The 114,828-nt window shown below is 64.4% G+C and carries 113 protein-coding genes (2 of these 113 running past the window's edge); 34 read left to right on the forward strand and 79 right to left on the reverse strand.

Annotated features, from left to right (window positions below; translation table 11 throughout):
- The 5 genes from CIK75_RS04670 to CIK75_RS04690 all read right to left on the reverse strand — a co-directional run.
- Positions 1-1,382 carry the 5' portion of an ABC-F family ATP-binding cassette domain-containing protein gene (locus CIK75_RS04670; protein ID WP_096223304.1) on the reverse strand. It extends 433 nt beyond the left edge of the window, so 1,382 of the gene's 1,815 nt are visible here — the first part of the coding sequence; the start codon lies at positions 1,380-1,382; its stop codon lies off the left edge, out of view.
- Positions 1,383-1,454: 72 nt separating this feature from the next.
- A complete protein-coding gene (locus CIK75_RS04675) occupies positions 1,455-2,375 on the reverse strand; it encodes a 4-(cytidine 5'-diphospho)-2-C-methyl-D-erythritol kinase (protein ID WP_096223305.1) in 921 nt (306 codons plus the stop codon).
- Positions 2,372-3,214: a 16S rRNA (adenine(1518)-N(6)/adenine(1519)-N(6))-dimethyltransferase RsmA gene (gene rsmA / locus CIK75_RS04680; protein WP_241895336.1), complete on the reverse strand. Its 843-nt coding sequence runs from the start codon at positions 3,212-3,214 to the stop codon at positions 2,372-2,374. Before rsmA ends, CIK75_RS04675 begins: the two co-directional genes overlap by 4 nt.
- Positions 3,215-3,444: 230 nt before the next feature.
- Entirely contained in the window at positions 3,445-4,644 is a 1,200-nt protein-coding gene (locus tag CIK75_RS16625) for a resuscitation-promoting factor (protein WP_096223307.1), read from the reverse strand.
- Between the two features lie 363 nt (positions 4,645-5,007).
- Positions 5,008-6,009 (reverse strand): TatD family hydrolase, encoded by a 1,002-nt coding sequence (locus CIK75_RS04690; protein ID WP_096223308.1) that lies wholly within the window; start codon positions 6,007-6,009, stop codon positions 5,008-5,010.
- A 191-nt stretch (positions 6,010-6,200) separates the two neighbouring features.
- Between CIK75_RS04690 and CIK75_RS04695 the strand changes: the two genes are divergently transcribed.
- The 3 genes from CIK75_RS04695 to CIK75_RS04705 are packed head-to-tail and all read left to right on the forward strand — an operon-like array spanning position 6,201 to position 10,996.
- A complete protein-coding gene (locus CIK75_RS04695) occupies positions 6,201-7,181 on the forward strand; it encodes a MoxR family ATPase (protein ID WP_096223309.1) in 981 nt (326 codons plus the stop codon).
- A 15-nt stretch (positions 7,182-7,196) separates the two neighbouring features.
- Positions 7,197-8,591, forward strand: coding sequence for a DUF58 domain-containing protein (locus tag CIK75_RS04700; protein ID WP_096223310.1), 1,395 nt, complete (start codon positions 7,197-7,199; stop codon positions 8,589-8,591).
- Entirely contained in the window at positions 8,588-10,996 is a 2,409-nt protein-coding gene (locus CIK75_RS04705; protein ID WP_096223311.1) for a DUF3488 and transglutaminase-like domain-containing protein, read from the forward strand. Before CIK75_RS04700 ends, CIK75_RS04705 begins: the two co-directional genes overlap by 4 nt.
- On the opposite strand, the gene CIK75_RS04710 is transcribed toward CIK75_RS04705, so the two are convergent.
- Together CIK75_RS04710 and rsmI are read right to left on the reverse strand one after the other, a co-directional pair.
- Positions 10,993-12,474, reverse strand: a complete 1,482-nt coding sequence (locus tag CIK75_RS04710; RefSeq protein WP_096223312.1) for an NAD-dependent succinate-semialdehyde dehydrogenase — start codon at positions 12,472-12,474, stop codon at positions 10,993-10,995. The genes CIK75_RS04705 and CIK75_RS04710 overlap by 4 nt on opposite strands.
- A gap of 126 nt (positions 12,475-12,600) precedes the next feature.
- Complete coding sequence (gene rsmI / locus CIK75_RS04715) at positions 12,601-13,485, reverse strand: 16S rRNA (cytidine(1402)-2'-O)-methyltransferase (protein WP_241895337.1); 885 nt, start codon at positions 13,483-13,485, stop codon at positions 12,601-12,603.
- Positions 13,486-13,549: 64 nt separating this feature from the next.
- Between rsmI and CIK75_RS04720 the strand changes: the two genes are divergently transcribed.
- On the forward strand, positions 13,550-15,163 hold the full coding sequence (locus CIK75_RS04720) for a phospholipid carrier-dependent glycosyltransferase (protein ID WP_241895297.1): 1,614 nt from the start codon (positions 13,550-13,552) through the stop codon (positions 15,161-15,163).
- 90 nt (positions 15,164-15,253) lie between these two features.
- Here the strand turns inward: CIK75_RS04720 and CIK75_RS04725 are convergent, their stop codons facing one another.
- Both CIK75_RS04725 and CIK75_RS04730 read right to left on the reverse strand, forming a co-directional pair.
- Positions 15,254-16,576: a TIGR01906 family membrane protein gene (locus CIK75_RS04725; protein WP_158225896.1), complete on the reverse strand. Its 1,323-nt coding sequence runs from the start codon at positions 16,574-16,576 to the stop codon at positions 15,254-15,256.
- Positions 16,577-16,609: 33 nt separating this feature from the next.
- The gene (locus CIK75_RS04730) at positions 16,610-17,602 is read right to left on the reverse strand and encodes a stage II sporulation protein M (protein WP_096223314.1); all 993 of its coding nucleotides are present in this window, start codon (positions 17,600-17,602) and stop codon (positions 16,610-16,612) included.
- Positions 17,603-17,715: 113 nt separating this feature from the next.
- Here CIK75_RS04730 and CIK75_RS04735 point away from each other — a divergent pair, with 113 nt between their 5' ends.
- Positions 17,716-18,516 (forward strand): RDD family protein, encoded by an 801-nt coding sequence (locus tag CIK75_RS04735; RefSeq protein WP_096223315.1) that lies wholly within the window; start codon positions 17,716-17,718, stop codon positions 18,514-18,516.
- 19 nt (positions 18,517-18,535) lie between these two features.
- On the opposite strand, the gene ahcY is transcribed toward CIK75_RS04735, so the two are convergent.
- The 3 genes from ahcY to CIK75_RS04750 are packed head-to-tail and all read right to left on the reverse strand — an operon-like array spanning position 18,536 to position 20,660.
- Positions 18,536-20,020 carry an adenosylhomocysteinase gene (gene ahcY, locus CIK75_RS04740; protein WP_096223316.1) on the reverse strand — a complete coding sequence of 495 codons (1,485 nt, stop codon included), beginning with the start codon at positions 20,018-20,020 and terminating at the stop codon, positions 18,536-18,538.
- Positions 20,021-20,022: 2 nt separating this feature from the next.
- Complete coding sequence (locus tag CIK75_RS04745) at positions 20,023-20,226, reverse strand: hypothetical protein (RefSeq protein WP_096223317.1); 204 nt, start codon at positions 20,224-20,226, stop codon at positions 20,023-20,025.
- Positions 20,227-20,243: 17 nt separating this feature from the next.
- The gene (locus CIK75_RS04750) at positions 20,244-20,660 is read right to left on the reverse strand and encodes a DUF3499 domain-containing protein (RefSeq protein WP_087000491.1); all 417 of its coding nucleotides are present in this window, start codon (positions 20,658-20,660) and stop codon (positions 20,244-20,246) included.
- A 106-nt stretch (positions 20,661-20,766) separates the two neighbouring features.
- Between CIK75_RS04750 and CIK75_RS04755 the strand changes: the two genes are divergently transcribed.
- The gene (locus tag CIK75_RS04755) at positions 20,767-21,291 is read left to right on the forward strand and encodes a metallopeptidase family protein (protein ID WP_087000489.1); all 525 of its coding nucleotides are present in this window, start codon (positions 20,767-20,769) and stop codon (positions 21,289-21,291) included.
- A gap of 19 nt (positions 21,292-21,310) precedes the next feature.
- On the opposite strand, the gene CIK75_RS04760 is transcribed toward CIK75_RS04755, so the two are convergent.
- The 3 genes from CIK75_RS04760 to CIK75_RS16480 are packed head-to-tail and all read right to left on the reverse strand — an operon-like array spanning position 21,311 to position 26,933.
- A complete protein-coding gene (locus CIK75_RS04760; protein WP_096223318.1) occupies positions 21,311-22,912 on the reverse strand; it encodes a DUF5719 family protein in 1,602 nt (533 codons plus the stop codon).
- Complete coding sequence (locus CIK75_RS04765; RefSeq protein WP_158225897.1) at positions 22,909-26,358, reverse strand: glycosyltransferase family 2 protein; 3,450 nt, start codon at positions 26,356-26,358, stop codon at positions 22,909-22,911. Before CIK75_RS04765 ends, CIK75_RS04760 begins: the two co-directional genes overlap by 4 nt.
- 26 nt (positions 26,359-26,384) lie before the next feature.
- A complete protein-coding gene (locus tag CIK75_RS16480) occupies positions 26,385-26,933 on the reverse strand; it encodes a WhiB family transcriptional regulator (protein ID WP_096223320.1) in 549 nt (182 codons plus the stop codon).
- A gap of 308 nt (positions 26,934-27,241) precedes the next feature.
- Between CIK75_RS16480 and CIK75_RS04775 the strand changes: the two genes are divergently transcribed.
- Positions 27,242-28,003: a TIGR03089 family protein gene (locus CIK75_RS04775; protein ID WP_096223321.1), complete on the forward strand. Its 762-nt coding sequence runs from the start codon at positions 27,242-27,244 to the stop codon at positions 28,001-28,003.
- Between the two features lie 57 nt (positions 28,004-28,060).
- Here the strand turns inward: CIK75_RS04775 and CIK75_RS04780 are convergent, their stop codons facing one another.
- Positions 28,061-28,624: a GtrA family protein gene (locus CIK75_RS04780; RefSeq protein ID WP_096223322.1), complete on the reverse strand. Its 564-nt coding sequence runs from the start codon at positions 28,622-28,624 to the stop codon at positions 28,061-28,063.
- 191 nt (positions 28,625-28,815) lie between these two features.
- On the opposite strand from CIK75_RS04780, the gene CIK75_RS04785 reads away from it, so the two are divergent.
- The 4 genes from CIK75_RS04785 to manA all read left to right on the forward strand — a co-directional run bounded on the left by CIK75_RS04785 (position 28,816) and on the right by manA (position 33,568).
- Positions 28,816-30,006: a 5-(carboxyamino)imidazole ribonucleotide synthase gene (locus CIK75_RS04785; protein WP_096223323.1), complete on the forward strand. Its 1,191-nt coding sequence runs from the start codon at positions 28,816-28,818 to the stop codon at positions 30,004-30,006.
- On the forward strand, positions 30,003-30,539 hold the full coding sequence (gene purE, locus CIK75_RS04790; protein ID WP_096223324.1) for a 5-(carboxyamino)imidazole ribonucleotide mutase: 537 nt from the start codon (positions 30,003-30,005) through the stop codon (positions 30,537-30,539). Before CIK75_RS04785 ends, purE begins: the two co-directional genes overlap by 4 nt.
- A gap of 3 nt (positions 30,540-30,542) precedes the next feature.
- Entirely contained in the window at positions 30,543-32,210 is a 1,668-nt protein-coding gene (locus CIK75_RS04795; RefSeq protein ID WP_198962392.1) for an LCP family protein, read from the forward strand.
- A 98-nt stretch (positions 32,211-32,308) separates the two neighbouring features.
- Entirely contained in the window at positions 32,309-33,568 is a 1,260-nt protein-coding gene (gene manA, locus CIK75_RS04800) for a mannose-6-phosphate isomerase, class I (protein WP_096223325.1), read from the forward strand.
- A gap of 49 nt (positions 33,569-33,617) precedes the next feature.
- Here the strand turns inward: manA and glpX are convergent, their stop codons facing one another.
- On the reverse strand, positions 33,618-34,694 hold the full coding sequence (glpX, locus tag CIK75_RS04805; RefSeq protein WP_087000471.1) for a class II fructose-bisphosphatase: 1,077 nt from the start codon (positions 34,692-34,694) through the stop codon (positions 33,618-33,620).
- A 79-nt stretch (positions 34,695-34,773) separates the two neighbouring features.
- On the opposite strand from glpX, the gene CIK75_RS04810 reads away from it, so the two are divergent.
- The 5 genes from CIK75_RS04810 (at position 34,774) to CIK75_RS04830 (ending at position 40,210) form a co-directional block, all read left to right on the forward strand.
- A complete protein-coding gene (locus CIK75_RS04810; RefSeq protein ID WP_158225898.1) occupies positions 34,774-35,379 on the forward strand; it encodes a DUF4245 domain-containing protein in 606 nt (201 codons plus the stop codon).
- Between the two features lie 34 nt (positions 35,380-35,413).
- The gene (locus tag CIK75_RS04815; protein ID WP_087000467.1) at positions 35,414-36,052 is read left to right on the forward strand and encodes a carbonic anhydrase; all 639 of its coding nucleotides are present in this window, start codon (positions 35,414-35,416) and stop codon (positions 36,050-36,052) included.
- A gap of 69 nt (positions 36,053-36,121) precedes the next feature.
- Positions 36,122-37,540, forward strand: coding sequence for a class II fumarate hydratase (locus CIK75_RS04820; RefSeq protein WP_096223327.1), 1,419 nt, complete (start codon positions 36,122-36,124; stop codon positions 37,538-37,540).
- Between the two features lie 165 nt (positions 37,541-37,705).
- Entirely contained in the window at positions 37,706-38,428 is a 723-nt protein-coding gene (locus tag CIK75_RS04825; protein WP_143413269.1) for a TetR/AcrR family transcriptional regulator, read from the forward strand.
- 114 nt (positions 38,429-38,542) lie between these two features.
- A complete protein-coding gene (locus CIK75_RS04830) occupies positions 38,543-40,210 on the forward strand; it encodes an MDR family MFS transporter (protein ID WP_096223329.1) in 1,668 nt (555 codons plus the stop codon).
- Here the strand turns inward: CIK75_RS04830 and CIK75_RS04835 are convergent.
- Genes CIK75_RS04835 through CIK75_RS04845 form a run of 3 tightly spaced genes read right to left on the reverse strand, consistent with a single transcriptional unit; the run spans position 40,207 to position 42,161 of the window.
- Positions 40,207-41,043 (reverse strand): family 1 encapsulin nanocompartment shell protein, encoded by an 837-nt coding sequence (locus tag CIK75_RS04835; protein ID WP_087000459.1) that lies wholly within the window; start codon positions 41,041-41,043, stop codon positions 40,207-40,209. The genes CIK75_RS04830 and CIK75_RS04835 overlap by 4 nt on opposite strands.
- Positions 41,040-41,450, reverse strand: coding sequence for a hypothetical protein (locus CIK75_RS04840; protein WP_096223330.1), 411 nt, complete (start codon positions 41,448-41,450; stop codon positions 41,040-41,042). The genes CIK75_RS04835 and CIK75_RS04840 overlap by 4 nt, the downstream gene beginning before the upstream one ends.
- A 51-nt stretch (positions 41,451-41,501) precedes the next feature.
- A complete protein-coding gene (locus CIK75_RS04845) occupies positions 41,502-42,161 on the reverse strand; it encodes a TetR/AcrR family transcriptional regulator (RefSeq protein WP_158225899.1) in 660 nt (219 codons plus the stop codon).
- A 125-nt stretch (positions 42,162-42,286) separates the two neighbouring features.
- Between CIK75_RS04845 and CIK75_RS04850 the strand changes: the two genes are divergently transcribed.
- Positions 42,287-43,693, forward strand: coding sequence for an NAD(P)-binding domain-containing protein (locus tag CIK75_RS04850; RefSeq protein WP_096223332.1), 1,407 nt, complete (start codon positions 42,287-42,289; stop codon positions 43,691-43,693).
- On the forward strand, positions 43,690-44,577 hold the full coding sequence (locus tag CIK75_RS04855) for an SDR family oxidoreductase (RefSeq protein WP_096223333.1): 888 nt from the start codon (positions 43,690-43,692) through the stop codon (positions 44,575-44,577). The genes CIK75_RS04850 and CIK75_RS04855 overlap by 4 nt, the downstream gene beginning before the upstream one ends.
- A gap of 36 nt (positions 44,578-44,613) precedes the next feature.
- On the opposite strand, the gene CIK75_RS04860 is transcribed toward CIK75_RS04855, so the two are convergent.
- Positions 44,614-45,084, reverse strand: coding sequence for an NUDIX domain-containing protein (locus CIK75_RS04860; protein ID WP_096223334.1), 471 nt, complete (start codon positions 45,082-45,084; stop codon positions 44,614-44,616).
- 4 nt (positions 45,085-45,088) lie between these two features.
- Entirely contained in the window at positions 45,089-45,595 is a 507-nt protein-coding gene (locus CIK75_RS04865) for an A24 family peptidase (protein ID WP_096223335.1), read from the reverse strand.
- 59 nt (positions 45,596-45,654) lie between these two features.
- Between CIK75_RS04865 and CIK75_RS04870 the strand changes: the two genes are divergently transcribed.
- Positions 45,655-46,563 carry a hypothetical protein gene (locus CIK75_RS04870; RefSeq protein ID WP_096223336.1) on the forward strand — a complete coding sequence of 303 codons (909 nt, stop codon included), beginning with the start codon at positions 45,655-45,657 and terminating at the stop codon, positions 46,561-46,563.
- Here CIK75_RS04870 and CIK75_RS04875 read toward each other — a convergent pair.
- The 3 genes from CIK75_RS04875 to CIK75_RS04885 all read right to left on the reverse strand — a co-directional run bounded on the left by CIK75_RS04875 (position 46,486) and on the right by CIK75_RS04885 (position 49,949).
- The gene (locus tag CIK75_RS04875) at positions 46,486-47,172 is read right to left on the reverse strand and encodes a CPBP family intramembrane glutamic endopeptidase (protein WP_096223337.1); all 687 of its coding nucleotides are present in this window, start codon (positions 47,170-47,172) and stop codon (positions 46,486-46,488) included. The genes CIK75_RS04870 and CIK75_RS04875 overlap by 78 nt on opposite strands.
- A gap of 359 nt (positions 47,173-47,531) precedes the next feature.
- Complete coding sequence (locus tag CIK75_RS04880) at positions 47,532-48,845, reverse strand: PhoH family protein (protein ID WP_241895339.1); 1,314 nt, start codon at positions 48,843-48,845, stop codon at positions 47,532-47,534.
- Positions 48,846-49,187: 342 nt separating this feature from the next.
- Positions 49,188-49,949, reverse strand: coding sequence for an isoprenyl transferase (locus CIK75_RS04885; RefSeq protein ID WP_087000645.1), 762 nt, complete (start codon positions 49,947-49,949; stop codon positions 49,188-49,190).
- 155 nt (positions 49,950-50,104) lie between these two features.
- Between CIK75_RS04885 and CIK75_RS04890 the strand changes: the two genes are divergently transcribed.
- Positions 50,105-50,773, forward strand: coding sequence for a hemolysin III family protein (locus CIK75_RS04890; protein ID WP_241895299.1), 669 nt, complete (start codon positions 50,105-50,107; stop codon positions 50,771-50,773).
- Positions 50,774-50,798: 25 nt separating this feature from the next.
- On the opposite strand, the gene CIK75_RS04895 is transcribed toward CIK75_RS04890, so the two are convergent.
- Positions 50,799-51,257, reverse strand: coding sequence for a MarR family winged helix-turn-helix transcriptional regulator (locus CIK75_RS04895; protein WP_096223338.1), 459 nt, complete (start codon positions 51,255-51,257; stop codon positions 50,799-50,801).
- A 138-nt stretch (positions 51,258-51,395) separates the two neighbouring features.
- Here CIK75_RS04895 and CIK75_RS04900 point away from each other — a divergent pair, with 138 nt between their 5' ends.
- Complete coding sequence (locus CIK75_RS04900) at positions 51,396-52,847, forward strand: MFS transporter (protein ID WP_096223339.1); 1,452 nt, start codon at positions 51,396-51,398, stop codon at positions 52,845-52,847.
- Between the two features lie 35 nt (positions 52,848-52,882).
- On the opposite strand, the gene CIK75_RS04905 is transcribed toward CIK75_RS04900, so the two are convergent.
- The 3 genes from CIK75_RS04905 to CIK75_RS04915 are packed head-to-tail and all read right to left on the reverse strand — an operon-like array spanning position 52,883 to position 57,488.
- Positions 52,883-55,606: a multicopper oxidase domain-containing protein gene (locus CIK75_RS04905; RefSeq protein WP_096223340.1), complete on the reverse strand. Its 2,724-nt coding sequence runs from the start codon at positions 55,604-55,606 to the stop codon at positions 52,883-52,885.
- A complete protein-coding gene (locus tag CIK75_RS04910; protein WP_096223341.1) occupies positions 55,603-56,766 on the reverse strand; it encodes a hypothetical protein in 1,164 nt (387 codons plus the stop codon). The genes CIK75_RS04905 and CIK75_RS04910 overlap by 4 nt, the downstream gene beginning before the upstream one ends.
- Positions 56,763-57,488 carry a helix-turn-helix domain-containing protein gene (locus tag CIK75_RS04915; protein WP_198962393.1) on the reverse strand — a complete coding sequence of 242 codons (726 nt, stop codon included), beginning with the start codon at positions 57,486-57,488 and terminating at the stop codon, positions 56,763-56,765. The genes CIK75_RS04910 and CIK75_RS04915 overlap by 4 nt, the downstream gene beginning before the upstream one ends.
- Positions 57,489-57,553: 65 nt before the next feature.
- Between CIK75_RS04915 and CIK75_RS16635 the strand changes: the two genes are divergently transcribed.
- On the forward strand, positions 57,554-58,291 hold the full coding sequence (locus tag CIK75_RS16635; RefSeq protein ID WP_343251890.1) for a DUF2249 domain-containing protein: 738 nt from the start codon (positions 57,554-57,556) through the stop codon (positions 58,289-58,291).
- A 130-nt stretch (positions 58,292-58,421) separates the two neighbouring features.
- Here the strand turns inward: CIK75_RS16635 and CIK75_RS04925 are convergent, their stop codons facing one another.
- From CIK75_RS04925 to mca, 3 genes are all read right to left on the reverse strand, one after another.
- Positions 58,422-59,702: a dicarboxylate/amino acid:cation symporter gene (locus tag CIK75_RS04925; protein WP_096223404.1), complete on the reverse strand. Its 1,281-nt coding sequence runs from the start codon at positions 59,700-59,702 to the stop codon at positions 58,422-58,424.
- 180 nt (positions 59,703-59,882) lie between these two features.
- Positions 59,883-60,206, reverse strand: a complete 324-nt coding sequence (locus tag CIK75_RS04930) for a hypothetical protein (protein WP_241895341.1) — start codon at positions 60,204-60,206, stop codon at positions 59,883-59,885.
- Between the two features lie 91 nt (positions 60,207-60,297).
- Entirely contained in the window at positions 60,298-61,215 is a 918-nt protein-coding gene (gene mca, locus CIK75_RS04935) for a mycothiol conjugate amidase Mca (RefSeq protein WP_096223405.1), read from the reverse strand.
- Between the two features lie 70 nt (positions 61,216-61,285).
- Between mca and CIK75_RS04940 the strand changes: the two genes are divergently transcribed.
- Together CIK75_RS04940 and greA are read left to right on the forward strand one after the other, a co-directional pair.
- Complete coding sequence (locus CIK75_RS04940; protein ID WP_087000426.1) at positions 61,286-61,729, forward strand: DUF4307 domain-containing protein; 444 nt, start codon at positions 61,286-61,288, stop codon at positions 61,727-61,729.
- A 215-nt stretch (positions 61,730-61,944) separates the two neighbouring features.
- On the forward strand, positions 61,945-62,436 hold the full coding sequence (gene greA / locus CIK75_RS04945) for a transcription elongation factor GreA (protein WP_087000423.1): 492 nt from the start codon (positions 61,945-61,947) through the stop codon (positions 62,434-62,436).
- Positions 62,437-62,507: 71 nt separating this feature from the next.
- On the opposite strand, the gene ilvA is transcribed toward greA, so the two are convergent.
- From ilvA to CIK75_RS05015, 14 genes are all read right to left on the reverse strand, one after another.
- Positions 62,508-63,779, reverse strand: a complete 1,272-nt coding sequence (ilvA, locus tag CIK75_RS04950) for a threonine ammonia-lyase (RefSeq protein WP_096223406.1) — start codon at positions 63,777-63,779, stop codon at positions 62,508-62,510.
- Positions 63,780-63,805: 26 nt separating this feature from the next.
- Positions 63,806-65,017 (reverse strand): AI-2E family transporter, encoded by a 1,212-nt coding sequence (locus CIK75_RS04955; RefSeq protein WP_096223343.1) that lies wholly within the window; start codon positions 65,015-65,017, stop codon positions 63,806-63,808.
- Positions 65,008-65,925, reverse strand: a complete 918-nt coding sequence (locus CIK75_RS04960) for an aldose 1-epimerase family protein (RefSeq protein ID WP_096223344.1) — start codon at positions 65,923-65,925, stop codon at positions 65,008-65,010. The genes CIK75_RS04955 and CIK75_RS04960 overlap by 10 nt, the downstream gene beginning before the upstream one ends.
- 119 nt (positions 65,926-66,044) lie before the next feature.
- The gene (locus tag CIK75_RS04965) at positions 66,045-66,854 is read right to left on the reverse strand and encodes a Bax inhibitor-1/YccA family protein (protein ID WP_096223345.1); all 810 of its coding nucleotides are present in this window, start codon (positions 66,852-66,854) and stop codon (positions 66,045-66,047) included.
- Positions 66,855-66,986: 132 nt separating this feature from the next.
- Positions 66,987-68,270 carry a BtrH N-terminal domain-containing protein gene (locus tag CIK75_RS04970; RefSeq protein WP_096223346.1) on the reverse strand — a complete coding sequence of 428 codons (1,284 nt, stop codon included), beginning with the start codon at positions 68,268-68,270 and terminating at the stop codon, positions 66,987-66,989.
- Between the two features lie 4 nt (positions 68,271-68,274).
- Complete coding sequence (gene guaB, locus CIK75_RS04975; protein ID WP_096223347.1) at positions 68,275-69,780, reverse strand: IMP dehydrogenase; 1,506 nt, start codon at positions 69,778-69,780, stop codon at positions 68,275-68,277.
- A gap of 113 nt (positions 69,781-69,893) precedes the next feature.
- Positions 69,894-71,996 (reverse strand): acyltransferase family protein, encoded by a 2,103-nt coding sequence (locus CIK75_RS04980; RefSeq protein WP_096223348.1) that lies wholly within the window; start codon positions 71,994-71,996, stop codon positions 69,894-69,896.
- Positions 71,997-72,215: 219 nt separating this feature from the next.
- On the reverse strand, positions 72,216-73,823 hold the full coding sequence (gene groL / locus CIK75_RS04985) for a chaperonin GroEL (protein ID WP_087000409.1): 1,608 nt from the start codon (positions 73,821-73,823) through the stop codon (positions 72,216-72,218).
- A gap of 64 nt (positions 73,824-73,887) precedes the next feature.
- On the reverse strand, positions 73,888-74,184 hold the full coding sequence (gene groES, locus CIK75_RS04990; RefSeq protein ID WP_087000407.1) for a co-chaperone GroES: 297 nt from the start codon (positions 74,182-74,184) through the stop codon (positions 73,888-73,890).
- A 168-nt stretch (positions 74,185-74,352) separates the two neighbouring features.
- On the reverse strand, positions 74,353-74,808 hold the full coding sequence (locus CIK75_RS04995; RefSeq protein ID WP_096223349.1) for a hypothetical protein: 456 nt from the start codon (positions 74,806-74,808) through the stop codon (positions 74,353-74,355).
- 124 nt (positions 74,809-74,932) lie between these two features.
- Positions 74,933-75,907: a hypothetical protein gene (locus CIK75_RS05000; RefSeq protein WP_206745473.1), complete on the reverse strand. Its 975-nt coding sequence runs from the start codon at positions 75,905-75,907 to the stop codon at positions 74,933-74,935.
- A gap of 322 nt (positions 75,908-76,229) precedes the next feature.
- Positions 76,230-76,706 (reverse strand): hypothetical protein, encoded by a 477-nt coding sequence (locus CIK75_RS05005; protein ID WP_096223351.1) that lies wholly within the window; start codon positions 76,704-76,706, stop codon positions 76,230-76,232.
- A 93-nt stretch (positions 76,707-76,799) separates the two neighbouring features.
- Complete coding sequence (locus CIK75_RS05010; protein WP_096223352.1) at positions 76,800-77,720, reverse strand: hypothetical protein; 921 nt, start codon at positions 77,718-77,720, stop codon at positions 76,800-76,802.
- A 36-nt stretch (positions 77,721-77,756) separates the two neighbouring features.
- Positions 77,757-78,128: a hypothetical protein gene (locus CIK75_RS05015; protein WP_096223353.1), complete on the reverse strand. Its 372-nt coding sequence runs from the start codon at positions 78,126-78,128 to the stop codon at positions 77,757-77,759.
- Positions 78,129-78,614: 486 nt separating this feature from the next.
- On the opposite strand from CIK75_RS05015, the gene CIK75_RS05020 reads away from it, so the two are divergent.
- Together CIK75_RS05020 and CIK75_RS05025 are read left to right on the forward strand one after the other, a co-directional pair.
- A complete protein-coding gene (locus CIK75_RS05020) occupies positions 78,615-79,859 on the forward strand; it encodes a class I SAM-dependent methyltransferase (RefSeq protein ID WP_096223354.1) in 1,245 nt (414 codons plus the stop codon).
- A 76-nt stretch (positions 79,860-79,935) separates the two neighbouring features.
- A complete protein-coding gene (locus tag CIK75_RS05025) occupies positions 79,936-81,078 on the forward strand; it encodes a glutamate--cysteine ligase (protein ID WP_096223355.1) in 1,143 nt (380 codons plus the stop codon).
- Between the two features lie 8 nt (positions 81,079-81,086).
- On the opposite strand, the gene tsaD is transcribed toward CIK75_RS05025, so the two are convergent.
- Positions 81,087-82,154: a tRNA (adenosine(37)-N6)-threonylcarbamoyltransferase complex transferase subunit TsaD gene (tsaD, locus tag CIK75_RS05030; protein ID WP_087000392.1), complete on the reverse strand. Its 1,068-nt coding sequence runs from the start codon at positions 82,152-82,154 to the stop codon at positions 81,087-81,089.
- Positions 82,155-82,182: 28 nt separating this feature from the next.
- Positions 82,183-83,010, reverse strand: coding sequence for a response regulator transcription factor (locus tag CIK75_RS05035; RefSeq protein WP_198962394.1), 828 nt, complete (start codon positions 83,008-83,010; stop codon positions 82,183-82,185).
- A 102-nt stretch (positions 83,011-83,112) separates the two neighbouring features.
- Between CIK75_RS05035 and CIK75_RS05040 the strand changes: the two genes are divergently transcribed.
- The gene (locus tag CIK75_RS05040) at positions 83,113-84,807 is read left to right on the forward strand and encodes an ATP-binding protein (RefSeq protein ID WP_143413273.1); all 1,695 of its coding nucleotides are present in this window, start codon (positions 83,113-83,115) and stop codon (positions 84,805-84,807) included.
- A 28-nt stretch (positions 84,808-84,835) separates the two neighbouring features.
- Here CIK75_RS05040 and CIK75_RS05045 read toward each other — a convergent pair whose 3' ends face one another.
- The 4 genes from CIK75_RS05045 to CIK75_RS05060 all read right to left on the reverse strand — a co-directional run bounded on the left by CIK75_RS05045 (position 84,836) and on the right by CIK75_RS05060 (position 87,307).
- Positions 84,836-85,354: a hypothetical protein gene (locus CIK75_RS05045; protein WP_096223357.1), complete on the reverse strand. Its 519-nt coding sequence runs from the start codon at positions 85,352-85,354 to the stop codon at positions 84,836-84,838.
- Positions 85,351-86,115 (reverse strand): signal peptidase I, encoded by a 765-nt coding sequence (locus CIK75_RS05050; protein ID WP_096223358.1) that lies wholly within the window; start codon positions 86,113-86,115, stop codon positions 85,351-85,353. Before CIK75_RS05050 ends, CIK75_RS05045 begins: the two co-directional genes overlap by 4 nt.
- A gap of 45 nt (positions 86,116-86,160) precedes the next feature.
- The gene (locus CIK75_RS05055) at positions 86,161-86,703 is read right to left on the reverse strand and encodes a hypothetical protein (RefSeq protein ID WP_096223359.1); all 543 of its coding nucleotides are present in this window, start codon (positions 86,701-86,703) and stop codon (positions 86,161-86,163) included.
- 61 nt (positions 86,704-86,764) lie between these two features.
- The gene (locus CIK75_RS05060) at positions 86,765-87,307 is read right to left on the reverse strand and encodes an alternate-type signal peptide domain-containing protein (protein WP_096223360.1); all 543 of its coding nucleotides are present in this window, start codon (positions 87,305-87,307) and stop codon (positions 86,765-86,767) included.
- 197 nt (positions 87,308-87,504) lie between these two features.
- Between CIK75_RS05060 and CIK75_RS05065 the strand changes: the two genes are divergently transcribed.
- On the forward strand, positions 87,505-87,924 hold the full coding sequence (locus CIK75_RS05065; RefSeq protein ID WP_096223361.1) for an Hpt domain-containing protein: 420 nt from the start codon (positions 87,505-87,507) through the stop codon (positions 87,922-87,924).
- 17 nt (positions 87,925-87,941) lie between these two features.
- Here the strand turns inward: CIK75_RS05065 and rimI are convergent, their stop codons facing one another.
- From rimI to rfbA, 6 genes are all read right to left on the reverse strand, one after another.
- Positions 87,942-88,385, reverse strand: a complete 444-nt coding sequence (gene rimI, locus CIK75_RS05070) for a ribosomal protein S18-alanine N-acetyltransferase (RefSeq protein WP_096223362.1) — start codon at positions 88,383-88,385, stop codon at positions 87,942-87,944.
- Entirely contained in the window at positions 88,382-89,092 is a 711-nt protein-coding gene (gene tsaB / locus CIK75_RS05075) for a tRNA (adenosine(37)-N6)-threonylcarbamoyltransferase complex dimerization subunit type 1 TsaB (RefSeq protein ID WP_096223408.1), read from the reverse strand. The genes rimI and tsaB overlap by 4 nt, the downstream gene beginning before the upstream one ends.
- A 44-nt stretch (positions 89,093-89,136) precedes the next feature.
- Positions 89,137-89,634 (reverse strand): hypothetical protein, encoded by a 498-nt coding sequence (locus CIK75_RS05080; RefSeq protein ID WP_096223363.1) that lies wholly within the window; start codon positions 89,632-89,634, stop codon positions 89,137-89,139.
- 79 nt (positions 89,635-89,713) lie between these two features.
- Complete coding sequence (tsaE, locus tag CIK75_RS05085) at positions 89,714-90,262, reverse strand: tRNA (adenosine(37)-N6)-threonylcarbamoyltransferase complex ATPase subunit type 1 TsaE (protein ID WP_096223364.1); 549 nt, start codon at positions 90,260-90,262, stop codon at positions 89,714-89,716.
- A complete protein-coding gene (gene alr, locus CIK75_RS05090) occupies positions 90,255-91,373 on the reverse strand; it encodes an alanine racemase (RefSeq protein ID WP_241895342.1) in 1,119 nt (372 codons plus the stop codon). Before alr ends, tsaE begins: the two co-directional genes overlap by 8 nt.
- Positions 91,374-91,505: 132 nt before the next feature.
- On the reverse strand, positions 91,506-92,366 hold the full coding sequence (gene rfbA, locus CIK75_RS05095; RefSeq protein WP_087000372.1) for a glucose-1-phosphate thymidylyltransferase RfbA: 861 nt from the start codon (positions 92,364-92,366) through the stop codon (positions 91,506-91,508).
- Positions 92,367-92,440: 74 nt separating this feature from the next.
- Between rfbA and rfbB the strand changes: the two genes are divergently transcribed.
- The 3 genes from rfbB to CIK75_RS05110 all read left to right on the forward strand — a co-directional run bounded on the left by rfbB (position 92,441) and on the right by CIK75_RS05110 (position 96,358).
- Positions 92,441-93,439, forward strand: a complete 999-nt coding sequence (rfbB, locus tag CIK75_RS05100; protein WP_096223366.1) for a dTDP-glucose 4,6-dehydratase — start codon at positions 92,441-92,443, stop codon at positions 93,437-93,439.
- 1 nt (position 93,440) lies between these two features.
- The gene (locus tag CIK75_RS05105; protein WP_096223367.1) at positions 93,441-94,877 is read left to right on the forward strand and encodes a bifunctional dTDP-4-dehydrorhamnose 3,5-epimerase family protein/NAD(P)-dependent oxidoreductase; all 1,437 of its coding nucleotides are present in this window, start codon (positions 93,441-93,443) and stop codon (positions 94,875-94,877) included.
- Positions 94,878-95,014: 137 nt separating this feature from the next.
- Positions 95,015-96,358, forward strand: a complete 1,344-nt coding sequence (locus CIK75_RS05110; RefSeq protein WP_096223368.1) for a UDP-glucose/GDP-mannose dehydrogenase family protein — start codon at positions 95,015-95,017, stop codon at positions 96,356-96,358.
- Here CIK75_RS05110 and CIK75_RS05115 read toward each other — a convergent pair.
- Positions 96,355-97,836: an NAD(P)H-hydrate dehydratase gene (locus CIK75_RS05115; protein WP_096223369.1), complete on the reverse strand. Its 1,482-nt coding sequence runs from the start codon at positions 97,834-97,836 to the stop codon at positions 96,355-96,357. The genes CIK75_RS05110 and CIK75_RS05115 overlap by 4 nt on opposite strands.
- Before the next feature lie 3 nt (positions 97,837-97,839).
- Positions 97,840-98,190, reverse strand: a complete 351-nt coding sequence (locus CIK75_RS05120) for a holo-ACP synthase (protein ID WP_087000362.1) — start codon at positions 98,188-98,190, stop codon at positions 97,840-97,842.
- A gap of 147 nt (positions 98,191-98,337) precedes the next feature.
- Here CIK75_RS05120 and CIK75_RS05125 point away from each other — a divergent pair, with 147 nt between their 5' ends.
- Positions 98,338-98,913, forward strand: coding sequence for a DinB family protein (locus tag CIK75_RS05125; protein WP_096223370.1), 576 nt, complete (start codon positions 98,338-98,340; stop codon positions 98,911-98,913).
- A 62-nt stretch (positions 98,914-98,975) separates the two neighbouring features.
- Here the strand turns inward: CIK75_RS05125 and glmS are convergent, their stop codons facing one another.
- Positions 98,976-100,850, reverse strand: a complete 1,875-nt coding sequence (glmS, locus tag CIK75_RS05130) for a glutamine--fructose-6-phosphate transaminase (isomerizing) (protein ID WP_096223371.1) — start codon at positions 100,848-100,850, stop codon at positions 98,976-98,978.
- A 126-nt stretch (positions 100,851-100,976) separates the two neighbouring features.
- Between glmS and coaA the strand changes: the two genes are divergently transcribed.
- Positions 100,977-101,936: a type I pantothenate kinase gene (gene coaA / locus CIK75_RS05135; RefSeq protein ID WP_087000633.1), complete on the forward strand. Its 960-nt coding sequence runs from the start codon at positions 100,977-100,979 to the stop codon at positions 101,934-101,936.
- 72 nt (positions 101,937-102,008) lie between these two features.
- Positions 102,009-102,398: a large conductance mechanosensitive channel protein MscL gene (gene mscL, locus CIK75_RS05140; protein WP_087000355.1), complete on the forward strand. Its 390-nt coding sequence runs from the start codon at positions 102,009-102,011 to the stop codon at positions 102,396-102,398.
- A 117-nt stretch (positions 102,399-102,515) separates the two neighbouring features.
- Here mscL and glmM read toward each other — a convergent pair whose 3' ends face one another.
- The 18 genes from glmM to rplF form a co-directional block, all read right to left on the reverse strand.
- On the reverse strand, positions 102,516-103,862 hold the full coding sequence (glmM, locus tag CIK75_RS05145; RefSeq protein WP_087000353.1) for a phosphoglucosamine mutase: 1,347 nt from the start codon (positions 103,860-103,862) through the stop codon (positions 102,516-102,518).
- Positions 103,863-104,018: 156 nt separating this feature from the next.
- Entirely contained in the window at positions 104,019-104,522 is a 504-nt protein-coding gene (gene rpsI, locus CIK75_RS05150; RefSeq protein ID WP_087000351.1) for a 30S ribosomal protein S9, read from the reverse strand.
- A gap of 41 nt (positions 104,523-104,563) precedes the next feature.
- Positions 104,564-105,007, reverse strand: a complete 444-nt coding sequence (rplM, locus tag CIK75_RS05155; RefSeq protein ID WP_087000349.1) for a 50S ribosomal protein L13 — start codon at positions 105,005-105,007, stop codon at positions 104,564-104,566.
- A 317-nt stretch (positions 105,008-105,324) separates the two neighbouring features.
- On the reverse strand, positions 105,325-106,263 hold the full coding sequence (locus CIK75_RS05160) for a tRNA pseudouridine synthase A (protein ID WP_096223372.1): 939 nt from the start codon (positions 106,261-106,263) through the stop codon (positions 105,325-105,327).
- Positions 106,264-106,396: 133 nt separating this feature from the next.
- Positions 106,397-106,897, reverse strand: coding sequence for a 50S ribosomal protein L17 (gene rplQ, locus CIK75_RS05165; RefSeq protein WP_087000345.1), 501 nt, complete (start codon positions 106,895-106,897; stop codon positions 106,397-106,399).
- Between the two features lie 81 nt (positions 106,898-106,978).
- Positions 106,979-107,989, reverse strand: coding sequence for a DNA-directed RNA polymerase subunit alpha (locus tag CIK75_RS05170; RefSeq protein WP_087000343.1), 1,011 nt, complete (start codon positions 107,987-107,989; stop codon positions 106,979-106,981).
- A 171-nt stretch (positions 107,990-108,160) separates the two neighbouring features.
- Positions 108,161-108,562 carry a 30S ribosomal protein S11 gene (rpsK, locus tag CIK75_RS05175; RefSeq protein WP_087000341.1) on the reverse strand — a complete coding sequence of 134 codons (402 nt, stop codon included), beginning with the start codon at positions 108,560-108,562 and terminating at the stop codon, positions 108,161-108,163.
- A gap of 37 nt (positions 108,563-108,599) precedes the next feature.
- Positions 108,600-108,974 (reverse strand): 30S ribosomal protein S13, encoded by a 375-nt coding sequence (gene rpsM / locus CIK75_RS05180; RefSeq protein ID WP_087000339.1) that lies wholly within the window; start codon positions 108,972-108,974, stop codon positions 108,600-108,602.
- A 157-nt stretch (positions 108,975-109,131) separates the two neighbouring features.
- Positions 109,132-109,245, reverse strand: a complete 114-nt coding sequence (gene rpmJ / locus CIK75_RS05185) for a 50S ribosomal protein L36 (RefSeq protein ID WP_087000337.1) — start codon at positions 109,243-109,245, stop codon at positions 109,132-109,134.
- A 79-nt stretch (positions 109,246-109,324) separates the two neighbouring features.
- Positions 109,325-109,546, reverse strand: coding sequence for a translation initiation factor IF-1 (gene infA, locus CIK75_RS05190; RefSeq protein WP_007271050.1), 222 nt, complete (start codon positions 109,544-109,546; stop codon positions 109,325-109,327).
- Positions 109,547-109,785: 239 nt separating this feature from the next.
- Positions 109,786-110,616, reverse strand: coding sequence for a type I methionyl aminopeptidase (gene map / locus CIK75_RS05195; RefSeq protein ID WP_087000335.1), 831 nt, complete (start codon positions 110,614-110,616; stop codon positions 109,786-109,788).
- A 125-nt stretch (positions 110,617-110,741) separates the two neighbouring features.
- Positions 110,742-111,317: an adenylate kinase gene (locus tag CIK75_RS05200; RefSeq protein WP_096223373.1), complete on the reverse strand. Its 576-nt coding sequence runs from the start codon at positions 111,315-111,317 to the stop codon at positions 110,742-110,744.
- Positions 111,314-112,618 (reverse strand): preprotein translocase subunit SecY, encoded by a 1,305-nt coding sequence (gene secY, locus CIK75_RS05205; RefSeq protein WP_096223374.1) that lies wholly within the window; start codon positions 112,616-112,618, stop codon positions 111,314-111,316. The genes CIK75_RS05200 and secY overlap by 4 nt, the downstream gene beginning before the upstream one ends.
- Before the next feature lie 247 nt (positions 112,619-112,865).
- On the reverse strand, positions 112,866-113,321 hold the full coding sequence (gene rplO / locus CIK75_RS05210) for a 50S ribosomal protein L15 (RefSeq protein WP_087000330.1): 456 nt from the start codon (positions 113,319-113,321) through the stop codon (positions 112,866-112,868).
- 2 nt (positions 113,322-113,323) lie between these two features.
- Entirely contained in the window at positions 113,324-113,530 is a 207-nt protein-coding gene (rpmD, locus tag CIK75_RS05215) for a 50S ribosomal protein L30 (RefSeq protein ID WP_096223375.1), read from the reverse strand.
- 3 nt (positions 113,531-113,533) lie between these two features.
- Positions 113,534-114,244: a 30S ribosomal protein S5 gene (gene rpsE / locus CIK75_RS05220; protein ID WP_087000326.1), complete on the reverse strand. Its 711-nt coding sequence runs from the start codon at positions 114,242-114,244 to the stop codon at positions 113,534-113,536.
- Positions 114,241-114,612 (reverse strand): 50S ribosomal protein L18, encoded by a 372-nt coding sequence (gene rplR, locus CIK75_RS05225; protein ID WP_087000324.1) that lies wholly within the window; start codon positions 114,610-114,612, stop codon positions 114,241-114,243. The genes rpsE and rplR overlap by 4 nt, the downstream gene beginning before the upstream one ends.
- Before the next feature lie 2 nt (positions 114,613-114,614).
- A protein-coding gene (gene rplF / locus CIK75_RS05230) for a 50S ribosomal protein L6 (RefSeq protein WP_087000322.1) crosses the window boundary here: on the reverse strand, positions 114,615-114,828 show its 3' portion. Its footprint extends 323 nt past the window's final position; the window shows 214 of its 537 coding nt (coding positions 324-537); its start codon lies off the right edge, out of view; it ends in the stop codon at positions 114,615-114,617.

The following is a 114,828-nucleotide window of genomic DNA, read 5'->3' on the forward strand; positions in this document are numbered from 1 at the left end:
ACGAGGGTTCCCGGCCAGGAGTCCAAGAGGTCCTCGACGGCGGCCAGCGTATCGGTGTCCAGATCGTTGGTCGGTTCGTCAAGCATCAACACATTGGGTTCGCCCACCAAGAGTCTGAGCAGTTGCAACCGTCGTCGTTCACCACCTGAGAGGTCACGGACCGGGGTCCACTGCTTTTCCTGGGTGAAACCGAGCTGCTCGATCAGCTGCCCTGCGGAGACCTCCCGGCCTCCGATGCTGAAGACGTTCTTCTCATCCTGAATCACTTCGATGACGCGCCGGTTGGAGAGTTCATCGAGTTCGGTGACTTCCTGGGTCAGCACGGCCGTCTGAACGGTCTTGCCGCGTTTGATGCGGCCTTCGGTGGGTTCGACCTCGCCGTTGAGCAGACGCAGCAGCGTCGACTTGCCTGCCCCATTGACCCCCACGATGCCCAACCGCTCCCCGGGAGCCAGCCGCAGGGTGACATTTTTGAACAGTGGAGCACCGCCGTCGTATGTCAGCGAGACATGTTCCAGGTCCAGGACGTCCTTGCCCAGACGGGCCGTCGCCATTTTGGACAGGGCGACGGTGTCGCGCGGTTGCGGGACATCGGCGATGATCGCGTTGGCCGCATCGATCCTGAACTTCGGTTTCGCCGTGCGCGCCGGAGCGCCGCGACGCAACCAGGCCAATTCCTTCTTGACCAGTTGCTGGCGCTTGCCTTCGGTCACGGCTGCGGACCTGTCGCGTTCGGCGCGGGCGAGGACGTAGGCGGCGTATCCGCCGTCGAAGGCCTCCACGATCCCGTCGTGCACTTCCCACGTACGGGTACTGATCTCGTCGAGGAACCAGCGGTCGTGGGTGATGACCAGCAGGGCCCCTTGGTTCGCGCGCCAGCGACGTTTGAGGTGATCGGCCAGCCAGGCGACCCCTTCGACGTCGAGGTGGTTGGTCGGTTCGTCGAGCATGATGACGTCATCGTCGCCGATCAGCAGTTTCGCCAGGGCCACACGGCGGCGCTGCCCGCCGGAGAGATCAGAGACCCGGGCATTCCAGTCGACTTCCCCGACCAAACCCCCCATGATCTCGCGGATCTTCGGGTTCGAAGCCCATTCGTGGGCGGCGGCGTCGCCGACGATCGCCTGACCGACTTCGAGGTCGCCGTCCAAGACATCCTGCTGGTCGAGGTACCCGACCTGGGCGTCGCTGCGCTGGGTCACCCGTCCGGAGTCCGGGTCCTGGCGTCGGGCCAGTAGACGCATGAGCGTTGATTTGCCGTCACCGTTGCGCCCGACCATGCCGATGCGGTCGCCTTGTTCCAGGCCGAGGGTGACCCCGTCCAAGATGGTGCGGGTGGCGAAGGCGACGGAGACGTTCTCCGCGCCGAGCAGATGTGCCAAGGTAATATGTTCCTTCGTCGGTGGGGTTTGAGGGTTGCCGGTGGGCCCGGTGGAGGGCCCGCTGCGTCGGCGTCAGATGATCTGGGCTCCGTGGACCGGGCCGTGCACGGTCTGCGTGTCGATGCCTGCTTCGTCGATCAGCACGGTCGCTAGTTCGTCAGCATGTGCCTGGTCCTGCGCCAGCAAGGCGATCGTGGGTCCGGATCCGGAGACGAGGGCCGTCAGGGCCCCGGCCTGGCGGCCCATGTCCATGACCGCCGTCAGCTCGGGTGCCAGGTGGACCGCGGCACTGGTGAGGTCGTTGTCCAAGAGGCCGGGCAATAACACCAGATCGTGGGCGACGAGTGCCTGGACCACCTGTGGGTCCACGGCCCGGGGCTCCTCGATGGCTTCTTCGCCGCGCAGGATATCCAGTTGTTGGTACACCGCGGGGGTCGACAAACCGTAGCTGGCCAGGGCCAGGACCCAGTCGGTGCGGCTGCGCAATAGCAGGGGTGAAAGTTCGTCGCCGACGCCCAGTCCGACGGCGGCACCTCCCGAGAGGGCGAAGGGCACGTCGGCACCGAGCCGCGCCCCGAGCCGTCCGAGTTCCTCACGGTTCAGTCCGGTTCCCCACAGGCCGTTGCAGGCCACCAGGGCCGCCGCGGCATCCGCCGATCCCCCGCCCATGCCACCGGCGATCGGCACCCGCTTGGTGATCTCCAGGTGGACCCCTGCCTCGGAGCCGGTGTGTTCGGCCAGCAGGCGCGCGGCACGGATGACGAGATTGTCCTCCCCCAGCGGGAAGGACTCCGGGTCCTCCACAGCGGTGGAGTCCTCACTCAGTCCGACGGTGATGAGTCCGTCATCGCGAGCCGTGGCGGCCACATCCTCGAAGAGCGAGACCGCCAGATACAGGCTGGCCACCGGGTGGTACCCGTCCTCCCGGGGGGCCCCGACCCGGAAGTAGATGTTGATCTTCCCGGGGGCGCGGGCCACGACGGTCTGGCTCATGCCCCGACCCCATGATCGTGCCCGGCCAGGTTCCGTGCCTCGGCGATACGGGCGAAATCTTCGATGACGAGCCGTTCCCCGCGGGCTTGCGGGTCCACCCCTGCGCCACGGAGCGCCCGTTCGGCGGCGTCCGCTCCCCCGGCCCAACCAGCCAGTGCGGCCCGCAAGGTCTTACGGCGTTGGGCGAAGGCCGCGTCGATGGCGGAAAAGACCTCTGAGCGGCTGGCCGTGGTCTGCGGTGGTTCATGGCGTTCGAAGGAGACCAGGCCCGAGGAGATTTTCGGCGCCGGCCAGAACACGTTCATCCCGATGACCCCCGCCTTGCGCATCGTGCCGTACCAGGCGGCCTTGAGGCTGGGGATGCCGTACGTCTTGTTTCCGGGCCCCGCGCAGAGCCTGTCGGCCACTTCGTCCTGGACCATGACCAGTCCGTGCCGCAGGCTGGGAAAGTGTTCGAGCAGGTGCAGGACCACGGGAACGGCCACGTTATAGGGCAGGTTGGCGACCAGCGAGGTGGGCTCGTGCGGCAGCTCGGTGACCCGCATCGCATCCCCCAGAACGACGTCAAGGTTGGAAGACAGGGCCGGACGGAATTCGTTGATGGTTCGGGGCAGGCGTTCGGCCAGTTTGGGGTCGATTTCCACGGCAACAACCCGTTGGGCGGCGTCGAGCAGCCCCAGGGTCAGGGAACCCAGTCCGGGGCCGACTTCCAAGACGGTTTCCTCCGGGTCGATCCGCGCCGCGGACACGATCCGTCGGATGGTATTGCCGTCGATGACGAAGTTCTGGCCCAGCGTCTTGGTCGGCCGGACGTCCAGCTCCGCGGCAAGTCGGCGAATATCGGTGGCGCCGAGTAGTCGCGGTGTCTCCGGATTCCCCCGGGGGGTCTGCTCGGGGTCCTGCCCGGAGGCGGTGTGGGGGTTCTGGGAGTCGTCAGTCACGAGTTCAATCCTAGTTGAGGTCGCAGGCTCTGCGTTCTGTCTCCACATCCGCGCTGCGAAACACTGAAGGGCCCCGCAGTGCGGGGCCCTTCAGTCACGTGGGATCCGTGGTGGATCGGCTCGTCGATCTAGCGCAGGCCGAGCTTGGAGGAGCAGGCCGGCCAGTGGCCCCAGCCACCGTTGGCGCGCAGCTTCTCAGCCACGGCAACCTGCTGGGCCGGGGTGGCCTGATGCGGCAGGGCAGCGTATTTTCCGCCGCCGGCACCGATCCAGCTGCTCTGGTTGAACTGCAGGCCACCGTAGTAGCCGTTGCCGGTGTTGATCGACCAGTTGCCACCTGACTCGCATTTGGCCAATGCCTTCCAGTTGGCGGAAACTCCTCCGGCCGAGGCCGTGGTTCCAGCGGTGGAAGCCTTCTCGTCCTTCTTCTCCGGTTCGGCCTTCTTCTTTTCCGCTTCCTTCTTCTGGGGCGTTTCCTTCTTCTCGGGCTTTTTGGTGCCCAGAGCGACTTCCGCGTCCACCGGCTTGGTGGTGACCTTATTGCTGGTCAGCTTGCGGGAGTCTTCCTTGCCGTCGCGGGTGGTGACGGCATAGGTCAGCGTCCGCTCGCCATCCTTGCCGGGAGTGACGGTTTTGGTCTTGCCCAGAGCCACGTCGGCATCCTTGGTCTTCTCCACGCCGTGGGCCACGGTCTTGGTCTCGGTGGTGGTCGAGGTCTTCACCCTCACGAGCTTCACCTTCAGGCCGTCCGTGAGTTCGGTGGCTGCGGCGACGGAGAGTTCGTCGGCGCTCCCGATCTTCACGCCCTCGCTCTTCAGGGCCTCCCCGACCGTCCCCTCGGTAGTCTTGATGCTCCGCGTTGTGCCGTCGGCCTTCAGCTTCAGGGTCTTCACCGTGCTGATCTGCAGCGGGGTACTCAGCGAAGCAAGCTCGAGCTGAGGTCCGTTGGAGACATCGGCGGCGTCGCCGACCTTCAGCTGGGCGAGCACATCGGCGACGGTCAGGCCGGTGGTATGCACCACGCGGTCCACCCCATCGATGGACACATCCACCGTCTTATTGCGTTTCACCGTGATGGCGTCGCCATCGGCCACTGCGGCGTCGACCCCGGGAGAGACCACGTCTGCGGAGTCGACCGTGATGTCGGCGGAGGCCAGCATCTCCCCCACCGTGCCACCGTAGGCTTGGACGCTCTGGGTTTCGCCGTCGACGGTCACGGCAACCGTCTTATTGGCTCCGACGAAGGAGACGAGGCCGAGGATCAACGCGGTCAAGGCAACCGCCTGGGCGCCGGTCTTGACCCAGCGGTTCTTGAAGGCTTTCTGCACGGATTTCCAGTCTTTGTCTTCTTCCGGGCACGGGGAGAGCGCCGGGACGGGAGGCCCTTGGAAGTGATCCAAGGGTCCGGCCCCAGGCTGTCTTGCAGCGGTTCACACACCGGCAGGAGCCGTTTGGGCGTACGAACGGAACGTCCAAACGTTGGTCTGTGCTGGTGCTTGAGCCCCGAAGACCTTCCCCGATCCCGGCTACTCTGTTGAATACCGTAACCGGTTCGTTATCTTGTGACAAGCTCGACACCGTTGAACGGCTAGATTCTGCGGTTTTCCGCGGTTTTTTCCGCTCCCACTTCGTGATCATCGCCTTCCGACGGTGACCGGCTCGTGACTTATGCCGGCGTCGTCGGGGAACGACTACCAGTTGCCGTAGGCCGCCGTCGTGTTCTGCGCGATCCGCTCGCTGAGCCCATCAACGTCGGCCTGCAGGGCATCGGCCATGGAACGCACGGTATAGGGGATCAGGTAGCTGGCATTGGGGCGACCACGGTAGGGGTGCGGAGTCAAGAACGGGGCGTCGGTTTCCACCAGAACCAGCGAGGGGTCGGCGATGGCCAGCGCCTCGCGCAGGTCACCGGAGTTCTTGAACGTCACGGTTCCGGAGAAGGACATGTACCAGCCGTGGGCGTTGCAGATCCTCGCCAGTTCGGCATCACCGGAGAAACAGTGGAAGACGACGGTATCGGGGGTCGGGACCTGCCCCAGGATCCGGACGATATCCGCATGCGCCTCACGGTCATGGATCTGTACTGCCTGGCCGTGACGGACGGCCATCTCCAGGTGGGCCCTGAAGGACTCCTGCTGGGCCGGCCGACCCTCATCCCCGGTCCGGAAATAATCCAACCCGGTCTCCCCCACGGCGCGCACCCGCGGGTCACCGGCCAGCCGGTCAATCTCGGCGAGCGCGCTCTCCAGTTCCCCCCGCTCGGCCAGCCGGGAGGCATCATTGGGGTGGATGGCCACGGCGGCCAGCACGCGGGGGTCTGCATGGGCTGCTTGGACAGCGAAACGGGAGGACTCGACATCGCAACCGACCTGGATGATCCCCGAGACCCCGGCCGCGTTGGCGGTATCGAGCGCCTGCGCCACCGTGACCGTCACCCCGCCGTCACCGAAATCCAGGTGCGTGTGGTTATCCATCACGGGAACGGCCAACGGTTCGGGAGCCGGCGGGTAGGAGGTATCGCGCTTGCTGCCATTGGCAGCCTTCGCATCACGGCGGGGGCCGCCTGCCGATCCGGCGCCAGCCGCCGGGTCCTCGCCGGTGGCCCGGTAGGCCAGCGGAGTGTCTCCGGGCTGGGCGAGAGGCGCAGCTGTCTCGAGGCGGGAAGAGGCATCCGGTCGGGGGGAAGGGCACATGCAGGGACTCCTGGAACGGGGACGGAAAATTCCGGCGGGTGGACCGCATATCTAGGCTACCGCCGCAGTGGATCGCCCAGTACGGCCGGCGGAACCCGATTCCACCGCCCGTGACCCACATCACCCCGTGGGTGGGTAGGCTGAAGGGGCACGGACCTCATCACCACCCAAAACACCAGGGAGTAGACGCAGTGTCGACAACCACGGAACTCCCGTTGCCCTCCGCTGAAGAGTTCGGCGTCGTCACGACCCGGATTCTGGAGGCCATCGGTACGGTGATCGACGGGAAACCGGAGGTAGCCCGCACGGCGTTGCGGGTCCTGCTGGCCCAAGGGCATCTGCTGCTCGAGGATGTTCCCGGTGTGGGCAAGACCCTGCTCGCCAAAACCCTGGCCCGCTCCGTGGCCGCCAGTGTGAACCGCATCCAATTCACCCCCGATCTGCTCCCTTCGGACGTCACCGGTGTCTCCATCTACAACCAGGACTCCCACGGCTTCGAATTCCGCAGGGGTCCGGTCTTCGCGAACCTGGTCATCGGGGACGAAATCAACAGGGCATCGGCGAAAACACAGTCCGCGCTGCTGGAGTGCATGGAGGAGCACCAGGTCACCGTCGATGGGTCGACCTATCAGCTGAGCGCCCCCTTCATGGTCGTCGCGACGCAGAACCCGATCGAGCTCGAAGGCACCTTCCCGCTCCCCGAGGCCCAACGCGACCGGTTCATGGCCCGGGTGTCCATGGGGTACCCGGATACGGAGGCCGAACTGTCCATGTTGCGCAACCACCAGTCCGATTCGCCCCTGCTACGGGTCAGCCCCGTCGTGGACCAGGCCACCTTGCTCTCGCTGATCGACATCGTCAAAGCCGTCCATGTGGCGGATGCCGTGCAGGAATATATTGTGGCCTTGGGCCAGGCAACCCGCGCCCACCCGGAGATCCGTCTCGGGGCCAGCCCGCGGGCCTTGCTCCAGCTGCTGCGTGCTTCCAAGGCGGAGGCGGCCCTGAACGGTCGAGATTTCGTGCTGCCCGACGACGTGATCGCCAATTGCCCCTCGGTGCTCGGTCACCGGCTCGTGCTCCATCGCAAGGCGGAGATCGCCGGGACCACCGTGCAGGACCTCGTTGAATCGCTGCTGGCCCAGGTCCCGGTCCGGACCTCGGCGCGTAGCTGACCTGGACGGCAGAGGGTGGACAGCGCAATCGGGCCCGGACGCACCGGCCGTGAACCACTGCGGGTCCGCCTGCGGCTGTGGTTCCTGACGCCCCGCGGTGGGGCCCTCGTCGTCGCTGGAGCCGTCGTCCTGCTTCTGGCCTGGTTTCTCGGCCGGCGCGAGCTGGTCAATATCTCGATCTTCCTGTTGGCCGCCCCCCTCCTCTCGGCAGCTGCCCTCGCCTGGGGGAAAACGCGGGTGAAGGTCCGCCGCAGCTTTGGCCCCGACCCGGTCACCACCGGCGGTTCCACCACGGTGACGTTATCGCTGGGCCATGCCTCCCCTTTGCCTGCGGGGACGGTCCTGAACGATGAACTCCCGAAGGACTTCGGCAAAACGCCGTCGTTCTCCTCCGATGACCCCGGTCCGGGCGATGCCACGGCAGGGAAGAGGACCGCGTACCGATATCGGCTGCGGCCCACCCATCGTGGTGTCTACGCGATCGGCCCGCTCCGGGTGCAGCTTTCGGACCCCTTCGGGCTGGCCATGCGTCCCATCGCCGTGGACCGCCCGACACCGCTGACCGTGGTGCCTGCGGTCCTCCCCCTGCCCATCACCGGAGTCGTGGGCAGCACCGGCACCCGCGGAACGGCCACCTCACACCATCAGGCCACCCCCGAGAACGACGACGTGATGACCCGCGAATACCGGGAGGGGGATTCGTTGCGGCGGGTGCATTGGCCGGCGACGGCCCGGCACAACACGTTGATGGTCCGGCAAGAACAGTTCCAACGCACCCCCCGAGCCACGCTCGTGGTGGACGCGCGACCACAGCCCTATCAGGGCAGTTATGTCGGTTCCGATGCCCCGACCCCGATCCCGAACTTCCTCCAGGCCCCCGGAACCACCACCCCGTGCTTCGACTGGAACATCCAGGCGGTGATTTCCGTGGGAGCCCACCTGGCTGAACAGGGCTACGACCTGGAGATCCTGGACGAGACCGGCAGCCCATTGACCGGCGCTGCACCGGGGTCTTCAGGTCCCGGCCCCGGACTGTTCAGCGGCCCGCACGCTGCCGAGGATCTTCAACTGTCCTTGGCCTCGGTGGGTTTGAAGCCGGCACCCCGCCGCCAGGAATCAGCCGCCGATCCCCTGGGCTTCTTCCCCCGCGGTGGGCAGGGTCCCCTCCTGCTGTTCACCGGTGCCCCCACCGGGGACCAGGCACAGTCCTGGGTAGACCGCATGGGAACCCACCGGAAGGTCATGGTGTTCCTGGTGGCCAGTCGCCCCACCGCCACGGCGGCCGGCACACGGGTCTTCCGTGCCGCTGGCTGGACGGCAGTACCCGTGGATGCGAAGACCGAGTTGGCGCAGGCCTGGCTGGAACTGTCTGCCCAGGAGCGGCGCACCGGCGCCCGGGGGCAGGCATGAGCGCCCCGGCCGTTACCCGCCGGACACCGGCCGGACGGAAACCAGCGCGGCGGAACCGCGGAACCCAGTGGCTGCTCTTCACCGCGCTGCTGGTGGCCGTCGTGGCCCCGGTCAGTGGACTCTGGGGGGTCATCGACGGCCGGCTGTGGTTCGATCAGGCCACCGTCACCGTCGCCGGAACCCTCGCCGCGGGAACCCTGGTGCGGATTCGGGGTCTTTCTGCCGGGCTGAGCTTCACCGCCTCGGTGGCCGGGCTGATCGTCATGCTCACCCTGCAGTTCTTCCCCTCCACTGCTGTGCTCGGGGTGATCCCCACCGCCGAAAGCGTGCGCCGGGCCCTGGACTTCTACCCGCAGGCCAGGGATGCCGTCCTCGTCCAGGCCCAGCCCGTGTTGTCCGAGGACCCCATCATCTTTTTCATCTGCCTGGCCGCCGGGCTGACGGCCCTGATGGTGTACCTGCTGGTCGTCGGCCTGCGGGTCCCGGCACTGAGCGCGCTGCCGCTCTCGGTTTTCCTCGTCATCTCCTCCCTCGTCAAAACCGATGGGGCCGGCCTGCTGCATGTGGGGGTGACAGCCATCGGCTACCTGGTGGTGCTCGCCGGAGCCCGGCTGGAGCGTCGTGCCACGTCCCCCGGGGCTGCGCTGCGCACCGGTGTGCTGCGTCAGGGCGTTCTCATCGCCGCGGCTGCGCTCACCCTGATGCTCGTGGTGCCCCTCGCCCTGCCCGGTTTCTCCCAGGGACTCATGCCGCAGGGCCAGCGGCTCTACCTGTTCGGTAAACCCAGTGGGGTGAACCCGGTGTTGAATCTGGGTGTGAATCTGCGTGACCGCCTGGGCGTGACCACATTGACCTATTACACGGACTCCTCCGAACCGCTCTACCTGCGCACCGCGGTCATCTCCGATCTGGGGGCCAAACGGTGGGAGCCTTCGGATCTTGAGGTCGGGCGGGACCATAGCGCCGAAAACCTGGCCCCCTCGCCCGACGGCTTCCCGGCGCAGAGCGCGCCGCGCACCCGGACCGTCCATACCCGGGTGGTGACGGGGAACTACCAGAGCCCGTGGCTGCCGATGCCCCGCGAGGCGGCCTCGGTGACGGGGCTGGCCCAGGAATGGGGGTATAACGGTGGGACCGACACCATGTTCTCCCAGGCCGAGGCCAGCAGCAGGAAGCTGGACTACACGGTCACCTCGCAGGTACCGGTGATCGATGCCGCCGCCTTGGAGGCCAGCTCCGCCCGCCTGGCCCGGGACCCGGGGTCTGCTACCGACCGGCTGCCCAAAACCTCTACGGATCTTCCCCGGAATCTGCCGAAGATCATTCCTGATACGGCCCGCCAGATCACCCGGAAGGCCCACGCCACCACCGCCTACGAGGAGGCCGTCGCGCTGCAGGAAGAGCTGCGCAGCGTCGACTACACCTATTCGGAACAGACACCGCTGGAACAGGGGTACGACGGCAACGGGGTCGGCGTGGTGGCGGCGTTCCTGGAGCAGAAGAGCGGCTACTGCACCCACTATTCCGCGGCCATGGCCCTGATGGCCCGCACCTTGGGCGTTCCCAGCCGGATTGTTGTGGGCTACGCGCCGGGCCGGAGCAATGGGGCGCAGGCGCTGGGCTCGGACGGAAAACAGTGGTCCGGCTACGATTTGAGCCCCAGCAGCGCCCATGCCTGGCCCGAACTCTTCTTCCCCGACCTCGGGTGGGTCCCCTTCGAGCCCACCCCCGGCCGCGGGACCACCCCGTCCTATGCCAGCGATAGCCCGGCCGGCGGGCCCGCCCCCTCACAGGCACCGGATACCGATCCGACCCGCGCCAGAACCATCCCCGACGCGAATCCAAGCGCCGAACCGTCCAGCCCGCCCGCTGCAGGAGCCCAGGGCTCCGGGAACGACGACGGGATCTCGGCGGTGATGCCGGCCCTGCTGGCGCTGGTGGTGTTGCTGGGGCTCTTCGGCCCGTTGGGGATCCGGCGGTGGCAACGCTCCCTCCGGATCCGCAGCATCCACCGGGCCACCGATTGGCGCGATGCCGTGGCCAGCGCGTGGGAAGAACTCCTGGCCTTGGGGCGGGACTATGGGCTGGCCCAAGACCCCCAGGAGACCGACGCCGCCTACGCGAGCCGGCTGCAGGATCATCTGCCCGATGCCGCACCCGAGGTGCAACGGCTTCGGGAAGCCTTCGAGCGGGCGAGTTTTTCCCTCGATGCACAACCGCGCCGCCAGTTGGTCCCGCGCGGCCCGGCCAGCGGCATCCACCGTCCCCGGGCCAGCCGGGAGCTGGCCCTGGACGAGGCGTTGGATGCAGCCCTGATCGATATCGAGCAAGGCTTCTCCGACGCGGCCAGCCCCGGACGTCAATTCCTGGCCCGGGCCTGGCCCGCCTCGTTGCTCAGACGTTAGACGGCGTACGGGTCGGCGATGCCGATGTACTGGGCGCTCGTGTACTCGTTGAGACCTTCGGAGCCACCTTCACGGCCCATGCCCGACTGCTTGACCCCGCCGAAGGGGGCCGCGGCGTTGGAGATCACGCCGGCGTTGAAGCCCACCAGTCCGAACTCGATCTGCTCGGAGACACGAAACATGCGATTGACGTCTTGGGAGTAGACGTAGGAGGCCAACCCGTATTCGGTGGAGTTGGCCAGCTTGATGGCTTCCTCTTCGGTTTCGAAGGTGGTCACCGGGGCCACGGGGCCGAAGATCTCGCTGCCCAGGATCGCCGCATCGTGGGGAACGTTGGCCAGCACGGTCGGCTCGTAGAAGTAGCCGGCACCCTCGCGGGCTCGTCCACCGGTCAGCGCCTCGGCGCCGGCGTCGAGCGCTGCGGTGACCAGCGAATGCACATCGTCACGGGCGCCACCGTCGATCAGTGGGCCAACCTTCGTGGAGTCCTCGGTGCCTCGTCCCAGGGTGAGCGCCCCCATGGCATCGGCGAATTTGCGGGTGAACTCTTCGGCCACCGGCACCTGGACCAAGAAACGGTTGGCAGCGGTGCAGGCCTCACCCATATTGCGCATCTTCGCGGCCATGGCCCCTTCGACGGCACGGTCCAGGTCGGCGTCGGCGAACACGATGAACGGGGCGTTGCCACCCAGTTCCATGGAGGTGCGCAGCACGTTGTCGGCGGCGTCCTTGAGCAACTGCTTGCCCACCGGCGTCGAACCGGTGAAGGAGACCTTGCGCAGCCGCGGGTCCTGCATGAGAGGTCCGGAGATGCCCGACGCCGATTTCGAGCTGGTCACGTTCAACACTCCTGCCGGCAGCCCGGCCTCCAGCATCGTGGCGGCGAAAAGCTGGCTGGTCAGCGGTGTGAGTTTCGCGGGCTTGAGCACCATCGTGCATCCGGCGGCGACCGCCGGGCCAACTTTGCGGGTGGCCATCGCCAGCGGGAAGTTCCAGGGGGTGATCAGCAGGCAGGGGCCCACCGGTTTGCGCTGCACGAGGATCTTGTTCTTGCCCTCGGGGGTCGTCACATAGCGGCCGTAGTCGCGCACTGCTTCCTCGGAGAACCAGCGCAGGAACTCGGAACCGTAGGTGACCTCGCCCCGGGATTCAGCCAGCGGCTTGCCCATTTCCAGGGTCATCAACAGGGCGAAATCCTCGGCACGTTCCTGCACCAGATCGAAGGCCCGACGCAGGATTTCGGCGCGGTCGCGGGCCGGTGTGCGGGCCCAGGAGTCCTGCGCCGCGTCGGCGGCGTCGAGCGCTGCCATGGCATCCTCGCTGGTCGCCGAAGCCAGGGTGGCCAGGACCTTTCCGGTGGCCGGGTCCTGGACGTCGAAGGTTCCACCGTCGGAGGCATCGCGCCATTCCCCATTGATCAGCAGGCCGGTGGGAACGGAGGCGAGCAGTTCGGCTTCGCGCTCGGGGGTGATGGTCATCGGTGGTCTCTCCCGCTGTCAGGGTGGATGGGGTTCTATCAGGCCTCACGTTAGCCAGAGGTCCTCCCGGCTGTAAATGCAGGGATGCATCATCACCACCCCATGTGGTTGTGCATCCGCCCGGGGCTAGCGGCGGGCTTCAAGGACCGCCGCGTAGAGTTCGCGTTTGGAGATCCGCTCCCGCTCGGCAATGGCGGCGACCGCGTCCTTGAGCCGCAGCCCACCCCGTTCGAGCTCCTGCACGGAGGAAACATGGTCCACGGCACGGGAGGGCGCGTCTTCGGCCGCCCCGGAAACGACGACGGCGATTTCCCCCCGCACCTGTCCTTCGGCCCATTCGAGAAGTTCCAGCAGGGAACCGCGTTTCACCTCCTCATACATTTTGGTCAGTTCCCGGGCAACCGCTGCCCGCCGGTCCTGACCGAAGGCGTCGGCCAGGGCCCGCAGCATGGGGGCCAGCCGGTGGGGGGCTTCGAAGAAGACCATCGTGCGGCGTTCCTTCTGAAGTTCGGCCAGCCGTCCAGCCCGTTCCCCCGGCTTACGGGGAAGGAAGCCTTCGAAGGTGAAGCGATCGGTCGGCAGCCCGGAGAGGGCCAACGCGGTCAACACGGCGGAGGGTCCCGGCACTGCGGTCACCAGCAGGCCCTCGGCGCCGGCCGCCTCGACCAGCCGGAACCCGGGATCGGAGACGGCAGGCATACCGGCGTCGGAGACCATCAACACGGTCAGCCCCTGGCGGGCCAGGTCCAGCAATTCTGCGGTCTTCACGCCTTCGTTATGCTCGTGGTAGCTGATCACCCGGCCGGGGATCCGCAGTCCCAGGGCCTGGGCCAGATGGTGGAACCTCCGGGTGTCCTCCGCGGCAATGACATCGGCGCCGGTCATCAACTCGATCAACCGCGGAGAGGCATCCCCCAGGTTCCCGATCGGGGTGGCAGCCAGCACGATCTGCCCGTTCGCCCCCTCTACCCGGGGCTGGGCTGAGGGCGCGGGTTCCGGGGTGTCGGACACGGGGTCTGCAGGATCATTATTCACCCCGCCAGCCTACCGTCGGCAGCGCCGGTAGAGTTGTCCCGTGAGCGCCCTGAAATCGTCCCGCCCCGTCTGGGTCCAGACCCCGCGGTCGGCGTTCACCTACCGGGCCCTGACGGAGAGATTGCAGGGCGTCGTCGCCCCGGTGACCCGGCTGAGCTGGATGGTCCCGCTGGTCATCACCCTCATTGCTGCTCTCATGCGTTTGGTGAACCTGGATCAGCCCCACGCCCTGACTTTCGACGAGACGTATTACGTCAAGGACGCCTTCACGCTGCTCTCCCACGGGCATGAGATGGAGTGGCCGGACGACCCCAATCCCGCGTTCCTCGACGGCACACCTGCCCCCTTGGACAGCCCCGAATACGTGGTCCATCCGCCCTTGGGCAAATGGATGATTGCCGTGGGGATGCTCCTGTTCGGTACCGACAGCGGGATGGGATGGCGTTTCTCCGCGGCCATCGTGGGAACGCTGGCCGTCCTGTTGGTCACTCTCATCGCCCAGCGTTTATTCAACTCGATCACCCTCGGTGCAGTGGCCGGCGGCCTGAGTGCCGTCGACGGCCACCAGTTGGTCCTGTCACGGACCTCCTTATTGGACATTTTTCAAATGTTCTTCATCGTCGCCGCCTTCTACGCCCTTCTGGTGGACCGCTCCCACGGACGCAGGATCCTCGCCAGAAAAGTCTCAGCAGCGGTAGACCCGCAAACCGGTGTTCCCCCACGATCCTTCCTGGAGTTCGGCCCGTGGATGGCCTGGCGGCCGTGGCGGTTGGTTTTCGCCCTGATGCTCGGCGGCGGCCTGGGCGTGAAATGGTCGATGCTCTCCTTCGTGGCGGTCTTCTGCCTGCTAACGGTGCTCTGGGATATGCAGGCACGACGGACGGTGGGAATCCGCCGCTGGTTGACGGCAGGGATCATCCGCGACGGCATCCCCGCGTTCTTCCTCATCATCCCGTTGACCGTTGCCACGTATATCTCGACCTGGGCCGGCTGGTTTCTCACGGCGGGCGGCTACGACCGCACCTGGGCTGCGGATCATCCCGGTGAAGGGGTGGGATGGCTGCCTGCCCCGCTTCGCTCACTGTGGGAGTACCACCGCAGCGCCTACGAGTTCCACCAGGGGCTCAGTTCCCCCCATGCCTGGGAGTCAGGCCCGTGGACCTGGCTGTTCGCCGGCCGGCCCGTCCTGTTTTATTACCACGGATCGGAGGCCGGGGATCCGGGTTGTCCGGTGGGTTCCTGCGCCTCGGTGGTCACCGATCTTCCCAATCCGGTGCTCTGGTGGGCCGCGACCCTCTCCCTCCTGGTCGTGCTGTTGTTTTGGGCGGGACGCCGCGATTGGCGGACGGGGGCCATTTTGGCGGGCATACTCGCCGGATTCGGCCCGTGGTTCCTCTATTCGCAACGCACCATGTTCTTCTTCTACACGATCACTTTCGAACCATTCATGATCCTGTCGCTCACCTTCGTGCTCGCCCTGGCCCTGGGTGGGGTGGGTGCTTCCGTGGCCCGACGTCGGACCGGGCTCATCGGTGTGACTGCTTTCTTGGCTTTGGTGGTGCTGGTTTCGGCGTTCTTCTGGCCGGTCTGGACCGGACAGACGATTCCCTATGAGGCCTGGCGACTGCGTTTGTGGATGCCCAGCTGGGGCTGATGTTCCGCGATACCCAGCTCAAACACTGCGGGCCGCTGCCTCGGGGATCATCCCCGAGGCAGCGGCCCGTTTCCGTGCGTGGAACCTGGTTTAGAGCAGGCCCATCTCCCGGTCCACCTGGCGTTGCCGCGCCCGGTCACGGCGCTTGCGTGAGGGCCAGTTGGTGATCAGGAACACCAGGGAGGTGATGAGCACCAGCCCGGCGATCACGATTCCCGCATCCATCCAGAACTGTTCCGGGTAGAGGCGGATCAAGGTGTCGTTGGCGTGGAACGTCCAGTTGCCTTGGGCGAAGAACAGCTCGTGGAAGTCCGTGAAGAACGTCCCGAAGTTCAGCACAGCCAGTACCGTCAGCGCGATCATCACGACCAGGGTGATGACCGAACCGGCGAAGAACGCCCGGCGGATGCCTCCCGCGTAGCGGCGCCATAGGTACAGGCAGATCAGGATGGCCAGCAGGGTCAGGATGATCCCTGCGGCATACGTGATCCCGATGATGGATTTCACGTCGGCCATATGGGACACCTCGTTGGCCAGGAACAGCGGGTCCCCGTTGGTGTCCACCAGGTTACCCAGATAGGCGGAGGGAGCCGAGTTGTTGATGTAGTCCACCCCGTAGTTCCCATAGGTCAGCCGGTCGGCTTGGCTGAAACCATAGCCGTCCGCGGGGAACCCTGGACGGTGATAGTCCAACCAGAGGAACCAGGAACTGGCTACCGCACGAATGGACCCGATGACCACGATGAAGGGGAAGGCAATCGCCAGGAAGGTCTGCACGATCCGCGCGAACACCGGTTTGGCCGTCAGCGCGGCGTCACGGGCGTGCTGACGGCGCCGGGCTTCCCGGTCCGTTTCGGCGGCAGGTCCTGCGGGGATCGGTTCCTGACGTTTGGCTGCGGCCACCGAATCGGCGCGTACCGTTTCCCCGTCGGTATCCGGATCCTGACCGGCCAACGGTTCCGCGGCGACAGCCGCTCCCGTTGCGGCGTCCTGCTCCGAACGGGGCATCGCCTGGGTCTGGGAGGAAGGCTCCTGCTGCCATGCCGGCAAGGCCTGGGTGCGGGAGTCGTCGGTTGCTCTCGGCTCGTCGGTGGCAGAGGCCGCCGCGTTTTCAGCGCCCGTGGCTGCGGCGAATTCGGAGTCCCAGGCCTCGGGCCCCATCCCGTTCTCCTGCCCGGCAGGATCCTGCGCCTCGGGGGTTTCCGCTACCGCGGGTGAACCGGTATCGGCACCTTCGCTTCTGATGGCAGCTGTTTCCGGGGTGGCGTTTTGTGGGGTGTCGACCATGGGCTCCTCCGGATCCGGCCCCTTCAGGAACTCAGGAACTTCCGGGTCGTCCGCGGTGGGCGCCGGCCGGTCGCTGTCCAGGTCCCCGGGTTCGGGTCCTTCTGGCACGGCGTTCTTATTCTCCATCGATGTGTCCTTCCCTGTTGGCATGCAAAGTCGTTAGGCGACGGCCGCGGTGGCGCCGGCGTCGTAGGTTCCTAGATCCCCGGTGAATCCTGCGTTGACGGCCCGCCGACCCAAGACCAGCGTGTAGGTCCAGTAGCCGGCCAGGACCATCAGGCCGATGCCCAGGCGGACCCCATGCGGCAACCCGCTGGGGGTGACGAATCCTTCGACCAGCCCGGAAATAAAGAGCACCACGACGAGCCCCAGGGCCACCGTCATCAACGATCTGCCTTCCACGGCGAGGGAACCAATCCTGGTTCTGGCCCCGGGAGCCACCCACGCCCAGAAGATGCGCAGGCCAGCAGCGCCGGCGATGAAAATCGCCGTCAGCTCCATGAACCCGTGCGGCAGGATGTAGAGGAAGAAGGTGTCAAGCTCACCCAGCGAGGACATCAGCCCCCCGGCCATCCCCACCGATACGGCGTTCTGGTAGAGCACGAAGGGCACATACAGCCCCGAGATTCCGAAGGCCACACACATTCCGGCGATGAGGGCGTTATTCGTCCAGACCGCCCCGGCAAAGGAGGCGGCGGGGTTCTCCGAGTAGTAGTCAACAAAATCATGGTGCACGTATTGCTGCAGATCGGCATCGGAGCCCATCGCCTTGAGCACGCTGGGGGTGTGGGCAGCCCAGAGTCCGGCGGCAAAGGCGATGGCGATGAACACCAACCCCAGCACGATGGTGAGCACCCGGATCCTGTAGAAGGCCGCCGGCAGCGTGTAGACGAAGAACGTGGCGATCTCTTCCAGCACAGGGGTCCTGGCCCCCGTGAAACGGGTACGTGCCCGCGAGATCCTGGCGGAGAGGTCGGCAGAGACGACGGCATCGGGTTCGATCGATCCGACCATCGACAAATGGGTCGACACGCGTTCGTAGAGCCCCAGGAATTCGTCGGATTCGGCACCGGTCAGTCGACGCCTGGAGGACAGGACGTCAAGGCGGTCCCACTCCTGCCGATGAACGGCGACAAAGGCATCAAGATCCACGATCCCAGCCTAACGTGGGGGTGTCGGCTAGATTGGGATGACGGCCGCGTTGCGCCGGGTCAACCCCGGCACCGGTCGGGCGTCCGATCACCCAGCCTCGACGGAGGGATACCGTGAGCACGATCATCACCGGCGAGGCAGTCGTCCTGCAGTTGCGTCCCGCCAGTTTCGTACTGCGCGCCGTGGGATGCTTCATTGACTATCTGGTTTATCTGATCGGTCTGGTCGCTTCGCTGGTCCTGCTCGAGAAACTCGCTTCCGGTTTTGACAGTGCGGCCATCCGCGCGGTGGTCATCATCGTCGTCGTGCTGTGGATGGTGGCTGTTCCGGTGCTGGTGGAAACCCTGAGCCGCGGGAAGTCCTTGGGCCGGCTGATCATGGGGTTGCGCATCGTGCGCGATGACGGCGGTTCCATCCGTTTCCGCCACGCCTTCATCCGGGCGATGCTCGCCCTGCTGGAGGTCCTGGCACTTTTCGGTTCGCTGGCCTTGCTGGTCTCTTTCGCCAACGAACGCGGTAAACGTCTGGGAGACATGCTCGCCGGCACCTACTCGATGCGCGAACGCCGCGAACGTGTGGCCCCGTTGGTGCTTCCCGTGCCCCAGCAGCTGCGTCCCTGGGCCGAGCTGGCCGATGTGGGGCGGATCCCCGATCCCCTGGCGGCACGTATCGCCCGCTTCATCCGTCAGGGCCCTTCCATGGCTGCGGCCTCCCGGGAGCAGGTCGCCGCCACACTGGCCTCGGACCTTCAGCCGTATGTTTCCCCCGCGCCACCGTTTGGCTGCCCACCGGAACAGTTCCTGGCGGCCGTGGTCGCCGAACGGAGGGAACGCGACTACCGGCGTCTGAGCGCCGTGGCAGAACGCCAACGCACGGTCCGCGAGCGTATCCACCGGCTGCCTTTCGGCAACTGACCGGCGATCTGCCGGTTCCCTAGTATCGGTAGTGCTCGGGTTTATAGGGCCCTGCGGGATCCAACCCCAAATATTCGGCTTGTTCCGTCCTCAACTCGGTCAATTCAATGCCGAGGGCGTCGAGGTGGAGGCGGGCGACCTTCTCGTCAAGAATTTTTGGCAGCACATAGACCTGTCGTTCGTAGGCTGGATCTGCGCCTTCATCGGTGCCCCGCTGCCGACCGAAGAGTTCGATCTGTCCGATCGTCTGGTTGGCGAAGGAATTGGACATGACGAAGCTGGGGTGGCCGGTGGCGTTGCCCAAGTTCAGCAGGCGTCCCTCGGACAGCACGATGATCGAGCGTGCGGTATCGGTTCCGCCGTCAAAGACCCATTCATGGACCTGCGGTTTGATCTCGACCTTGGTGATGCCCGGCACCGCGGCGAGCCCTGCCATATCGATTTCATCGTCAAAGTGTCCGACGTTGCCCACGATGGCTTTGTCCTTCATGGCAGCCATGTCTTCGGCCCGGATAATCCCCGTCCCACCGGTGGTGGTGATGAAGATATCGCCTTGGCCGATGACCGACTCCAGCCGGGCGACCTGGTAGCCATCCATGGCGGCCTGCAGCGCGCAGATCGGGTCGATCTCGGTGACCATCACGCGTGCGCCTTGGCCCCGTAGCGCCTCCGCCGCCCCCTTGCCCACGTCGCCGTACCCGCAAACCACTGCCACTTTGCCGCCGATGAGCACGTCGGTTGCCCGGTTGATGCCGTCGGGCAACGAGTGGCGGATGCCGTATTTATTGTCGAATTTGGATTTGGTGACCGAGTCGTTGACGTTGATGGCGGGGAACAGCAGTTCCCCGGTTTCGGCGAGTTGATAGAGCCGGTGGACCCCCGTGGTGGTCTCCTCGGTGACTCCCAGGATTCCTGCGGCGAGGCGGGTGAACTTGCCGGGGTCTTGCGCCAATGAACGGCGCAGCACGTCCAAGACGATCGTGTATTCCGCGCTATCGGCTCCAGTTGCTGCCGGAACAGATCCTGCGGCCTCGAAGCCGACCCCCTGATGGACGAGCATGGTGGCATCTCCACCGTCGTCCAGAATCAGGTTCGGGCCCCGAGCGGGGTCGGTATCTGCTCCCGGCCACGAAAGGATCTGCTCGGCGGTCCACCAATACTCCTCCAGGGATTCGTTTTTCCAGGCAAAAACCGGCACCCCCTGGGGGTGTGCGGCACTCCCGGACCCCACGACGACGGCTGCTGCTGCCTCGTCCTGGGTGGAGAAGATGTTGCATGAGGCCCAACGGACCTGGGCGCCCAAGGCGGTGAGCGTCTCGATCAGCACTGCCGTCTGGACGGTCATGTGCAGTGACCCGGAAATCCGTGCCCCGGCCAGGGGTTGGGCGCTGGCATATTCGGCCCGCAGGGACATCAGGCCAGGCATCTCGTGTTCGGCGAGCCGAATCTGGTGGCGGCCGGCCTCGTGCAAGGAAATATCGGCGATCCGGTAGTCAAAGCCCACGGCTAGTTCACCTCCGGGGTCCGGCTGATGCCTTCGGCCGGGGAGGGGCCCAGCATGACAGGGATTCCTTCGTGCACGGCGTACCGCGGGGTGCTGCCGTGCTCGTCGAGGGCGGTGGCGACCAACGCGTCGCCGTCCTGGGTGAGCGTCGAGCCGGTGACCGGGCAACGCAGGATCTCAAGGAGCTGGGGTGTGATGTGGGCCATGGGCCCAGTTTATGGCTTTAGCGTGGTTCACGCAGAATACGTAGAGGCCCTCGTCCGTTGTCCGTGTCCTCCGGCGGGTCCAGGGGTGTTGGTGCGGTGCGAGCCGAGATGGAATTCGTCGGACCGCTTTCGGGTTCGACGAGGGTCTCCCGGCGATCCGTCGCCGGTGGGCGGGGTTCGGACACCGCGTCGGCCAAGGCGGAGAGTTCATCGGAAGCCACACGGGGTGCTTCGGGAAGTTCCAGGCGCAGGACCTGCCAGCCACGCGGCACGGTCAGTCGGTGGGCGTGCTCGCTACATAAGTCGTAACAGTGCGGTTCGGGGTAGGTGGCCAGTGGCCCGAGAACGGCGGTGGAATCGGCGTACACAAACGTCAGGGTCGCGATGGCCGAGCGGCCACAGGCGGAGCGTGAACAAAGTCGAAGGGATCCCACGAGAAAACAGCTTACCTGCCGTGCCCTCGGCTACGCCCCAAGCAGCCGGGCATGGCGGGAAACGGTTCCCCCGCCCACGTCGAAGATCTTCGGTAGGCTCGGTGTCATGGCAGAAGGTTTCACGGTGCGGTTTGAAGATCCCGGGACGGCGAGCCGCCCCGCTGCGCGGGCAGACACCGAGACGAATTCCGGAGCGTTCCTCCGCCGTCGACGCAACCGGCATGGACGCGGTCTGCGCGGAAACCTCATGCACCCCGGGCTGCCCGGCTCACGGACCCGCGCCGAACGCTTCGAGGATCTCATCGCCGAATCCGCCGAACGTCTCGAATTGTTGTGGGGCCAGCCCATCGCCTCGATGGAATTCACGACAGAGCTCATGCCGCGCAGCACCTCGTTGGACTATTCCGAGGCCTCGGGACGTCCGGTTCCCCTGGGCAGGTCATGGGGGGCCACCCCGCGCCGCCTCGCCCGGGTGACCATCTACCGGCGCCCCGTGGAGGAACTGGCTGGTTCACCCATGGTGCTCCCCGAAGTCGTCCATCTGGCCGTCGTCGAACAGGTGGCCGAGCTTTTGCTGCGTGAACCCGAGGAAATTGATCCCGATTACCACCCGTGGGAGGGCGGCTTCTAGCGCCTCGCCCTGCCGAGGCTCAGTAGCGCAGGTCCACGCTGATATCCGTGGCACCTCGGGTGGCCGGCGGAAGCGGAAGAACCGAGACATCAGTTTTCCCGTGGGTGGCCAGCAGGCTGCCGTAAACGGGATCCCCACTGGCGCTGAGGGTCACGGCGACCACGTCCTGTCCCAAGGAATCGATGCTGCGTTCCACGCTGTGGCCCTGATCCACCTCCACGGTGACCGCCTTGCCGACCTTGCCGTCGGAAGTGACCGGACGCAGGTCGATGCTCCCGGCCCCGTCCCGGGCCAGGAAGAGGAAACGAGATTCGGCCCCCTCGGGGACGACGACGAGATGTTCGCCACCCAGCCGGTGTGCCGCACCAGCCCAGGCAGCATCGGTCCGTTTTTTGGCCTTGGTTCCCCGGGTCATGCGCACGGAAGCAGCCACCGGCTCCTCCGAGTCCACGATGGCCGTGTAGTTCCCTGCCTTGACTCCGGTGAGATGCACGCTGGTGGTGGCACCGGCTGGGGCCGTGTATTGGCCGTCGCGGGGCAGGTCCACCGGACCGTCCTTGCCCACCAGTCGGACCTTGACGTTTTGATCGCTGGCCCCGGGAACGGTCAGATCCAAGGTCGGGGCGGCGTCCTCGTACCCCTTCTGCGAGATGATGTCCTTCTGGGTCTTAGCGTCCTGGATGAGGATCCCGGGGACGACCTGGTGTTCATCGGGGGTAGCCGCCGGCTCGATGAAGTCCACGCCTCCCGGCGTCAGACCACGCAGCGTGCTTTGTTGGATGATGGCGCTGACCGGTGCACCGGTGGACGTGGCCTTGACGGAGAGTGATTTCTCCCCCGACGCCATGCCGCCCAAGACGATCGACGTCGACTCCCCCGGGGCGATGATGATGCCGCGGGCGTTGCCCGCCTCGATAGGGCCCTTGGAACCGTAGAGTTCCAGATCGACGGTGGACGGGGAGGCCGACGGGTTGGCCAGGGTCAGCAACGCCGTGCTGCCGACCGTGGTCGAGGCACCCGTGAGCCACTGTTCGTTCGCCGGGACCTGACAGTTCGCCGCCGCCAGCCCGGCCAAATCGCCGTCACCGGCAACGTAGCTGCGCACTGCCCCGGCAGTGGACTGCCGGCCGCCCAGCGGTTGGACGCGCAGGTTCGCTGCCGACGGCTCGCTCACACCGGAGGCTGTCTTGGCTTTCCGGCCGGTGAACCCGTCTTCACCGGTGGATTGATCTTCGCTGGCCTTCTCGTCCGAGAGTCGCTTGGACAAGGTGCGCACCGTCGTCCCGTCGAGTTTCTCCACCGCGGCACCGGGGAGGCGCTCGGCGGCATCGGAGAGCACCGTTGAACGGATCATCGTCTTTTCAGAGTCCGAGGCGGCAGCGAAAGCCGGGTCGGTGCCTTCTCCTGCAGCACCATCGACCAACCGAGCCGTCGCCGCGCACTGGCCCACATAGTCCCCCGCGGGTACCGAGACACGCGGAACGGCCCCAACCTCGGGTGCCGAGAGGGGGCCGTTGAGCGAACCCACGGCAATGCCGCCGCCGGTGGCCACCAGCAAAACAGCCCCCAGTGAGGCCGCTGCGGCGCGTCCGCGGCGCGGTAAGCGGTTCTTCCGGGTCATGACTTGTGCTCCTCAGCTACTGACGTGCCCTCCAACGGGGCATCGCCGTCGTCCTCGTCCTGCAGGTGTTCGCCGTCGGCATCATCAATATCCCACACGGATTCGGCGCTACCCGTCGTCCTGAATTCCTCCACCCGGCGGGCAGCGAACCGGCGGGAGGCAGGGATCGGGATGACCAGCAGCAGGGTCCCTGCGAAGACCAGGACCATCAGAATTCCTAGGGGCAGGGACCAGGGCGCCGAATAGCCGATCGATAGTTCTCCGGCTCCGCTGGGCAGTTTGAACGCCTGGGCCCACCCGTTGGTGGTGGACTCGAGAGCCTTGCCGTCGTAGGTGGCTTCCCAACCGGGGTCGGCCCGTTCTGCCAACACGACGGTGCGCCCCTTCGGGCCGTTGGGTAGCGCGTGGGCCTGCACGCGGGCCGCATGGGATCCGATGAGTGAGGTGGTCTCGCCCTCGGCATCAAGCAACCTCACACGGGCGGTGAATTCGTTGGGGGTTTCGGCGTCCTTGATTTCGGTGTCGGGGGTCACCCGCCACAGCCACCCTGCCTCGGTGTAGCCAACGGGGGCCAGTCCCGGAACACCGTCAAGACGGCCAGCCAACGTGGAAACACCTTCGGGGACCTGCAGCACCACGAAACTGACTCCGAAACGGGCCAGTTCCGGCCGCGGGTCGATGGCTTGGCCCGAGGCCAGTCCGGCCACTGTGCTGCGGAGGTCTTTTGCTGAATCGTCGTCCGGTGCCGCCTGCGGATCGGTGAGTGTTCCCGTCAGCCGCGAGCTGGCGGAGACTGCTGAGAGTTGGTCCAGACTCATCCCCGAACCGCTCATCAACGTGGCGCTCATGGCCCCGTCGTTGCCCTCGGGAGCCAAAACGAGGGTGCGTTCCTGCAAGGGCGAGTTCCCTCGGTCTGCTGCCGTCGCGGGAAGCGTGCGCGCCGCAACGGGGAGTACGGCTTGCCCCAAGCCCAGATCCGACGTGGCGCCGGATTCGCCCGCCGCCGCATCCGCGGTTCCGACCGTACGGGGGGCCAGCCACAACGTGGTGGCCACCGTGGCCGAGGCCAGGACCAACACCACGGCTGCCGCCATGGCGGGGCCGGCGATCACCCGCAGCCTCGAGGTCTTGTGGATCCTGACGCTACGCATCCAGTCCAGGCCACCTGCGGCTGAGAGGAGGACGCCGAGCATGAAGACCGAAACGAACGGACCGGTGAAGGGAGTGACCTCACGGCCGGCGGTGACACCAAAGGGAAGTGCCTGCACGGCGTATCCGGTGGCCAGGGTCAGAACACCGGCCACCCAGGCGGTGCGGATGATCGCGCCGCGCCGGCCACGGCGTAGCAAACCGACGATGGCCAGCAGGAGCAGTGGAACACCCACGATGAGGGCGGCGATGAACGCCCACGGGCCAGGGAGCAGGTTCGCTGCCCATCCGAACCCATTGGCTCCCGCCATCGGGTCGAATGCCACGGGGAAGCCCAATGCCTGTTGCCACAGGTCCGCCGCCTGGAACGGCTGGACGACCCCTGGATCTGCCAGCAGGACCCGCGGGTTGTTCAGGGCAGCCGGAACACTTCCCAGTGCGAGGACCAGCGACGGCACCGGAACCCACCACAGGGTCCGGGCCCGGCGGCCCAAAGGAATCGCGAGCACCACCACCAGCACGACAGCCAGCGGCAGCAAACTCGGGGAGGCGGCAGTGACTGCCGCCAGGGCCAAGGCTGCCCCGGCAGCAGCGGTCCACGAGGGGACTCCATGCAAACCCGCCTTCGACGGCGGATCCGCTGGGGACGGGACGGCGTGCTGTTCGGTGCGCGGTCGGCCGGCGCCGACGGCACGGATCACTCCGAGGCCGACCAGCGGGACGAGGACGTGCACGGCGATGGCACCTGCCCGCCCCGAGCCCAGGGCAACTTGCAGTGCCGGGGCTAGCGCCCAGACGAGGGCGCCGAGTAGCCGGGCGGCCCGGCTCGCCGTCACCGATCCGAGGGCCAGCCAGGCGAAGAGTGCCGCCAGCGGCATGGCCGCCAGATACAACACCACGATGGCGGTGTTGGGGGTACCGAACCCGAGCAGCGAGAGCAGCCAGAGCACCAGGTCGAAGGGATCACCATGCCCCGGCATCCCGGTTCCCAGGTCCTGCCACCAGCCGGTGGCGTGGGCCCAGATCCCTGAGAGTCGATCGCTCACCGGAAGCATCGATCCGCCGGCCAGTGCCCCGGAACCGAAGACGCTCCGTAGCCCCAGGAGGGCGACGACGGCCGTGGCCAGAACCGCAATCACGGCGCTGACCGAAGAGCTGGTGCGGTTCGGGGCAGCCAATTCCGCGAAGTCGTCGGAACTGTCGCCGGAGGGATTGGACGCCTCGGCCGTGACCCCTGAACCGTCGCCGAGGACCGTTGAGGTGCCTGCGGCCTGGAGGAGGTTGCGTCGGTGGGCCCACACTTCCCGACGTGGGACCATCAGCGGGCGGACCAGCGAACGGGAGACCTTCCGGGTCCGGCGGGCCCCGCGACGCGAACCGCGGAGGGCTACCGGGGAGAACACTGCGGTCAGGGTGCTGCTCAGTTGCCCGAAGCCGAAGGCCGGGTCCTTCGCCACCAGTGAGATGAGTAGCCGGAAGAGGGAACCAAGGATCGCGCCGAGGGCGACGAAGGGGACCTTCCAGGCGGCGGCGTGCTTGAGCCGCAAATAGACCTCGGCCCGGCGGCCGGCCAACGGGCCAGCGATGGAGCGGACCTTATCGGGAGCGTGGAGCATCTTGGCCGTCGGGACGACAACGACACGGTTGCCGGCCAGCCGGTTACGCCAGCATAAGTCCAAGTCGTCGCCGAGTCCGGGCAGGGCTGGGTCGAAGCCGCCTAGATCCTCCCAGACGTCCCGGCGGACCAGTAGGCCTGCGGAATTCACTGCGAAGCGGTCGGAGCGGGAGTCGTATTGCCCCTGGTCGAGTTCGTCCACATCGATCATGGTCAGGCGTTCGCCCCAGCGGCTGATGCCCAACCCGACGTCCAGCAGGCGGCGCGGTTGATCGCGGTCCAGTTGCTTGCAGCCGGCAATGGTCACCGCTGGGGAGGTCTCCACGACCTCGAGGAGCGCCTCCAGGGCACCGCTGTCGGGGGCCGAGTCGTCATGGATCAGCCAGATCCAGTCCTGGATCTCGGGGTCCACGGTCGGAAGGTTTCCCGACGTCGTCGGGTCGCCCGCGCGGCGAGGGAGCGCATCCTCGCCGGTCACGCCCGCGCGCACCGAGGCGCCGAATCCTCTCGCCCGTGCCTTGACCAGCGGGCTGCCGGCCGGCAGCGAGTCGGTCAGGATGCGGGCAGAGTTGTCCTGGGAACCTGCGTCGACGCCGATGAAGTGATCGACCGGCCGGGTTTGGGTTGTCAGCGCTTCGAGGGTTGCCGGAAGGAAGCTCTCCCCGTCGTGCGCAACGACCACGGCCGTGACGCGTACTTGCGAATGAATCAGACCGCTCGCTTCCTCAGCCGACGGCGCTCACGCTCGGAGAGGCCGCCCCAGATACCGAAGCGTTCGTCATTGGACAGCGCATACTCCAAGCATTCGGAACGAACGTTGCAGGCACCGCAGACCTTTTTTGCGTCACGCGTCGAGCCTCCCTTTTCGGGGAAGAAGGCTTCGGGATCGGTCTGGGCGCATAATGCTTCGGTCTGCCAGCCGAGTTCTCCCTCGTCATCTGCGCCGGGGTAGCCCGGCATGCCGAGCCACAACTGCTGCTGCGGGTCCACTTCGGCGGGAGCCGTCTGGGCGGGGCGCTCCACGGGCAGGTCACGCACCGGAGCCAGGAGGGCCTCTGGAGTCTCAACATCGGACTCGTGGGCGGCCAAGAATGCCGTGGCCTGGTCATCGAGGTCCAGTCCGGCGGCCCGGTAGTTCTCTGCCGCCGCATCGTCTGCGGGATCGAGGAACCAGTCTGCGGGGACTCCACGAGAGCCGTACCTCTTTGACGCCTGTTCGGCTTGGCTGGGATCGTAAATGCGCTCTGCGTTCCCCATGGTGTGCGCCCTTCCGCTGGTTGGCTGTCTCTCTTACACCGGCCACCTACCCGACCTGTCGAACGGTAACCGTCCGTCCTACGTCTGGTCGCGTGAGCGGCCACGGCTTAGTCCGTGGTCTGGAAAAAGCTGCTTCTCCTACTAATTACAATGGTGTAACTCACCGACGTCAAGTGGAGGCGGTGATTCTATAGATGGAAGCCTTCCGATCCATGTCGCAACACGCCCGATATATGAGTGTACCGATGGGCGTGTCCGACAGTTCCCCGGATTATCAGGGTTTTCACAGGTTTGAGAGGATTGAGTCCATGACCACCGATACCGATTCGTTAGATTTTACAAACCGATTGCTCTCCAGACACCGGGACTCCGCCTCCCCGCTGCTGACCTGGTACGGCGATCCCGGTGAACGCGTGGAACTGAGCGGCCATGTTTTCGACAACTGGGTCGCGAAATCGGCGAACCTCCTCGTCGAGGAATTCGACGCCGGTCCCGGGACCAGGATCTTGCTCGATCTGCCGGCTCACTGGAAATCTTTGGCGATCGCGTTCGCCATCTGGTCTACCGGCGCCGAACTCATCCTTCCGGTATCCGGCACCGAGAGCCCGCTCCACGAGTGGGCCAGCCACCACCACGGCACGACGGGTTCCCCCGATGTGGTGCTCACCGGCAACCCCAGCACGGCCACCGAGGTCTTCCCCGCCGCTGAGGTCGTGGCCGTTGGGCTGGAGTCCCTGGCCTTGTCCTTCCCCGGGGAAGTTCCTTCGGGGTGCCTGGATTACGTGGCCGAGGTTCGCGGTTTCGGAGACTACTACTTGGCTGATCCGGTACCGGCTGCCGCCCCGGCGTTGACCGCCGATGACGGTACCGGGGACTTGGACTATGCACAGCTCTTTTCCCTGCCCGCAGCCCACGGCACGGCCCTGCTGGGCCCCGTCACCGACCTCGGCACGACGTTGCGGGCTGCCGTGGCCCAATGGCGGGGGGATTCACCGCTGGTGCTCCTCGGCCCCGGGGCCTCCCCCACACAGCGGATGCTCGACGATGAACGCGTGGAACGACACCTTTAAAGACAACCGCCCCGCCCCGACGATGTCATCGCGGGGCGGGCCTGACAGCTTCGGAACCTAGTGCGCTGTGGGGTTGGGGTCGCCGCCTTCGCGCGGCATCCCGTCTTCCTGAGCCATGCTGGCGGTTTCGGGGTGACCGATCAGGTCATGGTCTTGGTTGAAGCCCGGCTCGTTGTCTAGCTCTTCGGTGAAGACCCAGAAGCGGTATGCGAAAAAGCGGAAGATCGTGCCCAACACCAGGCCGACGACCGACCCGGCGATGAACAGGCTGGTCGAATCGGTCAGACCGATCCAGTATTTGGTGACCCAGACGCAGGCCGCGGCAATGAACAAGCCGATGCCGTTCATGATGATGAACAACACCAGTTCGCGCACCACTGAAGCCCGGCGGCGATGCCTAAAGGTCCAGTAACGGTTGGCGACCCAAGAGAACATGGTGGCGACGATCCCGGCGACGATCTTGGCCTTGACCTCGGAACCGTGCATCGGCCCGTTCATCATCCACAGGAAGATCGACGTATCAATGATGAACGCCACACCGCCGACGACGCCGAATTTCATGACCTCTCGCCACAGCATGGTGAAAAGGCCTTGGCATTTTTTCGCCAACTCGTTGAGCATGTTCCTCCACAGACGGTGTTCAGTGCGGGTAAAAACCCCGAGATTCGGGGCTCCAGCAGGAGCCGGTCCACTGCGTCCGTGACGCGGCCAGCTCCCCATTCTATCGGCTGCAACTCAAAGTTTCCTCATAATCCCCCGTTCAGGGCCCCGTCACGGCCGATGGACTGGTCTCGGTTCGGTACCCTGAAGAGGTGAATTTTCCTGTGATTGGCGTGGTCGGTGGTGGCCAACTTGCCCGAATGATGGCCCCTGAAGCAACGAACCTCGGTTTTGACCTGAGGGTTTTGGCCGAGGGGCCAGAGGTCTCGGCAGTCGCTGCCGTCGCCCAGGCCCCGGTCGGCGACTACCGGGATCTGGAAACCCTGCGGGAGTTCGCCGCCGGCGTCGACGTGATCACCTTCGATCACGAGCATGTCCCCAACGAACACCTCAGGGCCCTGATCGACGAGGGGATTAATGTCCAGCCCCGTCCCGAAGCCCTGATCCATGCCCAGGACAAGCTGGTCATGCGGGCTGCCATCGACCAGCTCGGACTACCGAACCCGGTGTGGGCCCGGGTCGCTTCGATCGAGGAGCTCATTACTTTTGGTGATTCCACCGGATGGCCCGTGGTGCTCAAGACCCCACGCGGCGGATACGACGGCAAGGGGGTGCGGATGCTCGACGATGCGGCCGCAGCATCCGAATGCGCCGACTGGTTCGCCGCCGGAACCGACTTGCTGGCCGAGGAGAAGGTTGATTTCAGCCGGGAGCTCTCGGCTCTCGTGGCTCGCACCACCTCGGGTGAAGCCCGTGGCTGGCCTGTAGTGCACACCATCCAGGTTGACGGGGTCTGCGACGAAGTCATCGCCCCGGCCCCCGGACTGGACCCGGCCACTGCTGAGGCGGCCCGTGAAGCGGCACTGAGCATCGCGGAGGCTTTCGGCGTCACCGGCGTCATGGCTGCCGAACTCTTCGAAACCCCCGGCCGCGGCCCGGGATTCGTCATCAACGAACTGGCCATGCGCCCCCACAACACCGGCCACTGGACGATGAACGGTTCGGTGACCAGCCAATTCGAACAGCACCTGCGCGCCGTGCTGGACCTCCCGTTGGGCGACACCAGTGCATTGGGCGAGGTGACCGTCATGAAGAATTTCCTCGGCGGGGCGAACCCCGAGCTCTATTCAGCTTTCCCTGCCGCTTTGGCCGCGCAACCCCGCGTCAAGATCCACGTCTACGGCAAGTCCGTACGGCCCGGCCGTAAGATCGGTCACGTCAACCTCGTCGGCGCCGCCGGCCAGACCGTCGACGATGTCCGCCGCACCGCCACGCAGGTGGCAGACATCATCCGCGACGGGGCCCCGGGGCCGGCCTCAACCGAAGGAGCCCGAACCGCATGAACACCGCGAAGCCCCTCGTCGGTGTCGTCATGGGTTCCGACTCCGACTGGCCCGTCATGCGCCTGGCAGCCGAAGCCCTCACGGAATTCGGCATCCCCTTCGAAGCCGATGTCGTCTCGGCCCACCGCATGCCCGACGAGATGATCGACTATGGCAAAACGGCTCACGAACGCGGTCTGCGGGTCATCATTGCCGGTGCCGGCGGCGCCGCCCACCTGCCGGGGATGCTCGCCTCCGTCACTCCCCTTCCGGTGATCGGCGTGCCGGTCCCGCTGAAGACCCTCGATGGCATGGATTCGCTGCTGTCCATCGTGCAGATGCCCGCAGGGGTACCGGTGGCCACCGTCTCCATCGGTGGTGCCCGCAATGCCGGGTTATTGGCCGTCCGCACCTTGGCCAGTGGTACCGATGAGCTGGCCACCAGCTTGCGTTCTCGTCTGGTCGACTTTGCGGACGAACTCCGTCAGCAGGCCTCCGCCAAGGGAGACCGCCTCCGCCAGCGTCTCACCGAGGAGATGGGGCTCGGTTCCTGACCCATGAGCAAACAGACGCCGCGTTTCTCCCCCGCACAGAATCCAGTGCGGGATCCCGAACACGCCTCCGCACCGATCCGGACCAAACGGGCTTTCTTCCTACTGGCCCTGACCGTTTTCATTCCGGGTGGGGCGCAGGTAGTGGCCGGCAACCGGACTCTGGGGCGCCGGGTCCTGACGGTTACCCTCACCTGTTGGGCGCTGATCATCATCGGCCTCGTGGTCGCCCTCATCAACCGTGGAACCGTTATCGAGGTTCTGGCCAAGCCGGTCATCCAACTGATCCTCGTCATCGTCCTGCTGCTGTTGGCCGCCGGATGGATGCTGATGTTCATCAATACGTTGTTGATCATCCGGCCGCGTTTATTGACTCCGGCCATGCGCGGCGTTGTCGCGGCGTCAACGGTCGTCCTGATGGTTCTCACCGGAGGCGTTCTGGGCTACGGTGCGTTCATACTCAACACTGGCCGGGACACCATCCAGAATGTCTTTGCCTCGGGTCCTTCCATGGACCCCGTCGATGGGCGCTACAACATCCTGTTGATGGGTGGCGACGCAGGGGCCGGAAGGACGGGGCTGCGGCCCGATTCGATGGCCGTGGTGAGCATCGACGCGAAATCGGGGCGAACCGCGATGATCTCCATTCCTCGTAACCTGCAAAATGCTCCGTTCCCGAAGGACTCTCCGCTCCACGACGTCTACCCCCGCGGTTTCGACTGCGGCGATGAGTGCATCATCAACGCCCTCTACCCCACGGTTGAGGCCGATCATGCCGATCTGTATCCGGGCAAGGCCAACCCGGGCGCCGAGGCGATGATGGATGCCGCCACCGGCATCACGGGCATCGATGTCCAGGCGTACGTGGTGATCGATATGGACGGGTTCTCCACCTTCATCGACGCCATGGGCGGGGTCACCGTTGAGTCCGGAGGCTGGGTCCCCTATAACGCCAAGAAATGGCCTGGGACGCTCGTGAACACCCATTGGTTCTCCCCCGGAACGAAGAAATTCACCGGCAAGCAGGCACTCTGGTTCGCCCGCTCACGTGATTTCACCACCGACTACCACCGCATCCGCCGCCAACAGTGCTTGCAGCAGGCGATGATCAACCAGTTCAAGCCCTCCACGGTGTTGACCCGGTTCTCCGACATCATGTCCGCAGGTGAGGATCTACTCGAAACTGACATCCCACAGTCCCAACTCGGCAGTTTCCTCAACCTCGCCAATAAGGCCGGCAAGAACCCCTTTAAGCGCCTCACCCTCGGCGCCCCGGACTTCGGCACCACTTCCGACCGGTTCTCCACCTTCCCCGACTACAGCCAGATCCATACCCGTGTCGACGGGCTGCTGGAGGAGGCCACCGATGCTGGCGCCCGGGCGGCTGCTGACAAGAAATCAGCTGCCGCCGCAAAGAAGAAGTCAGCGTCGGCCGATAAATCCGCCTCCGGGGAGACGAAGTCAGCGTCGGCGGCGCCCACCAAGCCTGCCACCGACGCCAAGTCGGCGGTTCCGGAAGCCATCGAGGGCAACACCGATCCCACGGCGGTTCCTTCCACGCAGCCGGATGGCTCCCCCATCACCGAGAAGTATCTGGTCCAGCTCGAAATCAACGGACAACGCACACTCATCTCGGAGATCGCAGCCAATAACAACGAGTGCAGCGCACCATGACCCGCATCGCCGTCCGACGACGGAGGTACCGGGGACCTAGCGCACTGGCCTAGATTGGGTGGTAGCGCCCCGTATCGACCCAGCTGCCAAGGAGCCGAATGTACCGCCTGAGCAATACCGTCAGGGACTATCCGTGGGGATCGTCCACGGCCATCGCCGAACTCATCGGAGCCGAGGCAACGGGGGGCCCCGAAGCAGAAATGTGGATCGGGGCACATCCCGACTCCCCCTCGAAGGCCAGCCACCCGGACGTCGACGGCACGACTCCGCTCAATGAGCTGATCGCCACCGACCCCACCCTCTTTCTCGGTGAGGAGACGTCCACCCGCTTTGGGCGGCTTCCGTTCTTGGCGAAGATCCTCGCCGCGGAAAAACCGCTCTCCTTGCAGGTCCACCCCACTCTGGAGCAGGCCCGTGCCGGTTTTGCCGCGGAGGAGGAAGCCGGCGTCGACCGTTCGGCACCGCACCGCAACTACAAGGACGACAACCACAAGCCCGAGCTCCTGTTCGCGCTCACCGGGTTCTCGGCCCTCTGCGGGTTCCGGGCCGCGCACGAGTCGGCGGCCCTCTTCACCTGGTTGGCCGAAACAATCGAGGCGGACCCCGAGCTCACCGACGAGAACGGCAGTGCCGTCCTCGCGGCCCGACATACGGCCACCACCCTGAGCCAAGGCGATCTGCGGGGGGCATTCACCGACTTGCTCTCCGGAGGCCAAGACGTTGTCCGTCTCGTCGGGCTCGCCAGCGCGGCCGTTGCTTCAGGCCGCCAGACGGTTCCTGATACCGGTCTGGCGGAGCTGGAATCGCTGAACGGTTTCTACCCCGGCGATCCTGGGGTCCTCGTCTCGTTGATGCTCAACCACATCACCTTGGAACCCGGGCAGGCCATCTACCTTCCTGCGGGAAATATCCACGCCTACCTGCGGGGACTGGGGGTGGAAGTCATGGCTAGTTCAGATAACGTCTTGCGCGGCGGGCTGACCGGCAAACATATCGATCTACCTGAACTGATGGACACGGTTGACTTCCAAAGTCTGGGCGTCCCGTATCTGGAAGCCGCGAAGAACATGCTCGGCCAGGAGATCTACCGGCCGCCCTTCGACGAATTCCAGCTCCAACGCATCGCGTTGCCCGGTGATGCCCTGCTGGCCGGAGAGGACGTTGCCGTCGCCCAGAACGGCCCGGTGACACTGATCTGTGTGTCCGGTGACCTGCTGCTGGATTCGCCTCGTGGTGATCTGCAACTGACTCGCGGGGAATCGGCGTTCATTCCCGCTCACGAAGCTCCGGTGGTGGCCAAACGTCTCGGCGAGGGACCGGCCGTGGCGTTCGCCGTGACCACCGCCGAAACGAACTAACCCGCAAGGCTCGTGGCCTCACGGGTTAGCTTTTCTCGGGCTCAATCGCCTATCGGGTGTAAGGCTCCCACTTGCGTGACTGGTGCTCGCCCTCGACGGTCCGGATCGTCCCGGATTTCGAACGCATGACGATCGAGTGCGTGAAGATCTTGTCGTTCTTGTAGCGCACTCCGGTCAGTAGATCGCCGTCGGTGATGGCGGTCATCGCGAAATAGCAGTTGTCACTGGTCACCAGATCGTTGGTGGACAGCACGCGATCCAGATCGTGCCCGGCATCGATGGCCTTTTGCTTCTCCTCGTCATCGGTGGGCCAGAGACGGCCCTGGATGACGCCGCCCAGCGAGCGGATGGCACAGGCAGTCACGATGCCCTCGGGGGTTCCCCCGATGCCCATCAACGCGTCGACACCCGAGCCCTCACGGGTGGCCGAGATGGCGCCGGCGACATCGCCGTCCATGATGAACTTCGTGCGGGCCCCGGCATCGCGGATCTCCCGCACGAGCTTGGTATGACGTTCACGGTCCAGCACACAGACGGTGATCTGGTTGATCGGCTTGTTCTTGGCCTTGGCGATCAGGTAAAGGTTCTGCTTCACCGGCAGGCGCAGGTCCACCAATTCGGCGGCCTCCGGGCCGGTGACCAACTTCTCCATGTAGAACACGGCCGACGGGTCAAACATGGAACCGCGTTCGGCCATGGCCAGGACAGCTACCGAGTTGTTGATGCCCAGTGCCGTCAGGCGGGTCCCATCGATGGGATCAACGGCGACATCGACCTCGGGCCCGGTACCGTCCCCGACGACTTCGCCGTTGAAGAGCATCGGGGCTTCATCCTTTTCGCCTTCTCCGATCACGACGGTCCCGGTGACAGACACGGTGGAGAGCAGCGAACGCATGGCGTCGACGGCCGCACCGTCTGCCGAGTTCTTGTCCCCGAAGCCGACCCAGGGGCTGGCGGCTATCGCGGCAGCCTCCGTGACACGTACCAGCTCCAAGGCCAGGTTGCGGTCCGGTTCGGCATCGCCGACGGACAGTCGGGGGGACAGGTGGGCAAAATTTGTGGCTTCTGTCACGGTGTTCCTCGTCGTCGAGTGGGTGTGGGTGCCATGGGCAACGCCTTCGAGCATATCCGCTGAAACGACGGATGGGGTGGTGATGACCGACACCGCGTCATCCACGGTCCCGAAAATCGGGGACAATGGAGGCGTGAGTGATGCACCCCAGACGCCCCCAGATGCCGAAGAACCGCAGGTAACACCTGTCTTGACGCCCTCCCAGTCCAAACGGGCCAACCAATCGCTGAAGGGCATGATCATCTCCGTGCTGCTGACGGTTGCCGTTGCGGTACCGGTCATCGCCCTGAATCCGCCGAGCAACGACGATAAGTTCACACCTGACGTGAACGTCTCCGCGGTGGCTTCCCAGGCCGGCCAGGCAGCCGATTTCACACCGGTAGCCCCCGCAGTGCCCGCGGACTGGTACCCGAACTTCGCGCGCTGGAATTCCGGAAGCGCCGACAAGATCGACTACTGGGAAGTCGGTTATGTGACGGGCGACGAGGGCTTTGTCTGGATTCGTCAGACCGCCGATGCCACACCGGGCTGGATCGCCAAGATGAGCGAGGACGCTACCGAGTCCGGCACCGTAAAGGTCGACGGGACCACGTGGGAGTCCTACACCCGAGAGGCAAACGTCAGTTGGGTTCGCAAGACCAAGGAATCGACGCTCATGCTCAGCTCCGATTCCGGCGATGAAGTGCTCCAAAAGGCCGCCCGGTCCGTCATGAAGGACCAATCCAACTCAACGCAGTAGCGGATCTGCGCCGTGCCGGATGTACTCTTTTTTCATGTCTGCTGAATCTCTTGAGTCCGAATCCGCACCTCTCACCCCGGCCCAGGCCTGGACCAAACTGCGTGAGGGCAACGCCCGCTTCGTTGCCGGATCCACCAACCACCCGAACCAGGATTCTGCCCGTCGTTCGGCCCTGGTGAATACCCAGCATCCCTTCGCCGTCATCTTCGGTTGCTCGGATTCACGACTGGCCGCCGAGATCATCTTCGATGTCGGCCTCGGTGATGTGTTCGTTGTCCGGACCGCCGGGCACGTTCCCGACGATGCCGTGCTCGGTTCGCTCGAATACAGTGTTGCCCTGTTGGATGTCCCCCTCATCGTGGTCCTGGGCCACGACAGCTGCGGCGCCGTGACAGCGACGATGGACGCCTTCGAGACCGGGCAGATGCCCCCCGGGTTCATCCGGGATCTCGTCGAGCGCATCACCCCCTCGGTCATCACCGCCCAACGGGCAGGGGTCACCGATGTGAATACGACGGTCGAGGAGCACGTCAGGCAGTCCACTCACCGGTTGGTTGAATCCTCCAAGCTCATCTCGGACGCCGTCGACGCCGGTGAGACGGCCGTCATTGGCGTGACCTACCGCCTCGAAGAAGGCAAGGCAGAAATAGTGACGGGATTCGGCGCACTCTAGGTCATGGTGTGTCCCAGATGACGCCGCCCGGGATCGGGTTCGGGCCCCCGGGCGGCGTATGGTGATGTCATGGCTAGCAAGGATGAATTCCGTATTGAACATGACACCATGGGCGAAGTCCGCGTACCGGTCGACGCCCTTTATAGCGCACAAACGCAGCGCGCCGTAGAGAATTTCCCCATCTCCGGCAAGCGGCTCGAACGTCGCCATATCCAGGCGTTGGCCCGGGTGAAGCGTGCGGCAGCCCTGGCGAACGCGGAGCTAGGCGTCCTCGACGAGGAGATCGCCCGCGCCATCGTTGCTGCGGCCGAGCACGTGGCTTCCGGCGACTATGATGCGCACTTCCCCATCGACGTCTTCCAGACCGGTTCAGGGACGTCGTCGAATATGAATACCAATGAGGTTCTGGCAGCTCTGGCCAACCAGGGATTGGAAGCCGCCGGCAGTCAGGCCCGCGTTCACCCGAACGACCACGTCAACGCCTCGCAGTCCTCCAACGATGTCTTCCCGACGTCGGTCCACGTCGCCGTCACGGATGCGCTGCTCAACGATTTGGTTCCGGCGCTGAACCATCTCGCCGAAAGCCTGGGACGCAAGTCCGACGAGTTTGCCGACGTCGTGAAATCCGGTCGGACCCACCTCATGGATGCCACACCAGTGACCTTGGGGCAAGAATTCGGCGGCTACGCCGCCCAGATGCGCTACGGCGTCGAGCGGATCGAGGCCAGCCTCCCCCGAGTGGCAGAGGTCCCCTTGGGCGGAACGGCAGTCGGCACAGGCATCAACACGCCGGCAGGCTTCCCCCAGCGGGTCATTGCCCTGCTGGCCGAGGACACCGGTCTGCCCCTGACAGAGGCACGTAACCATTTCGAAGCCCAGGCAAACCGCGATGGGCTTGTCGAAGCCTCGGGTCAGCTGCGCAACATTGCCTATTCGATCATGAAGATCAACAACGATCTCCGGTGGATGGGGTCGGGCCCCAATACCGGTTTAGGTGAGATCGCCATCCCCGATCTGCAGCCGGGTTCCTCGATCATGCCCGGCAAGGTCAATCCGGTCATCAGTGAAGCCGCGATTCAGGTCGCCGCCCAGGTGATCGGCAACGACACCACGGTCTCCTTGTCCTCCACCAACGGTGCTTTCGAGCTCAACGTCGGGATTCCGGTGATGGCGGCGAACCTGCTCGAATCGATTCGCCTGTTGACCAATACCTCCCAGGTCATGGCGGACAAAATGGTCGATGGCATCACGGCCAACGTGGACCGGGCCCGTTTCCTGGCCGAAGCCTCCCCGTCGATCGTCACCCCGTTGAATAAGTTCATCGGCTACGAGAACGGCTCGAAGATCGCCAAGAAGGCCATCGCCGAAGGACTCACCGTGCGTGAGGCCACGATCGCGTTGGGATTCCTTGAGAGCGGCGAACTCACCGAAGAGCAGCTCGATACAGCTCTGGATGTCACCACGATGACCTCGCCTTCGGGCAAATAGGGCACAGCCCCCTCCTTCGGCGGCCCATTCCGGCAACGGGGTGGGCCGCCGTCATGCCCGGGGCCCTTCCGCCCGGCCAGACAGGTTCACGCTTCCGCGGCAGTGTGCGCAATTACACCACCTCCCGATTTGCACCCATGACCCAATAGTGCAAAACTGCACTATGTGAAGAAAAGTGCAACGGAGGCTCCGGGGGCCAGGGAACGTCGACGCATGGAAACCTATGCCGCGCTGACCAACCACGCCCGCACGCTGACCGCCGAACGTGAATTGAACGGATTCACGATCGAGGAACTCTGCGAGGCTGCCGGAGTCTCCCGCCGCACCTTCTTCAACTACTTCGCCACCAAGGAGGACGCCGTCCTGGGGGTGAAGTCCGCCGACCCGTTCAAGCCGTTCGCCCAGGATTTCCTGGACTCCGCTCGAACGTCCATGGCGAGCTCCTCCGGATCCACCACCGCACTTCCGTTGGATCAGGCCCTTCTGGAGTTGTTCATCAAGGCATATGCCACCATGGACGTCCCACCGACGGATATGGGTTCCTTCATGCAGATCATGCATTCGGAACCGGCGCTGATGAAACGGATGATTCATTCGGCAATGCAGCGTCAGCGAGCGCTGGCGGAACTGATCGCGCAACGTCAGGCTCTGGAACCGGAGGACCCATTTGCGAATCTGGCTTCAACATTGTTTTCGCAGTTGGCCATGACGAGCTTCCAGGAATTCATCGGACACTCCAGCTCCTGCTCGACAGAGGGCATTACCTGCAATTCCACTGCTTCAGGAGCCCCTGCTGCTGCGGAAGAGACAGCCCCGGACGCGCTGGACAGATTCACCCGGATCCTGACCGAGAACTTCTCCCACGCCCGGCGTCTGTTCGGCACCTAGTACGCTGCCGGCCCCGGATCATTCCGGCTCCTGTCCGCGCACTTCGCATCACCCCTTTTCCTCATTTTCGGCTCCGCGGACACTCCCTCGAGCCCTGACCTTCTAGGAACCACCATGAGCACTACCGCGCCGCCGCAGTCCCCCGGCCTGATCGCGCTGACCCAACGCCGCATCTGGATCATCTTCTCGGCGCTCATCGCCGGCATGCTGCTCTCCAGCCTCGACCAGACGATCGTCTCCACCGCGATGCCCACGATCGTCGGCGAGCTCGGAGGAGTCGAGCATCAGGCCTGGATCACCACCGCCTATCTGCTGGCCACCACGATCGTCATGCCCATCTACGGCAAGTTCGGCGACGTGCTCGGCCGCCGCAATCTCTTTTTGATCGCGATTGCGCTGTTCACGCTGGCCTCAGTGGGTGCCGCCTTTGCGGGAACCTTCTGGATCTTCGTCTTCTTCCGCGCCCTCCAAGGGCTCGGCGGCGGTGGCCTGATGATCCTTTCCCAGGCCATCATCGCCGACATCATCCCGGCCTCGGAGCGCGGGAAGTACATGGGCCCTTTGGGCGGGATCTTCGGCCTCTCGGCAGTCGCGGGGCCTTTGCTGGGCGGCTTCTTCGTCGACCACCTGACCTGGCAGTGGGCCTTCTACATCAACATCCCGATCGGCATCGCCGCCTTCGCAGTCGCCTGGTTCGCGCTGACCCTGCCCAATAAGAAGGCAACAAAAGCCATCGACATCGCCGGCGTCGTCTTCCTGTCCATCGCCACGACCTGCCTGATCTTCTTCACCGACTTCGGCGGCAGTGCCGACCACGGCTGGTCCGCAGTGTCCACGTGGATGTGGGGAACTGGGTTGCTGGTGGCAGCGGCGGCCTTCGTCTTCGCCGAGCTGCGGGCCACTGATCCGATCATCCCCCTCGCACTGTTCCGCAACCGGGTGTTCGTCACGGCCACGGCCATCGGCTTCACTTTGGGCCTGGGCATGTTCGCTGCCATCGCTTTCGTCCCCACGTTCTTGCAGATGTCCTCCGGAACCTCTGCGGCAGTATCCGGCCTGCTGATGCTTCCGATGATGGTCGGCCTGATGGGCACCTCCATCTGGTCCGGCATCGCAATTTCCAGGTCCGGCAAATACAGGGCCTACCCCATCGCAGGTACGCTCACCACAGCTGCCGCCATGCTCGCCATGACGACGCTCTCCGCCGATACCCCGCTGTGGTTGATCTGCGTATTCCTGCTGGTTTTCGGGGCCGGCCTGGGCCTGATCATGCAGGTGGTCGTCCTCGTGGTGCAGAACGCCGTTCCCGCGGAGATGGTCGGCACCGCCACCAGTACCAACAACTATTTCCGTGAGGTCGGCGCCGCCTTGGGTGTGGCGATCTTCGGAGCGATCTTCACCAACAACCTCACGGAGAAGCTCACCGCGGTCTTCACCGGGGCGGGAGCTTCGGCCTCCGACGCCGGGCAGGCCACTGCCACGCTGGACCCCTCGGTCTTGGACAAGCTCCCGCAGGCATTGCAGGACGGCATCGTGACGGCCTATGCCGATTCGCTGGCACCGGTCTTCTGGTACCTGATCCCCTTCATCCTCATTGCCTTTGTCCTGGCACTCCTCCTGAAGCAGGTCCCGCTGTCCCACACGTCGGGAATGGTGGCCCGGGGCGAAGCGGTCTCAGGTGAGGAGGCGCTGGAGTTGGAAGCCCAGTTGCGCGCGGCGAAGAAGCCAGCCGGCACCTCAGCCCCTGCAGTTCCCGACGCCGGGTCGGAGAACTCGAACTAGCGACTGCGCTGGGAGGGCTCGCTACTGGACGTCAGGTGCACTGCCGCTTCCGGGGTCGCCACCCGGAAACTAAAGCTCTGCTCGAGATAGAGATGGACGTCATGGGCATCGTGGTGGCTGTAGCCGATGGATAGATCCTGCCCGGATTCGAAGAGGAAATCTCCACCGCGCAGGCTCATGACCACGGCGCCCTTGACGCCCGGGGCCCAGACGATCGGTCCATCGAGGATCTTTCGCAGATGTTCGGAGAGCAGGTAACCACCCCGTTCGGTGGACTGCACGACCGCCGTATAGTGCCCGGGGCCCAAGGCGAGCCCGAAGGGTCCCGAGATGCCCTCTTCCAATAATTGGTCAACCGCCTGAGCCACCCGCTTGGGGTAGTCAGAGAAGTGCTCCACCCGCGGGACGGTCGGCAGCGATGTGGCCTGGGTGATCCCGGTGATCTGTGCCTGCCGCCACCCATGGAATACCGCCTGGTTTTCGGCACTGGCCATCTGCAGCGCAGCCATGTCGAGGTTGGACAGGTCCACGTCGGCTGCCCCGCGCTCTCCATCCAATAGTTCGTCGCGGGAAACCGAAAAGGGTACTTGCATCTCGGCCAACGGCAAGACCCGGCGGCGCCTCGAAATAATCGGATCGTCATCGGAACCGGCCAGGCGTTCGGTGCGCCCCAAGTTCGTTGCAGAATAATCCCAACCGAAGGGGCCCGAGAAGTCGATGAGTTTGCGGGCGCCCAGTGTCGTGGTCAGACGATCCCGTGCTTCCTCGTCGAGGAGTTTCCAGCCGGTGGCGGTGATGGGTGCCAGCTCGCGGAGCAAGTGATTGGTGGTCATGATGCGGTTCCTTTCAACGAGCCGATCCCCAGGGAACCATCGGATGACCCCAGAGGTGTTGTCTGCCCAGATTCGGCGGTTCCAGTGGGATCTGAGTCGGCGGCTTCCTCGGCCGCTTCCCCGTTGTCGACGATGTCCCCCTCCTGGAAGAGGATTCCCCGGGCGATCTGCCCCCATTTCGGAGTTGCCCTGAAGAGGTATTCCAGCTCCATGCAGAAGTGCTTGAACTCCTCGCCTAGGGAGTTCTCCATGATGGCCCTGGCTGCCGGATCAGGTTCGAGGGATATCCGCTGCTCGTACCACCCGATGGCTTCGGCTTCCTCGGTGAGGTTCGTGCACATTCGGGCAAAGGTCCGCGTTTCGGCCGATAACTCGGCTGGCGGTTCGTGGTATTGCTCGGTTCCCATGCGTATCCCCTTCGCTCCGGGCCACCGACCTCGATGGCGGCTTCCCTAACGTCAGCCTAGTGGCGGAGCAGAGGCAACACCATGGGCGGGCCATCCACCGGCCATCCGGGTGATCACGCGCGCCAGCTCGTCCACGAACGCAGACGTCGACAGGCGCTGGGCGGCCGGGGTGTTCAAATGAGCCACGAGAGCCTCGGTCATGCCGCCGACAGCCATCAATCCAATCAGCCCCGTCGGGGACTCGGGGATCAGCCCGCGGCGAATCAATTCAAGCATCATGGCATCCATGGCCCGGGCAATCCCGGCAATCATCTGCCGCCGCCAAGACTCCAATTCCGGCGAAACACCCACGGCTTCGATCTCGAGCACCAGACCAAGGCGTTCGTCATCGAGCATGGGACCAACCCCAGCTTGGACTCCGCGGCGGATCATTCCATACGCCGTGTCATTTGCTTCGATCTGCAGGGTCATCACTCGTTGTTCGATCGCCTGGGTCGCTTCACGATAAATAGTTTCGAGGACTTCCTCGCGCCCTGAAAAGTATTCATAGAACGAACGGGACGAGACCCCCGCTTCGCGACATAAGCCCTGGACCGTGGTCGCGGCGTACCCCTGGGTTCCGAAGAGCTGCACGCCGGCTTCCAGAAGCTTCTGTCGGCGTACGGCGTCCCGCTGTGGGCGGGATACCCCTCGCCACCTCCGCTCGCTCACGGGCACAGCGTTTTGCTCCACCGCAGTTTCTCCAGTCTTCACGGAATCCACTCTGCCACAGGCATTGAGCTTCACTTCGGTTCCAATTTATTGAAAATCTTTCTTTCCAATGTAAGGATCGTCACATGTCTTATTTCGTCAAGGAACGCGATCGAGCCCCCGCCGTCACCACGCCGATTCCCACGGACGTCTCCCTGCCGCGCACCTGCGTTATTGGGGCCGGGGCTTCGGGCTTGGCTGCCGTGAAGGCGCTGCACCAGGCCGCTGTGCCCGTCGATTGCTTCGAACAGGGCAGTATCGTCGGCGGAAATTGGGTCTTCGCGAACCCCAACGGCCAGTCCGCCTGCTACGAAACACTGGAAATCAACACATCGTGCCCGCGCATGGCCTTTTCTGATTTCCCGATGCCATCCGACTACCCCGCTTATGCCCGGCACGACCAGGTGGCCGACTATTTCGAGGCCTACGTGGACCACTTCGGTTTTCGTGAAAGGATCCGCTTCAACACCCGCGTGGACGAGGTCATCCCTGAAAATGGCGGCTGGAAGGTCGCCATCACCGGCCCCGACGGGACGGAGGAACACAACTATGATGCTGTCCTCGTCGCCAACGGGCACCACTGGGACGCCCGCTGGCCCGAGCCCGCCTATCCCGGGAATTTTGCCGGCGAACAATTACACGCCCACGACTACCGCTCGGCAGAACAGCTCAAGGAGAGGAATGTCGTGGTCGTTGGCGCTGGGAACTCGGCCTTGGATATCGCTTCCGAGGCCGGCAGGGTCGCCCACAGCGCCGTCCTGTCCCAACGCCGCGGCCAGTGGGTGCTGCGCAAGTACTTCCTCGGCTGGGCTTCGGACCAATTGGTTTTGCCTAAATGGCTGCCCTGGTGGGCCACCCGGGCCAGGCTGCGACTGGCATCGATTCTCTCCGGCAGCACCACGCGACTCGGATTGCCCCACCCCACACATGCTCCGGGCCAATCACATCCCGTCCAATCGGAACAAATTCGTCGGATGCTGAAGGTGGGGGCCGTGACACCGAAGCCAGGCATTGAACGACTCCACGGCGACCAGGTGGTGTTCACCGACGGGTCCGCGACAGCTGCGGATCTGATCATCTGGGCGACCGGCTACCGGGTCCGGTTCCCCTTCTTATCGGAGGACCTGGTCAACCCGGCGGGCAACGAGTTGCCGTTGTGGAAGCGCACCGTGCACCCTGATCATCCAGGGCTGTTCTTCATCGGCCTACTCCAGCCCATCGGCGCAGTGATGCCCTTGGCCGAGGCGCAGTCGCTCTGGGTGACGGAAATGCTGACCGGAAGCTACCTGGCACCGCCCGAGGCCACTATCCGTACACAGATGGAACGCGATCAGCAGCGCAATGCCCGTCGTTTCTACGCCTCGGCCCGGCACACGATGGAAGTCGATTTCGACAGCTACCTCTGGGACCTCGAACGAGAACGACGTCGTGGCTCGGCCCGTGCCAGTCAATCCGCAGCACGATCGCGCATTCATCAGGGGGTGACCGCATGACACCTCAGAAAGCACACCGGCGGCCTTCAGGCAACAGTCCAACCGACCGCGGTGGAGCGGTCATTACCGGTGCCGGTGGGGGCCTGGGACGGCAGCTCGCGTTGCGGTTGGCCCGGGCAGGATTCACCCTCCAGGTCACCGACGTCGATCTCCAGCAGGCCGAAGCCGTGGCGGCGAATATCAATGCGGAATTAGCGTTGCCCGCCGAACGGCAGGCCTTAGCCTCCGCCCTGGATGTCCGTGACGCTGCCGCTTGCTCAGCGGCCGCCGAGGCCGCCCGGTCTCGAGCAGGTTCCTTATCTCTCTGGGTCAATAATGCCGGGGCCCTCTTTACCGGTCCCGTCTGGGACCAGGACGAACGGCAGCGGCGTCTGGTTTTGGAAGTCAACGCCGCCGGGACCATCAACGGCACCCTGGCAGCACTGGAGTTGATGCGTGCGGCCAATGCCGGCCTGATCGTCAACGTCGCATCCTTGGCCGGCCTGGTCGGGGTCCCCGGGGAAGGGATCTACGCGGCTTCGAAGCACGCGGTCCTGGGCTTCAGCGTTTCGGCGCTGGCCGATTTGCGGGCTGCGGGGGTCAAGGGCGTCGATATTAGTTGCGTCTGTCCCGATGGGATGTGGACTCCGATGCTCCATGACAAACTCGATGATCCCGGTGCAGCCCTTTCCTTTACCGGCAAGCTCCTCCAACCGGGCGAGGTCGCGGATGTGGTCCTACGCGTCGTGGATAAACCGCGGCCCGTTACCGCGTGGCCACGCTGGCGCGGAGGCCAGGTGAGGCTCTTTGATATGTTCCCCCGGTTCGCCGTGGGACTGGCACCGCTGATGGTCGCCTACGGCCGCAAGCGGCAGGCGGCGTTCGCCCGGAAGCTGCGGTCCTGAGCGGCCCGGCCCGTTCCGGCCAGGTAACTCCGGGGTTCAGCTGAGGAAGCGTGCGGACGGGTCCGGGTCCCGCGCCCAGTCCACGGCCCGCTGGTGTTTGGGCGGCAAAGGTGGACGCTCTGCGTCGGAAAACCAGGCGACCTCGGTGTTCTCATCGTCGTTTACTCGGGCTTCTCCTGAGAGATAACGACAGGAGAACACGACGTCGAGGTACTGTGCGCGGTCGCCGTTGGGGTAGGTCACCGGGTCGGTGGTCCCGATTCCGGCCAGCCGTTCGACGGCGACCACGACGCCTGTTTCTTCCAGGACCTCCCTGACGGCAGTGGCCGCTGGTTCCTCACCGGGCTCCATGATTCCTGCGGGAAGGGTCCACCTGCCGTTATCGGCACGCTTGACCAACAGGAGGGCACCATCTTGGCGATGCACCACGGCCTTGACCCCCGATAGCCAGAGGGCATCATGACCAATTTTCTCGCGCAGGGACAGAATGAATTCCGGGGTTGGCATGTCCCTAGCCTGCCACGAAGAGGGCCGCCAACGTACCGATGACCAGGTAGGGGCCGAAAGCCAGCGATGTTTTCAGACCCGCACGGCGCAAAATAATGAACACCAAGGAGGCCAATCCGCCGAGCAGGAAAGTCGCCACGGTGCCCCACAGCAAATGGGACCAGCTCAAATACCCCAAATACAGTCCCATGATGCCGGCAAGTTTCACGTCTCCTAGTCCCATGCCTCGCGGCTGGACCATGTGCAGGAGGAGATAGAAGCTGAAGAGGATGGCGCCGCCCAGAAAGGTCCGCAACAGCCCCGCCCCATCCCCGGCCAGCAGCAGCGCCGCCCCGAGCAGAACGAGAGCGAACACGTACCACGGCAGAATGATCCGGTTGGGCAACAGATGCGTTCGGGCGTCGATCCACGTCAACCGTGCCCCGTTGATCACGAACAGCAGCAACGCCAGGACCAGCGGGACGAAGGCCACCGGCGCGTTCTCACGCAGTTCCTGAATCGCAGCGATCATGGCTCAACGCTAGCGCAGCCCACGACAGGGTGAGGCCACGGCTGTTTAGACTGTGGAGTATGACTATTCCTCCGACCACCCCGCCGCCATCTGGCCCCTCGGCGGTCTCCCGAGAGGATGCCGCAGCTTTCCGCCGACTCTGTAGGTCTTCGCCCTGGCGGTGGAGGACCCTGCGATTCGACGTGGAATGGTTCACCGCCAGCCCCACGGCGGGCCCGACCGCACCGGTCAAATTGCAGGAGGACCACACTCCCCTGGACGCCCTTTCCGCGCCGGCCGATATTGAGCGTGAAGAGGAGGTCATCCCCGAAGCCATCCCGCGGATCCGTGCCTGGTTGCGCCGTCCGGACGCCCTACGGGTCGAAGATGAGTCCTCCGAACTGCTGTTCAGCACCACATCGATCCACGCGTCCCGCGATGCCTTCTACATCACGGGCAACCGCAGCTCCTGGCTGCTGCCACCACGACTGGTGACACCTGTCTACGACGACGACGGGCTGATTGCCCGCCGCCCGGAAGCAGATTATGGTGACCCGGTCTTCGGGGATGCCCGCTGGTCCGCCATGCTCGATCCCGTGGAATTGGCCGGCAGTGCCCCGGTTCCACTGGAGTTCCCGTTGTCCAACGTCGTGGAAATCCATGAATTGAACGAAACCCGCCATGCGGGGCGAGCAGCGCTGGAAGCCGTGGTCTCACCCAATGTCACCTACACCCCGGAAACGGACGGGTTCCCGCTGTTGGAGGCCGGAAGGACCCGGCTGCGTATCGACCTCCAAACGGCAGTTTGTGTGTATACGGAGGCCTTGGACGGACCGGTTCAGGGCAACGGACACGACATCCACATCCACGCCGTCAACGAGTACATGCTCGATGACCTGTTCGTGGAGCATTCAATGAACCTGACCGATGTCCGGGACCATATCCCCTGGATCATCCGTGGACCGCAGGCCAGCCGAGGCGGCGAGTAGCTCACCGGCCACGCCTCCAGCCCGGGGGGCCGCCACTCCCCCGCGGCGTCGGAGCATGAGGGCGAGGACGACGGTCGATGTCAGCAGCAGGATAACCGTCACGACACTGGCCTCGAGCCCGAAGGAACCTCCGGTCAACCACTCGGGGCCCGTGAGGCCCGTATGCCATATCGAGGACGCCTTTCCGGTGCCCGAGATCGGAACACCCCATACGGGGCCCTGCACGATGTTCCACAGCATGTGGTAGCCGATCACCACCCACAGGGAACGCGTCAAGGCGTATGATACCCCCTCAAGCAGGCCCGCCTCGATGGCTGTAGCGATTCCCGCCCAGAGCGTCGCATCGGGGTTCGTTAGGTGGAACATTCCGAACACCCGCCCGGACACCACGACCGCCGTCCACGTGCCGGCGAATTCTTCCAGCAGGCGAAGGCCCATCTCCCGGAACGCCAGCTCCTCGGTCACCGCAGCTCCCAGCCCGGCGACCAGCATGAGTTCCAAGATCCCCGGGACATCCACCCCGGCAGGGGTCAGGAGCCGATAACCGCCCAGGACCATGATGAGACCGTAGACGGCCAGCAGCCCGGCAGCCCCCCAGAGGGCCCCCACGGCCAGTCCGGACCAACGCCGGGGGCGATTTCATCAGGCACGAAGCGCCGTTCCAACCCGAGAACGACCACCCCATGGGCGCAGCTCACCGCCATCATCATGACGATGGAAGGGCCCACGCCGTCGGGTCTGCTGAATGAGTCGACGCCGCCAAGGAGGACCGCCAACAGGGTGAACAGGACCAGGAAGATGAGTGCTGCCCCCCCAAAAAAAGGCAACGAACCGCACGGCGGCATTCAGACGGATCCGGGAACCGGGGCCGACCGGCACGACATCCTTTCGCGGTGCGTCGGGACCCGGCCCGTCGGGGCCCAGAATCGTGGGTGGTGTCATCCTTGATCTCTATCAGAGGCGAAGAGCTATGCCCCCGATTCCTCGAGCATGTCGGTGACCAGCGCCGCGATGGCTGAACGTTCGGACCGGGTCAGGGTGATATGCCCGAATAAGGGATGCCCCTTGAGCGTTTCGACCACGGCAGCAACGCCGTCGTGCCGGCCCACCCTCAGGTTGTCGCGTTGAGCCACATCGTGGGTCAGTACGATCTTGGAGTTTTGTCCGATCCGACTCATCACGGTCAGCAGCACGTTCTTCTCCAAGGACTGCGCCTCATCGACGATGACGAACGAATCGTGCAGGGACCTGCCGCGGATATGGGTCAGCGGCAGGACCTCGAGTAGTCCGCGGTCGACGACCTCGTCCATGACATTCTTGGAGACGAGCGCGCCCAGGGTGTCGAAGACCGCCTGTCCCCACGGGTTCATCTTGTCGTCTTCGGAGCCGGGCAGGTAGCCGAGCTCCTGGCCGCCGACGGCATACAGGGGCCGGAAGACCACCACTTTCTTATGCTCGCCTCGTTCCATCACGGCTTCGAGTCCCGCGCAGAGGGCGAGGGCTGATTTCCCGGTTCCGGCCCGGCCGCCCAGGGAGACGATCCCGACCTCCCGATCCATCAGCAGGTCGATCGCCAGCCGTTGCTCAGCTGACCGGCCATGCAGGCCAAAGACGTCGCGATCGCCCTTCACCAGGCGGACCAGCCCGTCCTCTCCGACCCGGCCAAGGGCCGAGCCGCGGTTGGAGAGCAGGATCAAGCCGGTGTTGACCGGCATCTCGGCCGCCTCGGCGACCAAGACCGGCTCGTGGTTATACAACTCCTCCACATCGGTATCGGCCACATCTAGTTCGGCGGTTCCGGTCCACCCCGAATCAAGCACCAACCCGTTCCGGTACTCATCGGCCCGCAGGCCCATTGCCGAGGCTTTCACCCGCATGGGAAGGTCCTTCGACACCACCGTGACATCGCGGCCCTCATCGAAGAAGTTCTTGGCCACCGCCAGAATGCGTGAGTCGTTGTCACCGGCCCGGAACCCCACCGGAAGCACCTCGGTGGACACGTGGTTCAGCTCAATCCGCAAGGAGCCCCCGTCATTCCCGATCGGCAGCGGGCGGTTCAGGCCTCCACGTTCGACGCGGAGCTCATCGAGGAGACGCAAGGCTTTGCGGGCGAAGAAGCCGACGTCGGGATCATGGCGTTTCTTTTCCAGTTCGCTGATCACCACGATGGGAACGATGACCTCATGTTCGGCGAATCGCAGGACGGCCCGTGGGTCGGCGATCAGGACCGAGGTGTCCAGAACGTAGGATTTCTCTCCGACACTTTGCCGGGCACTCGTCACCGGGGTCGCTGCGGGGGTGGCGTGGGCCAAGCCGGCGGCGGGAGTCGGGCCCGTCCTGCCGATCTCGTCCGCCACGACGTTGCTGGACTGGATTTCGACTGCCACGATGACTCCCAACAGGGGCGTTGCGCCCCTAGGTAACCGTTCTGCGGGTGGTCCGGTCCAGCCTTGAGGCCGAATCCGGCCTCCCGTCGTTGACCGTGTGTCTCAACGCTCGGTGGCCTTTCCGTCTCGGCCGGCGGTAGTGCCTGCCGATGTCTTCAAGCTAGCCCGCAGACATGTCTTGTGGCCCAAGACACGCCGCCCGGTGAGCGAATGCCCGATGGCCCGGAGGTGAACGCCTCAGCTCCCGAAGCGGCGTTGGCGGTCCGTGAAATCACGGAGGGCGCGCAGGAAGTCGACTTTCCGGAAATCGGGCCACAGGGCTTCGCAGAAATAGAACTCGCTATAGGCGCTCTGCCACGTCAGGAAACCCGAGAGTCGTTGTTCTCCCGAGGTGCGGATCACCAGATCGGGGTCGGGCTGGCCACGGGTGTAGAGGTAGCGGGAGATGTCTTCGACTTCCAGCCCGCGGGCCACCTCGGCCAGGGAGGTTCCTGCAGCATCGGCATCGGATAACAGCTCCTTGACGGCGTCCACGATTTCGGCACGACCTCCGTAGCCGATGGCGATGTTCACATGCAGTCCCGAAGCGTTTTGCGAGGATTCGGCGAGGGCGTGGAGTTTATTCGAGAGATAGTCGGGTAGTTCGTCATAGGCACCCATGGGCTGAACACACAGGTCGTGTTGCTCGGCGAGCCGGTCCAGCATATTGGCGATGATGCCCATCAGGTCGTCCAGCTCATCGTTTGACCGGCTCATGTTGTCGGTGGAGAGCATGTAGAGAGTGACGGTGGGGATCTTCAGTTCACGGCACCACCCCAGGAACTCAACGATGTTATCGGCACCTGCCTGGTGACCGTGCACTGTCGGTGCTCCGGCGAGCTTGGCCCACCGCCGGTTCCCATCCACGACCATCCCGATATGCCCGGGTAGCTTCTCTGTAGGGATATCCTTCTTGAGCACTTTGCCGTAAAGACGGTAAAGGACTTCGGGCAACCGCACGTCGTCCCCTTCCAGTCGCTGGGCCAGCACGGATCAACGCTGCTTGGTTGCCGCGACTCTAGGCTACCGGTTGGGCCGCCACGGTGTTGAGCGGCACGCCTGAAGAAGCCGGCTTCCCCGCCACGCACTTTATTACTCTCCGGTAGTATCGGACCATGTCGCAGTCATCCCCCAGCATGGCCCCGTTGGATGAGATCAAACCGCATTTACGCGGCTGGATCCACGCGGGCACCGCTCCCTTGGCACTGGCAGCAGGCATCGTCCTCGTGGTATTGGCCCCCGGGACCGGGGGTAAAGTTTCTGCGGCGGTATATGCCGCAACGGGACTGCTTCTGTTCACCATTTCTGCCGTGTACCATCGCGGAAATTGGTCCCCGAAGGTCAAACGGGTTCTCAAGCGGCTGGACCACACCAACATCATGCTGGTCATTGCCGGCTCTTATACGCCCCTGGCCTGGGCGCTGCTTCCGGAGGCGAAAGCCACCTTCTTGCTGTGGCTGGTCTGGATCGGAGCGATCCTCGGTGTCGCCTTCCGCTTATTCTGGACCGACGCACCCCGCTGGTTATACACCCCGGTCTACATCGCCTTGGGACTGGCCTGCCTGATCTACATCGGCGACTTCTTTGCCGCCAGCATCCCGGCAGCAGTCCTGCTCTGCGCCGGTGGCGCACTCTATATCGCAGGCGCCGTGTTCTACGCCCTCAAGCGTCCGAACATCCACCTCGAATGGTTCGGCTTCCACGAGCTCTTCCACGCCTTCACGGTCGGCGGATTCGCTTGTCACTACATCGCCATCATGATGGCCATGTTGGCGGTCCGCTAGCCGAGGCGGCCGGCGCCCCGGCACCTCATCGCCCCCGCGGCCAAGGGGCCTCTTCGATGCGCTCGACGTTTTCGTTGAAGTCGCGCAGCAAACCCGAAAAAGCGCGCTGCTTCTCCTGCGGCCAGTCGGCCACGACATCACGCAATCCCTGCTCGTACGACCGGCGCGTTTCCAGTAGCGCCTCGATCCCCGCCTCGGTCGGGGCGATACGGCGGGCCACCTCACCCGCGACACCGGGCACGTAGGCCACATGCTCGTGACGTATCAGTGCACCGACCTGGCGGTGGATCGTCGAGGCATCAAGCCGCAGGGCCTGGGAGAGCTCCTTAAGCGTCATCGGCTCGGAGCGCTCAAGCCGGTTGAGCAACACATAAGCGGAACGCTCAAGGGTCGGACTGCTCTTATGGTGCGGACGCAACTGATACCGGAAAAACAGCATGAGTTCGTACTGCATCTCCTGCAGAGCATCAGTGTCTTCCGTCATTCTTCTCCCTCTGATTGTCTTTCCGCAGGAATCCACTATACAACGATATGCATTATGCAAAAGATGTGTGCTCTACACTTCTCATGTATGGTGCACAAGCATAGTTCGGCGTATCACCCCATCCAGTTAGCGAGCCCCATGACTTCCACTCCCGCTCTATCCACGCACCGGCCACCCTCCCCGCGGGTCGCGGTCACTATCCTGGCCTTCGTGGGCATCGTGGTCTCCTTAATGCAGACCCTCGTGGTCCCGCTGATTCCACAATTGCCCACAATGTTGGACACCTCGGCCTCCGACGCGGCCTGGATCATCACCGCCACCCTGCTCGCCGGCGCCGTAGTCACTCCCATCGCCGGACGGTTGGGCGATATGTTCGGCAAACGCCGCATGCTCATCATTTCGCTGGCCCTCATGGTTGCCGGCTCGGTGCTCTGCGCCTTGACCAGCACGCTGGAAGTGATGCTCGCGGGTCGGGTTCTGCAGGGGCTGGCCATGGGGGCCATCCCCTTGGGTATCAGCATCCTGCGCGATGAATTGCCTCCGGCGAGGATCGGGGCAGCCATTGCTACGATGAGCGCCACGATGGGCGTCGGCGGCGCCATCGGCCTGCCCTTCTCGGCCTTCATTGCCCAGGTCGCCGATTGGCACGCCTTATTCTGGTCCGCTGCCGGCCTCGGCGCCCTGTGCTTGACCCTGGTAGCCACGCTCCTGCCCGAATCCGCGGTACGGACCCCCGCCCGCTTTGATGCCGTAGGAGCCGCTGGATTGGCCGCCGGCCTGGTCTCGCTGCTGTTGCCCATCACCAAGGGCAGCGACTGGGGCTGGACCAGCCCACTGACGCTGGGGTTCTTTGCTGCTGCGGCGATCATCCTGGTCCTCTGGGGCGTCTACCAGCTTCGGGTCAAGGCACCGTTGGTCGATCTTCGCGTCTCGGCCCGTCCACAGGTCCTGTTCACGAACCTCGCCTCGATGACCGTCGGGTTTGCCATGTACGCCATGAGCCTGACCTTCACGCAGTTGCTGATGGCTCCGGCAGGGACCGGTTATGGTTTGGGTCACTCCATGGTCATGGCGGGGCTGGTGCTAACGCCCGGTGGGTTCGTCATGATGCTCCTCTCCCCGGTCTCGGCCCGCCTTTCGGCACGCTACGGGCCCAAGGCCACGCTGATCCTCGGGTCGTTGGTCATCGCTTTGGGGTATGTGATGGCGTTCTTCCTGATCTCCGAAACCTGGCAGATCCTCGTGGCCTCCATCATCGTCGGCGGCGGCATCGGACTGGCCTACGCTGCCATGCCTGCCCTGATCATGGGCGCCGTCCCGCTGACCGATACCGGGGCAGCCAATGGCTTGAACGCCCTGATGCGTTCTGTGGGTTCCTCGGCAGCGGCAGCGGTCATGGGCGTGGTTCTGGCCAGTATGACCATGTCACTGGGTGCGGCACAGGTCCCCACGCTGGAAGGCTTCCGCGTCACCTTCGCCTTCTCAATCGGTGCTGCCTTATTGGCTGCACTCTTTGCCGCACTCATCCCGCGAAAGACGCGCGAGACCCCTGCAGCTGTGGGCGCGGAACGCGAAAGCATCAAGGCCTAACCGCGGATCTGCGAGTTCTACCAGCAGAGCACCGGCTAGCGGGTCACCTTGATGATGCCCCGGGCGCCGCGTTCGGCGTCGACCATGGAGTGGGAAACAAACGGATAGTTCCCCGCCTCGGTGAATTCGAGTTCCGCGAAGCCGCCCTGCGCCACCCCGATGTCCAGGGTCTGGGATCCGGCATGGGGGTCCGAACCATCCAGGAGGTAACGCCCCTCCCGATAGGTGGTGTCGAATTGGCCGCCGATCACATGGAATGCCGAGCCCCGGTTCGGTCCGGCCGCCACAATCCAGAATCGCGCCCGCTCGCCCACTTTCACGTGGAGGGGATCAAAGGCGTACTGGGACGCGTACCCGTTGAAGACCACCGCGTCGGGGGTTTCGGCATCGATTTTTGTCTGGTCAGCCGTCCCGCCCGGTTTCCCGAGGTACAACTCGTTCTGGACCATGATGAATTCATGGTCCACGGGGGCCAGATCGGGCGGGTCGATGATCACCGCACCGAACATGCCGTTGGCGATGTGCACGGACATGGGCATCGTGGAGCAGTGGTAGAGCCAGGCGCCAGCACGGGTGGCGGTGAACGTGTAGGTCAGCTCCTCTCCCGGCTCGATGGTCCGCATGGGCCGGTCCGGTGCCAGTGCTCCGGCGTGAAAGTCGATGGAGTGCCCGGTGGTCCCCTCGTTGCGCAACGTGATGCGGAATTTGTCCCCCACTGTGCCCCGGAGCGTCGGCCCCGGGGCCGTGCCGTTATAGGTCCAGAGCGTTTGCGCATAGTCGGCGCCGACATCACGTTCGGTGTCCTGGGCGGTCAGGGTGTAGTGATGCGTGGGGGCCTGCGAGGCTGCCGGCAACCGGGCATCGCGGGCAACGAACCCCTGGCCGGGGGCGCGCATCGGGTCGAACCCTGCTGCCGGGTTCCCGGCGGTGCCCGATGCGTCCTCAGCTGAGCCTCCGTGGCCGCCATGGTCCTTCGAGTCCATCCCCTTCAGGGGCTCCGAGTCCGCCGCGGCAGAGTCCTGCGCACCATCGGCAATGATGGTGAACACCATGCCCATCTGCCGATGTCCGGCCAGCGAACACCAGCCTTCGGTATCGGCGGTGATCACCCCGGCGTCGACCTTTCGATGGGCTCCGGGAGCCACCCTGCCCGAGGCGGCACCGTTGGCCGTCAGCAGGTCGTGGACCCTATCGTCCTGATTCACCACGTCAATGACCAGCCGGTCCCCTACGGGAACATGAACAGTGTCGGGGGTGAAGCGCATATCCTTCATCGACATCTGCACGTGGGTGGTGTCCCCCGTGGCCACAGGCCCCTGCTGGGCCGACCCGGCACCTGACTCCCCCTCGGTGGTGGCACTGGCCCCTACTCCTGCAGCTGCCGGGTCGGCGACGATCCCGAGGGCAACAGCCAGGACGACGCCGGTCAGCCCGGCCACCGCGCTCATCATCAGCCGTTTCCCGGGCTGCTCACTGCCAGCTACTTCTTGCGGGGCGACCGTGGAGGCCTTTCCTGCGCGGAGGCCCTTGAGCACCAGGATCAAGAACCACACCAGGACCACGAGCACCAGGGTGGCTGTGGTGACCTTGACCCAGCTCGGCACGGGCAGCAGCGCCACTCCCAGACCGAGATTCAACAAGACCAGTCGGGCCCCGGCTGCTGAGTTGAACACAGCTGCGCGGACCTTGAACACCGCGGGTCCCCCACCGAGGACCACCGGCAGCAAATAGCTCAGCGCCCCGAGGAGTACCTGGGACGCAAAACCTGCAGCGAGCGCCGGGACCACCGACTGGACCTGCTCGTACAGCGTCTCCCACGAGGGCCCCCTCCCGGCCATCACGGCCAGGACCGCCACCGAACCGGTCAGCCACAGCAGGGAGGCGCCCGCGGAGAGTGGAGCAAAGTCCGTCGGTGGTTTGCCCAGGATCGCCCGGATCACCGGAAGCGCCGAATGGATGATCCCCCCGACGTAGATCACCAAGCCGGCGGCAACCAACCACATCCACCCCAGGCCCGACCCTGCCCCTGCCACGGCGACGCCGCCCAGCAGCGGGAGCCAACCGTGGCGCACCGCCGATTCCGCCCCCTCGGCCACCCGGGTCCGCAGCATGGTCGGTAACAGGGTCGCCAAGGTGCCCAAAACGGTTAGCCCCACGAACCCCAGGACGTTGATCACCGCATGGGCGACCAGGAGCCGCTGACGGATCTCGCCGCCGTACCCGGCGGCCAGCAGGGCACCGAGCGCCGCACCAACGGGCAATAACCAGCTGGCGGCGATGTAGTAATTCACCGTGGCGCCGAAACGCGAGGGCAAGGCCTTGCTGGCCCGCACGGCGAAGGAGATCCCGTGCAGGGCGAAGGCGGCGCCGACCAGGATGCTCCCGCTCAGTACCAGCACCCAGAGGTTGGCGACCATGCCGACGACGGTGGCGATCACCCCGGCATTCAGCCCGACCAGCCTCCAGGCCAGATGGACGCGACCATGATCCGGGCCCCGGAGCAGTGCCTGGGCAAAATGCGAACTCCAGACCATGATGGCGTTGCCGATCGCGCCCAGCAGGAGCAGGTGCACCATCAACCAGGTCGCCACCGGAAGGAACCGGTGGGCCGCGACGACGACCGCTAGGGCGATCAGCCAGAACAGCATCGGGGCATTGGCCCGCAGATGCCACTGCGCACGGGAGAACCGCGCCGGATCCGGCCCGGGGGTCGGCCGGGATCCAGGGGAGGATGCCCCGGGGACTGTGGGGATCTTCATGCGGTGCCGGAACCCTTTCGTCGAGCTGGTGTCCGTGATGCGCTCCGGCTGCCGGAGATCACCAGGCCCGCCGCCAGGCCGGCGAAGAGCATGACGGCGATGATGTTCAGCACGCCGGCGAATTGTCGCGTCGCCCCGTCATCCAGGACGTCGGCGACGAAGACCCGCAGCGCGAGAGAGACATGCAGCAGGACCGCCGGCAGGATCAGGACCGGGCGGTAGGGCAGGGGCCGGCGCAGCACGGCGGGCAAGATCACGGGGGCGTGGGCCATGATCATGGACAAGGTGAAGCCCAGGAACACCGCATGGGTCGCCGCGTCATAGCCGGCCCCGCCCGGGGGTCCCCCGCGAAGTCCGGCCACCAAGAAGATGGCGGCGGCCACCGCCAACCAGCCATAGCCAACCAGCAGGCACCAGGCGATGTAGCGTGGCAGGCCGATGGCGCGGATCGTCTGTCGGGCGACGTCATAAACCGTCAGCCACACCACCAGAGCCCCCAAGGCGAGACCGAACAGCACCGTTCCGGCTCGGGGCCACAGGACGGCGCCCATACCGGCTGCCAACAGCAGGGTCGACAGCCCGACCAGAAGGGGTTCCGCTGCAGAGGATCCAATGTGGATGCGTGCTAGTTCAAGCCGTTCCCCACCAATGGTCAGGACCACAAAGACGACGAGCAGTGGGAGTAGCGGTGCCGTATCGGCAATACGCAGCCACAGGGCCGTGGCCGCGATGGCGGAAGCCGCCCCGAGAATCTGGATGAGCACCGCTGCTTCACGTTGTCGCCGCCAGAGCGGGATGTAGACCCACAAGAGTCCAAGGCTTCCCAACAACAGCAGCGTCTTGCCGACCTCCAGTGGCAGGGGCGACACCAGGGCCAGGCCTCCGAGCCCTAGCAGCGTCGGTGCCAGGTATCCCGGGGCCCTTCCCCACGCGACGGCTCGTTCCGGGGCGATGACGGTACCGATGAATCCGAAGACCAGGAGCATGCCGTGGCTGGCAGCCAGGTGCTGGCCGAACGGCAGATGTGGCAGTCCCAGCAGGAACAGCGCGGCGTTCAGCCCCAGCAGCATTGCCGCCCCTCCGGGTGCGAGGAACAGCAGCCGGACGCCTGGACGGCGGAACAGTCGGCCCCGCACCGGGACGGCGGTGGTACGGCTCATGAGGCACTCGGGGGGTCCAGCCGCAGCAGGCACGCGTCGCTGGCGGCGAAAGGCAGCAGTTGCGCCCGTGTTCCGGAGGCACCTGCGTCATCCAGGAGCCCCTGCACCAATCCGAGGTGGACGGAGCAGACGACGTCGGGGTGTTCCCGCGCCGCATCCAGCAACGGGCAGCGGGTCAAGCGCAGCACCGTGGCGTCCTCGGCGGACTGTTCGGCGGCGAACCCGGTTTCGGTCAGTGCGCCGGCGATGTTTTCGCTGACCTCCTGGACACTCGGGCGGTGATTCGGGATCGCTTCCGGTGGCCCGGTGCGCAGTGTTGCGGCCCAGGCACGGCCTGCGGCGATGCCTTCCGCTGGGGCATCGGGGCGTGCCGCCAGTTGTGCGGCGAGCACCGAGGCCAGGGTGGCGGCGGCCGCCGGTGCCGTGGCCTGCTCAGCGACCTGGTAGAGCCGGGCCGGGCGACCTCGACCAGCCGGTTGCGGCGCCGGGGCGCGCTGTACGTGACCGGATTCGACGAGTGCTTCCAGATGCTCGCGAACGGTGTTGGGATGTTGTCCGCAGGAACGTGCGAGCTGATCAACGGGGCACGCCCCGCCGTATTCACCCAACCGGGTGAGCAGGTCTCGCCGGGCCCGAGACATGGCTTGTGGTTCCTCCACGGCAGCCGGGCGGGGGCCCATCCCTGACCGGGCGACGAGGTTATTCGGATTATTATTTACCACGGAATATATTGTAGTAAAGTTCGTCTCAGGGCACCATTCGCCTCCCGTCAACCCAGGAGAACACCGTGGAGAACCTCACTTTGGCCTCATCGCAGACCTCGGCCACCGCGCTCGAATCGATCCGTCAACTACTGGCCGAGTGGTCTTCAAAGGTGGCCTCCCAGTCAGGGGATCCCGCCGCTTTGCAGCGGACACTCACCTCCGATATTGATCCCGGACTGGGCGCCCTGACCCGCAGCTTGGCCGCCGCAGGCAACAAAACCGATACCGCCTTGGTCGCCCGGTTGCTGGACCACGCCACCACGGCGGCCGCAACGGCTTCCACCCGGCTCACCGAACAGCCCTCCGAAGGCCGGGCAGGTGCTGCGGCGCAGGCTGCGGTCACGGCATTGGAGATGGCTTCCACGGAGGCTCTTCCGGTCTTGGCCGCCTCCCCGGAGGTAGACCTCAACCGCGTACTGGCCGATCTTTCCGCCCCCTCAAAGGACTCCGCAACCCAGGAGGAGTCCGACGGCGGTGTCGCAGCTGTTTCGGCGCCCGCCGGCGGGGGTTGTGCCTGCGGTGGACACGACGAGGAAGGTCTGGCGGAGCTGGACACCCGGGTCATCCCGCATGCCATCCGCCATGCGACGATCTTTGGTGCGTTGGAGGGCTTGGCCCCGGGCCGGGGCATCTTGCTGATCGCCAACCACAACCCGTTGCCGCTCTTGGCCCAACTGGAGCAGCGTGCCGCCGGTCAGTTTGCCGTGGAGTATGTCGAGGAGGGGCCGGAGACCTACCGGTTGTCGATGATCCGCCGCTAGCCCCCCACCGTCGCTCCCGCGGGAACGCCAGCAACCAAAGAATTCCGGGCACTACTGATCTTGATCAGTAGTGCCCGGAATGGTTTTAGCAGCCTTCCGGATGCCGCTTCCCGACCGCAGGAAGGGGTTGCTACCCCAGGGTGTGGGCCGTCGCCCCCGGGGCTTCTCCCGCTGCGACGTCCTCGTCGGCCGGATCTTGTGCCTGCGCGCCAAGGTTGCCGCTGGTGAGCTTATTCATGATCATCGCGATGGCGCCATCGCCGGTCACATTCGTGGCCGTGCCGAAGCTGTCCAGAGCAATATAGGCGGCGAACATGAGCCCCACCTCTGCCTCGCCGAACCCGAGCATCTGCGTGAGCAGCCCGGCAGCCGCGGCGATCGCCCCGCCGGGCACGCCCGGAGCGGCAATCATCATGACACCCAGCATCAGGATGAACGGCAGGTAGGAGCCGAAGCTGGTTTCCCCGCCCGTGAGTAGCAGGACGGCGAACGAGAAGCAGGTGATCTTCACCATCGACCCGGAGAGGTGGATGGTGGCACACAGCGGAACCACGAAGCCCGCAATGGAGTCGGAGACGTTATTCTTTTTCGTCGAGGCCAGGGTCACCGGAATCGTCGCCGCCGACGAGGAGGTACCCAGCGCGGTGAAGTACGCGTCACGCATATTCCATAGGGCCTTCAACGGGTTCACCCCGGCCATTCCGCCGGCCACCGAGTACTGCGCCAGCAGCACGACGAAGGTCAAGGCAAAGGAGACCACTGCCACGAGCAGGAACTTCGTGAGGACCGTGACCGCGGAGCCGCTGGCGGAAAGATCCATGAAGATCCCGAAGATGAACAGGGGCAGGGCCGGCACAATGATGCGCCGAATCACGATCTCGATGATGGTGCGGAACTCGACGGCTCCCCGGAACAGCACCTTGCTGCGGAATGCCGTCAGGCCGATGCCGATGATAAAAGCCAGGACCAGCGCGCTCATGACACCGATGACCGGTTCTAGAACGATTTCCGTGGCAGAATCTCCTGCGCTGGCCACCACCGTGAGGTAGGGGCTGAAACCGGATCCGGAATCTTCGCCGATGGTATCCAGGCCCCCGCCCGCCAGCGACGAGGTGAACAGCCAACGACTCACGAAGTAGGCCAGCAGTCCAGCCAACACCGTGGAGCCATACGCGATCAACGCCGTCACCCCCAGCCATTTGCCGGCGCCCTTACCGAGTTCGGCGATCGCGGGCATGACGAGCCCGAGGATAATCAGCGGCACGATGAAGCCCAGGAAGCCAGAGAAGATCGAGTTGTAGGTCATGAAAACCCCGCCGAGCCAGGCAGGCATCACGGGGCCGGTCAGGACTCCCAAGACGATGGCGATGATGACCCAACCGAGCAGCGGGAATGATTTGAGCAACTTGATGACGGTCCTCCGGTCAACTGAATTACAGCGCGCCGGAATGCACGACGCGATTGTGGCGCAGACCACGCCTCGGCAATATTAGACGGAGCGTGGCAAAACACACAATCCAGCACAGGGCCCTGCTGGCGGCGGCTGGTTCCCCCCGGGCCGGAACTGCGAGGGAACGCCAGATCCCACGGATCAGCGGGCCGGGCCCTGGCCGTCGTCGTCGTTCTCGGTCCCGTCGCCGAAATGAATACTGCCATCGGGGCCCGGGTTGCTGCGTGGCGGGAACTCGTCGCTGGCCGCCTGGCGTTCGCGCCCGCGTTCCACCAATTCGTTTTGGCGTTCCTCAGCGGTTCCGGCATAACGGACCCGCCGGATGCGCCGTGTCATGTCCCTGATCAGGAAGATCACCACGATCACCATCGCCGCGGTGGCAACGAAACCCGCGAAGCCCGGGCCGATCTCACGGGCGGCATCTCCGGTGGGGACAGCCGGAGCGGAGCTGGCGGCGACCAGCACTGAAGACAACAGGTTCACTTTTGCTCTTTCTTGGTGGGTACCGGCCCTGGCCGGCCCGCCTAGTCTACCCGTGAGGCGGACAACGGCAGACTTAGCGTAGACCCGCGAAAAGATCTGTTTCGGGTGTCGGGGCTTCGACACGGGAGGTGACCAACGTGTAGTCCTCCCAGGGCCAATACTTTTCGTAGACCCACGTGGGAACGGCAAAGAAGAAGCCCGCCGGGTCGATCTGCGTCCGGTGTGCCACCAAGGCGCGGTCACGGGCTTCAAAGAAGTCGGAGCAGGCGATCTGCGTCGTGGTCTCGTGCGGGCTGACCCAGCGGAACATCTCTTCGTCGGGGTGCGCTTCAAAGGCCTTGACCCGCTCTTCGTAGGGGGAATCAATGCCGTTCTCCACCATGGCGTAGTGCAAGGTGCGAATACGGTCCGGGCTGAAGGCGCGGTCGTAGTAGAGCTTGGAGACCTCCCACGGCTCACCCAGTTCGGGGTAGCGGGCGGGATCGGCAGCTGCTTCGAAAGCCTCGACGGATACCCGGTGGGTCATGATGTGGTCCGGATGCGGGTATCCCCCATTTTCGTCGTAGGTGGTCATCACCTGGGGACGGAACTCACGAATCAATTTCACCAACGGGGCGGCAGCCCGCTCGAGGCTCTGGGTGGCGAAGGACCCGAAAGGCAGCGGTGGCAGCGGGTCCCCCTGCGGAAGGCCCGAGTCCACGAAACCGATCCACCGGTGCTCGATGCCCAACGCGGCGGCGGCTTCGGCCATTTCCTTGCGACGCAGGCCCGCCAGATCCCGGTGGGCGTGGGCCAGTTCGCCTGCGGACGCGTTGAGAATGTCTCCGCGTTCCCCACCGGTGCAGGAGGCCACCATGACACGCGCCCCGGCCTGGGCGTAGGCGGCCATCATGGCCGCACCCTTACTGGACTCGTCATCCGGGTGGGCATGGACAGCCAGAAGTCGGAAACCCTCTGACGGCGGGACGGGAACGACCCGGGATTCTTCCACGATGAGCTGCTCCTCAATGCCATCAGGACGGCCGGTTTGCCGTCCTGCGAAAAGACCTAGACTGGTGGGGATGAACACCCAGCAGCCGGCGCCCCCTCCTTCAACGGACGACGCGCCACCGTCCAGCGTAGCCAATCGTTATGGCGCACCCAAGCGCGGCCTGACCCGGCGGCGCAAAATCGTCATGATCTCCGTGGCCCTCGTCCTGGCGATCATCGCCGCAGGCGTGGTCGCCTGGTGGAACGTCAAGCCCTATTCGAGCAAAGATGTTGCGTTCGACATCACCTCAAACACGAGCGCCAACGTCACCATCCAGCTGGAAAAGAAGCCCCGGGACACCGTTTCATGCAATGTGCGGGTGATGAATGAGTCCTACGCCGTCGTCGGTTGGAAGACCGTCACGTTCGGGGCCACCGAAGGCACCGGACGCGAAACGATCATCAAGGACTTTGACCTGCGCACCGAATCGCTCGGAGTCACCGGTGGAGTGACCACCTGTTGGGTCGCCGGCTAGGCCAAGTATGACCACCGTGGGGTAGGCCACTTGGGGTTTCGCCGGATAATGGCTAAAATCGTTCACATACGATCCACCCCGCCTTGAACTGGTGACGGACCGCGGTTCTTCACCACGTATGGCGGGGTCTTTGCTTGCATCGCCTCGGGCGGGGCAAACACTGCAGTTCAGTGGCCGGTCATCCGACCGGCCCATTTACTACAAGGAGAAGTACGTTGACCACCAACCATGAACCGGCTCTCTGGCTCACCCAGGAGGCATACGACCGCTTGTCCGCTGAACTTGAGCACCTGCAGGGTCCCGGCCGCGCTGAGATCGTCGACAAGATCGAGCAGGCCCGTTCCGAGGGCGACCTGAAAGAAAATGGTGGCTACCATGCCGCCAAGGAGGAACAGGGCAAAGCCGAAGCCCGGATCCAGTACCTCTCGGACTTCCTGCAGAAAGCCGAAGTCGGCGACGCCCCGGCCGATGATGGCGTGGTGGAGCCCGGCATGCTCGTCGAGGCGAATATCGCCGGCGACAAAACCACCTTCCTCTTCGGCAGCCGCGAAGTCGCCGGCGACTCGGGTCTCGAGGTCTACAGCGAAAAGTCACCCATCGGCGCTGCCGTCCATGGCAAGAAGGTCGGCGATAAGCTCAGCTACACCGCGCCGAACGGTAAGTCGATCGACGTGGAGATCATTTCCGCGACGCCTTACGTCGGCTAAGTACCTGCCGCTGCGGCCTGCATCTCCCCCCGGGGAGATGCAGGCCGCAGGTTTTTAACCAGAAAACCTGCTCAGGTGGTGATGATGAGCGGCTGGAAGCCTTCCGCGCGCAAGTTGTCCAGCACCTGTTCGGAATGCAGGTGGCCCTTGGTCTCCATATCAATGGTGATGGCCACATCCCCCATCGACAGCGAACCACCGATCCTGGTGTGGTCCACTCCGGTGACGTTGGCATCGGATTCGGCGATCACCCGGGAAATCGTGGCCAGCTCTCCGGCCCGGTCATCGAGCATCATCCGCACCGTCAGGTAGCGTCCAGCGACCGCGAGGCCACGCTGGATCACCTTCAGCAGCAGCAACGGGTCGATATTGCCTCCCGAGAGGACGACGGCGGTGCGCTGAGAATCGATGCCCAGTTCGGCCAGTTTGCCCTCCAACAGGGCCGCGACCCCGACGGCGCCCGCCGGTTCCACCACGAGTTTGGAGCGCTCCAGCAAGAACACCAGGGCCCGGGCCAGCGCATCTTCGCTGACCGTCACGACGTCGTCCACCAGCTCACGGATGATCGTGAACGGCAGTTGGCCCGGACGGCCCACGGCGATGCCGTCGGCGATCGTGGAAACCTTCTCCAAGGGCACGAGCGCGTCGGCGGCCAGCGAGGGCGGATAGGAGGCAGCATTCTCGGCTTGGACGCCGATGACCCGGATCTCCCGGCCCTGTTCGCGGGCCTTGGCTTTCACCGCCGTCGCCACGCCGGCCAGCAGGCCTCCCCCACCGACTCCCATGAGCACGGTGTCGACGTCGGGCAGTTGTTCCAGCAGCTCCAACCCGATGGTTCCCTGACCGGCAATGATGTCGGCGTTGTCGAAGGGGTGCACAAACACCGCTCCGGTGGCGTCGGCATAGCGTTGGGCCTCCGCAAGCGCCTCATCGACGTTATGCCCGTGCAGGATCACTTCGGCACCGTGATCCTTGGTCGCGGTGAGTTTGGGCAGGGCCACACCCAACGGCATATAGATCCTGGCGGTGATACCCAGTCGTGCGGCGGCCACGGCGACACCCTGGGCGTGGTTGCCGGCCGAAGCGGCGACGACACCGCGGGCCTTCTCTTCCTCGCTCAGCCGGGCCATGCGCACATAGGCGCCACGGACCTTGAAGGAACCAGCACGCTGGAGGTTCTCGCATTTGAGGTAGACATCGCTGCCGGTCAAGGTTCCCAAGGCACGGGAGTGTTCCACCGGGGTGTGCGCGATGACGCCCTCCAGGAGCTCGGCGGCTGCTTCGATATCGGCCAGGGAGACGGGCAGGGTCTGGTGGGTGGTGGTATCGGGTGGCTGCTGCATGGGGACGCTTTCATCAAGGGAGTCGGTCACCGGGGGGGTTCTCCGGTGCGGGGGCCGGGCGACGGGACGGCATCGGTTTCGCCGTCGAGGTCTGCCGGCGCAGTGAATGGCGCGCTGGGACCCGGGGGCGGATCGCCATCCACGGCCCACGCCCCGGGGGTTTCCCAGCCGCGCGCCGAAATATAGCGGATCATGGTGTTCAGCACGGCCATCACCGGCACGGCGAACAGGGCGCCGGTGATACCGGCAATGAGCGTGCCGCCGGTCACGGCCAAGACGACGGCCAAGGGGTGGAGGCTCACCGCCCTGCCCATGACCAGCGGCTGCAAGATATGAGATTCTGCCTGCTGGACCAGCAGGACGACGGCGAGCATGACGAGCGCGTTGATCCAGCCGTTGGCCACCAGGGCCAAGAGGACGGCCAGGGCGCCGGTGGCCAGCGCACCGATGATGGGGATGAACGAGCCCAGGAAGACCAGTCCACCCAACGGAAAGGCCAGCGGTACCCCGAGGATGGCGGCACCAACACCGATACCGACGGCGTCGATGAAGGCGACAAAGAGCTGCACCCTGGTGTAGTTGACCAGGCTGATCCAGCCCCGGCGTCCGGCGCCATCGGTCGCGGCGCGGGCCCGACGGGGCATCAGCCCCACCACGAACGTCCAGATGCGTTCGCCTTCGAGGAGGAAGAAGACCAACGAGAAGAGGGCCAGCAGCAGGCCGGCGGCACCGTGCCCGAGCGCACTGCCCCAGGACACGGCACCGCTGAGGATCGTGTCACTATTGGATTGCAGCTGGCTCAGGGCCCCGTCGAGGTAGCGATCCAGGTCTTGGTTGCTCAGCTGGAGTGGCCCGTCCGATAGCCAGTGCTGGACCTGGGAAACGCCGGCCAGTGCCTGCTGCCATAGGCTCATCATGCCCCGGGCCATGGTCCGCCCCACCAGCGAGAGCAAAATGGTGATGACGGCCAAAAACAGCAACATGGTGACCCCGGTGGCCAACCCGTTGGGGAGCTTCCACCGCCGCAGCAACCGCACCACCGGCATCAGCAACCCGGCCAGAAGTGCAGCGATCATCAGGGGGATGACCAGCAGGGAAACGTGGCTGAGGAGCCAGAGCATCAGGCCCGTCGTGGCCACGATGATGGCTACTCGCCAGCTCCAGGCTGCGGCCATTCGCACACCATACGGAAGATCCCCGGTGACGTTGCGGTGTCCCGGCTCGGGGGTTAGAGCCATGATTCGATGCCCCAACGCCCGATCAGGTGCTCATGTGGGGCCAACCAGGTCAGTCCGTCACCTGAATTGAAGGCATTCGCCGGCGCCGTCATCGGCTCGATGGCCACCGCCAACGGCTGGCCGGCGTACCCCTCGGTGACGAAGACTTGGGCGTACCCGAAGCCGGCATCGGCCCACAGCCCGACGGCCCGCCCGTCGGGCGCGGTGAGACGGTGGTGGTGTACCCCGTCGTCGTGCAGGGTCAGTCCGGTCAAGCCGATATCGATGCGCAGGTCTCCCACGCGGCGTCCGGCGCGCAGATCAGTATCCCCGTCCACGGGCGAGGTCCCGGTGGGGATGAGTCGTTCGTCGGTTTCCAGGACGGTGTCGGCCTGCACGGTCACCAGCAGTTCTTCGGTGGGCACCTCCCCCAACCGTAGATAGGGGTGGGCCCCGAGTGCTGCGGGGGCCTTGCGTTCACTGTGGTTCAGCAAATCCTGGGTGACCGAGAGCCCGCCTTCTGCGTCGAGGGCGTAGGTCACGGTATGGGTCATCCGGAAGGGGAAACCGTGCTGCGGGAAGATCTCGGCCGAGAGGCAGATCAACGATTCGCTGGAGGCCTCGAGGCGGTATCCGGTATTGCGCAGCAGGCCGTGGATGGCGTTGCCGTTGGCCACCTCGGTCAGGTCCAGTTGCTGGGTCTGCCTGTCCAGTTCCCACCGCCCGTCACGGATCCGGTTCCCCCAGGGGGCCAGCAGGATTCCCGAGCCGGAGGGCGGCAATTCGTGTTCACCGAAGGGCTGGGCCAGGTCGATGCCGTTCCGGCGGTAGATGCGCAGGGCCGCAGCCAATTCGGTGACGACGGCTTCGGCTCCGCCGCCGCGGATCGTGAACTGCCGACCCGTGGGCGCGGCCGTGGTTCCACTCATCGCTGTTCCCTTCCTGGCTGGATGTTCTCCTACGATATCGCCGCGGGGAACCGGGTGCCGCATACATGACGACGGCGGCACCCTGAGGGGCACCGCCGTCGTCCGTGATGGATTCGTGCCTAGAGTTCTCGCATGATGGCGATGATGCGCAGAATCTCCACGTACAGCCACACCATGGTCACGGTCAGGCCGAAGGCTGCGGTCCAGGCGAACTTCGCCGGGGCGCCCTGTTCGACGCCGCGCTGGATCTGGGTGAAGTCCAGCACCAGCGAGTAGGTGGCCAGCAGGACGGCCAGCGCACCGATCGCGAGGCCCATCCATCCCGAACGGAGTCCGAACATGGAATCGGTGACGCCGAACAGCATCAGGCCCAGGTTCACCAGGCTGAACAGCAGGTAGGCGCCCATGGCGATGGTGAACATCTTGGTCATCTTCGGGGTCGCCCGGTATTTGCCGGAGCGGTAAAGCAGCAGGGTCACGGCGAAGACGGAGAAGGTGGCCAGTACCGCCTGGACGGCAATGCCCTCATACATGCCGTTCAACACCGCCGAGATGGCACCGAGGAACACGCCTTCGGCCGCGGCATAGAGCATGATCAACACCGGGGAGGGCTCGCGCTTGAAGATGTTGACCAGCGCCAGCACGAAGCCGACGAGCATCCCTGGAAGCATCAGCGCCGGGACCTGCCAGCCGATCACTGCCGTGATGACCAGGAGGCCCCACATCAGCACGGTCTTGGAGACGACGTCGTTATAGGTCAGCCGTCCGGTCTGGGCCGGTGAGGCTGACGGTGAGTTGTAGAGATCCTGCAGGGACTGCGAGCTCATCGGCTCGGCCGTGCGCTGGTCACTGGTGGTCGTGTTCCCCTCGGGCCGCATTTGCTCGCGGAACGCCTTGGACTGGAACATCGGGTTGCCCCCACGGGCCATGGTGTTCTCCTCAATAAGTTCGTTTCACTGATCCTACCGGGTACAACGCATGGGCCGACAAAAATGATCCCCGAAGTGACAACGGTTTTTCCGGCGCTCTTCCCGCCGTCGCCGCTCCGCCACGGACGCCGCCTACTCGCTGATCGTGGCGAGCACCTCGACGAGTCGGGTTGCCGCGTTTTCCTCGGCCACGGCCAACGGCTCCACCCGGTCGGCGATGGCTGCGAAATGCCCGCTTCGTTCATCCGGGTCGATATCGGGATCAATCATGTCGGTCAGCTCATCCCACTGTCCGGCCACAGCCCGGTAGTCGGGGCTGCACTCGGCCAGCCGTTCAAGGCCCGGCAGCTCCGAGGCCTCGTCGAGGAAGTCTGCGTAGAGTCCCCGCAGTCCTCCCGGGCCTCCGTAGCGTCCATCGGTGAGGAACTCGACGACCGTGTCCAAGGCGTGGGCCAGCCGGCCCGGTTCGGAGAGGAGCCCGGTCCACCCCTGAGCCGAAGTGGTGTCACGCAGTTGCCCGGCCCAAGTGCGCAGGCCGGTAATCCCCACCTGTGGGGCGAAGTGTGCCGGCAGGTCGTTCAGATCGCTGGTCCCCAGCAGACGCCCGGTGGTCTCTTCGATGGCTTGAAGGATGTTTCTTTTCAGCGTTTCAACATCGGGCCCACCGGAAGAAGGCACCCATGCCTGCCAGTTCTTCAGGGCCTTGAGTCGACTGCGGGCAGCGGCCAAGGTTTCGGGGGCAATCAGCTGCAGTTCCCCGGAGCCGTCATCGATGATCAGCTCCTCCTCGTCATGTTCGCCGAGTACCGCCACATCCACTGGTTCGTCCTCATCGGCGATGCCGATCTCCATCCACGGCAGGGAAGCCCTGCTGATCCGGACGACGACGGCACGGCCGGCGTCCAGTCCGGCGTCCAAGTATTGGGCAGCCAGCCGGGCGCTGCCGGTCTTCTGCTCGCGAACCTTTGCCCCGCTGCGGGTTAACAGATTCGCCGTATAGGGCTCGGGGTGGGCCCGGGTGACCACCGTGGCGGTCGTGGTCGATGCATCGTCGAAGACGAACACCATGAAACCGATGCCCCCGGCCAGGCCGGCCAGCAGTGCCTCGCTGAGCGGCTGGCCGGTCAGCGGGTGGGCCACCCCGGCCTGGGTGAGCACCCGGTGCCAGAGACCTGCGTCGTACTGGGTCACCCCAGCCGGTGCCGGGTACTCCGGTAGCTCATGAGGATCCGCCGCCGGTTGACCCGACCGGGCAGCCGGATCGCCCGCGCGTATCGGGGTACCCGCTGGAGCGGGGCGCGCCGAGGGACGTTCGGGACGGCCGTCGAGGAGGGCCTTGCGTGCTGTGGTGTAGGACTCCCCCGTACGCTCCATGCGTTCACGGGTGAGCTTCTTGAGCTGCTTCGGCTGGGCCACGTGGTTAGCGCGTTCGGTAGTTCGGGGCTTCGACGGTCATCGTGATGTCGTGGGGGTGGGATTCCTTCAGCCCCGCAGCGGTGATGCGCACGAATTTCCCACGCTCCTTCAACGCCGGAATCGTGCGTCCGCCGACGTAGAACATGGTCTGGTGAAGCCCGCCGACCAACTGGTGTGCGACGGCTGCGACCGGGCCGCGATAGGGAACCTGGCCTTCGATGCCTTCGGGGATCAGCTTCTCGTCCGAGGGGACGTCGGCCTGGAAGTAGCGGTCCTTCGAGAAGGACGTGTTCTTCCCCCGGGTTTGCATGGCGCCCAAGGAGCCCATGCCGCGGTAGGCCTTGAACTGTTTGCCATTCATGAAGACCAGTTCACCCGGGGATTCGGCCGTGCCGGCCAACAGGGAGCCGAGCATCACCGAATCGGCGCCGGCGACCAGGGCCTTGCCGATATCGCCCGAATGCTGCAGACCGCCATCGGCGATCAGTGGCACGCCTGCGGGGATGGCCGCCTTGGCGGATTCGTAGATGGCGGTGATCTGCGGGACACCCACGCCGGCGACAATACGCGTGGTGCAGATCGAGCCCGGACCGACCCCGACCTTGATCGCGTCCGCGCCGGCATCGATGATCGCCTGGGCCCCCTCACGGGTGGCCGCCTGACCGCCGATGACATCCACATGGGCTGCCGCCGGGTCCTTCTTCAGCCGGGCGATCATATCCAGCACACCCTGGCTGTGGCCGTTGGCCGTATCCACGACCAGGACGTCAACCCCTGCCTCGACCAGGGTCATGGCGCGGTCGTAACCTTCACCGAAGAAGCCGACGGCTGCACCAACGCGCAGACGCCCCTCCTCGTCCTTGGTGGCCAGCGGGTACTGCTCGGCCTTATCGAAGTCCTTGACGGTGATCAGGCCCTGCAGGACGCCGGCGTCGTCGACCAGCGGGAGCTTCTCGATGCGGTGCTTGCTCAACAGTGCGATGACTTCATCGCGGGGAACACCGACCCTCGCGGTGATCAGCGGCATCGCGGTCATCGCCTCGTAGACCTTGGTGGTCAGGAACTGTTCGAGGGGGATGAAGCGGGTGTCCCGGTTGGTGATGATGCCCAGCAGCTTCTTTTCCGCATCCACGACCGGCAGTCCGGAGACCCGGTAGTGGCCACAGAGGTCATCCAGCTCCTGCAAGGTAGCATCCGGGCTGATGGTCACCGGGTCGGTGATCATCCCTGATTCACTGCGCTTGACCTGGTCGACCTGGCGGGCCTGGTCGTCGATGGAGAGGTTGCGGTGGATGATGCCGATGCCGCCTTGGCGGGCCAGCGAGATCGCCATCGGCGCCTCGGTGACCGTATCCATGGCCGCGGAGAGCAACGGGATGTTGATGTTGATCCGCTTGGTCAGCCGCGTGGAGGTATCCGCTTCCGAAGGGATGACGTCCGTGGGCCCGGGCAGCAGCAGTACGTCGTCGTAGGTGAGGCCTTCAAGGGCAAAGGGATTGAACTCGGACACGGGGAACCTTTCGAAGCCGTCAGAGGATTGCTTACATCCTAGGACCTTCGGCGCCCGACTGACACGCCTTAGCTCCGGTGGTGTGTGCAACGCAACCCTGGGGCGGGGTGCCTTTACCAGTCCAGTGCCGATTTCAGTCGGCGTTCGAACACCTCGGAGGTGCTGCGCGCGTAGGTCTTGGTCAGATGGGATTTGTCGAGATAGACCAACACGTTGCCGATGACGGGGCGGCAGATTCCGTCCGGGCAGAGTTCGCTGGTCATATCCAAAAAGCCCAGGTCGCCCGGGAGTTCTCCCCTCATGGCTTCGGCGTGGAGGTCATCCAGCGGGGAGTCGGCGGCGATGAGCTCATCTCGGGGGACCTGGCATTGTTCGGAGTCCGGCCCGTTGAGGTCCACGCATTCGGGCACACCGAGCCCGAAGCGGGGGGTATCGCGCATCGCAATGACCTGTTTGCCTTGTTCGAGGAAGGGCCGGATTCCTTCTTCGTAGCCAGGGACGACGGTCTCCTCATCGGCAGGGGTGCGCTCATCGGTGGACCCGTAGGCCTGCGTGAGAGTACCGAGCGTCAGTACGGCGTCTGCCTCGTGGTCCAGCACGTAGTCGGTGGCCGCCTCGTTGAATTCGTTGCATTCGGCATCACGGCTGCGGTCCTCGGCGCCGAACCGGCAGGCGTTGCGGTTGATCAGCACCCACGCCCAGTTGTTCTTCTGGGCCGCCTGGTCCAGTGCGCTGGTCCAATGCTGGGCGTGCGAATCCCCCAGGACGATGATGGTCTGATCGGCGGTCTGCGGATCCCCGCCCATTTGGCAAAATTCCATGACCGGGTCCGTGAGTTCATAGCCCTGGCCACATTCACCGCCGTAGTTCGCCCACTCCCCCGAGAGTTGGGTCGCTAGTGGACGCACCATGGCTTCGGGGTCTCCGGTGGGCTCGTAACCCGGCGTCAAGGATGCGGCACCGGGGTTGTCCAGCTTCGGTTGGGACTGGGCTGCCGTTTCGTCGGCGGCAACCCGAGCCTGCCAGCCGCTCAGGGGCATCGCGACCATGCCCACCAGCAGACCGACGACGAGTCCGAGCCGTCGGCGCCGTAGCGTGGGCCACCGCCAGCCGTGGAATGGGGTCTCAACGCCCTTGGTCGTCACCCAAGCCAGCCCCAAGGACAGTCCGATGACGCCAAGACCACCCAGAAAGTCGGGTTCATCGAGTCGATTCACCGACAGATAGATCACCAGGATGGGCCAGTGCCAGAGATACAGCGCGTATGAAAGGTCCCCCAGCCGGGTCAGCGGGCGGGCCGCCAACAACCGGTCGACGCCGAACGGATGTCCCGTCCGTCCGGCGGTGATGATCGCCGCAGCCGACAAGGTCGGCCAGAGGGCGATGTATCCGGGAAACTGCTGCTGGACCTGCAGCAGGATGCCGCAGGAAAGCATCGCCAGCATGCCAGCCCACCCCAGGGCCACACGCACCGCCATCGGCAATTGGCCGATATGGGGAAGGAGCACGGCCAGCAAGGACCCGAGAGCAAACTCCCACAGCCGGGCCCCGGTGTCGAAATAGGCCCAGGACTGGCTGGTGCTCGTGATGTGGATCGAGTACGTCAAGGAACCGATGAAGACGAGGCCGAAGGCCACCGCTAGGACGGAGCCGAATCCTACGTGTGGACGAGCCCTGCGGAGCAGTTTCCAGACGAGTGCGGCCGCTCCGATGACCAGCGGCCACAGGATGAAGACCTGCCCTTGGATCGACAGCGACCAGAAGTGCTGCAAGGGGCTGGCGGCTCCATGGTTTTCGGCGTAATAGTCCACCGATTCCCGCGCCAGCGTCCAGTTCTGCGTATAGAAAAGAGTCGACCAGGTCTGTTCGAAGACCTCGCCCCACCGGGTCCTGGGCAGCAGCGCCGCGGTAGCTAGAAGAACGGCCAAGAGGACGACGACGGCTGCCGGCAACAGTGATTTGAACCGGTGCAACCAGTACCTCAGCAGCCCGATCGGCTTCCCCGCGGACACTTTATAGGCGAACGATGAGGTCAGCAGGAACGCCGAGATCAGCAGGAAGACATCGACGCCTCCGGAGACGCGTCCCAACCAGACGTGGTAGGTGACCACCATGAGTACGGCGAAAGCGCGAAGGCCCTGAACTTCGGGGCGGTAATGCGGTTTGCTCGGGGCCGGAGTCGCGGTTCCGGGTCGGTAGCGGCGTGGATCAGACATGGTTTCGCCGCCTTCCTGTGGCTGGTACCTAACATCCGCCGGGGTCCGTCCCTGCCCGGCGTCCACCACTTTAGCAGCCCACCGTTACCGAACTGTTACAGGCCGGGTGGGTCCAACCGAGGGCCACCACTCCTCAGGCGGCACAGCCCACCTCCATTAACGCAGGAGACCCTCCCACCGCAGTTGATGCGGGGAGAGGGTCCTGCGTCGCGTGACGACCTAGTGCTGATGGCCGTCGCTGTCGTCGTCTTCCTGCTTATCGGCGACCAGGGTCTCGGTCGTGAGCACCAGGGCGGCGATCGAAGCGGCGTTCTGAAGTGCTGAACGCGTCACCTTCACCGGGTCGATGACACCGGCTGCCAGCAGGTCCTCGTACTCACCGGACTTGGCGTTGAAGCCCGAGTTCACCGCCGACTCGGAGACGTGGTTCGCCACGACGTAGCCATCGAAGCCTGCGTTCTGGGCGATCCAGCGCAGCGGCTGGACCAGTGCACGGCGGACGATGCCCACCGCAGCAGCGGCGTCGCCTTCGAGGGCGGTCACGTTCGGGTCGGTGTCCAGCACGGAGAGCGCGTCGACCAGGGCGGTACCGCCACCGGCGACAATGCCTTCCTGGATCGCTGCACGCGTGGCGGAGACGGCGTCTTCGATGCGGTGCTTGCGTTCCTTGAGCTCAACCTCGGTGGCTGCGCCGACGCGGATCACGCCGATACCGCCGGAGAGCTTGGCCAGACGCTCCTGGAGCTTTTCCTTGTCCCACTCGGAATCGGTGCGGCCGATTTCGGCCTTGAGCTGGGCCACGCGATCATCGACATCCGCGGTGTCGCCGTTGCCGTCGACAATCGTGGTGTTGTCCTTGGTGACCGTGATGCGGCGGGCGGAACCGAGAACCTCGGTACCGACCTGGTCCAGCTTCAGTCCGAGGTCCTGGGACACGACCTGGGCACCGGTGAGGATCGCGATGTCCTGCATCATGGCCTTGCGGCGATCGCCGAAGCCCGGGGCCTTGATGGCCACGACGCTCAGCGTGCCACGCAGCTTGTTGACCACCAGCGTGGACAGGGCTTCGCCCTCAACGTCCTCGGCAATGATGAACAGCGGCTTATTGGCCTGCAGGACCTTCTCCAGCAGCGGCAGGAAGTCCTGCACGGCGGAGATCTTGCCGGAGTGAATCAGGATCATGGCGTCTTCGAGGACGGCTTCCTGACGTTCCGGGTCGGTCACGAAATGCGGGGACAGGTAGCCCTTGTCGAACTGCATGCCCTCGGTGATGGTCATTTCGGTCGAGGTCGTGTTCGATTCCTCGATCGTGATGACACCTTCGGCGCCGACCGTGCCGAACGCCTTGGCCAGCAGCTCGCCAATTTCGTCGTCCTGGGCGGAGATCGCGGCCACGTTGGCCACGTCCTCGCCTTCAACGGGGCGGGCGTTCTCTGCCAGACGGGCCGTCACGGCCTGGACCGAGGCCTCGATGCCACGCTTGATCTCGCCCGGCGCAGCGCCGGCCGCGACGTTGCGCAATCCTTCCTTGACCAGTGCCTGAGCGAGCACCGTGGCGGTGGTGGTTCCGTCACCGGCGACATCGTTGGTCTTGGTGGCGACCTCCTTGGCGAGCTGGGCTCCGAGATTCTCGTAGGAATCGTCAAGCTCGATCTCGCGGGCGATGGTCACGCCGTCATTGGTGATCGTGGGGGCTCCCCACTTCTTGTCCAGGACCACGTTGCGGCCGCGCGGGCCGATCGTGACCTTGACGGTATCGGCCAGCTTATTGATGCCGGCCTCGAGCGCCTTGCGGGCGTCGTCGTTGAATGAAAGCTGCTTTGCCATGTTGCTACTCCTTGCTCACCGCGTGAAGCCCCGGCCGCTGGGGCCGGGGCTTCACGCTCGGGAACTACTTGACGACGATGGCCAGAACGTCGCGGGCGGAGAGGACGAGGTACTCGGCGCCGCCGACCTTGACCTCGGTGCCGCCGTACTTCGAGTAGATGACGACGTCGCCCTCGGCTACGTCGACGGGAACGCGGTTGCCGTTGTCGTCAACGCGACCCGGGCCCACTGCCACGACCTTGCCCTCCTGGGGCTTTTCCTTGGCGGTGTCAGGGATGACCAGGCCGGAAGCCGTGGTCTGTTCTGCCTCGAGCGGCTGAACAACGATGCGATCCTCGAGAGGCTTGATGGAGACCGACATGCGGATCTCTCCTTTGCGTGAGTTACCAATGGTTACGGGGCCGTTGGGGTGTACCAACCGTCGTCGCGGTGCCAGCTGGCAAGTACCTCAGGCTTTAGCACCCGATGTCTTCGAGTGCTAATACAGACTCTATGAGGTCGCTGGCACTCGGTCAAGGCGAGTGCCAAATCAGACACTGTGAGCAGCCTTGCCGCGCTGGATGCCCCAGACCCCGATGCACATGCCGATGAGGCAAAGCAGAAGGACCGAGATGAATCCCCCGACCGGTAAGGACAACAGTTCCCTCGCCGTGCTCGCCTCGATACCGGAGCCGAAGTATTCGCCTCCGCCGCGGAGATAGGAGCCGGTCAATACTGCTTGGATGCCCCAGGCCGCAATGAGAGACAGTCCGGCCACCACGCCGATGGACAAAGCTGCATAGAGGACGACCCGGAATCCGAGAGCCGAACCACGGGGCCAGATGGCCTCCCCCGCGTCGACGTCTCCGGCTGCCAGGGCTTCCGGGAAGCTGTCCAGAAGTCCGTCACCGGTTTCAGGGAGGCCCTCAGCTGCCTTCCCGCCCCCCGGGATCGAAGTAGCCGGGGCACCTGGTGAGGGGGCGGGGAATTCATCGGCGGGGTTCATGATCCAACGGTACCTGCCACCGACTTTGCGCGCGCCCCCGGCTCTTCATTGGCATTCCGCGGTGCGGGCGAGGAAATCCCCGCCAAGGTCACCGTGAAGTACACCGCCGCAACCCTCGATGAAGCTAGTGAAGTTGAAGAGCCAGCCCGATCTCCTGGCTCATGGTTTTCCAGACATGTGCCGATGGCGTTGCTTGGACCATCATGGTCCCTTCCGGGGAGCGGCCAATCGCAAAGTGTCCGGCACTCCCGGCATTAAGCCACGCTCGTTCCATGTCCAGATCCGGCATCCTAAAGCGCCACACGAACCAAGATTGGGCCCATGCTCGCTCCAAAGCGCGATCCGCTCCCGCAGGCGGGGCGCCGGAACCTTCAAGCCTGTTTTCAAAGGCCCCCATGGGAACTTGGTCGACGCTTCCCGGCACGCTCCACGCGGGCCCCAGACCGGCCCAGGCAGCGATGACACCCGGCAGGCTCCCCTCACGGATCACGTCCAGGCGTACAGCCCCCGGCGGGACGGCGTTTTCCGTCTCACCGAGCACCAGCTGCGCATGCGAGGGCCGCGAGGCCACCAGCACGCAGCCTCCCCCTGCCCAAGCATCAAGCTGGGTGGTTTGGGTACCGTACTGGCCTTCGACGACAAACCGTCGTCGAGCCGAATTCAGGGGAACCGACAACAGCTCGAAGGCGCGGGTGAAGGCGCCGTCCGGCTCCATGAGTCCTACGGCCACTAGTTCGGCGCACTCCCCGGCCGCGGCCATCATCTGCATCTTCCCCAGCCGACGCTGCCCGGCATGGTCCATGACCAAACGGAAGGCCGCATCAGTCAACACGGGGCCTGCCGGTCGATACGGCTGGATCCGGCAGACCCGGTCCACGGCTTCGGCACGGATCCCCGAGGCTTCCTGGAGGTACGGGTCCAGCGGCGGTTCACGCATGGGTTCGGGCATCGATCCATCGGCTACTGCATCATCGATGATCGCCCCAGCAAGGATCTCGGCGAACAGCGGGGCAATGTCCTCCTGTTGTTCCACGGTGTAATGCGCAGCGATTTCTACGGCGTTCGCTCCGGCGAAACACAACCAACGGTCAATCAGCACCGTGTGTTCGTTGGTGGAGAAGGTGAATAATTGACCCCGCGCAGGCCGACCAGCCACCTCCCCGCGATCGTGTGCGATGCAATGGGAGCCTGGTATCCCACCCAATATTCCGGCGAGTGACTGCGCGCCCAGCGCCGGAAGCGAACCAGAGGTGGGCCGGCTGCGCACGACGATGTTCGGACGGAACGTATCTGGAGAGACCTCGGGATAGGCCAACACCATCGTGTCGGCTTCCCCTGCAAGCCTGACCCACTCCGGTGGGCAGGGCAGGCCAACGGTCTGGTGAACTTCCCTGGGCCACCCCCTGTCGGGATGTCGGAGCTCATCGGCTCTCCCCATCGTCATCCGGTTTCGCGCCCCGGGGCCCGCCCTGTCCCCCGTTGTGGTGCCGGGCAGCGACGCCGAGACGGCCATAGAGTGCACCACCAGGCGCGAGTGCCTGGGAGAGCCGATCCTCGCCTGCTCGTATTCTTCTGCGGGTTTCCTTGATCCAGGCCGGAAGCATGAAGGAAGGGAGCCAGAACACGGCGATGATGCCCACGACCAGACTCGGAAACAACAGGAAGAAATGGGCCAGCTGAAGCAAGGGTGGCGCATACCCCAGGACTAGGGGCCCCACGCCGATCATCATGAAGGCCACCCCGAGATACAAGGAAGCCAGCCCCGGCCAGCCGGGCATCAACGAGCCCTTGAGCATCAGCCAGGCTTGGAATCGGCCACGATAGGCCAGTATCCCGGCGATGAAATTCACCAGACCGAACGCGAAGGACACCCACGGGGACAGTTGTTCTGCCGTCATGTGCGGCCTCCTTGTCGTTCGCTACGCCGGTCGGCAACGTGGCCGGTCCGCGCTCGAGTTCTTGGCTGCCCGCATCCACAGACGGGCTACAAACTATCCGAACACTGAATTCCACGCGTCGCTGACCTGATCGCCTGCGTCCCCCAGGAGATCCTTGCCACCATCCCGGGCGGCTTGGGCGATGTCCTTGATTCCATCGCCGATTCCGGATTCGTTCAAGACCCAGCTGAGGCCGATGCCGACGCCGAAACCGATCACCGTGCCCACGGGGCCACCCATCGCAGTGCCGATCGCAGCGCCCGCCACCCCGGCACCAATGTCCAGGCCAACCTGGACCGTTCCCTGAACACCAGCCATTTCTCGGGCGCGGGCTGAAATTTCGTCCTGGGTCCAATCAGGGTGGTCGGCGGCCAGCTCGGCCTCGGCCTGATCGTGCTCGCCCTTATAGGTGAGTCCTATCGTGGCAACGGTGGCAATCGGCCCGGCCACGCGCAGGGCCTTGGTGAGTTTGCCACCATTGCGCATCGCATCGTCGAAGTCGAGGATCCGTCCCTTCACGTCCCAGAAACGAGGTCCACCCTGGGTATAGAGGGTGGAATGGGTATCGACCCGGTTCTTGTACCAATCAAAGCGCTCATAGGCCCACTGGTTGATGGGAGTCCGCATGCCGGTCCACGCCTTCTTGGTCCCGGTATGCTCAACGTCCTGGATTTCTACCCGTGACCCCACCTGTTCTGGTCCAGTGATGAATGGTGCCCGAGTGATATTGCCGTCGACGTCGACTACCCAATCGGCGCTCGGAGCAGTAGTGCTGTAATCCCACAAGGGAACCTCGACCGCAGTGGAAACCGTGTAGTGATAGACCACCGAGTCGAAAGTCGCCCAGGCGGCCATGGTGACGTAGTCACCCGAGCCCAATTCCGGTTTCAACAGCCCGGCGTTTTCAATGGCCTGTCCATCGATGCCTTCCAGCGTGGAGGAACAGTTCTCTGCCGCCTTGACCAAGTCCCCCACGAGGATATTGACGTATTCCTGAACCAGGTCCGTCGTCTAGATGCCCGCGGTAACCTCCGTGCCCGCGGCCACGAGTTCATCGTGTTCGGAGATGCGCAGACGGGCCTCCGTCTTGCGGATTTCCAGCTCGCGGATCTTCGACGCGAAGTCCTGCGTGGCATCCTTGACGAGGGACGTGGCACCCTTGACTGCCGCACCGTGGGTCGTGATCAGGTCGAACAACTCTCTGACCTTTTCCTGCGCCGTCTCGGGTTTCGTGGTGAACCCCGGGTACAAGCCTTTCCACGCCGTCTCGCAATCCTCGACCTTTTCGCAGAGGTCTTTGCCCTTCTTGGCGAGAGCCGAAGCAGCAGAGTCGATAACTGCGGGCTCCGGCCAGTCCTCAAGCCCCGTCGCGTCAATGACCATACCTATTCCTCCACGGTCAGTGCGTCGTCGATTTCCACAACAACACTCTGCTGCATTGAGGTTTGTGCACTGTCCATCATCGTGGCATCGCCCTGTTCGAAGGCCTGTACCGATTCCTCCATGCCGGTGACCGCATCTTCGTCGCTTCCATCAGGTCTTCCATCGTCCCCAAAAGTGCTTCGCGCTGAGAATCCAGGTCCTCCCGTTCGCTTCTGACTTGTCGCAACGCGCCGCGCACCGTCGCCGGGACAATCGCGTACCCGTGCACACCGCTCGTCTGCATCTGCCCCGCTACTCGTGATACCGGCAACCATCCGAGTTTTCAGCCGGTCCCCGAACTTCCTCACCCACCAAGATATCCGCGCCCCTGCAGCCACGCCATGGGCAGAACTCCCCATGGCGGGCACCAAGCACAGTTGACTCCTCGACCCAACTACCCTTCTTGAAGGCGATCGGACGAGCCAACCGGCGACTAGGCTGGTTCCCATGCCATCCCCCGCGCCTGCCTCGGAAAATCTTGCCGCCATCCTCTCCCCCGAGGGTTTTGGCCTGCTCAATTCCCTTCCCGTCGACGCGGCGACCACCGACCAAGAGGCGTTGGAACTGAACCTGCGCTTGCGCAAGGAGGGGCACGAGGCCGAACTGGTCACCGCCGTCGTCCACCAGGCCCGACTCCGCGCCCAGGGAACCAGCAAGCTCGGCCCGTTCGCCGAGCACATGATCTTCACCCGCGCCGGGCTCGAACAGGCCACCCGGCTCAGTATCGCCGCCCTGCATGCCCAACGGTTCGTCGGTGCCGGATTCTCCAAGGTGGCCGACCTCGGTTGCGGGCTGGGCGTCGATTCCATGGCCATGGCCTCCCTGGAACTAGACGTCACCGCCGTCGAACTCGATGAGACAACCGCCGCGGCGGCCACCGTGAACCTCATGCCCTGGCCCAATGCCCGCGTGGTCAACACGGATGCCACCACCTTCGACCTGGAAGGCTTCGACGCCGTCTGGTTGGATCCGGCACGGCGCACCACCTCGTCGTCGGGCACCTCCCGGCTCTTCGACCCCGAAGCGTTCAGCCCACCGTTGTCCCATGTCGAAGCATTGGCGGACAGCGGGCTGCCCGTCGGGGTGAAGCTCGGTCCCGGGATCCCCCATGAGTCGCTCCCGGCCAACTGCGAAGCCCAATGGGTTTCGGTTAACGGCGATGTCACCGAAGTCGCGCTGTGGTTCGGCCCGCTGGCCCGGGCAGGAGTCCGTCGAGCCGCCTTGGTCGTGGGCACTGCGGGTTCCCACGAGCTGACCTCCTCCACGGACCACGACGCCGGGGCCTCACTGCGCGGTGAGGTTCCCGTCGGCGACATCGGAGGCTACCTCTACGAACCCGATGGGGCGGTCATCAGGGCCGGACTGGTGGCCGAGGCACTTCAGCAGGTCGGCGGCCACCTGATCGACCCGCATATTGCCTACTTCTGCGCTCCCGAACATGTACAGACCCCCTTTGCCCGGGCCTACGAAGTGCTACGTGTCCACCCCTATAACGTCAAGGCGCTGCGCATGTGGGCAAAGTCCGAAGGGATCGGCATATTGGACATCAAGAAACGCGGGCTCGATGTCGCACCGGAGGAACTACGCAAGATGCTGTTGGCCGGCGTGGGGAAGAAAGCCAAACGCCGGGCGACGCTGGTCCTCACTCGGATCGGCGATCGCCGTCTGGCCATCGAGGTCACACCGCTGTGAGCTGGTCGTCCCCAGCGGCCGGTCCCCCACAGCTAGACTGAGCCGGTACTCATACCCACCGACGTCAGGAACGCGGATGCAGATCGATTTCGCCGACTCCCGGCAATCAACGCTCGGCGTCGAGTGGGAAGTTGCGCTCGTGGACCACGAGAGTGGGGACCTGCGATCGGTAGCCCAACAGGTGTTGGAGGGCATTCATGCTGCCCATGGCGGGTTGGATCCCGATGAGGAGCACCCGCATGTGAAGCAGGAGCTGCTGTTGAACACGGTCGAGATCGTGACCGGAGTCTGTGAAACGGTCAGCGAGGCCAAGACCCAGCTCCACGAGAACCTCGGGGTCATCCGCGAGGTCACCGATCCCCTGGGAATCGACCTCTATAGCGCCGGCTCCCACCCCTTCGCCTCCCCCAAGCTGCAGCCGGTCACCGACCAGGAGCGCTACGCCAAGCTCATTGATCGCACCCAGTGGTGGGGCCAACAGATGGTGATCTACGGGGTGCATGTCCACGTCGGCCTGGATCGTCGGGAGAAGGCTCTACCCGTGGTCGATGGCCTGATCAACTACCAGCCCCACTTCCAAGCCCTTTCGGCCTCCAGCCCGTTCTGGGGCGGGGAAGACACCGGCTACGCTTCCCACCGGGCCTTGATGTTCCAGCAGTTGCCCACTGCGGGACTGCCCTACCATTTCGACACCTGGTCGCAATTCGAAGGCTACGTCGCTGACATGCTGCACACCGGTGTCATCGACGACATCTCCGAAATCCGCTGGGATGTCCGCCCGGTCCCCCGGTTCGGAACCGTGGAGATGCGGATCTGCGACGGTTTGTCCTCGCTGCAGGACATCGGCGCCATTGCGGCCCTCACCCAGTGCCTGGTGGATGACATGTCCACCACTTTGGACCACGGCGGCAGCATCGACGTGATGCCTCCCTGGCATCGCACGGAAAATAAGTGGCGGGCCGCCCGCTATGGCATGGACGCGATCATCATCCTCAATGCCGCCGGTGATGAAATGCTGGTCACCGACCACCTGATGCGAGAGCTGAACCGGTTGGAGCCGGTGGCCCGCAAACTGGGGTGCAGTGATGAACTCGCCGACGTCGAACGCATCATCCGGGGTGGAGCCGGCTACCAGTGGCAACGCAAGATCGCTGCCGCCAATTCAGGGGACCTGCGCGCCGTGGTGAAGGACAACATCGCCAGAATGCACATCGCCTGAGCAGCGGGCTACAGGCTGATGGCCGACACCGGTTGGCCGGAATCGGCGGAGAATTCTAGGCCGGTGGGCTCGACCCCCTCCATCACCAGTTGTGAGGCCAGCGCCGCCACCATCGCCCCGTTGTCGGTGCATAACCCGATCCGCGGAACCCTCAACGTGATGCCAGCAGAGGTGCACCGGGCGGCAAGTAGTTCACGCAGGCGCGAGTTCGCCGCGACGCCACCACCGAGCAGAAGGTTGTCCAGCCCGTGTTCGGTGCAGGCCATGATGGCTTTTTTGGTCACCACGTCGACCACCGCTTCCTGGAAGGAGGCGGCGATGTCCGCCACCGGGAGTTCTACGCCGCGGGCCCGGTACTGTTCCACGCAACGGGCCACCGCGGTCTTGAGTCCCGAGAACGAAAAATCGTAGCGGTGTTTTCCCGGGGATTCGGCGGTACCGGTGAATTTCGGCAGCGAAAGCCCGCGGGGAAAGCGGATGGCTTTCGGGTCGCCCTCACGGGCGATCGTGTCGATAACAGGTCCGCCCGGATAGCCCAACCCCAGGAGTCGGGCCACCTTGTCGTACGCTTCTCCGGCAGCATCATCGATGGTGGCCCCGAGCAGCTCCACATCGGAGGCCAGCGAATTCACCCGCAGGATCTCGGTATGTCCCCCGGAGACCAGCAAGGCACCCAGCCGGTCGGGCAGAGCCCCGCCGTCGAGCACCCCCACCCCCACATGGGCTACCAAATGGTTGATGGCATACAGCGGTTTCCCCGAGGCCAGGGCCAAGGCTTTTGCTGCGGCCACTCCGACCATGAGCGCCCCGGAGAGACCGGGGCCCGAGGTGACGGCGAGCGCGTCGACGTCGGCCAGGCGCACGCCGGCAGTGGAGAGGGCTTCCTCCAGTGTCGGTACGAAGGCTTCCAGGTGGGCCCGGGAGGCAATTTCGGGGATGACACCGCCAAAGCGGACGTGTTCGTCCATGGAGGAGGAGACCGTGTTGGCCAGTAGTTCGGCGCCCCGGACGATCCCGATGCCGGTTTCGTCGCAGGAGGATTCAATGCCCAGAACCAGGGGTGCCACGGAAGTCATGGCTCCAGTTTAGTGTCTTGAACTGGGATCATGCCCCTCCTGCGGACTGGCGGGGCCGGGCGGCACGGTAGCCGATGCCACGGACCGTTTCGATCCAGCGGGGCGCCTTCGCGTTGTCCGCGAGCTTGCGCCGAAGGTTCCCGATGTGGACTTCCACGCTGCGCTCGTCTGCTTCGGAGACGAACGTACCGGCGTCGGCATCCTCATCACGCAGTCTTCTGACCAGTGAAGTCTTGGTCCGTACCGTGCGCCCGCCAACCAGAATGGCTTGGAGCAAGGCGAATTCGGTAGGGGTCACTGCGATCTCCGTGCCCTCGGCTTCAATGCAGTAGGAGGCAGAATCCAGCACCAATCCATTGAGGCCCACAGACGTTGTCGACGTCTCCGGTTCTCTTGCGGCCACTTGCTGGCCCGATAATGGTTCCGCGACAGCTGGCGCGGCTGGTGCGCCCGTCGCTGCCGAGGTTTCACCGGATACCCGGTGACGTTCTCGACGGCGCATGATGGCTTCGACCCGGGCCCTCAGTTCCCGGGGGCTGAAGGGCTTGGTCAGGAAGTCATCCGCTCCTGTCTCTAGCCCCAAAATCGTGTCGATCTCATCCGTTCGGGCGGTCAGCATGACGATATGGGCATCTGAACTGTGCCGGATCCTGCGAGCCACTTCGAAACCGTCGATATCGGGCAGGCCCAGGTCCAGCGTGACCAGATCGGGTGCATTCCGTTTCACCAGTTCCACTCCGTCGTTTCCCAATGCCGTGGCGTGAACAACGAATCCGGATTGCGACAGCACTGCCTCCAAAAGTCCCCGGATATCTTCGTCATCCTCGACAACGACGGCCACGCGATGTTCCTGCACAACGAACTCCCCAGTATCGACGGCGATGCGAGCCTTCAGTCTATCGTCGGAGCCCGTGCCCTGCGGCACAGGTCGGGCTCCGGTACCCCGTAGGCTGAATGGGTGAACGAACGCGTTGATGCACCAGCCCGTCCCCTCTCCCCTGCCGCTCGCCTCCGACGCGTTCTGCGCATCGGCTTCCTCCGTGAACCTCTTCCCGCAATGGGAGCCCGGGGGCTCGCCTCGGTGAACCAGCTCCCCTCGGCGATTGCCGCACTCATCGTCATCGTCCTCTTTTTGGTGGCCGATACTCAGGCGGCGCTCTCGGCCCCCGGTGTGTGGATCGGCTTTGTCGCCATAGCTGCTGCTACCGTCGCCGCATCCGTGCTGCCGTGGACGCGCTGGCCCGAGCCAGTCGTGCTCCTCGTACCGCTGATGGACATGCTGGCCTTCTTCGTGATGTCGCTCGCTGGCTTTAAGACCTTGACCGGTATTTCGATTCTGATGGCCCTGCCGTTGTTCTGGTTGGCGTGGTCCCGTTATCGGACCGGCCTCGTTCTGGCGGTCTCTTTCCTCCTGCCACTCGGCGTGGTCTGGGGCCAGACGATCCTCGCGGGTTCGGAGCTTTCAACAAAGGCCCTCATCAAACCGCTGCTAGTCCCCGTCGTTCTCTTTGCCTTCACGATGACCATTGCCGTCATGTCCCTGGCCGTCGCCCGGGCCCAAAGGAGCGCTCGCCGCGCGCTGGAGAAGGCGGAAAGACACGCGGTGCTAGTCAACACGGTCCTCAATACAGCCAACGTCGGCGTCGTCGTGGTCGACGAAGGCGGCCACGATCTGATGATGAACGACACCCAGCGAACCATCCACGACTCCCTCATCCCCGAGGACGATAGTGATCCGAATGAGGCGGGGCTGTTGATCTTCGGTGCCGACCGGACCACACCGCTACCGGCGGACCAGCGTCCGGTCCGCCGCGCAGTCCTCGGAGAGGACTACTCGGGCCAACTGGTCTGGGGAGGCCGACCAGACGCAATGCGCGCGTTCAACGCCTCCGCCAGCCAGATGCTCCTCGATGGCCAACACCATGGAGCGGTGATCGCCTTCCACGACGTCACCGACCTTCTGGAGGCCCTCGCTGCCAAAGACCAATTCCTGGCCACGGTGAACCACGAACTGCGTACCCCGCTGACCTCCATCGTCGGATACTTGGAGATGGCCTCCGAGTCCGCGGACCTTGACCCAGCGGTGAAGGTGTATCTGCGAGTGGCCGAACGCAATGCCGAACGCTTACTGGCCCTCGTGGGGGATTTGCTCGATGCCGCCGCCGGCAAAGTGGAGATCTCGAGGAAACCGGTGGATCTCACGGAAGTGCTCGAGGGTTGCCTGCCCTCGCATAGCGCGCGTGCTGAACGGCTGGCTGTCAGTTTGAGCGCCAAGGTGACGAACCGACTTGATCTGCTCGGCGACGAGCGTCGGCTCGGACAGATCGTGGATAATCTGCTCTCCAACGCACTCAAATACACCCCTGCAGGCGGCTGCGTCAACGTCTCGACGTATCGCTCCGTGACCGGTGATCCGATACTGGAGGTTACGGATACGGGCCAGGGCATGACCATGGACGAGTTGGAACGCCTTTTTACCCGTTTCTACCGGACCGACACGGTCCGGAGGTCCGCCATCCCGGGGGCCGGTCTGGGACTGTCGATCACCAAGGAACTGGTGGAAGAACACGGCGGATCAATCAGCGTCAGCAGCGAGCCGGGGATCGGCAGCACGTTCAAGGTGCAGTTCCCCGACCTAGATATTCAAACTTAGAACGCCGTCACGAGATGATTTTTGGTCCCTAACCACAAGAAGCCTTGATATTGCCCAAGAATCGCATATCTACCGTGACTGTCTTCTGGACTGGTTCGGTGGCGATCCCCAGATACGAGGGAGTCAGGGAAAGGGAGAAGCTGGTCGTTTTCAACCACTCACTAGTCACGGGGAGCTTGGCGGTCGCTTGTCCGCCTTTGTTGACTTTCACCTTTTCGGTATGAACTGTCTGCGCCACATCAATGATGGTCACTTCTACTAGATCTGCATCCACGGGAGGGGTGAAGGCGACATTCAGGATGCCTTCGCTCTTCGGCCAATTAAAGTCAGGAGAACACTTCACTGATGCGCCTGACATCAATTGCGGTGCCCATACGCCGGTAGTCACGCTGGTGACTGCCGTGCCGTTTTGGCTCCACAGGGCATGTGCACCGGTCCCGGTAATACCCATGATGACGACAACGGCATACACGATGGCTGCCAGACGTACTCGTGAGGACTTTCGGGTGGTTTCCGTGACGGTCGCGGAGGCCTGCTTGCAGCTCATCGGGAGACCCTTTCGTGGCGGCTGCGTCCACGCGGACGCGGCCCATCTATTGAATGGACGGTGCGGGTTGAACGGACCACCGGTGGTGTTTCGAGTTCGGGCCACGAGTGGCCGAGTGAAACAGCGGGTTCGGCAGCAACATCCGGGTTCGCCATGGCTTCGTTCTCAGCCAGGATCTGCTCGCCGGCCGCCTCTGCCGGTTTGCTGGACTTCCGCCGCCGGGTCAGGATTCCGCCAACCACGTTCCACCCGCCGTAGCCGATGAGGGCCAGGGCGGCGATCTGTGCGCCCAGACCGCGGTCCTGGTTGCCCAGCCAGTTCGCCAGAAACCCTGCGTAGGGCACGGCGTAGAAGAGTTTCCCGCGGACCTGGACCTCACGAACAGGTTCCTCGTCGGGCAGGGAGTTGTTGTCCCCCTGGGTGATCAACAAGGTATTTCCCTGCTGGTCGGCACTGGTCGAAACGATGCGGTGGGTGATCACGTCGGCTTGCCCGGATTCGAGCTGGTAGGTGATCACATCCCCCACCGAGAGGTCTCCGAACGCCGCCGGCCGGGAGATCAGCAAGGTCCCTGGGGGAAGATGAGGCCGCATCGAGTTGGTCAGTACGGAGTAGGTCTGCGAGCCGGTCGCCATCGGCACGATAATCAGTACCGCCGCAGCGAAGACAGCAAGAACCAGCGCGACGAGACTCAATGCGCTGCCCAGCAGGGAGGTCGTGGAGCCGTGGTTCGTGGTTTTCGAAGCTGCGTGCTGTGCCATGGTGTCCTTCACTGTGGGGTCAAACGGGGAACGAGTGGGTGGGGCTCAGAGTTGGGTGGCTGCGAGCTTGACGCTGACACTGTTCGTCTGCCCGCCCGACGTTGCCGGGACTTTGTCCTGCAAGGTCACCTTCACGCACAGGGTGGCTTGGCCATTTTGCGCCAAGTCAACGGTGGCACTGGTCTGCCCGGAGCAGTTGCCCGTCGTGGAAATCCCGGCCGTTGCCGCCAATCCGGGGGTCTTCGCCCCGGAAACGACGGCTGGCGAAGCCGTGAGCCGAATCCTGAACGCGCCACTGCCGGCGTTGGTCGCATTCGTGACAGCAACCGGCAGAGTGCGGGTCTCCCCTGGTTGCAGGTTGGTGACTGCCGGAAGGGTGACCGTCGCTGGCACGCCGTTGGCGGATAGGCGTTGCTCGTTCCCCGAGGCGGTCTTGAGCAAGACCGCGAAGTCCGCAGCCTGGACCGTCCCAGCCCCCGACCCGGTAGCGGTGTTCCACACGGCAAGGCTTCCCTGCACGCTGCCGAGGGCAAGAACGACGGAGACAATGAGCAGTGCTGCTGTCTTCAGCGCCGACGTCGTTCTCATGTGATCCTCCCGGACCTTCGGTGGTGTGGCGTGCTTCGGTGTGATGGGCCGCGACGCGGTCCTAGTCGCTGGAGGAGGCGATCTGGTCCAGCTTGTAGCCGACCTTGCTGAAGTCGTACTTCGCGTTCGTGTCGCTCAGGCCGGAGGTGCTGGCCTTGAAGTCGAAGGTCACCGAGGCGGTGTAGCGGCCGTCCTGGGTCAGCTCCTGGCCGATCACGCTCTTGCTAGAAGAGTCCTTGATGTCCACGGCACTGACGGTGTAGTTCGCAGCGTTGAAGGTTCGGTCCCCGGTCAGCGCGGTATCTGTGACGCTGAGCTGTGCCTTCAGCAGGTCCCCCGTCAGAGTGACTTCGACCGGCTGGGTGAACTTCAGCGAGTCCCCCGGAACGATCTTGTAGGTTCCGTCCTTGACCTTGGCGGTGACGTTGGTTCCGGCAGAGTTCGTCCAGGAGGCCGCTTCGGCCTTCAGTCCCATGTCCCCGGAGACGATCGTTCCGGCGTTTGCCTGGGCGCTGGTGTTCCACACGGCCAGCGATCCACCTCCACCGATCAATAGTGCAACGCCGAGTCCGGTGGCCAGTGCACCCTTGGTCATCTTGTTCATGGTGTCTCCCTCATAACCGCTACCGGCGACCTGTTTCCCCGGCTGTTGGAACCAGCATCATCGGGGTGCATCAAGAACAGCCCCTGAGTTGACAAAAGTTTTACACAAGATCAGCGCTGTCGTGTCGTGCCTGATCTTGAGCAGGTCTTGAGCATTGCTTGAGCGGTTTCGGTAGGAGCGAGGCCCAACATGGGAGCATGACCGACAATCACCGTCCGGAGCGCTCGGGGCCCAGCGGGCGGGTCTGCCCGTCAGTGCTCTGGGCCTTGGCCGATCAGGTGGGCGAGGGCGAAGCCGCGGCCTTCATGGACCGGTTCATCGGACTGTGGCCCCAGCGGTGCCACCGCCTGCACCGGGCGGTGAATCAGCACGACGCCGAAGCAGGACTGGATGCGGCGCTTTCACTGAGCACCGCCGCCTCCATGGTGGGAGCCAGCAGTTTGGGGGCTCTCGCTTCGCGCCTGCATGAGGGGATTTCCTCGGCAAGCACCCCAGGTGCGTGGCGGGATGTGGTGGCCATGTTGGACGAGCTCGATCAGTTGGGCAACGAAACGATCTCCGACATCGACCGGCTGCGTCGGAGCCTCATGTCCGCCGACGAAAAAGGCCACGGCTGATCAACGGCCGGACAGGCTCAGCCCCTCAGGCCCAGTTTCATGATCCTGGCGTCCACACCGCCGGGATAGTATCCGCGCCGGGTGTGGATATGCTCGAACCCTAGATGTTCATAAAGTCCCTGGGCGCGGGGATTATCGGCACGCACCTCCAACAGGACATCCTTCGCTCCACGTTCGGTGGCCTCGGAGATGAGTCCACGCAGCAGCGTGGATCCGATCCCGCGCCCCTCGTAGGCGAGAAGGACGGCAATGGTCTGGACATCGGCCAAGGGCAGCACGCACATCATGCCGCAGTAAGCCACAATCCGCCCTTCGTCCTCCGCCACCCAGTAGCGTCGGGTTCCGGTCTGCCTCAACTCCTCGTGGAACATGCGCAACGGCCAGGCGTCCTCGGGGAAGAGCTCTCGTTCCATCTCCCACACGGCCGGGATATCTGCTTCGGTCATCTCGCGGAACTTCATGAGGCAGGGGTCCCCTTCATCTGCCGCGGCACCTTGGCATCGGATTCGCGCAGGTACAACGGGGTGGTGGACAGCAGCTCCTGGCCCCGGCCCAGGACCCGGATGGCCCAGGCGCCCAGCGAGGCTGCCGCGGGCCGGCGCTCGGCGAAGCCAGGATCCACCCTCGCCCCGACGGCTTCCAACCGTTCCGCATACAGCCCGGCTCCGGCACCGTGCATCGGCAGTGCCGGCAGGGTCTCCGCGGTTCCGACCTGTGGCCCATCAACCAGTTCCCCAGCTGCTGTGTAACGGGCCCAATACAGTTCCTTGCGCCGGGCGTCGATGGCGACACAGAATCCGCCGTCACCTGATTCGGCCCGGCCACCACGTTCCCTTTCGGACATCACGTCCCAGGCGATCGCGTCCAGACTCATGACCCCGTGGACGGGTATTCCCCAGACGAAACCCAGGGTGCGGGCGGTGGCAATGCCCACACGCAACCCCGTGAAGGGCCCGGGGCCGACACCGACGACGATGCCATCCAGTTCGGTGCCGGCAATCCCCGCCTCGGTCAGCAAGGAGTCGATGCCGGGGGCCAGGACCTCGGAGTGGGTGTTCGTTTCCGTGGTTTCGAAAGAGGCGAGCACCTCGGAGGGACGGTCGGTGGAAGGTTGCGAGAGCACTGCCGCGGAGGCAGCTGCGGACGTATCTATGGCCAGAATGAGCACCGGTCCATCGTATGCCGGTCCGGCCCCACGTGTCAGCCGGGCTCTCAGGCGGCCCACACCATCCGCTCTTCCAATGCATCGAAGTCGGCGATGAAGTGGCTGAAATGATCCAGCGTGCAGGTCGCCGCAATTTCCAGTGTGGTCGCCCCGGCGTCGATGACCCACCGCCGGGTGAACAGGGCCACCCCACGATGCCTGTGGGTGAGATCCATCCTCCACGCCTGCTGGCCGGCCATGGTGGAGGCGGCCTCCTCGATGATGTGCAGCCCCTCGATCCCCTCCAGCAGGTCCCGGGAGGGGTATTCGACGGCGATGATCGTGCTGGGCAGTGCCGTGGATTCGGGGCGTCGGGAATCAAGCTCCCTGCTGATCGAGTCCAGGATGTCCAGCCCGTGGACGGTGACCGGCACAGCGTCGCTGCCCACGAACAGTTGGGTGTGTTCCGGTGGCGGCGGGGCTCCGGTATGAAAAGCCAGAAAGCGGCATCCTGCGGTCTCGATCTGCTGCCAGCCCGCTGGCAGCTGCGCGCTGACCTTCAACATTTCCGTCCGGCTTCCATCCGATCCACCCTAGGGCGGCGGCCCGGAACCCGCGATGGGGAGAACTCCCCATCCGGTGGCTTCAGAACAGTCGGTGGTCCGCCCATCGGGGCCCGAAGGCGGCAATGGTCAGGGTCCGCGGATCCTCGTCCTCTGTTTCGGAGTAGTCCAGCACGAGTTCGCCGCCCGGTTCGGCCATGGTTTCGCCGGTGGCACGCAGCAGGGCGATCTCCAGGCGTGAGTCGCTGAGCTGCTCGGCTTTACCGGCGCCCCATTCGATCACGGTGACCGCCGATTCCAGGCTCTGGTCCAGGTCCAAGTCGTCGAGTTCGGCGGCCGTTCCGAGGCGGTAGGCGTCCACGTGGACCAGATCGGGGCCGCCACGGGTGGACGGGTGGATCCGTGAGAGCACAAAGGTCGGCGAAATGATCCCTGACCGCACCCCCAAACCGGCACCCAGTCCTTGGGTGAACGTCGTTTTCCCGGCACCGAGTTCACCGTTGAGCAGGATCAGGTCCCCGGCTTCCAGCTGTTCTCCCATGCTGGCTGCCAGTTCCTGGGTCGCCGTCGCCGACTGGGCAGTCAGCTCGACCGTCCAGACCGGGAGGGTCCCCACTGCCGGTTCAGCCATCGGCTGGCCCCCATGAGCCCTCAACGTAGACCCGCGGGACGCGTTGGGAGACCCGAGTGACGATCTCGTAGTTGATGGTGCCCGCCGCGGTGGCCCAGGCATCGGCTGCTGGCCCGTCACCGCCGAACAGGACGGCTTCGGTTCCCACCAGGGTTTCAGGATCTTCGAGGGGACCCAGGTCAACAACGAACTGGTCCATGGCGATCCTGCCGCGGCTGGGTAAGACTCGTCCGTCCACCAGCACCGGCGCCTCCACCGCTGAACGCGGTACCCCGTCACCGTAACCGAGCGGGATGAGGCCCAGCGTCGTGGCTTCCCCCGTGCGGTAGGTCAGCCCGTAGGACACCCCCTGGCCCTTCGGCACCTTCTTCACGTTCGTCACCCGGGCGACCAAGCGCATGGCAGGGCGCAACCCCAACTCAGTCGAACTCTGGTCAGCGAAGGGGCTCAGCCCGTACATGCCCAAGCCCAGGCGGACCAGGTCGAAGTGCGCATCCGGACGAGACAGAATGGCCGGGGTGTTCGCCGCATGCCTGACCTCGAGGTCGAAACCTGCGTCTTCGGTCAGGCTGACGGCCTCACGGAAGGCCGCCAGTTGTTCATCGGTCTCTTCGCGGTCAGGTTCATCGGCAACGGCCAGGTGGGTGAAGACCCCCACCACGCGCAGTAAGCCGTCCTCCTGGTAGGCATTCGCGGCGCCGAGTAGTTCATCCCAGCGGTCCGGCGGGCAACCGTTGCGGCCCAGACCGGTATCGATTTTCAGGTGCACCCGGGCGGGCAGCTCGGCCTGTTGGGCTGCCGCAGCGATATATTCCAGTTCCCAGCCGCTGGAAACTCCCAGGTCGATATTGGCGGTGATGGCTTCGGCGAACGGGGAGTCGATGGTGTGCAGCCACGCCAACAGCGGCGCCGTCACGCCGGCAGCGCGGATGGGTAGCGCCTCACTGATGTGGGCGGCCCCGATCCACCCGGCTCCTGCCTGCAGGGCAGCCTGGACGACGGGGATCGTTCCGTGGCCGTAGGCATCGGCTTTCACCACCGCCATCACGGTGGCCGGCGCCGCCAATTCGATCACCCGCTTGACGTTGTCTCGGATGGCCGAGAGGTCGATTTCGGCGCGGCGTTCGAAGCCGGGGGCAGTCCCGGGACTTCCGGCAACGCCGGGCCCGGTGAGGGGGTCAAGGTTCGCAGTCACGGTTCCATTCTCGCACTTGGCCTGCGGCCGCGGGCTCAGCGAGGCGTCTCAGTGCAGCAATTCCAGCAGGTAGGCCCCGTATCCGCTCTTGAGAAGCGGGCGGGCCAGCGCTTCGAGCTCGGCATCGGAAATGAACCCCTGCCGCCATGCGATCTCTTCCGGGGCGCTGATCTTCAGCCCCTGCCGGGCATCCACCGTGCGAATGTAGTTCGACGCATCGTTCAGTGATTCGAAGGTCCCGGTATCTAGCCACGCCGTACCGCGGGCCAGCACCGAAACCTGCAGCTGGCCCATCTCCAGGTAGCGTCGGTTGACGTCGGTGATTTCCAGTTCCCCGCGAGGCGATGGTTTCAGCCCCCGAGCGATCTCCACGACCTGGTGGTCATAAAAATACAGTCCCGGGATCGCATATTTGCTGCGCGGTTTCTCGGGTTTCTCCTCCAGCGAGACGGCCCGGCCCGTGGTATCGAATTCGACGACACCGTAGGCGGTCGGATCGGCCACCTGGTAGCCGAAGATGGCAGCGCCTTCCAGGTCAGCGAGCTTCTGCAGCTGGGTGCCCATGCCGGAGCCGTAGAAGATGTTATCGCCCAAGACGAGCGCCACGTTGCCGCCGTTGATATGTTCTTCCCCGATCAGGAAGGCCTGGGCGAGGCCGTCAGGGGATTCCTGGACGGCGAAATCCAGGGTGATCCCCCATTGCGACCCGTCCCCCAGCAGCCTGCGGAATTGCTCCACGTCCTGGGGTGTGGTGATCAACAGAATGTCCTTGATGCCAGCCAACATCAGGGTCGCCAGCGGGTAGTAGATCATCGGCTTGTCATAGACCGGAACGAGTTGTTTGCTGATGCCCTGGGTGATCGGGTGCAGCCGCGACCCCGTACCACCGGCCAGAATAATTCCCCTCATGGGCCTTACGCTACGTTGCCACGAGACGAATGCGGAAGAGTGCGACGCCGGTGCCACCGGGTAACCTGAATCTCATGGACAAACTTGTGGTCACCGGTGGCGCCGGTTTCATTGGTTCGAACTTCGTGCACTATCTGATGGAGAACACGGATACCCAGATCACCGTGTTGGACAAGATGACGTATGCCGGCAACCGGGCTTCACTGCAGGGGCTGGACCCCCAACGCTTTCGGCTGGTCGAGGGCGATATCTGCGATGCGGCCCTGGTGAACCAGCTGGTGGGTGAGGCGGACGCCGTCGTGCACTATGCGGCGGAATCGCATAACGACAATTCCTTACGCGACTCGCGCCCCTTCCTGGATACGAACATCATCGGCACTTACACGCTGCTGGAGGCCGCCCGCACCCACGATGTGCGCTACCACCACATCTCCACCGACGAGGTGTACGGGGATCTGGCCCTCGATGAGCCCCAACGGTTCACCGAGCACACCCCCTATAACCCCTCCAGCCCCTACTCCTCGACCAAGGCGGGCTCGGATCTACTGGTCCGGGCGTGGGTGCGTTCCTTCGGGGTGCGGGCCACCCTGAGCAACTGTTCGAATAACTACGGCCCCTACCAGCACGTGGAGAAGTTCATTCCACGCCAGATCACCAACCTCATCGACGGGGTCCGTCCACGGCTTTATGGCAGCGGGGAGAACGTGCGCGATTGGATCCACGCCAACGATCATTCCAGCGCCGTGTGGAGAATCCTGACCGCAGGCCGGATCGGGGAAACCTACCTCATCGGTGCCGACGGGGAACGCAATAATCTCCAGGTGGTGCAGTCGCTCCTGGGCATCATGGGCCGGGATCCCGACGATTTCGACCACGTCACCGATCGTGCCGGCCACGACCTGCGCTATGCCATCGACTACACCAAACTGCGCACCGAACTGGGGTGGACCCCCGCCCACGCAGATTTCGATTCAGGTTTGGCGGACACTGTGGACTGGTACCGCAACAACGAATCCTGGTGGCGCCCCCAGAAGGCCGCCACCGAAGCCACCTATCGGGCAGCCGGGCACTGAGATGACCACGCCTCAGCCCCCGACGGCCCCACTGGTCACCGCTTCGGAGACGATTCCCGGCCTGTTGGTGGTCCGCCTGCCAGTTCACGGGGACAACCGCGGCTGGTTCAAGGAGAACTGGCAGCGGGCGAAGCTGGTCGCCCTGGGACTACCTGACTTCGGTCCCGTCCAGAACAACATTTCCTTCAACGCCGCCGTGGGCACCACCCGCGGTATCCATGCCGAGCCCTGGGATAAATACGTTTCCGTCGCCACCGGCAAGATTTTTGGTGCGTGGGTGGATCTACGTGCCGGGGAAACCTTCGGGAAGGTCTTCACCCTGGAGGTGGATTCCTCCACAGCAGTCTTCGTGCCCCGCGGGGTCGGCAACGCCTTCCAGACACTCAAACCCGATACCGCCTACACCTACCTGGTCAACGACCATTGGTCGGCCGCAGCCCTCGAGAAGTACGCGTTCTTGAACCTCGCCGATGAAACGGCAGCCATCGACTGGCCGATCCCGCTTGAACGGGCGGAACTTTCCGCCAAGGACCGCCAACACCCCCGTCTGGCTGATGTCGCAGCGGTCACCCCCCTGAAGACGCTGATCCTCGGGGCGGGAGGCCAGCTCGGGGCGGCCCTCAAGGGGCGCTTCGCCGGCCGGGAAGACGTGGACTTCGCCACCCGCACCGAACTCGACCTCACCGATGCCACAGCTCTGGCAGGCCACGACTGGTCGGCCTACTCCACGGTCATCAATGCCGGCGCCTACACCCGGGTCGACGAAGCCGAAACCGCTGCCGGAAGGGTAGAGGCCTGGGCGGCCAACGCCACCGGCGTCGCCGCCCTGGCCCGGATCTGCACCGAGAATTCCCTGACCCTGGTGCACCTCTCCAGCGACTACGTCTTCGACGGGACAGCAGCCGACGCCTATCCCGAGGATGCTCCGTTGGCGCCGCTGGGGGTGTACGGACAATCGAAGGCCGCCGGAGATCTGGCAGCATCCACGGTTCCGCGCCATTATCTGATCCGCACCAGCTGGGTGATCGGCGAGGGCAACAACTTCGTGAAGACCATGCTCTCCCTGGCCAGACGAGGTATCGAACCAGCGGTGGTCAACGACCAGTACGGGCGGCTGACCTTCACCGATACCATCGCCGATGGTATCGCCCACCTGCTCGACAGTGGGGCCGAGTACGGCACCTATAACCTGACCAATGGCGGGCCGTCAGCTAGTTGGGCCGATATCGCCGCCGAAGTCTTCGCCGCTGCCGGGCGCGAGCGTGGCGCCGTGACCGGGGTCAGTACCGCCGAGTACTTCGCCGGCAAACAGGCGGCCCCCCGACCGCTGAATTCCCTGCTGGACCTGGGCCGGATCCGGGCCACCGGCTTCAGTCCCGGGGACCACTTCGCAGCCCTGCGCAGCTATCTGGACCCCACCGTGGACGAGCCCCGCTAAGTCCTCGACCCACCCCGTCGGCCACGGTCACGTGTCGGCAGCACCCTTCGCCCAGCACGTCGTTTCAACGGCTTTCCGTCAGGTGTCGTTAGCATGGTCAAAGCCCCTCAAGGCACGGCCCCAACAGTTAGGCGCATATGACGCTCAAGATTTCAGTGATCGGTACCGGATACCTCGGCGCAACCCATGCCGCGTGCATGGCCGAGCTCGGTTTCGACGTCATCGGCGTGGATGTGGACCCGCAGAAGATCGAGCGTCTCTCCGTTGGCGATCTACCCTTCCATGAGCCCGGTCTGCCGGAGCTGCTGGTCAAACATGTCCAATCGGGGCGTTTACGTTTCACGACCGACTATGCCGAGGTCGGGGGATGGGCCGATGTTCATTTCATCGGTGTCGGCACTCCTGAGCGGATCGCCGATGGCGGGGCGGATATCAGTTTCGTCGATGCTGCCGCCCGGTCGTTGGCACAGCACATCACCCGAGACGCGCTCGTGGTGGGCAAGTCCACCGTTCCTGTCGGCACCGCCCGCCGGCTGGCCGAACTGCTCGCCAAGGAGTCCCGCGAAGGTGTCGAGCTCGAGGTGGCGTGGAACCCTGAATTCTTGCGTGAGGGTTTTGCGGTGAAGGATACGTTGGCTCCGGGGCGGCTGGTGTTCGGTGTCGAATCCGAAAAGGCCACTGACCAGCTGCGTGAGGTCTACGCCCAGGCGCTAAGCCAGGACACTCCACTGATCGTCACCGACTTCGAGACCGCCGAGCTGGTCAAGGTCGCTGCCAACGCGTTCCTGGCCACCAAGATCTCCTTCATCAACGCCTTCTCCGAGGTCACCGAAACCGTGGGCGGAGACATCCGCACCTTGGCCGACGCCTTGGGCTACGACGAGCGCATCGGCCGCAAGTTCCTCAACGCCGGGATCGGTTTCGGTGGGGGCTGCCTGCCCAAGGACATCCGCGCCCTCCAGACCCGGGTCAGCGAACTCGGGCTGAACCACACCATGGATTTCCTGCATAACGTCGACGACATCAATCTGCGCCGCCGCGATCGAGTCGTCTCCTTGGCACATCAGATCCTCGATCATGAGGTGGTTGGGCGACGGATTGCCGTCTTGGGTGTGGCCTTCAAACCCGATAGCGACGATGTCCGTGACTCCCCCGCGCTGGATGTGGCCGGCCGACTCTTCAACGACGGCGCCGAGGTCATCGTCTACGACCCGCAGGGCAATGAAAATGCCCGACGCCGGTTCCCCCGGCTGGGATACGCGGACTCCGTTGCCGAGGCAACCCAGGATGCCGACCTGGTCCTTCTGCTCACCGAATGGAAGGAATTCAAGGAGCTGACGCCCGCTGATCTTCGCCCCAGGGTCCGCGGCATGCGGCTGATCGACGGACGCAATGTCCTAGACCATGGGCAGTGGACGGAGGCCGGCTGGACCGTAGCCGCCTTGGGCAGGATGTTCCCGGACCCCGCAGGGCAACTCTAGAAGCTGCCCTGCCCGGCGACCCGCGCCAACTGTCCGGCCCCGAATCCCCCGTGCTGGCCGGCCACCCGGGCCGCGTCCCCGTGACGGTAGGCGGCCGTGGCGGCCAGTTCGACCAGTGCCCGGGTTCCCCCGCCGGCATGGGAGGTGGCCAACATGGCCCCCAGCATTCCGGTGAGGACGTCACCACTGCCTGCGGTGGCCAATGGCGCCGGCCCGTTGAGGTTGATGATGGTGTAGCCGTCGGGGGCCACACAGATCGTCGTATGCCCCTTGAGCAACACCACCGAGGAGTAGCCGACAGCCGCCCAGCGGGCCCACCGGACAGGATCCTCGCTGATATCTGCCGCGGTGGCCCGGACACCGACCCGAACCAGCAGGTCTTCCAGTTCCCCGACGTGTGGGGTGAGGATGAGCCGGGCATGGCCCTGGCCCGGCTGCAAGGTCCGCAGGGCGCTCGCGTCGACGATGGCAGGAAGTCCCGCCCCGAGCACCTGCTCGACGGCGGCGAGCTGGGCTGGGTCGTCATCGATCCCTGGTCCCATGGCCCAGGCATCGACCCGGACATCGGCTCCGTCTGCCGGCACGGCTTCGGGCACCGCCTGGGTGATGAGCTCGGCGGCACGTTCGGGGGCCAGCGTGCGCAACATCCCCACCGAGGTGTTCACCGCAGCGGTGGCCGCCAGGACCGCGGCCCCCGGGTAGCGTGGCGACCCGGCGATCAGCCCCAGCACTCCGCGCGAATACTTATGGTCTTGGGATGTTGGCCGCGGTGTGGCGGCCTCGGCGTCCGTTGAGGTGAGAACCCGCAGGTCGGGTTGGCCCAGAAGGTCTTCAAGACCGATGTCGACGACCTCGATGTTTCCTGCCAATCGTCGACCTGCCCCGACGCAGAGCCCGGTTTTCAGGGCACCGAAGGTGACCGTCAGGTCGGCGGCAAGGACCCCGTCGGAGGCGGCACCGGTATCGGCATCGACCCCCGAGGGCAGGTCGCAGGCGACCACAGGTACATCTGCGGGGATCTCCGGCAGTGCGATGGCACCCCGGGCTCCGGTGCCCAGAACAGCGTCAATGACCAGGTCCACGTCGGCCAACGCCTCACTGGCTTCACGGAAGCGGCGCGCCTGAGCTCGGGCGCTCGAATCGGGGGTCCCCCCGCCGGATACGACCCGGCCCCCGGAACGGGTGAAGGCCTCCAGACCCTCAGGGTGGGCGTGCCCGCCCAACAGGATGGCGGTGCAGGCCACTCCCCGCCCGGCCAGCCGTGCCATCGCGTAGAGGCCGTCGCCACCATTGTTGCCGGTGCCGATCAGGGCGGCGACATGGGCACCGTAGACGCCCCCGTAGCGGGCACGCAGCAGGGCCATGATGTGGTGGGCCAGCCCGTGGGCCGCCCGACGCATCAGGGATGCCCCGTCCTGCCCTTGGAGGAGCCCGGCCTCGGCAGCACGGATCTGGGTTCCGGTATAGGCATTAATCATGTTCTAACGCTCCGCAATGACCATGGCCGTGGCCAGGTCTCCATCGTGGCTGAGGGATAAGTGCCAATGACGGACACCCTTGGCTTCAGCGACCTCGGCCACCGTGCCGTCGATCTTCACTTGTGGGGCACCTGCGGCGTCCATGACGACCTGGCAATGCTGCCAGTTCATGCCGGCCGGAGCACCGAGTGCTTTGGCGACCGCTTCCTTCGCGGCGAAGCGTGCCGCCAACGACCGCATGTTCAGCGCGCGCTCTGCCGGCACAAAAAGTCGCTCACATAACGCCGGGGTTCGTTCCAATTGCGTCGTGAAACGGGAAACCTGCACGACGTCCACACCAATGCCCACAATCATTCCCCCAGCCTATCGGTTTCGGAGTCCTCATATGGTGGTCATGCGCAGGTGACGCGCGCTATCGCTGAACCGGTTCCAGGCGTAGCGTCGCTGACATACCTGCCGGCCGCCATCGTGCCGGAAGAGCAGCCCACGAAAGGACCACCGATGAGCGCGAATATTGCCCGCGAACTTCTACGCGACGGATTCGATCGTGTGGCGCAGACCGTCCGTTCGGTCACCAGCGGTACCGATGCCAGCGTTCTGCTGTATCAGCCCGACCCCCAGTCGAATCATGCCGCTTGGCTGATCTGGCATCTGACCCGTGTGCAGGACGACCATATGGCGGACCTCGCTGCCGTGCTCGGCGGTGCCGAGGCTCCCTCCCCCGGTGCGGCACAGCACATCCCAGCGGGGCAATTATGGCTCGAACATGGCTGGGCGCATCGCCTGGCGCTGCCCTATGAGGAGTCGGACACCGGGTTCGGACATGACGCCGAGCAAGTCCGGGCCTTCGACAACGGCGATTCGGGCCTTCTCTCCGCCTACCATCAGGCGGTCCACGACCGCACCCTGCAGATCCTCGAGTCCCTCGGTAGCGGGGACTTCGAACGGATCGTCGATACGCGGTGGGAGCCTCCGGTGACGGCCGCCTCCCGTTGGGTGAGTGTTCTCAACGACACCACCCAGCATGCCGGTCAGGCAGCCTATGTGCGCGGACTCGCCGAACGGGCGTTGGGGTAGGTGATCAGCGAAGGAGCCCGGTGCATGAACACGTCGAGCTCCTTCAGCGGGTGCGGATCTGCCTACTCGACCGTGACGGACTTCGCCAGGTTGCGGGGCTGGTCGACGTCAAAGCCCTTGGAACTGGCCAGTTCACAGGCAAAGAGCTGCAGCGGCACGGTGGCCAGCAGCGGCATCAACAACGTCGGAGTCTCCGGAACGTAGAAGACAAATTCGGCGTAGTCCCTGACTGCTTCGTCCCCGGATTCGGCGATCACCAAGGTCTTGGCTCCTCGCGCCCTGACCTCCTGGATATTAGAGACGACCTTCGAATGCAGTGAATGCCGTCCCCGCGGGGAGGGCACGACGACGAATACCGGCTGGCCGTCATCGATCAGCGCGATGGGCCCGTGCTTCAGCTCGCCCGCGGCGAAACCTTCGGCGTGGATGTAGGCGATCTCCTTGAGCTTCAAGGCCCCTTCCATTGCTACCGGGTAACCGACATGGCGTCCCAGGAACAGCACTGAGCTGGCCTCGGACATCGACCGGGCCAGCGTCTTGATCTCCTCCGCCCGGTCGAGGATGTCCTGGATCTTGGCGGGGATGTCCTGCAGGTCGGCCAGGATGTCCTTGATTTGGCCGGTGAACAGGTTGCCGCGCAACTGGGCCAGATAGAGTCCCAGCACGTAGGTGGCGGTGATCTGCGCCAGGAAGGCCTTGGTCGAGGCCACGGCGATCTCGGGGCCGGCGTGCGTGTACAGCACGGCGTCTGACTCGCGCGGGATCGTGGAACCGTTGGTATTGCAGATCGACAGCGTCTTGGCCCCTTGTTCGCGCGCATAGCGCACGGCCATCAACGTATCCATGGTCTCCCCCGACTGGGAGATGGAGACGATCAGGGTGTTGGCGTTCACGATCGGGTCCCGATACCTGAACTCGTGGCTGAGTTCGACCTCCACGGGGATGCGGCACCAATGTTCGATCGCGTACTTGGCGACGGAGCCGGCGTAGGCGGAGGTTCCACAGGCCAGCACGATGATCTTGGAAATATCGGCCAGCTCCGCGGAATCGATCCGCAATTCGTCGAGGGTCATCCGGCCCTCGGCGTCGTACCGGCCCAGGAGGGTATCGGCGACGGCGGCCGGCTGGTCGAAGATCTCCTTCTCCATAAAGGAATCGAATCCACCCTTTTCCGCGGCTGCCGCGTCCCAATCAACATGGAATTCGGTGCCTTCGGCAGGGTTGCCTTCAAAGTCGGTGATGACGTGATGATCCGGGGTGATGGTGACCACCTGGTCCTGCCCCAGTTCCACCGCACGCCGGGTGAAGTCAATGAAGCCGGAGACGTCGGAGCCCAGGAAGTTCTCGCCCTCCCCGAGCCCGAGGACCAGCGGCGAGTTCCGTCGTGCGGCCACGACCACGCCGGGCTGGCTTTCATGGATGGCCAACAGAGTGAACGCGCCTTCGAGCCGCTGGCAGGCCAGCTGCATGGAGCGGGCCAGATCCCCGCCGCCGGCGTGAGTGTAGATATCGCCCAGCAGCACGGCGGCAACCTCGGTGTCGGTTTCCGAGTCGAAGACATGGCCAGCAGCGAGGAGTTCGGCGCGCAAATCTGCAAAATTTTCGATGATGCCATTGTGGATGACGGCCAGCTTCCCGCCGTCGGCCAGATGCGGGTGAGCATTGACGTCAGAGGGGCCACCATGGGTGGCCCACCGGGTGTGGCCGATGCCGGTCAGCGACGGCGGCAGCGGACGGGCTTCGAGTTCGCCGATCAGATTGGCCAGCTTGCCGGCCTTCTTGCGCGATTCGAGCCCTGCTTCTCCGATCACCGCGATCCCTGCGGAATCGTAGCCACGGTATTCCAACCGGCGCAGCCCCTCCAGAACCACGTCAAGGGCCCCATGGTTACCGGTCGTTTTTTCTGGACGGCCTACATAGCCAACAATTCCACACATGCGCACAAGAATACCGCGCCGAAGAACCGATATTGATCATTTCCGGCCCCCGAAACGAGTGGCCGCCACGGCTGGTGGCTGCGCTCCGGTTTGGGAATACGAGGACCTGCTTGGCACAATTCAGTGGTGAGCGCCCCCCGAGACCACGACGCCGGAGTCTCCCCTTTTGTGGAACTGGACCGGCAGACCTGGGCACGACTGTCCAACGAGATCACCCAACCGCTCGACGAGGGGGATCTGATCAGGCTCAGTGGGTTGGGTGAAAAACTTGATCTCAAGGAAATCAAGGACGTCTACCTTCCCCTCTCCCGCCTGCTGAACCTCTATGTGCAGGCAGCCGGACAGTTACATCAAGCCACGAACACCTTTTTGGGCGAATCGACCCGACGCACCCCCTTCGTCATCGGCGTTGCCGGCTCCGTGGCCGTCGGGAAGTCCACGACGGCCCGCGTACTCCAGGAGATGTTGCGCCGGTGGCCGGATACCCCCAATGTCGAGTTGGTGACCACCGACGGGTTCCTGCACTCCAACGAAGTGTTGGAACGCCGCGGGCTGATGCATCGCAAGGGGTTTCCTGAGGCCTACGACCGGCGCGCCTTGCTCCGCTTCGTTTCGGCGGTCAAGTCCGGCGCCGAGGAGGTTCGTGCCCCCTGGTACTCACATCTGACGTACGACATCGTCCCCGGCAAGGAAGTCGTCGTTCACCGCCCCGACGTGCTCATCGTGGAGGGACTGAACGTGCTGGCCCCGGCCCAGGTCAGAAGCGATGGGACGGCCGGTTTGGCGCTCAGCGACTTTTTCGATTTCTCCGTCTACGTTGACGCCCAGACCCAGGCGATCGAGAACTGGTACGTCAAGCGGTTCATGAAACTGCGCAGCGGCGCCTTCGCGGATCCTGCCTCCTACTTCCACCGGTACTCCAGCCTGTCCGACGATGAAGCCCGCGAAACCGCTTTGGGGATCTGGCGCCGGATCAACGAACCAAACCTCCGGGAGAATGTCCTTCCCACCCGTGGCCGCGCCCAGCTGGTGCTCACCAAGGACAGCGATCATTCAATCCGGCGCATGCTGCTGCGCAAAATCTGACCAACAGGTCATCAATAAAACCATTGGATCTAAATCCCCACGTGCCCGGCAGACATCTGTATAGTTGTTCGCATGTTACAGGGATTCAAGGAATTCATCATGAAGGGCAACGTCGTTGACCTTGCCGTCGCCGTCGTCATTGGTGGCGCCTTCGCCACAGTGATCGATGCGTTAGTCAACAGCGTTCTGATGCCGTTGATCTCGGTGCTCGTCGGCACCCCGAACTTCGATAACTTCCTGGCCGTCGGCCCGGAGCACGCGATCAAGATCGGCGTCCTGCTCACCGCAGTCGTCAACTTCTTGCTCGTCGCTGCGGCAATCTACTTCGTCGTGGTCATGCCCATGAACAAGATGATTGAACGCCGCAACGCCCGTCTGGGCATTCTTCCCGAAGAGGAGGAAATCGATCCACAAGTCCTTCTGCTCACCGAAATCCGCGACTCCCTCCAGCCGCGTACTTAGTTTTCTTTGAAGGACCGGCTGCTACCTGCAACCGGATAAACCCAGCGGGCCCCGTCTCAGGACGGGGCCCGCTCGATTTTCATGGTTAGGTTCTGTTCGACCTGCCGGCCTCTGTGGTCAGAGCGCCAATTCGTTCTTGACGACACCGGCCAACCGGCTGGCCACATCGTCGGCGACGAGGTGGTCGGTCGCCTCGACCATCACCCGGACGACCGGCTCGGTACCGGAGGGACGCAGCAATACCCGTCCGGCACCGCCTAATTCGTTTTCCGCGCCCTGGACGGCCAATGAGACCGCTGCGTTGGAGTGCGCGGCGTGCTTGTCCACGCCCTTCACGTTGATCAGCACCTGTGGAAGGACCTCCATGACGGCCGCCAATTCCTTCAGGGTCTTCCCCGTGGCTGCCACGCGCGCGGCGATTTGCAAACCGGTCAGGACGCCATCACCGGTGGTGGCGAAGTCGGAGAAGATCACGTGCCCTGACTGTTCACCACCGAGGGTGAACCCGCCGTCGCGCATGCCCTCCAGAACGTAGCGGTCCCCCACCCCTGTTTCGGCGATGGTGATGCCCGCGGCTTCCATGGCCATCTTCAAACCCAGGTTACTCATGACCGTGGCCACGAGCGTGTCATCCTTGAGCTTGCCGGCTTCCTTGAACGCCACGGCCATGATGGCCATGATCTGGTCCCCGTCCACGACGCTGCCTTCGTTGTCAACGGCCAGGCACCGGTCGGCATCCCCGTCGTGGGCAATACCCAGGTCGGCCCCCTCGGACAGGACCTTCGCCTGAAGCATCTCCAAATGGGTCGAGCCGCAACCGTCGTTGATGTTGTTTCCATCGGGATTCGCCCCGATCACCACCACCTCTGCCCCAGCGGCGGCGAAGGCATCCGGTGAGCAACCGCTAGCCGCGCCATGGGCACAATCCAAGACGATCTTCAGCCCTTCAAGACGGTGCGGCATGGTCTTGAGCAGATGGACCACATAGCGGTCCTCCGCATCCGCGAAGCGTTGAATCCGGCCCACGTCCGCGCCGAGCGGCCGGGGGGACTCCCGATCCAGCTCGGCTTCGATGGCATCTTCTTGAGCGTCGGAGAGCTTCTGGCCTCCGCGGGCCAGGAATTTGATGCCATTATCGGGTGCCGGGTTATGGGAAGCGGAGATCACAACACCGAAGTCCGCTTCGATATCGGCGATGAGGTAGGCGGCCGCCGGGGTCGGCAGGACGCCGGCATCGAAGACGTCGACCCCCACGGAGGCGAAACCAGCTTCGATGGCTGCGGAAATGAAATCACCACTGATTCGAGGGTCACGTGCGATCACGGCCACCGGGCGGGTTCCCTCGGCAACAGTTCGCAGACCAAGCACCACTGCTGCTGCCTGCGCCAAGTTCATGGCGAGTGCCGGGGTGATCAGTTCGTTTGCTTTTCCACGCACACCATCGGTGCCAAATAATCTAGCCATCCCGCCCATCTTATCGCCCGGAAACGATAAAAATGTGGCGACTGGCAACGATCCGGCCACACTTTCACCCTCGCACGGCCCCATTAAGCGGCCGAGGGCCCCACGGCATATGCCGTGGGGCCCTCGGTGGGAACCCTAGGGTTCCAGGGAAGCAGATTAACGCTTCGAGTACTGCGAGGCCTTGCGTGCCTTCTTGAGGCCAGCCTTCTTGCGCTCGATGACGCGGGCGTCACGAGTCAGGAAGCCGGCCTTCTTCAGGGCCGGACGGTTGTTCTCGCGGTCAATCTCGTTCAATGAGCGAGCAACACCCAGGCGCAGTGCGCCGGACTGGCCGGAAGGCCCGCCACCGTGGATGTTGGCGATCACATCATACGCACCGTCGAGCTCCAGGAGCTTGAACGGATCGTTGACTTCCTGCTGGTGCAGCTTATTCGGGAAGTACTCCTCCAGCGTGCGACCGTTGACGGTCCACTGGCCGGTGCCCGGGGACAACCGAACGCGGGCGATAGCCTGCTTGCGACGGCCGACGGCGGAGCCACCGACTGTCAGTGCCGGACGTTCCTTGACGACGGTCTCTTCGGCCGCCGGGGACGACTCGGAGGTGTAGGCGGACGGAGCCGCACCCTCGGTTTCATTCAGCTCTTCAGTGTTCTGAGCCACGATTCTCCTTGAAAACTAGTCTCTTGTTTCGGGGCCCAGCGCTACTGCGCGACCTGGGTGATTTCGAAGGTCTTGGGCTGCTGGGCAGCATGCGGGTGCTCGGCTCCGCGGTAGACCTTGAGCTTGCCCAGCTGCTGAGCAGCCAGGGAGTTCTTGGGAAGCATGCCCCTGATGGCCTTCTCAACTGCCTGAACCGGGTTCTTTTCCAACAGTTCGGCGTAGCTGACGGACCTCAGACCACCCGGGAAACCGGAGTGGCGGTAGGCGCGCTTCTTTTCGAGCTTGGCGCCGGTGAGGGCAACCTTCTCGGCGTTGATGATGACGACGAAGTCACCCATGTCCATATGAGCTGCATAGGTGGCCTTGTGCTTGCCGCGCAGCAGGGTTGCGGTCTGGCTGGCGAGTCGGCCCAGCACGATGTCAGTGGCGTCGATGACGTGCCACTGGCGATCTGCGTCGCCGGGCTTCGGAGTGTACGTACGCACGTTTATTGCCTTCGTTTCCTTGGATACTGGTCAAGCGTTCCACCTGCGGCAGCTGTGAGATCCACCAGCAGGGAAGAGCACTGTGTTATCGATGCGCTGTACCAGTTCTTCAGGTGAGGTCTGAATCTAACCGGCCATCCATCAGCTGCCTGCAGTCTCCACAGACCAGGGCCCTGCAACTGGGCCGTCACGCGGAAAAAGTTGTGTCAGGCATAGGACATGCACAACAGCAGCCTACTTTACCGTATGCGCGGCCCGGCACCAAAAGCCGCGATACCGGGCCTTTACTGCTCCCCTGTTCTGGGCCCCAGGGCGCCTCAGGATCGTTGCAGGTCTTCGGGACGACGCCGCGCGCGGGTGGTTTCGGCACGCAGGCCCAGCTGGTCGTCTTCCGGGTAGGCCACCTGTTCCAACACCAGCGGATGCGGTGCAGCCATGCGGGTCCGATGGTCTCGGATCGGCTCCGCGATCCGACGTTCCACCCATCCCGGAGCTTCCTCCCCATCGCCGACCCGCAGGACCGCGCCGATGAGGGTGCGCACCATGTTGTGGCAGAACGCGTCGGCTTGGAGGCTGGCCACTAATATGCCGTCCTCGGCCCGGGTAAAGGTAAATGCTTCCAGGGTCCGAATGGTGGTGGCGAAGTTCTTGGGCCGGCAATAGGACAGGAAATCATGTCGGCCGAGGGCAACCTGTGCCTCGGTGTTCAGGAGGCCCGGGTCCAGCTCCCGCGGATGCCATAACGTCATGGACCGGGTGAGTGGGTCCCACCGATGCTGCCCGTCGGCGATGCGGTAGCTGTATCGGCGCCAGAGTGCGGAGAATCGCGCGTCAAAACCATCTGCTGCAGCCCTCGCCTCGTGGACGAAGACCTCTCCCCCGATGCGGGACGTGACACCGCGGACGCGTCGCAGCAGCGCCTCGTCTTCGGTCAGGTTCTTTCCGCGGGGCAGGGCCCGGTATTCGGCTTCGGTCAGATCAAAATGGGCGACTTGGCCCCTGGCGTGGACTCCCGCGTCCGTCCGGCCGGCGACCGTGGTGCGGACGTCACGCCGAAAGAGCAGCCCCAGGGCCTCCTCAAGGCTCCCCTGGACCGTACGCCGCCCCGGTTGGGTGGCCCAGCCGGAGAAACTAGAGCCGTCATAGGCCAAGCGCAGGCGGATGCGCACGGTCGCTGGTTCCACGGTGTTGGCCCCGGCCACGCCGATTCCAGCGTCGGGCACACGTCCGCTGGCGGTGTCGAGGGGGAAGTTCATGAACCGAGTCTAGAAGCGGTGCACGCTGTGGCGCCATTTGGGTGGGGCACGCCGCTCACGACGAAGGGGCCGGGACCATCCCGTGGGATGGTCCCGGCCCCTTCTGAAGAGGAGTCGGCTTTAGGGCCGGTCCTTACTTATCGTCGGATGCCTCGGTGGCTTCCGCCGGAGCCTCGGTCTCGGCGACCTCGGGCTCGGCAACCGGAGCGGACGTCTCGGCAGCCTTGGTGGCTTCCTTCACGACGGCCTGCTTCGGGGAAACGGGCTCGAGGACCAGTTCGATGACAGCCATGGGGGCGTTGTCGCCCTTGCGGTTGCCGATCTTGGTGATGCGGGTGTAGCCACCTTCACGCTCGGCCATGGCCGGGGCGATGTTGGTGAACAGCTCGTGCACCACTGACTTGTTGGTCCGGTTGCGCGAGGCAATAGCCGCCTGGACGCGACGACGCGAGGACAGGTCTCCGCGCTTCGCGAAGGTGATCAGGCGCTCGGCGTAGGGACGCAGGCGCTTGGCCTTCGTCACCGTCGTCGTGACCGACTTGTGCTCGAAGAGCTGGGTCGACAGGTTCGCCAGCATGAGGCGCTCGTGGGCTGCTCCGCCTCCGAGGCGCTTTCCCTTGGGTGGGGTAGGCATTGTTTTTTCTCCTAGATGGAGCCCGCCGCCCCGCGCAACGGCGCGGGCCTTGGGGCAAAGTACATTACTTTGAAGGCGGCCTTAGGCCTCTTCGTCACCGAATTCGGCGTCGTCCTCGTCACTGGCGGCTACACGCGCGGCCAGATCAAACCCTGGAGGTGAATCCTTCAGGGACAGACCCAGCTCGATCAGCTTGGCCTTGACCTCGTCGATGGACTTGGCACCGAAGTTCCGGATGTCCATCAGGTCGGCCTCGGAGCGAGCAACCAGCTCGCCTACCGTGTGGATTCCCTCGCGCTTGAGGCAGTTGTACGACCGGACGGTCAGCTCGAGATCTTCGATCGGCAGAGCCATGTCGGCGGCGAGTGCGGCGTCCGTCGGGGACGGGCCGATCTCGATGCCTTCGGCGGCCGAGTTCAGCTCGCGGGCGAGTCCGAACAGTTCAACCAGGGTCGTGCCTGCCGAAGCGACGGCGTCGCGGGGCAGGATGGAGTCCTTGGTCTCGACGTCGACAATGAGCTTGTCGAAGTCGGTGCGCTGCTCGACACGAGTGGCCTCCACACGGAAGGTCACCTTCAGAACGGGTGAGTAGATGGAGTCGACCGGAATACGGCCGATCTCGGCATCAAGGCTCTTGTTCTGCGCCGCCGAAACGTAGCCGCGGCCACGCTCGATCGTGAGTTCCATATCGAACTTGCCCTTCGCGTTCAACGTCGCGATGTGCAGATCCGGGTTGTGGAACTCGACGCCGGCCGGCGGGGTGATATCCGCGGCCGTGACGACGCCGGGGCCCTGCTTGCGCAGGTAGGCGACGACTGGCTCGTCATGCTCTGAGGACACAGCAAGGTTCTTGATGTTCAGGATCAGTTCGGTGACGTCTTCCTTCACACCCTGAACGGTCGTGAACTCGTGCAGCACGCCGTCGATGCGAACACTGGTGACAGCTGCACCAGGGATCGAGGACAGCAGCGTACGGCGCAGCGAGTTGCCCAGGGTGTAGCCGAAACCCGGCTCCAAGGGCTCAATCGTGAACCGTGAACGGTTCGGGGCAACTACTTCTTCGGTAAGGGTGGGGCGCTGTGCAATAAGCACTTACATTTCCTTTCAGCGAGCATCCGCTATATGACGCAACACATGTGGGTGGAAACGACGTCTGCCGTCAGGCGTCCGTCTAGATCGGGCGAATGATCCGCAGTTGGCGCGCGCCGCCGTCGTCCCCGGAATACGGAGACGACGGCGGCACAGGCCTATAACTGGGTCAAACTAGACGCGGCGGCGCTTCGACGGGCGGCAACCGTTATGGGCGCTCGGGGAAACATCCTGGATGGATCCCACTTCGAGGCCGGTGGCCTGCAGTGAGCGGATGGCGGTTTCGCGACCCGAACCCGGTCCCTTCACGAACACGTCGACCTTCTTCATGCCGTGTTCCTGGGCACGCTTGGCGGCCGACTCGGCTGCCATCTGCGCGGCGTACGGGGTCGACTTGCGTGAACCCTTGAATCCGACCTCGCCGGCCGAGGCCCACGAGATGACGGCACCGGTCGGGTCCGTGATGGACACGATGGTGTTGTTGAAGGTGCTCTTGATGTGCGCCTGACCAAGCGCGATGTTCTTCTTGTCCTTGCGACGCGGCTTGCGGACCGCTCCACGAGTCTTTGGGGGCATTGCTAACTCCTACGAAGTATTTGGCTGGGACCGCTGTTTAGCGGGTCTTCTTCTTACCGGCGACGGTGCGCTTCGGGCCCTTGCGGGTGCGAGCGTTGGTCTTGGTGCGCTGTCCGCGGACCGGCAGGCCCTTGCGGTGGCGAATGCCCTCGTAGGAGCCGATCTCTACCTTGCGGCGGATGTCGGCCGAAACTTCGCGGCGGAGATCGCCCTCGACCTTGAAGTTGCCCTCAACGTAGTCGCGCAGCTGCAGGAGCTGGTCGTCACTGAGGTCCTTCACACGAGTTTCCGGGGTGATCCCGGTCTCGGCAATAGTTTGTTCTGCACGGGTTCTACCCACGCCGTAGATGTATGTCAGCGCAATGACAACACGCTTTTCGCGCGGGATGTCTACGCCTGCAAGACGAGCCATATTGGTGTCTTCCTTACATGATTTTCGGAGGTCTGGAGGCAGCACATCCCGTTTCCAGGTCCCCGGCCTCCGTGCCCGGGGGTATGCGTCCCGCGTAATGGACGCCGTACTGCCGATATTCGATTACTACGCGCAGGTTGAGATTCCCGAAGGAGACTTAGCCCTGACGCTGCTTGTGGCGTGGATTTGCGCAGATCACCATGACCCGCCCATTACGGCGAATCACCTTGCACTGCTCGCAGATCGGCTTCACGCTAGGGTGAACCTTCACGGTATTTCCTTTGCGGTTGCGGTTTCAGTGGAACGATAACGACCTTCGCTCCCCCGGAAGACCGGGAGGACGGAAGTCCCTACTTGTAGCGGTAGACGATGCGTCCGCGATTGAGGTCGTACGGGCTGAGTTCCACCACTACGCGATCCTCAGGAAGGATTCGAATGTAGTGCTGACGCATCTTTCCCGAGATAGTGGCAAGTACCACGTGTCCATTCGGCAGCTCAACGCGGAACATCGCGTTGGGCAGTGCTTCCGACACGGCGCCTTCTACCTCGATGACACCCTCTTTCTTGGCCATATCCTCCGCTAACGTTTGTGCCGGTCGCTGACGCTTCCGACGTGTATGTTCGTGGCTGACGAGCGCCCGTGCCCGACAGCAGCATAAGACCGCGTGTTTTTTGGGCACAAACGTAGAGACAACCAACAAATAATCCTACGCTCTGGAACCCAATATGCGAAATCCCCGGTTTGATCACTGCGCACCTGCCGGAAGAGTGGTAATGCTCCTCGACAGGGACCTTTCTTCTGCCGCGGCACCTAGTCCTGGAGCGGTGCCGGGGTGATCCCGAACGGTGCCAGGCCGGCCGCACCGCCGTCGTGCGCTGACAGTACCCAGATCCCTCCGAGGTGTACCGCCACCGAATGTTCCCACTGCGAGGCTCTCGACCCGTCGGTGGTCACGACCGTCCAGTCATCATCCAACGTGCGGGTTTCGATGCCCCCGCGGACCAACATCGGCTCAATGGCCAGGCACATGCCCGGCTTTACCCGTGCGCCGCGGTCCCCGGACCGGTAGTTGAGCACGTCCGGGGCCTGGTGCATCTCCGTGCCAATGCCGTGGCCGACATAATCCTCCAGAATCCCCAACGGCTCACCTTCGACGGAACTGACGTAGTCGTCGATGGCTTCTCCGATGGCGCCAACGAATCGTGCGTTGGCCAGGGCGGCGATTCCCCGCCACATGGCTTGCTCGGTGACATCGGAGAGCCGCTGGTCGGCGGGGTCAGGAGTACCCACCAAAATGGTCCGCGCGGAGTCTGAATGCCAGCCATCGATGATGGCCCCACCATCAATTTTCAGAACGTCCCCATCGGCGAGTACATAGTCGGAGGGGAACCCGTGAACGACCTGATCGTTCACCGAAGCGCAGATCGTGGCAGGGAACCCATAGTAGCCCTTGAAGTTCGAGGTGGCCCCATGACGTTCCAGCACGCCTTCGAAGAGCGCATCGAGTTCTGCCGTCGTGGTCCCGATACGTGCGGCGTCAACCACGGTGTCCAACGCTTCGGCCAGCACCAGTCCGGCTTCTCTCATTTTACGGATCTGTGCGTTGGACTTGTACTCGATCTTGGGCTGGCCGAATGCCATGCGGTGTTCCTTTGTTTCGTTGTTCATCTGCGGGGTGCTTCTCGGTAAACACCCCTGAAATGCCGCGACGGCCGCCCCACGCGAGAGAGATCACGTGGAGCGGCCGTCGGTTCAGGCGGGTGACGTTAGGACGCGTCGCCTTCGAGGGCGCTCATCACACGGTTGGTGACCTCGTCGATGTCGCCCAGCCCGTCGACGTGGCGGACGATACCCCGTTCGAGGTAACGGTCCACAACGACCTGGGTCTGCTTTTCGTAGACATCCAGGCGGTGCCGGATGACTTCCTCGGTGTCGTCTGCCCGGCCTTCGACCTCGGCCCTCTTGAGCAAGCGTGCCACCAGCTCATCGGAGTCGGCGGTCAACTGCAGGACGATATCCAACGAGGTCTTGTTTTCCTCTAGGATCGCGTCGAGTTCGTCGACCTGGGCCGAGGTGCGCGGGTAGCCGTCCAAGAGGAAACCTTCGGCCACGTCATCCTGCTTGAGACGGTCGCGCACCATGCGGTTGGTGACCGAATCGGGGACATAGTCGCCGGCGTCCATGTATTGCTTGGCTTCGATCCCCAACGGGGTTCCGCCCTTGACGTTGGCACGGAAGATGTCGCCCGTGGAGATCGCAACGATCCCCAGCTGCTCCGTAATACGTGCTGCCTGCGTTCCTTTGCCCGAACCAGGCGGGCCAATGATCAAAAGTCTGGTCATCGCAGAAGTCCTTCGTAGTGTCGCTGTTGCATCTGGGCGTTGATTTGCTTAACCGTTTCCAGTCCCACACCAACCATGATGAGGACCGAGACGCCGCCGAACGGGAAGTTCTGATCGGCCTTGATCAGGACGAAGGCGATCAATGGCGTCAGGGCGATCAGGCCAAGATAGATGGCTCCGGGGAACGTGATGCGGCTGAGCACGTAAGACAGGTAGTCCGCCGTGGGCTTGCCGGCACGGATACCCGGAATGAATCCACCGTACTTCTTCATATTGTCCGAGACCTCGATCGGGTTGAACGTGATCGCGACGTAGAAGTAGGTGAAGAATATGGTCAGCAGCAAGTAGACGAGCATATACAACGGGCTACTACCGCTGAAGTTGCTTTGGATCCAGGCGGCCCAGCCGGGCAGCGAACCATCGGGGTTCATATTGAACTGGATGAGCATCTGCGGCAGCGCCAACATCGATGACGAGAAGATCACCGGGATCACGCCGGCCATGTTGACCTTGATCGGGATGTAGGTGGAGCTGCCCCCGACGGTGCGTCGACCCACCATGCGCTTGGCGTACTGCACCGGCACACGACGCTGGGACAGTTCGACGAAGACGACCAAGGCCACGACGCACAGCCCGATGATGATGACTCCGGTGAAGACGCCCCACCCCTGGGTGCTGGCGATGGAGCCCATCGAGGAGGGGAAGCCCGAAGCGATCGACACGAAGATCAGGATGGACATGCCATTGCCGACACCCTTTTCGGTGACGAGTTCGCCGAGCCACATGATCATGCCTGTGCCGGCGGTCAAGACGATCACCATGAGCAGGATGTGCACAATGCTCTGATCGGGAATGATCGGCAACTGGCAGCCTTGGAAGAGGTTTCCGCTGCGGGCCAACGACACCAAGGTGGTGGCCTGCAGGAGTCCGAGGGCGATCGTGAGATAGCGGGTGTACTGCGTCAGGGTCGCCTGACCGGCCGCGCCTTCCTTATGAAGGTCTTCGAACCGGGGAATGACCACGCGCAGCAGCTGCACGATGATGGAAGCGGTGATGTAGGGCATGATCCCGAGTGCGAAGATCGAGACCTGCAACAGGGCGCCGCCACTGAAGAGGTTGACGAACTGGTAGAGCCCACCGGAAGTATCGCCCATTTCAAGGCATTGTTGGACGTTGCCGTAGTCGACCCCTGGCGCGGGAATGTAGACGCCGAGACGGTAGATGGCAATGATGCTGAGCGTGAACAGCAACTTACGTCGCAGGTCAGGCGTCCGGAAGACCCGGGCAATGGCGCTGAGCAAGCGTCCTCCTGAAAGGTGTGGTTTCGGCCTGATGCCGTAATGGACTTCTGAGAGTCTACCGGTTCTCGGGACTGTTCGAAGCAGTGGGACGGCCGGTGCCACCGTGAAGTGGCCCCGGAACTAGGTGCCCGGCAGGTGGTGGGGTTCTCCCATCGTTCCGTGGGGCGGGATGCGAAAGGTCCCCAGCGCGCCGGGACCTGCCCGGGCGTTGGGGACCTTTCAGCTGTGCCGTGCTTTCATCGGGACCTTAGAGCGAGGTCACCGAGCCGCCGGCGGCAGCGATCTTATCCGCGGCTGACGCCGAGAAGGCGTCGGCCTTGACGTTCACCTTGACGGTGATGTCGCCGGAACCCAGGACCTTGACGGGCTGGTTCTTACGAACCGCACCCTTCTCGACCAGGTTGTCGACGGTGATGTCGCCGCCTTCGGGGAACAGTTCCGAGATCTTGTCCAGGTTCACGACCTGGTACTCGATACGGAACGGGTTCTTGAAGCCGCGCAGCTTCGGCAGGCGCATATGCAGCGGCAGCTGCCCGCCTGCGAAGCCGGCCTTGACCTGGTAGCGGGCCTTGGTGCCCTTCATACCACGGCCTGCGGTCTTGCCCTTGGACGCTTCACCGCGACCCACACGGGTCTTGCTGGTCTTAGCGCCTTCGGCGGGACGCAGGTGGTGTACCTTCAGTGACTTTTCGTTACTGGCCATGATTACTTCGCCTCCTCAACCTTTACGAGGTGCTGAACCTTGTTGACCATACCGACGGTCACGGCATCGGCGTCACGCACCACTGTGTGGTGCATACGCTTCAGGCCGAGTGACCGCAAGGTGTCACGCTGGTTCTGCTTGCCGCCAATGACGGACTTGGTCTGGGTGATTACCAGCTTCGCGTTGCTCGCGACAATGTTCTTCGCCACAGCTTACGCACCTGCCTTCTGGTTGAGCGTGCGCAGCATCTGGGCCGGCACGACTTCGTCCATCGGCAGTCCACGGCGCGCAGCAACTGCGGCCGGCTCCTCCAGGGCCTTCAACGCCGCGACGGTGCCGCGAACGATGTTGATCTGGTTGGCGGAGCCCATGGACTTCGACAGAACGTCATGGATACCAGCGCACTCGAGCACGGCACGCACCGGACCACCGGCGATAACGCCGGTACCCGGAGCAGCCGGACGCAAGAGCACAACGCCAGCGGCGGCTTCACCCAGCACCAGGTGCGGGATGGTGGTGCCGACGCGGGGAACGCGGAAGAACGACTTCTTGGCTTCTTCAACGCCCTTGGCGATGGCCGCGGGAACTTCCTTGGCCTTGCCGTATCCGACGCCGACCATGCCGTTGCCGTCGCCCACCACAACAAGTGCGGTGAAGCTGAAGCGGCGGCCGCCCTTGACGACCTTGGACACGCGGTTGATAGCTACCACGCGCTCAAGGAACTTGTCCTTGTCATCGTTGCGGCTGTCCTTGGAATCGCGGCCGCGGCCACGTCCCTCGCCACGGCCACGGCTTTCGCCACGACCGCCCTTTTCGCCGCTCTTTTCGTTGCGACGACCGGCGGAGGTGTTCTCCGTCGTGGTCGTAGCTGCCTCAGTGGTTTCCGACACCTGAGTTTCCTTCTCGTTAGTAGCTTCGCTCACAGTGCCAGCCCACCTTCCCGCGCGCCGTCCGCTACCGCGGCCACTCGGCCGTGGTACCTATTGCCTCCGCGGTCAAAGACCACGGTATCGATGCCTGCGGCCTTGGCACGCTCAGCGATCAGTTCGCCGACGCGCTTGGCCTTGGCGGTTTTGTCACCGTCGAAGGAACGAAGGTCCGCTTCCATGGTGGACCCGGATGCCATCGTGACGCCCTGGCTGTCATCGACAACCTGGACGAAGATGTGGCGAGCCGAACGGTTGACCACCAGGCGCGGGCGCAGGCCCGAACCGGTGACACGCTTGCGGACGCGCAGATGGCGACGGCTGCGAGCTGCGGCCTTGCTCTTACCCTTAATTGAAAGAGCCATGTTTACTTACCAGCCTTTCCGACCTTGCGGCGGATAACTTCGCCTTCATAGCGGATGCCCTTGCCCTTATAGGGATCCGGCCGACGGAGCTTGCGGATGTTGGCTGCAACTTCGCCAACCTGCTGCTTGTTGATGCCGGAGACAATCACCTTGTTGTTGCCCTCAACGGCGAGCGTGATGCCCTCCGGAGCTTCAACGGGGACCGGGTGCGAGAAA

The organism is Glutamicibacter sp. BW78 (genome assembly GCF_002332245.1).
Lineage (GTDB): Bacteria > Actinomycetota > Actinomycetes > Actinomycetales > Micrococcaceae > Arthrobacter_H > Arthrobacter_H rhombi_A.

Coding starts and splice junctions, on each gene's coding strand:
- CIK75_RS04675 (WP_096223305.1), bottom strand. CDS start 2,375: ATGAGCCAGACCGTCGTGGCCCGCGCCCCCGGGAAGATCAACATCTAC.
- CIK75_RS04690 (WP_096223308.1), bottom strand. CDS start 6,009: ATGTGCCCTTCCCCCCGACCGGATGCCTCTTCCCGCCTCGAGACAGCT.
- CIK75_RS04705 (WP_096223311.1), top strand. CDS start 8,588: ATGAGCGCCCCGGCCGTTACCCGCCGGACACCGGCCGGACGGAAACCA.
- CIK75_RS04710 (WP_096223312.1), bottom strand. CDS start 12,474: ATGACCATCACCCCCGAGCGCGAAGCCGAACTGCTCGCCTCCGTTCCC.
- CIK75_RS04725 (WP_158225896.1), bottom strand. CDS start 16,576: ATGGAGAATAAGAACGCCGTGCCAGAAGGACCCGAACCCGGGGACCTG.
- CIK75_RS04745 (WP_096223317.1), bottom strand. CDS start 20,226: ATGGCCCACATCACACCCCAGCTCCTTGAGATCCTGCGTTGCCCGGTC.
- CIK75_RS04755 (WP_087000489.1), top strand. CDS start 20,767: ATGGCAGAAGGTTTCACGGTGCGGTTTGAAGATCCCGGGACGGCGAGC.
- CIK75_RS04760 (WP_096223318.1), bottom strand. CDS start 22,912: ATGACCCGGAAGAACCGCTTACCGCGCCGCGGACGCGCCGCAGCGGCC.
- CIK75_RS16480 (WP_096223320.1), bottom strand. CDS start 26,933: ATGGGGAACGCAGAGCGCATTTACGATCCCAGCCAAGCCGAACAGGCG.
- CIK75_RS04775 (WP_096223321.1), top strand. CDS start 27,242: ATGACCACCGATACCGATTCGTTAGATTTTACAAACCGATTGCTCTCC.
- CIK75_RS04780 (WP_096223322.1), bottom strand. CDS start 28,624: ATGCTCAACGAGTTGGCGAAAAAATGCCAAGGCCTTTTCACCATGCTG.
- purE (WP_096223324.1), top strand. CDS start 30,003: ATGAACACCGCGAAGCCCCTCGTCGGTGTCGTCATGGGTTCCGACTCC.
- CIK75_RS04795 (WP_198962392.1), top strand. CDS start 30,543: ATGAGCAAACAGACGCCGCGTTTCTCCCCCGCACAGAATCCAGTGCGG.
- manA (WP_096223325.1), top strand. CDS start 32,309: ATGTACCGCCTGAGCAATACCGTCAGGGACTATCCGTGGGGATCGTCC.
- glpX (WP_087000471.1), bottom strand. CDS start 34,694: ATGCTCGAAGGCGTTGCCCATGGCACCCACACCCACTCGACGACGAGG.
- CIK75_RS04815 (WP_087000467.1), top strand. CDS start 35,414: ATGTCTGCTGAATCTCTTGAGTCCGAATCCGCACCTCTCACCCCGGCC.
- CIK75_RS04820 (WP_096223327.1), top strand. CDS start 36,122: ATGGCTAGCAAGGATGAATTCCGTATTGAACATGACACCATGGGCGAA.
- CIK75_RS04830 (WP_096223329.1), top strand. CDS start 38,543: ATGAGCACTACCGCGCCGCCGCAGTCCCCCGGCCTGATCGCGCTGACC.
- CIK75_RS04835 (WP_087000459.1), bottom strand. CDS start 41,043: ATGACCACCAATCACTTGCTCCGCGAGCTGGCACCCATCACCGCCACC.
- CIK75_RS04840 (WP_096223330.1), bottom strand. CDS start 41,450: ATGGGAACCGAGCAATACCACGAACCGCCAGCCGAGTTATCGGCCGAA.
- CIK75_RS04850 (WP_096223332.1), top strand. CDS start 42,287: ATGTCTTATTTCGTCAAGGAACGCGATCGAGCCCCCGCCGTCACCACG.
- CIK75_RS04855 (WP_096223333.1), top strand. CDS start 43,690: ATGACACCTCAGAAAGCACACCGGCGGCCTTCAGGCAACAGTCCAACC.
- CIK75_RS04860 (WP_096223334.1), bottom strand. CDS start 45,084: ATGCCAACCCCGGAATTCATTCTGTCCCTGCGCGAGAAAATTGGTCAT.
- CIK75_RS04865 (WP_096223335.1), bottom strand. CDS start 45,595: ATGATCGCTGCGATTCAGGAACTGCGTGAGAACGCGCCGGTGGCCTTC.
- CIK75_RS04870 (WP_096223336.1), top strand. CDS start 45,655: ATGACTATTCCTCCGACCACCCCGCCGCCATCTGGCCCCTCGGCGGTC.
- CIK75_RS04890 (WP_241895299.1), top strand. CDS start 50,105: ATGTCGCAGTCATCCCCCAGCATGGCCCCGTTGGATGAGATCAAACCG.
- CIK75_RS04895 (WP_096223338.1), bottom strand. CDS start 51,257: ATGACGGAAGACACTGATGCTCTGCAGGAGATGCAGTACGAACTCATG.
- CIK75_RS04900 (WP_096223339.1), top strand. CDS start 51,396: ATGACTTCCACTCCCGCTCTATCCACGCACCGGCCACCCTCCCCGCGG.
- CIK75_RS04905 (WP_096223340.1), bottom strand. CDS start 55,606: ATGAAGATCCCCACAGTCCCCGGGGCATCCTCCCCTGGATCCCGGCCG.
- CIK75_RS04910 (WP_096223341.1), bottom strand. CDS start 56,766: ATGAGCCGTACCACCGCCGTCCCGGTGCGGGGCCGACTGTTCCGCCGT.
- CIK75_RS04940 (WP_087000426.1), top strand. CDS start 61,286: ATGAACACCCAGCAGCCGGCGCCCCCTCCTTCAACGGACGACGCGCCA.
- ilvA (WP_096223406.1), bottom strand. CDS start 63,779: ATGCAGCAGCCACCCGATACCACCACCCACCAGACCCTGCCCGTCTCC.
- CIK75_RS04955 (WP_096223343.1), bottom strand. CDS start 65,017: ATGGCTCTAACCCCCGAGCCGGGACACCGCAACGTCACCGGGGATCTT.
- CIK75_RS04960 (WP_096223344.1), bottom strand. CDS start 65,925: ATGAGTGGAACCACGGCCGCGCCCACGGGTCGGCAGTTCACGATCCGC.
- CIK75_RS04965 (WP_096223345.1), bottom strand. CDS start 66,854: ATGGCCCGTGGGGGCAACCCGATGTTCCAGTCCAAGGCGTTCCGCGAG.
- CIK75_RS04980 (WP_096223348.1), bottom strand. CDS start 71,996: ATGTCTGATCCACGCCGCTACCGACCCGGAACCGCGACTCCGGCCCCG.
- groL (WP_087000409.1), bottom strand. CDS start 73,823: ATGGCAAAGCAGCTTTCATTCAACGACGACGCCCGCAAGGCGCTCGAG.
- groES (WP_087000407.1), bottom strand. CDS start 74,184: ATGTCGGTCTCCATCAAGCCTCTCGAGGATCGCATCGTTGTTCAGCCG.
- CIK75_RS04995 (WP_096223349.1), bottom strand. CDS start 74,808: ATGAACCCCGCCGATGAATTCCCCGCCCCCTCACCAGGTGCCCCGGCT.
- CIK75_RS05005 (WP_096223351.1), bottom strand. CDS start 76,706: ATGACGGCAGAACAACTGTCCCCGTGGGTGTCCTTCGCGTTCGGTCTG.
- CIK75_RS05015 (WP_096223353.1), bottom strand. CDS start 78,128: ATGGTCATTGACGCGACGGGGCTTGAGGACTGGCCGGAGCCCGCAGTT.
- CIK75_RS05020 (WP_096223354.1), top strand. CDS start 78,615: ATGCCATCCCCCGCGCCTGCCTCGGAAAATCTTGCCGCCATCCTCTCC.
- CIK75_RS05025 (WP_096223355.1), top strand. CDS start 79,936: ATGCAGATCGATTTCGCCGACTCCCGGCAATCAACGCTCGGCGTCGAG.
- tsaD (WP_087000392.1), bottom strand. CDS start 82,154: ATGACTTCCGTGGCACCCCTGGTTCTGGGCATTGAATCCTCCTGCGAC.
- CIK75_RS05045 (WP_096223357.1), bottom strand. CDS start 85,354: ATGAGCTGCAAGCAGGCCTCCGCGACCGTCACGGAAACCACCCGAAAG.
- CIK75_RS05050 (WP_096223358.1), bottom strand. CDS start 86,115: ATGGCACAGCACGCAGCTTCGAAAACCACGAACCACGGCTCCACGACC.
- CIK75_RS05055 (WP_096223359.1), bottom strand. CDS start 86,703: ATGAGAACGACGTCGGCGCTGAAGACAGCAGCACTGCTCATTGTCTCC.
- CIK75_RS05060 (WP_096223360.1), bottom strand. CDS start 87,307: ATGAACAAGATGACCAAGGGTGCACTGGCCACCGGACTCGGCGTTGCA.
- CIK75_RS05065 (WP_096223361.1), top strand. CDS start 87,505: ATGACCGACAATCACCGTCCGGAGCGCTCGGGGCCCAGCGGGCGGGTC.
- rimI (WP_096223362.1), bottom strand. CDS start 88,385: ATGAAGTTCCGCGAGATGACCGAAGCAGATATCCCGGCCGTGTGGGAG.
- CIK75_RS05080 (WP_096223363.1), bottom strand. CDS start 89,634: ATGTTGAAGGTCAGCGCGCAGCTGCCAGCGGGCTGGCAGCAGATCGAG.
- tsaE (WP_096223364.1), bottom strand. CDS start 90,262: ATGGCTGAACCGGCAGTGGGGACCCTCCCGGTCTGGACGGTCGAGCTG.
- rfbA (WP_087000372.1), bottom strand. CDS start 92,366: ATGAGGGGAATTATTCTGGCCGGTGGTACGGGGTCGCGGCTGCACCCG.
- rfbB (WP_096223366.1), top strand. CDS start 92,441: ATGGACAAACTTGTGGTCACCGGTGGCGCCGGTTTCATTGGTTCGAAC.
- CIK75_RS05105 (WP_096223367.1), top strand. CDS start 93,441: ATGACCACGCCTCAGCCCCCGACGGCCCCACTGGTCACCGCTTCGGAG.
- CIK75_RS05110 (WP_096223368.1), top strand. CDS start 95,015: ATGACGCTCAAGATTTCAGTGATCGGTACCGGATACCTCGGCGCAACC.
- CIK75_RS05115 (WP_096223369.1), bottom strand. CDS start 97,836: ATGATTAATGCCTATACCGGAACCCAGATCCGTGCTGCCGAGGCCGGG.
- CIK75_RS05120 (WP_087000362.1), bottom strand. CDS start 98,190: ATGATTGTGGGCATTGGTGTGGACGTCGTGCAGGTTTCCCGTTTCACG.
- CIK75_RS05125 (WP_096223370.1), top strand. CDS start 98,338: ATGAGCGCGAATATTGCCCGCGAACTTCTACGCGACGGATTCGATCGT.
- glmS (WP_096223371.1), bottom strand. CDS start 100,850: ATGTGTGGAATTGTTGGCTATGTAGGCCGTCCAGAAAAAACGACCGGT.
- mscL (WP_087000355.1), top strand. CDS start 102,009: ATGTTACAGGGATTCAAGGAATTCATCATGAAGGGCAACGTCGTTGAC.
- glmM (WP_087000353.1), bottom strand. CDS start 103,862: ATGGCTAGATTATTTGGCACCGATGGTGTGCGTGGAAAAGCAAACGAA.
- CIK75_RS05160 (WP_096223372.1), bottom strand. CDS start 106,263: ATGAACTTCCCCCTCGACACCGCCAGCGGACGTGTGCCCGACGCTGGA.
- rplQ (WP_087000345.1), bottom strand. CDS start 106,897: ATGCCTACCCCACCCAAGGGAAAGCGCCTCGGAGGCGGAGCAGCCCAC.
- rpsK (WP_087000341.1), bottom strand. CDS start 108,562: ATGCCCCCAAAGACTCGTGGAGCGGTCCGCAAGCCGCGTCGCAAGGAC.
- rpsM (WP_087000339.1), bottom strand. CDS start 108,974: ATGGCTCGTCTTGCAGGCGTAGACATCCCGCGCGAAAAGCGTGTTGTC.
- infA (WP_007271050.1), bottom strand. CDS start 109,546: ATGGCCAAGAAAGAGGGTGTCATCGAGGTAGAAGGCGCCGTGTCGGAA.
- map (WP_087000335.1), bottom strand. CDS start 110,616: ATGGCATTCGGCCAGCCCAAGATCGAGTACAAGTCCAACGCACAGATC.
- CIK75_RS05200 (WP_096223373.1), bottom strand. CDS start 111,317: ATGACCAGACTTTTGATCATTGGCCCGCCTGGTTCGGGCAAAGGAACG.
- rplO (WP_087000330.1), bottom strand. CDS start 113,321: ATGGCCAGTAACGAAAAGTCACTGAAGGTACACCACCTGCGTCCCGCC.
- rplR (WP_087000324.1), bottom strand. CDS start 114,612: ATGGCTCTTTCAATTAAGGGTAAGAGCAAGGCCGCAGCTCGCAGCCGT.